We start from the raw sequence: 113,177 nt of genomic DNA, 5'->3' as shown, positions 1-113,177 counted from the left end.
AGACGTGCGGCAGCACCTCCTCCGGGATGCCCGGCCCGTGGTCGCGGACCTGGATGACCACCGTGCCGCCGTCCCCGGCGCCCTCGTCGTCCTCGCCGGATTCCTCCCGCACCGCCACCCGCACCGGCGAACCGCCGTGCTTGAGCGCGTTGCCGACGAGGTTGGCCAGGATCACGTCCAGCCGGCGCGGGTCGAGCCGCGCGTGGATGCCCCGCTCGGCGTCCAGGTCGACCGCGTCCAGCCAGGCGCGCGCGTCGATGCAGGCGGTGATCTGGTCGGCGACGTCCACGTCGTCGAGGACCAGCCGGGCGGTGCCCGCGTCGAAGCGGGTCACCTCCATCAGGTTCTCCACCAGGTCGTTGAGCCGCCGCGTCTCGCTCACCACGAGCCGGACCGCGGGCTCGATCATCGGGTCGATGCCGCCGCCCTCGAACTCCAGCTCCTCCTCCAGGACCTCCGTCACCGCCGTGATCGCGGTGAGCGGTGTCCGCAGCTCGTGGCTCATGTCCGCCACGAAGCGGCGCGACGCCTCGTCCCGGGCGGCCATGTCGGCCACCCGCTTCTCCAGCGCCTCGGCCGCCTTGTTGAACGTGTGCGACAGATCGGCCAGCTCGTCCGTACCGGACACCCGCAGCCGGGTGTCCAGCTTCCCCTCGCCCAGCCGCCGCGCGGCGACGCCCAGCCGCTGCACCGGTTTCAGCACGGTCGTCGCGGCGGCGTGCGCGAGCAGCGCGGAACCTATCAGCGCGAGCGCGGTGGCGATCCCCAGCGACCAGGCCAGCGAGTTCAGGTCCTTGGCCTCCGGCTCCAGCGACTTCAGCATGTAGCCGGTCGGCCCGCCGCCGATCACCCGCGTCCCCGCCACCAGGTACGGGGTGTCCTCGTCCACCGTCCGCAGCCAGTACATGCGGTGGGCGTACTTGTTGGCCGAGGTGATCTTCTGCCGTTCGGTGACCGCGTCCCGGAGCGACTTCGGCACGTCCTCCAGCGAGAAGCCGTTCAGCCCGCCCGAACTGCCGTACACGGTCCGCCCGTCGGGATCCTTCGCGACCAGCAGCACGGTGAACCGCTGACTGCTGTTCGCCATCTGCCCCGCCGCGCGCTGCAGTTCGTCCTGCGTCGGGTGCTCGGGCAGCGCGCCCGCCCGGTTCTGCATCTCCCGCTCGAAGTCGCGCAGCACCGCGTCCTGCGTGCGGGTCAGCACGGACTCACGGTTCAGCCAGTAGGCGATCCCGGACGCGGACACCGCCGCGGTCAGCGCGACCAGGCCGAACACCACGACCAGCCGCAGCCGCAGGCTGGTGAACCGCAGCCTCGACCAGACTCCCTTGCGCGCCGCGGACCAGCCGCGGGCCCCCCCTTGGTGCTCGTGTGTCACTGAGGCGGGTCCAGCCGGTAGCCGACACCGCGGACGGTACGGATCAGGGTCGGGGACGACGGGACGTCCTCGACCTTGGCGCGCAGCCGCTGGACGCACGCGTCCACCAGACGCGAGTCGCCCAGGTAGTCGTGCTCCCACACCAGCCGCAGCAACTGCTGCCGGGACAGCGCCTGCCCCGGCCGCCGGCTCAGCTCCAGCAGCAGCCGCAGCTCGGTCGGCGTCAGCTGGAGGTCCTCGCCGTTCTTCGTCACCGTCATCGCCGAACGGTCGATGACCAGGCTGCCGAAGGTCGCCGAGTCGCTGGACTCCCGCTCCCCGCGCCGGAGCACCGCCCGGATCCGGGCGTCCAGCACGCGGCCCTGCACCGGTTTGACGACGTAGTCGTCGGCGCCGGACTCCAGCCCGACCACCACATCGATGTCGTCGTTGCGGGCGGTCAGCAGGATGATCGGCAACTGGTCCGTGCGCCGGATGCGACGGCACACCTCGAAGCCGTCGATGCCGGGCAGCATCACGTCCAGCACGATCAGATCCGGCCGCTGCTCGCGCAACAGCTTCAGACCGTCCTCACCGCTGGCAGCGGTCGCCACCCGGTGGCCCTGGCGCGTCAGTGAGAGCTCCAGGGCCGTGCGGATGGCGTCGTCGTCCTCGATCAGCAACAGGGAAGGCACGGAGTCATTCTGGCCCATGGAGGGCTTCCTGTTCGACCCGTGGACGACAGATGCCCATTGGGCCCCCATACGTGCCGCTACGTGCACGGACTCCCGGTGGAGGAACTGCGCGCCCGGGGTGACCGGCCCCTGTGACACGTCTGTGACAGTCGGCAGACACGGCCATGAAGGTCCCCCGGCAAGCTTCTCGGCACAAGCACAACGGCAGGGCGAAACACCGGAAGTCCACGACGGGGGGCGCGAGATGAACACGCTGCACGGCACCAGCACCAGCGCAGTGATCACGCGTCTGCACGACGTGCACCGGGGTTCCGAGAAGTCCGGTGCCGCGAGCATGCGGGGGTGCGCTCGCGGCGCCGGGCGTCAGCACACCGCGATCATGACGGTGGTTGACGCGTCCACGGGGGACGCCAACGGGGGAACCGCGTACGGGGAGGGCTCGGGGGAGCGCCGTTCGCTGTCGGAGGCGGAGTTCACCGCCTACGTCCAGGAGCGCCGCGCCTCCCTGTACGCCACCGCCTACCACCTGACCGGCGACCGTTTCGAGGCCGAGGACCTGCTGCAGAGCGCGCTGTTCTCGACCTACCGGGCGTGGGACCGGATCAGCGACAAGGCGGCGGTCGGCGGATACCTCCGCCGCACCATGACGAACCTGCACATCAGCGCGTGGCGCCGCCGCAAGCTGAACGAGTACCCGACCGAGGAACTGCCGGAGACGGCCGGTGACACGGACGCGATGCGCGGCACGGAGCTGCGCGCGGTCCTGTGGCAGGCGCTGGCCCGGCTGCCCGAGCTCCAGCGCACCATGCTGGTCCTTCGCTACTACGAGGGCCGCACGGACCCGGAGATCGCCGACATCCTCGGCATCAGTGTCGGCACGGTGAAGTCGAGCATCTGGCGGTCGCTCCGCCGGCTGCGCGAGGACGAGGTCCTCAGCTTCGGCCGTGACGAGGAGAACGCCTTCGGGGAGCTCGTCGCCTGAAGGCCGCGGGACCGGGGATCGGGGGATCCACGGGAACCGTGAGGGGGAGCACGAGGGGGTACGGGGGTACCTCCCGGATCCGGGGGAAGCACGAGGGATCCGGGACAGCACGGGGAAAGACGGGGGGAAGTACCGGGGGAGCAGGGGGGAAGCACGGGGGAATGCGAAACAGCGGGACTGGAGGGCCGGGGGGCCCGCCCAGTCCCGCCTTTCGTATGCGCCGGCGTCCGCCGGTGCCAGGTGCCCGGTCCTCCGGCCGCCGGTCAGGCCGGCGTGCCGGTCCCCGTCCTCGGGCGCACGGCGAACTCCGCGGCCGCGAGACGGGCCAGGGCCTCGTCCCGGTCGCAGGCGTACGCGCCCAGCGCCGTCTGGTGGGCGACGATCGACCGCTCCAGCCGCATCAGCCGCCAGCCCCGGCGCAGCAGGAACGGCACCGACTTGCGGCCCTCCCTGAGGTCCCGGCTGAAGCGCCGCCGGAAGGTCCGGAAGGGGCCCCGGCTCAGACACAGCGCGTCGGCCAGCAGCCCCAGTTCGGCGCAGCGGGCGACGATCTCCGCTGCGAAGATGCCCTCCGCGATGAACAGCGGGGCCCGGTCGATGTCGACGCTCCCCTCGCCCGTACGGGCGCTCAGCGAGATGTCGTAGACGGGGACGGGCGTCCGGCCGGTGCGGCACAGCCGGTCGATGGCGGCGACGGCGGCGTCCGCGTCCCAGGAGCCGGGATGGTCCCAGTCGATGTCCGACGACCCCGCCACCAGCGGGAGGGTCGGGTCGTCGCCCTCCTTGTAGAAGTCGTCGAGGCGCAGCACCGGAAGGCCGGAACGGGCCGCGAGGAGGGACTTGCCGGAGCCGGAGGGGCCGCAGAGCAGCACGACTCGCGCGGATATGGGCGACTGGGAACTCACGGGACACCAGTGTGAGGCATCGCTGGGGTGGCGTACGACCCCGAGGTGCGGCTTTGAAGCGCGCGTCACACGACCACTACGCTGCGCGGTGAACCGATCACCCAGCGAAGGCAAGAGGTGGCCCAGCGATGGCCCGACACAAGGCACCCAAGACGCCGACCGCCCGACGCGCCCTGGCGGTCCTCGCCACCGCGGGCGCGGCGCTCGGCATCGGCGCGACGACGGCGGCGGCGGCGGACTCGGGGGCGGTCCTCGACGACGCCGGCCAGGTCGTGGGCACGGTCGCGGACCTCAAGCCCAACCCGCTGGCCGGCACGGGCGTGGACCCGCTCGACAACGGCGTCGGCACCCAGGTCGCCGACTTCCGGGCGGTGGACTCCCGCGAGGTGACGGGGCCGGTCACCCAGGCGGAGTCGGTCGACAGCGTCCCGGGGGTCGGACGGGCGACGGACGCGCTGCGGAACTGACCGGCGGGTCCCCGGCGCGGCGGAGCGCCGTGCCCCTCCCGGACGGGGGAGGGGCACGGCGCTCCGGTGGTGGGGGGTGGGCTGTGGCTCAGTAGGCGGAGCCCGAGGCGCCCAGCGAACCCGTGGGGTGCCAGACGGTCTTGGTCTCCAGGAAGGCCGTCATGCGGTCCGTGCCGGGCGTCGCCGACCAGTCGTCCACAGGCTGTGGACGCAGGACGCGCTTGAGGTTGTCGGCGGCCGCGATCTCCAGCTCCTTCGCCAGCGCCTCGTCGGCGCCCGCGAGGTCGATCGCGTTGACGTCCTGGTGCGCGGCGAGCGGGGCGGCGATCTCCGCCGTACGGCCGGAGAGGATGTTCACCACACCGCCGGGGAGGTCGGAGGTGGCGAGGACCTCGCCGAGGGAGAGCGCGGGGAGCGGAGACTTCTCGCTCGCGACGACCACGGCCGTGTTGCCCGTCGCGATCACCGGGGCGACCACCGACACCAGGCCGAGGAACGACGACTCCTGCGGGGCCAGTACCGCGACCACGCCCGTCGGTTCGGGGGACGACAGGTTGAAGAACGGGCCCGCGACCGGGTTGCCGCCGCCGGTCACCTGGGCGATCTTGTCGGTCCAGCCCGCGTACCAGACCCAGCGGTCGATCGCCGCGTCCACCTGCTCGGCGGCCTTCGACTTCGACAGGCCCTCGGCGCCGGCGACCTCACGGACGTACTGCTCCCTGCGGCCCTCCAGCATCTCCGCGACGCGGTAGAGGATCTGACCGCGGTTGTACGCCGTCGCGCCGGACCAGCCGCCGAACGCCTTGCGCGCGGCGACCACCGCGTCACGGGCGTCCTTGCGGGACGAGAGGGGGGCGTTGGCCAGCCAGTTCTGCTTCGAGTCCGTCACCTCGTACACCCGGCCGCTCTCGGAACGCGGGAACTTCCCGCCGACGTACAGCTTGTAGGTCTTCAGTACGGAAAGTCGTGCGTCAGACATCGAGGTACGCCTCCAGGCCGTGGCGGCCGCCCTCGCGGCCGAAGCCCGACTCCTTGTAACCGCCGAACGGCGAGGTCGGGTCGAACTTGTTGAACGTGTTGGACCAGACGACGCCCGCGCGGAGCTTGTTCGCGACCGCCAGGATGCGCGAGCCCTTCTCCGTCCAGATGCCCGCCGACAGGCCGTACGGGGTGTTGTTGGCCTTGGCGACCGCCTCGTCCGGCGTGCGGAAGGTGAGGACGGACAGGACCGGGCCGAAGATCTCGTCGCGGGCGACGGTGTGCGCCTGGGTGACGCCCGTGAACAGCGTCGGGGCGAACCAGTAGCCGTTCTCCGGGAGTTCGCAGGCCGGGGACCAGCGCTCGGCGCCCTCCGCCTCGCCCCGGTCGGCCAGTGCGGTGATCCGGGCCAGCTGCTCGGCGGAGTTGATGGCGCCGATGTCGGTGTTCTTGTCCAGCGGGTCGCCGAGGCGGAGCGTGGAGAGACGGCGCTTGAGGGAGTCGAGGAGCTCGTCGTGGATCGACTCCTGGACCAGGAGGCGGCTGCCCGCGCAGCAGACCTGGCCCTGGTTGAAGAAGATGCCGTTGACGATGCCCTCGACGGCCTGGTCGATGGGGGCGTCGTCGAAGACGATGTTCGCGCCCTTGCCGCCCAGTTCGAGGGTGAGCTTCTTGCGGGTGCCCGCGACCGTGCGCGCGATCTCCTTGCCGACGGCGGTCGAACCGGTGAAGGCGACCTTGTTCACGTCGGGGTGGGCGATCAGGGCGGCTCCGGCGCGGCCGTCGCCGGTGAGGATGTTGACGACGCCCCTGGGCAGGCCCGCCTGACGGCAGATGTCCGCGAAGAAGAGGGCGGACAGCGGGGTCGTCTCGGCCGGCTTCAGGACGACCGTGTTGCCGGTCGCGAGCGCCGGGGCGATCTTCCACGCCAGCATCAGCAGGGGGAAGTTCCACGGGATGACCTGGCCGGCCACACCGAGGGGCCGGGGGTCCGCGCCGTAGCCGGCGTGGTCGAGCTTGTCGGCCCAGCCCGCGTAGTAGAAGAAGTACGCGGCGACCAGGGGGAGGTCCGCGTCGCGGGTCTCCCGGATCGGCTTGCCGTTGTCGAGGGTCTCCAGGACGGCGAGCTCGCGGCTGCGCTCCTGGATGATCCGGGCGATGCGGAAGAGGTACTTCGCGCGCTCGGAACCGGGGAGCGCCGACCACTTCTCGAACGCCTTGCGGGCGGCCCGCACGGCGCGGTCGACGTCCGCCTCACCGGCCTCGGCGACCTCGGAGAGGACCTCCTCGGTGGACGGGGAGACGGTCTTGAAGACCTTGCCGTCGGCGGCCTCGGCGAACTCGCCGTCGATGAACAGGCCGTACGACGGGGCGATGTCGACGACCGAGCGGGACTCGGGCGCCGGCGCGTAGTCGAAAACAGGTGCCATGGTGATCAGTCCACCGTCACGTAGTCGGGGCCGGAGTAACGGCCTGTGGCCAGCTTCTGGCGCTGCATCAGCAGGTCGTTCAGCAGCGAGGAGGCGCCGAAGCGGAACCAGTGGTTGTCCAGCCAGTCCTCGCCCGCCGTCTCGTTGACCAGGACCAGGAACTTGACGGCGTCCTTGGTCGTGCGGATGCCGCCGGCCGGCTTCACACCGACCTGGACGCCGGTCTGGGCGCGGAAGTCGCGGACCGCCTCCAGCATGAGGAGGGTGTTCGCGGGGGTCGCGTTGACGGCGACCTTGCCGGTGGAGGTCTTGATGAAGTCGGCGCCGGCCAGCATGCCGAGCCAGCTCGCCCGGCGGATGTTGTCGTACGTCGACAGCTCGCCCGTCTCGAAGATGACCTTCAGGCGGGCGCTCGTCCCGCAGGCCTCCTTCACGGCGGTGATCTCGTCGTACACCTTCAGGTAGTTCCCCGCGAGGAACGCCCCGCGGTCGATGACCATGTCGATCTCGTCCGCACCGGCGGCGACGGCCTCGCGGACGTCCGCCAGCTTCACGGCGATCGGGGCGCGGCCGGCCGGGAACGCGGTGGCGACGGAGGCGACCTTGACGGTGGAGCCGGCGACGGCCTCCTTCGCCGTGGCCACCATGTCGGGATAGACGCAGACCGCGGCCGTGGCGGGCGTGGTGCGGTCGGTCGGGTCGGGACGGACCGCCTTCGCGCCGAGCGCCCGGACCTTGCCCGGGGTGTCCGCGCCTTCCAGCGTCGTCAGGTCGACCATCGAGATGGCGAGGTCGATGGCGTACGCCTTCGCGGTGGTCTTGATCGAACGGGTGCCGAGGGAGGCGGCCCGCGCCTCCAGGCCGACCGCGTCGACGCCGGGCAGCCCGTGGAGGAAGCGGCGCAGCGTGCCGTCGGACGCGGTGACGTCGCTGAGAGCGTGTGGTGCAGTGGTGGGCATGGTCACCAGACGAGCATATCTACGCGCGTAGCGGCTGTACAGCCCTCCTGGTCGTTTCCCACGGCGTCCGCCGCGTGCGGGGCCGCCCGGGGCGTCGTGCAGAATCGGGAGCATGACGACCCCCGAGGACCAGTCGCCCGACCCGGAGCCCACGAAGCCCGCCGGGTCCGCGACGCCCCCGTACAAGGACCGGATCTACCGCTCGCCCGCGGCGCTGGTGGGCGGTGTGCTGCTGCTCGCCGTCGCCGGCTGGCTCGGCGTCGACGCGGTGGTCGTCGGCGAGGGCCGCACCCCGTGGCTGGCGCTCGCGCTGCTGCTCCTCGTCGTGCCGCTGGTCGTCGCCTACACCCTGCGCCCCGCCGTCTATGTCAACGACGACCGGCTGCGCGTGCGCAACCCGTTCCGGGTGATCGTGCTGCCCTGGGGGCAGGTCGCCTCGCTGCGGTCCGGATTCTCCAACGAGGTCGTCACCCTCTCCGGCGAGAAGTACCAGCTGTGGGCCCTCCCGGTCTCGCTGCGGGCCCGGGGCCGGGCGGCGCGGCACGAGTCGCGGGCCGCCGCGCGGGCGGCACGGGCCGCCCACGGGGGTGGCGGTGCCGGTGCGGCCGGTGGCGTGGGTCTGGACGGGCTCGGTACCGGGGGTGCCCCGGCGGGGCCGCGGCGGCACGAGAGCGACCGGGCGATGGAGGAGATGCGGGAGCTGCGCGAGCGGCGGCACGACGCGGAGGCCGCGCAGGGCGAGGTGACCGTGCGGTGGGCCTACGAGGTGGTGGGGCCCGCGGTCGCGGGGGCCGTGCTGCTGGGTGTGCTGCTGGGCGTGGGGTGAGGCACGTCGACCATGGGGTGAGGCACGGCGGCCGTGGGGTGAGCGGTGCCGGCCGTGGGGTGAGGCACTTCGGCCGGCATCGGGTGGGCGCTGCCCGCCGTGGGGCGGGCGCTGCCCGCCGTGGAGTGGATCACGGCGGCCGTGGCGTGGGGGCGCCGGCCTCGGTGTGAGGCACGCCGGCCGTGGGGTGGGTGCCGCCGGTCGTGGGGCGAGTCGAGCGGGCCGGGGGTGCGTCACGCGGGGCGGGAGTCCCGCCCCGCGTGAGCCGCTCGCGGATGCGTGCCGGTCTCAGATGCCCGCTGCCCGGGCGAGGTCCTGCTTGATCCGCTCCAGGAGCGCGGCCGCCCTGGCGCGGGCCTCCGGGAGGCCGGCCTTGTCGGGGACCGGGACCACCACCTCCAGGTAGCACTTCAGCTTCGGCTCCGTGCCGCTCGGGCGGACGACGACCCTCGCGCCGTCCAAGGTGTAGCGGAGGCCGTCGGTGGGCGGGAGCTTCTCCGTCCCCCGCGTGAGGTCCTCGGCGGTGGTGATGCGCAGGCCGGCCAGCTCCGTGGGCGGCTGCTCGCGCAGGCGGCGCATCGCGGAGGCGATGATCCCGAGGTCCTGCACGCGGACCGAGAGCTGGTCGGTGGCGTGCAGACCGTGCTCGACGGCGAGGTCGTCGAGGAGGTCGAGGAGGGTACGGCCGTCGGCCTTGAGGTCGGAGGCGAGTTCGGTGAGCAGCAGTGCGGCGGTGATGCCGTCCTTGTCGCGCACGCCCTCCGGGTCGACGCAGTAGCCGAGGGCCTCCTCGTAGCCGTAGCGCAGGCCCTCGACCCGCGCGATCCACTTGAACCCGGTCAGGGTCTCCTCGTGGGGGAGGCCGGCCTTCTCGGCGATGCGGCCGAGGAGGCTGGAGGAGACGATCGACTCCGCGAAGGTGCCGGTCGCCCCGCGGCGGACCAGGTGGGCGGCGAGCAGGGCGCCGACCTCGTCGCCGCGCAGCATGCGCCAGTCCGCGCCGTCCTTGACGGCGGCGGCGCAGCGGTCGGCGTCGGGGTCGTTGGCGATGACCAGGTCGGGGTCCGTCTCGCGGGCCTTCGCGAAGGCGAGGTCCATCGCGCCGGGTTCCTCCGGGTTGGGGAACGCGACGGTCGGGAACTCCGGGTCGGGCTCGGCCTGCTCGGCGACCAGCTCGGGGGTGGGGAAGCCCGCGCGGGCGAACGCGGCGAGGAGGACGTCCTTGCCGACGCCGTGCATCGCGGTGTAGACCGTGCGGGCGGTGCGGGGGGAGCCCTTGGCGAGGACCGCGTCCGTGCGGGCGAGGTAGGCGTCGAGGACCGCGTCGTCGAGGGTCTCCCAGCCTTCGGTGGGACGGGGGACGGCGGCGAGCGAGGCCACGGCCTCGATCTCGGCGGCGATCTCCGCGTCGGCCGGGGGGACGATCTGGGAGCCGTCGCCGAGGTACACCTTGTAGCCGTTGTCCCGGGGCGGGTTGTGGCTGGCGGTGACCTCCACGCCGGCGACGGCGCCGAGGTGCCGTATGGCGAAGGCGAGCACGGGGGTCGGGAGGGGCCGGTCGAGCACGGCCGCCCGGAGGCCGGCGCCGGTCATGACGGCGGCGGTGTCCTCGGCGAACGTGGCCGACTTGTGGCGGGCGTCGTAGCCGATGACGACGAGGCCGGCCGTGTCGTCCCCGTGGGGGGTCCCCTGCTTCTTCAGGTACGCGGCGAGGCCGGCGGCGGCGCGGATGACCACGGAGCGGTTCATGCGCATCGGGCCGGCGCCGAGTTCGCCGCGGAGGCCGGCGGTGCCGAACTGGAGGGTGCCGCCGAAGCGGGCGGCGAGTTCGGTGTGGTCGCCGGTGTCGACGAGGCGGGCGAGTTCCTCACGGGTGTCCGGGTCGGGGTCCTCGGCGAGCCATGCCTGTGCCTGTGCGATGAGCGCGACGTCTTCCACGGTTTCGGTCGGCCTCTCTCGGTTGTCGTCTGTCAAGTGTCCATGGGTGTGGCGTGGTCCGCGGCGTGGTGGGTGGATGCCTGCGGGGTGCCTGCGGCGTGGTGGGTGGGGTGCCTGCGGCGCCGCTTCGCCTTCGGTGGGGGTGCGCGTGGCGCCTGTGGTGGGTGGGTGGTGCGGGGACGGGGCGGGGGTGTCCGTCCTCGGACCGGCGCGGGAGTGTCGCCCGGTGGTGGTGAGGGTGTGGACGCGCCGGCCACTGCGGGCGGCCACCCCCGCCCCGTCCCCTCCCCGCCACGGGCGGCCACACACGCCCACCGCGGTGCGCACAGCACGCCGTGTGCGGCCATATCCGCCACCGCTCCCCGCGGGCAGTCGTGCCGCTGGGGCGGCACGGGTGGGCGCGACGGCACCCCGCAGGCGCCGGGCTGCGCCGGGACCCCCGACCGGTAACGGCACAGGGAGCCCTGGCGACGTCCGCGCTACAGGCGTCCGAGCACCTGCGTCAGCAGCGCACCCATCCGCGTCGCGGAGTCGCGCCCCGCCTGCAGGACCTCCTCGTGGTTCAGCGGCTCACCCGTCATCCCCGCGGCGAGGTTGGTGACCAGCGAGATGCCCAGCACCTCCGCGCCCGCCTCCCGTGCGGCGATCGCCTCGAGGACCGTCGACATGCCGACCAGGTCCGCCCCGATCACCCGGGCCATCCGGATCTCCGCCGGGGTCTCGTAGTGCGGGCCGGGGAACTGGGCGTAGACCCCCTCCTCCAGGCTCGCGTCGATCTCCTTGCACAGCGCCCGCAGACGCGGCGAGTACAGGTCGGTGAGGTCGACGAAGTTCGCGCCGACGATCGGGGAGGTGGCGGTGAGGTTGATGTGGTCGCTGATCAGGACGGGCTGGCCGGGGCGCATGCCCTCGCGCAGGCCGCCGCAGCCGTTGGTGAGGACGACCGTCTTGGCGCCCGCCGCCACCGCCGTGCGCACACCGTGGGCGACGGAGGCCACCCCGCGGCCCTCGTAGTAGTGCGTACGGCCCAGGAAGACCAGGGCGCGCTTCGCACCGATGCGGTACGAGCGGATCTTGCCTCCGTGGCCCTCGACCGCCGGAGGCGGGAAGCCGGGCAGTTCGGTCACCTGGAACTCGGCCTCGGGCGTACCGAGGGCGTCCACGGCCGGGGCCCAGCCGGAGCCCATCACGAGGGCGACGTCGTGGGTCTCGGCGCCCGAGAGTTCACGCAGGCGCGCGGCGGCGGCGTCGGCTGCGGCGTAGGGGTCGCCCTGGATGTCGTCCGGAAGAAGAGAAGCGTTCACGCGACGAGGGTAGCCGGTATTCGCCTACGCGCGTAGATGTGTGGGGCGACGGGTTGGCGATCGTTGTCTTGTCGTGTTCCGCCGGGACGCGTCAGCAGGGACGTTTACGCAGTTCCATCACGTAGTCGTGGGGTGCGCCCGCGGACTCGGCCGCGTCGGCGATTTCGCCCAGGTAGCGGGCCGCGGGCAGGCCGCCCTCGTAGCTGTTCAGGACGTAGGCCCAGGCCCGGTCCTCGCCGTCGAGGGTGTGCACGCGGACCCGGGTGCGGCGGTAGAGGTCCAGGCTGCCCGCCCCCTCCCAGCCGTCCAGCGACTCCTCGTCCATCGGGGCGATGTCGTAGAGCGCCACGAAGACCTGGGAGAGCGGGTCCTCGACGAGGGTCGCGAGGGAACCCTCCCAGCCCATGTGCTCGCCCCCGAACGTCAGCCGCCACCCGTTCAGCCAGCCGGTGGCGCGCAGCGGCGAGTGCGGGGCGCGGCGGGACATCAGCCGCGCGTCGAGGTTGCCGGCGTACGCGGCGTAGAGCGACATGGGGTGAAGGGTACGGCAGCGGGCACGGGCGCCCCTGTCGGTAACAGCGGGGCCACGGCTGCGGCCCCCGGGCGGTCGCACGGTGAAGTGTGCGGGACAATGGAGTACGTGACTCGGATCGTGATCATCGGTGGCGGACCCGGCGGATACGAAGCGGCGCTGGTCGCCGCTCAGCTCGGCGCGGAGGTGACCGTCGTCGACGCCGACGGACTGGGCGGGGCGTCGGTGCTCACCGACTGCGTGCCGTCCAAGACCCTCATCGCCACGGCCGAGGTGATGACCACCTTCGACTCCTCCTACGAGGAGCTGGGCATCATCGTCGCCGACGACACCCCGCCCATGGAGCAGGCCGCCCGGGTGGTGGGGGTGGACCTGGGCAAGGTCAACCGGCGTGTGAAGCGGCTCGCCCTGGCCCAGTCGCACGACATCACCGCCTCGGTCACCCGCGCCGGTGCGCGCGTGATGCGCGGGCGCGGCCGGCTGGAGGGCATGCAGGCGCTCGACGGGTCGCGCAAGGTCGTGGTGCGCGCCGCGGACGGCAGCGAGGAGACGCTCACCGCGGACGCCGTGCTCATCGCGACGGGCGGCCACCCGCGGGAGCTGCCGGACGCCCGGCCCGACGGCGAGCGGATCCTCAACTGGACGCAGGTGTACGACCTGAACGAGCTCCCCGAGGAGCTCATCGTGGTCGGATCCGGTGTCACCGGCGCCGAGTTCGCCGGTGCCTACCAGGCGCTCGGGTCCCGGGTGACGCTGGTGTCCTCGCGCGACCGGGTGCTGCCGGGCGAGGACCCGGACGCCGCCGCGGTGCTGGAGGACGTCTTCCGGCGGCGCGGGATGAACGTCATGGCGCGCTCGCGGGCCCAGTCCGCCAAGCGGGTCGGGGACCGGGTGGAGGTGACCCTGGCCGACGGGCGGGTCATCACCGGATCGCACTGTCTGATGGCCGTGGGCGCCATCCCCAACTCCGCGGGCATGGGCCTGGAGGAGGCCGGGGTCAGGCTGCGCGACTCGGGCCACATCTGGACCGACAAGGTCTCGCGGACCACGGCCCCCGGCGTCTACGCCGCCGGTGACGTGACCGGCGTCTTCGCGCTCGCCTCGGTGGCGGCGATGCAGGGCCGCATCGCCATGTACCACTTCCTCGGTGACGCGGTCGCCCCGCTGAACCTCAAGACGGTCTCCTCGAACGTGTTCACCGACCCCGAGATCGCCACCGTCGGCTACTCCCAGGCCGACGTCGACGGCGGGAAGATCGACGCCCGGGTGGTGAAGCTGCCGCTGCTGCGCAACCCGCGCGCCAAGATGCAGGGCATCCGGGACGGCTTCGTCAAGATCTTCTGCCGTCCGGGCACCGGGATCGTGGTGGGCGGTGTCGTCGTGGCGCCCCGCGCCTCGGAACTCATCCACCCCATCTCGATCGCGGTCGACAACAATATGACCGTCGAACAGATCGCGAACGCCTTCACCGTGTACCCCTCGCTGTCGGGGTCGATCGCCGAAGTGGCGCGGCAGTTGCACACCCGGAAGGCCGGCGCGGAGGGCTGAGCGGACCGGCCTGCGGCCGGTCACGGGGCGTGCTCGACGCCGCTGCGGCCCTATACCACTTGGTGTGGGGCCGTGCGAACAACTTCTGCTATTCAGCGCAAACTGCTGAAAGCAGACGGTCGTCGGCGTTACTGTCAGTTTCGTGTTCGCTGCAGAACGTCGCCAATTGATCCTCGAAATGGTGCGAGCGAACGGAGCGGTGTCGCTCCGTGAACTCGCCCGCGTCGTCCAGACCTCCGAAGTGACCGTACGGCGGGACGTGCGCGCGCTGGAGGCAGAAGGACTCCTCGACCGCCGGCACGGCGGTGCGGTACTCCCGGGCGGTTTCACGCGAGAGTCCGGGTTCCCGCAGAAGTCCCATCTCGCGACCGCCGAGAAGACCGCCATCGCCGACCTCGCCGCGAACTTCGTGGAAGAGGGCGAGGCCATCGTGGTCGGCGCGGGTACCACCACGCAGGAGCTGGCCCGCCGGCTCGCCCGGGTGCCCGGGCTGACGGTCGTCACCAACTCCCTGTTGGTCGCCCAGGCGTTGGCCCATGCCAACCGGGTGGAGGTCGTGATGACCGGCGGTACGCTCCGCGGTTCGAACTACGCCCTGGTCGGCAGCGGTGCCGAGCAGTCCCTCCAGGGACTGAGGGTGTCCCGGGCCTTCCTGTCGGGGAGCGGACTGACCGCCGAGCGGGGACTGTCCACGTCCAACATGCTGTCGGCGTCCGTCGACCGGGCGCTGGTGCAGGCCGCGGCGGAGGTGGTGGTCCTCGCGGACCACACGAAACTCGGTACGGACACCATGTTCCAGACCGTGCCGACGGATCTCATCACCCGGCTGGTGACGGACGAGCCGCCCGCCCACGACGACCGGGCGGCCACCGAACTCCAGGCGCTCGCCGACCAGGGTGTGCAGATCGCCGTCGCGGGGGCGCCGGGGGGTTCCGCGGGCGCGGGGGGTGAGGGCCCGCCGCCGGACCGCCGTCGCCGGGACGTGGCCCTTCCCGGCCCGCGGCGGCAGGGGCCGGGACTCCGTACGGCCGTGGCCCTCGGGGCGGCGGCGGAGCAGGGCCCCGGTCAGGGTGCCGAGCGGGCGGCACGGGTGGCGGATCTGCGCAGGCGGTGACGGCTCCGCCGCGCGGGCGGTGCCGGCCGTTCCGCTGCGCGGTGTCGACGGGCCGGGCGGCTCGATGACGCCGGCACCTCCGAGCCCTCGGCCGCGGTGGCTTCGTGTGCCGCCGTCTCCGCCCGGCGCGAGTGCGCCCCGCCGGGGCACCCTCGGACCGGCGCGAAGGGCTGGTGCGCGGACCGGCCGCACTCGCGGGCCACGGTGCACACCGGCAACCGGCTCCGCCACCGCGTCGGCGCGAGCCGGTCGACGGGTCCGGTCACACGCGCCACCGATCTGCCGTGGTTCTCCGTCGAGACGGTGACCCCGGCGTCCACCCGGGCCCGGCGGGCCCGGGTGGGAGGACGGGTCAGTCCTTGATCTCGCAGATGGCCGCGCCGGACGTCACCGAGGCGCCGACCTCCGCGGCCAGACCCTTGATCGTGCCCGAGCGGTGCGCGTTGAGGGGCTGCTCCATCTTCATGGCCTCCAGGACGACGACCAGGTCGCCCTCCTTGACCTCCTGGCCCTCCTCCACGGCGATCTTCACGATCGTGCCCTGCATCGGGGAGGCGAGGGTGTCACCGGAGGCCACCGGGCCGGACTTCTTCGCCGCGCGCCGCTTCGGCTTCGCGCCGGCCGCCAGACCCGTACGGGCCAGGGACATGCCGAGCGACGCCGGGAGCGAGACCTCCAGGCGCTTGCCGCCGACCTCGACGACCACCGTCTCGCGGCCCGCGTCCTCCTCGGCCTCCGCGTCCACGGCAGCGGCGAACGGCTTGATCTCGTTGACGAACTCCGTCTCGATCCACCGCGTGTGCACCGTGAACGGGTCCGCCGAACCGGTGAGCTCCGGAGCGAACGCCGGGTCGGTGACGACCGCGCGGTGGAACGGGATCGCCGTCGCCATGCCCTCGACCCGGAACTCCTCCAGGGCGCGCGAGGCCCGCTCCAGCGCCTCCTTGCGGGTGCGGCCGGTGACGATCAGCTTCGCCAGCAGCGAGTCCCACGCGGGGCCGATGACGCTGCCGGACTCCACGCCCGCGTCCAGGCGCACGCCAGGACCGGACGGCGGGGCGAACGTCGTGACCGTGCCGGGCGCCGGCAGGAAGCCCCGGCCCGGGTCCTCGCCGTTGATGCGGAACTCGAAGGAGTGACCGCGCAGCTCCGGGTCGCCGTAGCCGAGCTCCTCGCCGTCGGCGATACGGAACATCTCCCGGACGAGGTCGATGCCGGCGACTTCCTCGGTGACCGGGTGCTCGACCTGCAGACGCGTGTTGACCTCCAGGAAGGAGATCGTCCCGTCGAGGCCGACCAGGAACTCCACGGTGCCGGCACCGACGTAGCCGGCCTCCTTGAGGATGGCCTTGGAGGCGGAGTACAGCTCCTCCATCTGGGCGTCCGACAGGAAGGGTGCGGGCGCCTCCTCGACGAGCTTCTGGTGCCGCCGCTGGAGTGAACAGTCACGCGTGGACACGACCACCACGTTGCCGTGCCGGTCCGCCAGGCACTGCGTCTCCACGTGCCGCGGCTTGTCCAGGTAGCGCTCGACGAAGCACTCGCCGCGGCCGAACGCGGCCACCGCCTCGCGCACGGCGGAGTCGTACAGCTCGGGCACCTCTTCGAGGGTGCGGGCCACCTTCAGTCCGCGCCCGCCACCGCCGAACGCGGCCTTGATGGCGATCGGCAGGCCGTGCTGCTCGGCGAACGCGACGACCTCGTCGGCGCCGGAGACCGGGTCGGGCGTACCCGCCACCAGGGGGGCGCCGGCGCGCTGGGCGATGTGCCGCGCGGCGACCTTGTCACCCAGGTCGCGGATGGCCTGCGGCGGCGGTCCGATCCAGATCAGGCCCGCGTCCAGGACCGCCTGCGCGAACTCGGCGTTCTCGGAGAGGAAGCCGTAACCGGGGTGGACGGCGTCGGCCCCCGACTCCCGCGCGGCCTTCAGTACCTTCTCCATGTCCAGGTAGCTGGTGGCCGGAGTGTCACCGCCCAGGGCGAACGCCTCATCCGCGGCGCGGACATGCAGAGCGTCCCGGTCCGGGTCGGCGTAGACGGCAACGCTCGCGATTCCGGCATCCCGGCAGGCCCGGGCAACGCGGACAGCGATTTCGCCACGGTTGGCGATGAGCACCTTGCGCACTTGAGGCTCCCTCCTTGAAACAAGCCGAGTTTAGGGACTGCCGACACGACACATCGACCCGTCCCCAGTGGTGAGCTTGCCCACACGGAGCGTGATGCGAGGCTTGCTCGACCCGCGAAATCCCTTGTCGCACCTCGGTACGCAGGACTCCTCCGGGAAACCCTAGCGGCCTCGTGTGGTCAAGGTCTCTGTGAGAGCGTGCTGCGGCCCACTTCGATTCTTTGTCGAGTCCCTACGAATGGCCCAATGATTCTTTGCCACTCGCGGAACCCTTGTACCGAGGTATACCCGTGAGTAGCCTTCGCGTCGGCCCGAACATACTCGGGGTAACCGCAGTCGTGCTCGAGAGGGAGTGGAGCCGGTGGTGCGCAGACCGGTGGCGTGGGCCGTGGCGCTCGTGCTGTTCGCGGAGGCGCTCGGCATCGCGGCGGTGAACTGGTTCCTGGGCGTCGTCGTCGACCGGCAGGACATGTCGCTGGCGGGCCTCGACCCGCACATGATGGCGGTGTCCTCGAAGGCGGGCGGGGTCGTCTTCGGGCTCTACTTCGCCCTGTGCGGCCTGGTGGCCCTGCTGGTCGCGCTGCGCGACCGGGCGCCCGCCGGCGCCGGCAAGGTGCTGCTGGTCAGCGCCGCGGTGGTGCACGCCCTGCTGGGCGCGTTCGCCTGGGGGCTGATCGGCTGGACCGCGTTCCTGTTCATGGTGGCCGTACTCGGGCTGATCGTGCTGCTCCTGATGACGTACGACGGCCGCGCGGAGGGCGGCGCGGCCGGCACCGCCCCCGCGGGCGGCACCGGCGGTTCCCCCGTCACCCCTCCGGCCGCTCCCACAGCTCCGTGATGCCGACGCCCAGTTCGGCCAGCAGGCGGCGCACCAGGGGCAGGCTGATGCCGATCACGTTGCCGTGGTCGCCGTCGATGCCGTCGATGAACGGCGCCGAGCGGCCGTCCAGGGTGAACGCCCCGGCCACGTGCAGCGGTTCGCCGGAGGCGACGTAGGCGGCGATCTCCTCGTCCGAGGGTTCACCGAAACGGACGACCGTGGACGCGGTGGCGGAGGAGTACCGGCCGCTGAGCGTGTCGTAGACGCAGTGGCCGGTCTGGAGCGTGCCCGCACGGCCCCGCATCGCCTTCCAGCGCGCGGTGGCCTCCTCGGCGTCCGCGGGCTTCCCGAGGGCCCGGCCGTCCAGGTCCAGGACGGAGTCGCAGCCGATCACCAGCGCGCCCTTGACCTCGGGCTTCGCGGCCACGACGGAGGCCTTGGCCTCGGCCAGGGCGAGCGCCAGTTCGGCGGGGGTGGGTGCGGTGACGGCGTCCTCGTCGACCCCGCTGACGATCACCTCGGGGGCCAGTCCGGCCTGGCGGAGCAGCCCGAGCCGGGCGGGGGACTGGGAGGCGAGCACGAGGCGGCGGCGCTGGTCAGCTGTCATGCGGTCAGCGTATCGACGTCGCCCGGACGCCTCACCTCACACCGATCACGATCATGGCGACCACCATGGCCAGCGCCATGAGAACGCCCAGCCGCCGCAGCATGTCCTGCGTGTCCCGCAGTTCCTCGGGCGGCTCGTTCTCGGGGTCGGACCACAGCATGCCACCAGCCTGCGGCTTCGCAGGTCGGCGTGCCTGAGTACGCGTACTCAAGTAGGGGCGCGGCGCCCCCGCCGTTCGGGGAACGCCGCGCTCCGGCGGGTCGTCGGTCGTCGTCAGCTCGGCCAGTAGGTGCGGGTCCACGACGTCTGCCCCGGCCGGGGCAGGTGGTGCGCGGCGATGCGGGACGGGTCGGACCACGAGTCGCGGGGTGCGGGAGCGCCGGACGGCACGGCGGACGCCGCCGCGGCGCGGGCCCGGACCACCGCCAGCGCGGCGGCCAGCTCCTCCGGGGTCGGGTTGCCCCGTACGACCTTGATCACAGCAGCTCCTTCACGAACCTCAGAGGGGGATGTTGCCGTGCTTCTTCGGGGGCAGGCTCTCGCGCTTGGTGCGCAGCTGGCGCAGTCCGCGCACGATGTGACGGCGGGTGTCGGACGGCATGATCACCGCGTCGACGTAGCCGCGCTCGGCCGCGACGTAGGGGTTGAGGAGGGCGTCCTCGTACTCCTGCATCAGCCGGGCGCGGGTCGCCTCCGCGTCGTCCGCCTCGGCGATGGTGCGGCGGTGCAGGATGTTGACGGCGCCCTGCGCGCCCATCACGGCGATCTGGGCGGTGGGCCAGGCCAGGTTGAGGTCGGCGCCCAGGTGCTTGGAGCCCATCACGTCGTACGCGCCGCCGAAGGCCTTGCGGGTGATGACCGTGATGAGCGGGACGGTGGCCTCGGCGTAGGCGAAGATCAGCTTGGCGCCGCGCCGGATGATGCCGTCGTGCTCCTGGTCCACGCCGGGCAGGAAGCCGGGCACGTCGACGAAGGTGATGACCGGGATGTTGAAGGCGTCGCAGGTGCGCACGAAGCGGGCCGCCTTCTCGGAGGCGGTGATGTCCAGGCAGCCGGCGAACTGCATGGGCTGGTTGGCGACGATGCCGACGGGGCGGCCCTCGACCCGGCCGTAACCGGTGAGGATGTTCGGCGCGAAGAGGGGCTGCGTCTCGAAGAACTCGGCGTCGTCGAGGACGTGCTCGATGACGGCGTGCATGTCGTACGGCTGGTTCGCCGAGTCCGGGACGATCGTGTCGAGTTCGAGGTCCTCGTCCGTGACCGTCAGGTCCGCCTCCTCCGGGTACGCCGGGGGGTCGGAGAGGTTGTTGGACGGGAGGAAGGACAGGAGCTGCTTGACGTACTCGATCGCGTCCTTCTCGTCGCCGGCCATGTGGTGGGCGACGCCGGAGGTCGAGTTGTGGGTGCGGGCGCCGCCCAGCTCCTCGAAGCCGACGTCCTCACCGGTGACCGTCTTGATGACGTCCGGTCCCGTGATGAACATGTGCGACGTCTGGTCGACCATGATCGTGAAGTCGGTGATCGCGGGGGAGTAGACCGCGCCGCCCGCGCACGGGCCCACGACCAGGCTGATCTGCGGGATCACGCCGGAGGCGTGGGTGTTGCGGCGGAAGATCTCGCCGTACGCGCCGAGGGAGGCCACGCCCTCCTGGATGCGGGCGCCGCCGGAGTCGTTGATGCCGATGACCGGGCAGCCCGTCTTCAGCGCGAAGTCCATGACCTTGACGATCTTCTGGCCGTAGACCTCGCCGAGGGCTCCGCCGAAGACGGTGAAGTCCTGCGAGAAGACGGCCACGGGGCGGCCGTCGACGGTTCCGTAGCCGGTGACGACGCCGTCGCCGTAGGGGCGGTTGGCGTCGAGACCGAAGTTGGTGGAGCGGTGCCGGGCGAACTCGTCCAGTTCGACGAAGGAGCCCTCGTCGAGCAGGAGATGGATCCGCTCACGCGCCGTCAGCTTGCCCTTGGCGTGCTGCTTTTCGACCGCGCGTGCGGAGCCGGCGTGCGTCGCCTCTTCGATGCGACGCTGAAGATCCGCGAGCTTGCCCGCGGTCGTGTGAATGTCAGGCTGCTGCTCTTCCGGCTCGGACATCGGGATGCGGCTCCCTGCCTGCTCAAAAGGGGGGACGGTTACTCATCCGTAGCGTAGTGGGGGCCCTTGGCTTCGGCAGTGCGGCGTTTCCCACACCTAGGGTGGCTTGCATGACGCCGCGAGATGCCTCAGAGCAAGAGCCGAACCGGAACCGCTGGTCCGACCTGGACCGGCCGCCGCTCCACGCGGGCGCGTTGAGGCGGGGGCTGGTGCGGGAGGGGACGCTGTGGTCCTCGGTGGACGTGGTGCAGCGGACGGGGTCGACCAACTCCGACCTGGTGGCGCGGGCCGCGGCGGGGGAGGCGGCCGAGGGCGCGGTGCTCGTCGCCGAGGAGCAGACCGCCGGGCGGGGGCGGCTGGACCGGCAGTGGAGCGCGCCGGCGCGCTCCGGGCTGTTCTTCTCCGTACTGCTCACCCCGCGCGAGGTGCCGGTGGACCGGTGGGGGTGGCTGCCGCTGCTGACGGGCGTGGCGGTCGCCACGGGGCTGTCGCGGGCGGCCGGGGTCGACACGGCGCTGAAGTGGCCGAACGACGTGCTGGTGACGGTGGGGGGAGACGAGCGCAAGGCCGGCGGGATCCTCGCGGAGGGGGCCGGGGAGGGGGGCGTCGTGGTCGGGGTCGGGATCAACGTCAGCCTGCGGGCCGACGAGCTGCCGGTACCGACGGCGGGGTCGCTGGCGCTGGCGGGGGCGGTGAGCACGGACCGGGATCCGCTGCTGCGGGGGATGCTGCGGGCGCTGGAGGAGTGGTACGGGCGGTGGCGGGCCGCGGGCGGGGACGCGGGGGCGTGCGGGTTGCAGGAGACGTACGCGGCGGGGTGCGCGACGCTCGGGCGGACGGTGCGGGCGGAGTTGCCGGGGGACAGGGCGCTGGTGGGGGAGGCGGTCGCGGTGGACGGCGACGGGCGACTGGTGCTGGCCACGGCGGCGGGGGTGCAGGAGCCGGTGGGCGCGGGCGACATCGTCCACCTGCGACCGGCCGTGTGACGGGGGTGGCCACCCTCCGCCGCTGGAGCGAAGCCGGGAGGAGTGGGGGAGGGTGGGCGCGGCGGCATCCCGTGGGTGCCGGGCTGTGCGACGGCCCGGGCCCGGACCCGTGCCGGGGCCCTGTGAACGCCGGTCGGTGAGCCCCTGCCCAGCCGCCGCAGGCCACCCGCTCCGCCGGCCCAACCGAACGGAGTGAGCTGGCGCACACCTGCCGTAGAGTTGAGGCCGGTCGATACAGGGCCGTGGCAGATCGGAAGGGCAACGAACGCGTGACCGTCGACGACTCGGGTTCCGGTGCGGACGCGCAGGGCGCCGGCGAGGATCCGCTTGCTCTGCGCCTCGAGCAGCTCATCCTGGGCGCCGAGCGCCGCTACACACCGTTTCAGGCGGCCCGCAGCGCCGGCGTCACCATGGAGCTGGCCACGCGCTTCTGGCGGGCGATGGGCTTCGCCGACGTCGGCCAGGCCAAGGCCCTGACGGAGGCCGACGTGCTCGCGCTGCGCCGGCTCGCCGGTCTGGTGGAGGCGGGGCTGCTCAGCGAGGCCATGGCGGTGCAGGTGGCGCGTTCCACCGGGCAGACCACCGCCCGGCTGGCCGAATGGCAGATCGATTCGTTCCTGGAGGGGCTGACCGAGCCGCCCGAGCCGGGAATGACCCGCACCGAGGTGACGTACCCGATCGTCGAGCTGCTCCTGCCCGAGCTGGAGGAGTTCCTGGTCTACGTCTGGCGCCGGCAGCTCGCCGCGTCCGCCGGACGGGTCGTGCAGGGAGCCGACGACGAGGAGATGGTCGACCGGCGGCTGGCCGTCGCCTTCGCGGACCTCGTGGGGTTCACGCGGCTGACCCGGCGGATGGAGGAGGAGGAGCTCGGCGAGCTCGTCGAGGCCTTCGAGACCACCGCCGCCGACCTGGTCGCCGCGCGCGGCGGGCGGCTCATCAAGACGCTGGGCGACGAAGTGCTCTACGCCGCCGACGACGCGGGCACCGCCGCGGAGATCGCGATGCGGCTGATCGAGACCATGGCGAACGACGCGACCATGCCGGAGCTGCGGGTCGGCATGGCGTTCGGCACGGTGACCACCCGCATGGGCGATGTGTTCGGCACGACGGTCAATCTCGCCTCCCGGCTCACCTCCATAGCCCCCCGCGACGCCGTGCTCGTCGACACCGCGTTCGCCGAGGAACTGATCCGTACCGGTGACGCGCCCGCCTCCGAGGCCGCCGCGGCCGAGGCCGTGGCCGCCGCCGAGAAGGAGGGCGAGGAACCGCCGACGTACCGGTTCGCGCTCCAGCCGATGTGGCAGCGGCCGGTGCGCGGGCTCGGCGTGGTGGAGCCCTGGCTGCTCACCCGCCGCAGCGGGGACGCTCCTCCCGCCTCCTAGTCCGTTTCCACGCACAGGCCGATGACCGGCACGCACAGTCCGGGGGCGGGCTCGGGCGCCGGTTCCGGCGGGGGAGTCGTCGGCCGGTGGGCCGGGCGTGGCGGAGGGTCGTCGTGCGGGGGCGGTGGGGAGTCGGGAGCGCGGGGCGTGCCGGACGGTCCGCTCGCCGGGGGCGTGGGGGCCGGCGGGTCCGGTGTCTCCGGGACGGTCGTGGGGGCCGGGGGCCGGGAGTACGTGGGCGAGGGCTCGGGCGGGGTGAGGGGGCGGGTCTCCTTGCCGCCCAGGGCTCTCGGTGAGGACGGACCGGCCTTCGGGGCCGGTGCCCCGCTCGCCGCGCCGGGCGGGGAAGCGCTCGTCGGTGTGTTCGTGGCCGTGCCCTCGTGCGGGGTGGGGCGGGGGCCCGCCTCCACGCCGACGCCGGTCCCGCCGTCGGGGGCGGAGGTCAGGCGGACCAGGGTCATGGCGCCGGCGGCCAGCGCCAGACCGCTCGCGGCCAGCAGCGCCTTGCGCGGACGGGGCCTGCGGTGACGGCCCCGGGCGGGGAGACGGCCGGTCCTGGTGGGTGGGCCCGCGGTGGGCGGGGCCGGATCCGCCGGCGGTGGTTTCGGTGTCATCGGTGTCCCTCCCCTGCCGCGCGCCCCCGGTGCGCCGCGGTGTGCGCACGCTATGGGTTTCCGGTGGGGCCGGAGCCGGAGACGGCCGGATGTCACTCGAACGGGTGGGCGGGGGGTGACGAGGGAACTGGACGTGCGCCCTTTTCCGGGTGGGCGGCGGCTGCGATGATCGGGACGAGCGAAAAGTTAACCCGCGTTAACCGGAGGGTGTCATGAGTGAGGAACGGTTCGGGGAGTTCGTGCTGGTGCGCCGGCACGAGCGGGGGCATGTCGCGGAGCTCGTCCTCGACCGGCCCAAGGCCATGAACGCCGTGTCGACGGAGATGGCCCGGTCGATCGCCGGGGCCTGTGCGGCGCTGGGCGAGGACCGTGACGTACGGGCGGTCGTGCTGACCTCGTCGCACGAGCGGGCGTTCTGCGTGGGGGCCGACCTGAAGGAGCGCAACTCCTTCAGCGACGCCGACCTGGTGCGGCAGCGGCCCGTGGCCCGCGGGGCGTACACGGGGGTGATGGAGCTGCCGGTGCCCACGGTGGCCGCCGTGCACGGGTTCGCGCTCGGGGGCGGCTTCGAGCTGGCCCTGTCGTGCGATGTGATCGTGGCCGACCGCACGGCGGTGGTGGGGCTGCCGGAGGTGTCCGTCGGGGTGATCCCGGGCGGGGGCGGTACGCAGTTGCTGCCCCGGAGAGTGGGGGCGGCGCGGGCCGCCGAGCTGATCTTCACCGCGCGTCGGGTGGAGGCCGCCGAGGCCCGCGGGATCGGACTGGTCGACCAGCTGGTGGAGGAGGGGCGCGACCGGGAGGAGGCGCTGGCCCTGGCGTCCCGGATCGCCGCGAACTCGCCGGTGGGGCTGCGGGCGGCCAAGCGGGCCCTGCGGCTCGGGCACGGGCTGGACCTGCCCGCGGGCCTCGAGGTCGAGGACGCCGCCTGGCGGTCCGTGGCGTTCTCGGGCGACCGGGCGGAGGGAGTCGCCGCCTTCAACGAGAAGCGCAGTCCGCAATGGCCCGGGGAGTAGCGGAGACGTTCCCCGGCCGTTCTCTCGATGTCCCGGTTCCTGAGGATTCTCCCTAATCTGGGGCTATGGGTGAGGACAGCCGGCTGGCGGCCGTGGTGGCGCTGGCGCAGGGCATGGCCGCCGCGCACGGTTCGCGGGAAGCCTGGCGGGCCGCGGCCGGCGGTGCCTGCCGGGCGCTGGGCGGGCATTTCGCCGCGCTGTCGGTGTGGGAGCGGGAGCTCGGGCGGCTGCGGGTGCTGGTGAACGTGGGGGAGCTGGCCGAGGGGGAGGAGGAGTTCCCGGAGGACGAGTCCTATCCGGTGCACCAGTTCGCCGAGATCACGGAGTTCCTGCACGAACGGTGGGCGGGCGGCGGTGAACCCGACGCCTGGGTGGAGACCGCCGAGGGGGCCTCGACCGGCCGGGCTGGGTACTGCCACCAGCGGGTCGCGGCCCTCAGGCGGCGCGGACGCGGGTGCTGTGTGGTCGCGCCGGTCGTGCTGCACGGGCGGGCGTGGGGCGAGCTGTACGTGGCCCGGCGGGCCGGGGCGACCGTCTTCGGACGGGGTGACGCCGACTTCGCGATCGTGCTGGCGGCCGTGGTGGCGGCGGGGCTGGCGCAGACCGAGCGGCTGGAGGAGGCGCGGCGGCTGGCCTTCACGGACGCGCTGACCGGGCTGGCCAACCGGCGTGCCGTGGACGCCCGGCTCGACGAGGCGGTGGAGCGGCACCGGCGGGACGGAGCCGTGGTCAGCCTGGTGGTCTGCGATCTCAACGGGCTGAAGCGGGTCAACGACACCCTGGGGCACGCCGTGGGGGACCGGCTGCTGGAGCGGTTCGGGAGCGTGCTGTCGCTGTGCGGGGCCATGCTGCCCGGCGCGCTGGCCGCGCGGCTCGGCGGGGACGAGTTCTGCCTGCTGGCGGTGGGGCCGTCGGCCGACGAGGTCGTCAAGGCCGCCGACGAGGTGTGCCGGCGGGCCGAGGAGCTGGGCATCGGGGACGGCGTGGCCTGCGGCGTCGCGTCCACCGAGGACCCCATCGGACCCGTGCGCACCGCCCGGCGGCTGTTCCGGCTGGCCGACGCGGCGCAGTACCGGGCCAAGGCCGAGCGGGCCGCCCGTCCCGTGGTGGCCGGACGGGAGGGGCCGGACGACGCCGTCGTGCGGCTGGCGGACGAGCCCTCGCGCGCCCGGGACGGGGAGCGGCGGCGGTTCCGGGGACGCCATTCTCCCTAGGGCGCCGGTAAGGGGCGCGGCGCGGATCGAGGGGTGACACCGCGGCATTCACTGCGTACGCTCCTGAATATGGATATGCACACTGTGGTGGTGGGGACATCCGGCGTGACCGCGTCCGACGTGCTCGCCGTGGCGCGCGGCGGGGCCCGCGTCGAACTGTCCGCGGAGGCGGTGGCCGCCCTCGCGGCGTCCCGCGAGGTCGTGGACGCCCTGGCCGCCAAGCCGGATCCCGTCTACGGGGTGAGCACCGGTTTCGGCGCCCTGGCGACCCGGCACATCAGCCCCGATCTCCGTGCCCGGCTCCAGCGCAACATCGTCCGCTCGCATGCCGCCGGGATGGGGCCGCGGGTGGAGCGCGAGGTCGTCCGCGCGCTGATGTTCCTGCGGCTGAAGACCGTCTGCTCCGGGTACACCGGGGTCCGCCCCGAGGTCGCGCGGACCATGGCCGACGTGCTGAACGCCGGGATCACCCCGGTCGTCCACGAGTACGGCTCCCTCGGCTGCTCCGGCGACCTGGCCCCGCTGTCCCACTGCGCCCTCGCCCTGATGGGCGAGGGGGACGCGGAGGGACCCGACGGGAGCGTGCGGCCGGCCGGTGAACTGCTGGCCGAACACGGCATCCGGCCCGTCGAACTGCGCGAGAAGGAAGGCCTCGCCCTCCTCAACGGCACCGACGGCATGCTCGGCATGCTGGTCATGGCCCTCGCCGACCTGGACCTCCTCTACAAGTCCGCCGACGTCACGGCGGCCCTGAGTCTGGAGGCCCTGCTCGGCACCGACAAGGTGCTCGCCCCCGAGCTGCACGCGATCCGCCCGCACCCGGGGCAGGCCGCGAGTGCCGCCAACATGCTCGCCGTGCTGGCGGACTCCGGGCTGACGGGCCATCACCAGGACGACGCCCCGCGGGTCCAGGACGCCTACTCGGTGCGCTGCGCCCCGCAGGTGGCCGGCGCCGGCCGGGACACCCTCGCCCACGCCCGCCTGGTCGCGGAGCGCGAACTCGCCGCCGCCGTGGACAATCCGCTGGTCCTGCCCGACGGAAGGGTGGAGTCGAACGGGAACTTCCACGGGGCCCCGGTCGCCTACGTCCTGGACTTCCTCGCCATCGCCGTCGCCGACCTCGCCTCCATCGCCGAGCGCCGTACCGACCGGCTGCTGGACAAGAACCGCAGTCACGGACTGCCGCCGTTCCTCGCCGACGACGCGGGCGTCGACTCCGGGCTGATGATCGCTCAGTACACGCAGGCCGCGCTGGTCAGCGAGTTGAAGCGGCTCGCCGTACCGGCGTCGGCCGACTCGATCCCGTCCTCCGCGATGCAGGAGGACCACGTCTCCATGGGCTGGTCGGCGGCCCGCAAACTCCGTACGGCCGTCGACAACCTCACCCGGGTCGTCGCCGTGGAACTGTACGCGGCCGCACGGGCGGTGGAGCTGCGGCAGGGGCTGACGCCGGCCCCGGCGACGCGGGCCGTCGTCGAGGCCCTGCGGGAAGCGGGGGTGGAGGGCCCCGGACCGGACCGGTACCTGGCCCCCGACCTGGCGGCCGCGGACGCGTTCGTGCGGGACGGTCGGCTGGTCGCCGCCGTGGAGAAGGTCACCGGACCGCTGCGCTGACCCGGACGGGCCCCGCGGACGGGACGGACGCGGGGCCCGTCCGGCGACCGGGGCCTAGAAGCCCAGCCGTTCCCTGCGCACCGAGTAGACGACGAAGCCGGCGCCGAGCGCGAGACTGGCCGTGCCGCCGATGACGTAGGGGGTGCTGTCGAAGCTGCCGGTGTCCGCGAGGCGGACGCCCTCACCCGTGCCCTCCAGCGAGGCCTGCGTGGTGCCGGACACGGCTCTCGCCTGTTCGGTGACCCGCGGGGACGGACTCGCCGACGGCGCGTCGGCCACCGGGGTGTCCGACGACGCGTTGGCGGAGGGGACGAACCACAGGGCGCACAACAGGGTGCCCGCGGCGGTGGCGGTCAGCAACGGACGGAGCGCGGATGACACGGAATATCGATCCCCTTGTGGCGCTGGCGAATTGGCCGTGTGGTGCGATGTTAATGAAAGGCGCGGGTCACAGGAAAGTCACGGGAGCCCGAAGCCGTACGCTCCGCACATGAGCACTCCAGAGACATCACGGTTTGTCCGGCTTCGCGTGGAACTCGTTCTCGAAGTCGAGGACGGGGAGGCGGTGACCGGTGCCGCACTGCAGAGGATCGCCGAGGAGGGCGATATGCCGGCCGGGGAACGGGTACACACCGAGAGCGCTGTGGCGGAGGACCCCGCGGAGGCCCTCGCGTACCTGGTGGACCCGTTCAGCCTGGTCGGCGAGGTACCGGGGGTCGAACTCCTGCAGGCCTCCTGGAGCAGTGAGCAGATCGACTACGACCCGGACTCGCCGGAGTGGGACCTCGACGAGGACGACGGCGAGGACTCCTACGACACCCAGGACGGGGCGGAGCGGGCCGGCTGAGGCGACTTGGGGAAATCGTGACCCCGCGCGGCAACCGCCGCCGGGGTCACGACGTCTCAACCGGAGCACGGACCGCCGTCCTCACCGTCCGTCCCCGCGGACGTGGTGAGCCCCACATGCGTGGGCCATGGGGAACCGGATCACCCGGTCGTAGCGTTGAAGGTTGTGGACGAGGTCTCTCGGCTTCCTCGCCGGGGACTCGTGGGGTTGGGATTCGGCAACGATGGAGAAGCGTGTGATGACGGACGGTAAGCGGCGCAGGCGTCTGGCGGCCGCGTCCGCTCTGCTCGGCGGAGTACTGGTGCTCTCGGCGTGTTCCGGCGGGGACGACGGCGGTTCGGGCGGCGACGGCAAGGACACCTCGCAGGCCCAGGTCGACGAGGCGGCGGCGAAGAAGTCCTCCGAGGCGCAGATCAAGATCACGCCCAAGGACGGCTCGAACAACGCCTCCATCAACAACTCCGCGGCCGTCACCGTGAGCAAGGGCACCCTGACCGAGGTGAAGATGACCACCTCCGAGGGCACCGCCGTCGAGGGTGAGATATCGGCCGACAAGAAGAGCTGGAAGCCCAGCGCCCAGCTCGAGCGCGCCACCACCTACAAGGTGACCGCCACCGCCGAGGACTCCGAGGGGCTCGCCGCCCACGAGAACGCGACGTTCACCACCGTCTCCCAGGGCAACAGCTTCATCGGCAACTTCACCCCGGACAACGGCACCACGGTCGGCGTCGGCATGCCGGTGTCGATCAACTTCGACAAGGCGATCACCAACAAGGCCGCGGTGCAGAAGGGGATCACCGTCTCCACCACCAGTGGCCAGGAGGTCGCCTGCCACTGGTTCAACGCCAACCGCATGGACTGCCGGCCCGACGAGTACTGGCAGGAGGGCTCCACCGTCACCCTGAAGCTGGCGCTCGACGGGGTCGAGGGCGCCCAGGGCGTCTTCGGCGTCCAGCAGAAGACGGTCACCTTCAAGATCGGCCGCAACCAGGTCTCCTACGTGGACGCCAAGACCAAGCAGATGAAGGTGACGCAGGACGGCAAGACCGTCCGCACCATCCCGATCTCCGCCGGGGCGCCCGAGAACAAGACGTACGAGGGCCAGATGGTGATCTCCGAGAAGTTCAAGGAGACCCGGATGAACGGCGCGACGGTCGGCTTCACCGACGACGACGGCAAGGGCGAGTACGACATCAAGGACGTGCCGCACGCCATGCGTCTGAGCACCTCCGGCACCTTCATCCACGGCAACTACTGGGGTGCCAAGTCCATCTTCGGCAGCGTCAACACCAGCCACGGCTGCGTCGGCCTGGCCGACGCCAAGGGTGCCGGCGACCCGAACACGCCCGGCTCCTGGTTCTACGACAACTCGATCGTGGGTGACCTGGTCGTCGTCCAGAACACCGGTGACAAGACCATCGCCCCGGACAACGGCCTCAACGGCTGGAACATGAGCTGGGAGCAGTGGAAGGCGGGCTCGGCGGTCTGACGCCCCCTCCGGACACGGAGCACCCACACCCCACCTGGCCGATGCCCCCGTCCCCTCCTCCGGGAGCGGACGGGGGCATCGGCCGTACCCGGCCCCCTCCCACCGCCCCCGCCCGGGGCGGGCGCCAGGGGTTGAGGCGTCAACCGCGCGATCTCGTAACGGAGTCACGGCGGTGGCGTTACAGTCGCCGGCGGCCTGATCGCCCCTCGGCATACTGCGGGGATCCGGGGGGTGCGCGCATGCGTACGAGACCACCCCCGGCCGGGTGACGGCGCGTCACCCGGCGACTCCGCTAGGGGGAACCTTGCGCAGACAAGTGAAGAGGGCGGGCGCGGCCGCCGTCGCCACGGCCACGGCGGTGGCGCTGGCGGCGGGCACGGCCGGTCCGGCGTCGGCGGACGGGGACCGCACGCAGGCCGGTCCGGCCGCGGGGGCGTCCGCGCCGAAGGCCAAGGACCGGATCACCCTGATCACCGGTGACCGGGTCGTGGTGGACGCCGAGGGCCGTGCCGTGGGGCTGGAGCGGGCCAAGGGGCGGGAGCACATACCCGTCCAGGTCCGTGAGGTCGACGGCCACACCCTCGTGCTGCCGGTGGACGCCGCCCGGCTGATCGCGAGCGGCAGGCTCGACCAACGGCTCTTCGACATCACCGAGTTGAACAAGGCCGAGACCCGGGGCTCGCAGCAGCGCGGCCTGAAGGTCATCGTCGGCTACCGGGGCGGTGCGGCCACCGCCAAGGCCGACGTCCGCGACGCGGGCACGGTCCGCCGGACGCTGAAGTCCCTCAACGCGGACGCGGTGCAGACCCCGCACGAGGAGGCGCCCGCGCTGTGGGACGCCGTCACCGACGGGGACAAGGCCGCCTCGGGTGTCGCCCACGTGTGGCTCGACGGGGTCCGCAGGGCCTCCCTCGACACCTCCGTGGCACAGATCGGCGCCCCCAGGGCATGGGCGGCCGGGTACGACGGCAAGGGCGTCAGGATCGCCGTCCTGGACACGGGCGTCGACGCCACCCACCCGGACCTCAAGGGCCAGGTGGCCGCGGCCAGGAACTTCACCTCGGCGCCCACCGCGGGCGACAAGGTCGGCCACGGCACCCACGTCGCGGCCATCGCGGCCGGTACGGGCGCCCACTCCAAGGGCAGGTACAAGGGCGTCGCGCCCGCCGCGAAGGTCCTCAACGGCAAGGTCCTCGACGACTCCGGCTACGGTGACGACTCCGGCATCCTCGCCGGCATGGAGTGGGCGGCCGCGCAGGGCGCCGACGTCGTCAACCTGAGCCTGGGCGGCATGGACACCGCCGAGGTCGACCCGCTGGAGGCGGCGGTCAACAAGCTCTCCGCCGAGAAGGGCATCCTGTTCGCCATCGCCGCCGGCAACGAGGGCCCGCAGTCGGTCGGTTCACCCGGCAGCGCGGACGCCGCCCTCACCGTCGGCGCCGTCGACGGCAAGGACAAGCTCGCCGACTTCTCCTCCACCGGCCCCCGCGTCGGCGACGGAGCGATCAAGCCGGACGTCACCGCCCCGGGTGTGGACATCACGGCCGCGTCGGCGAAGGGCAACGACATCGCCGGGGAGGTCGGCGAGAAGCCGGCCGGCTACATGACCATCTCCGGCACGTCGATGGCGACCCCGCACGTCGCCGGCGCGGCCGCGCTGTTGAAGCAGCAGCACCCCACGTGGACGTCCGCCGAGCTGAAGGGCGCGCTCACCGCTTCCACCAAGGGCGGTGCCCACACGCCGTTCGAGCAGGGCTCCGGGCGGATCCAGGCCGACCGGGCCGTGAAGCAGACCGTGATCGCCGAACCGGTGTCGCTGAGCTTCGGCGTCCAGCAGTGGCCGCACCACGACGACAAGCCCGACACCGAGCGGGTGACCTACCGCAACCTCGGCACCGAGGACGTCACGCTCACGCTGACGTCGACCACCACGAACCCCCGGGGGAAGCCGGCCCCGGCCGGCTTCTTCACGCTCGGCGCCACCACGGTGACCGTCCCGGCCGGCGGCACGGCGTCCGTCGACCTCACCGTCGACACCCGGCTCGGCGGCACCGCCGACGGCGCCTACTCGGCGTACGTGGTCGCGACGGGCGGCGGGCAGACCGTGCGCACGGCGGCCGCGGTGCAGCGCGAGGTCGAGTCGTACGACCTGACCCTGAAGTTCCTCGACCGCGCGGGCAGGCCGACCGCCGACCACGTCGCCGGGCTGGTCGGCCTGACCGGCCCGGGCGCCGGACAGTGGACCCAGGTGTACGACGCCGACGGCACCGCCACCGTCCGCAGGCCCAGGGGCGCCTACGTCCTGGACGCCGGGATCCTCGTCGGCTCCGACCCGGAGAAGTTCGAGGGCGCCGACTGGATCGCCCAGCCGAAGCTGGACCTGACCAAGGACACGGCGATCACGCTGGACGCCCGCAAGGCCAAGCCGGTGGACATCACCGTGCCGGCCAAGTCGGTCAGGCCGGAGTTCGCCTCCGCCCACTACACCGTCGACACCAAGGACGCCTCCCTGTCCTTCGCCTGGTGGCTGGAGTCGTACCGCAACTTCCGCTCCCTGCACCTCGGTCCGCGGATCACCGACGGCTCGCTGCGCCAGCAGTGGGACGCGCACTGGAGCAAGGGCGCCAAGGAGCAGTACGACACCGTCGCCGGTGGCACGGTGAAGAAGCTCGCCACCGGCTACACCCGGCACTACAAGGTGGGCGAGCTCGCCACGGTGAACGTCGGCATGGGCGCGGCGGCGAAGGGCAAGAGGGGAAGCGTCGGTGCGACCGGCTGGCTGCCCGGAAGCGGCGGCGCCTCCTCGATCGGTGTGCCGCAGGCGCTGCCCGGCACCCGCACGCTGTACCTGTCCACCTCGGGCGGGGTGAAGTGGGACCTCGACTTCACGCAGCTGGGCGGGGTCGACGCGGACGGCTGGCCGATCGCCGACGCCGGTTACCTCATCGGCTCCGGGATGAGCGTGAAGGCCGGCAAGAAGTACGCGCAGACGGTGAACACGGCCGTCTTCGGACCGCGGCTGACCGCGGACACCGGCCTCTTCCGCGACGGCAACGGCATCATCGGCCTCGTGCCGCTGTTCGCCGACGGCAAGGGCCACTTCGGCTCCTCGGAGTTCTCGTCGGTCACCACCAGTCTCTACCGCAACGGCAAGAAGGTCGGCTCGCACGACGACCCGCTCCTCGGAGACGAGGAGTTCACGGTCCCGGCCGGGGACGCCGCGTACCGGCTGACCACCTCGGTCAGGCGCAGCGCCGAGGTCGCCGCCGCGTCCACCCGGATCGACGCGAGCTGGACCTTCCGCTCCAGGAAGACCGCCGACCTCACGCAGCTGCCCGCCTCCACGGCCCGCTTCCACGCGGTCACGGGGCTGGACAGCAAGGTGAAGGCCGGCCAGAAGGTCGGCGTCCCGGTCACCGTGGAGGGCGCCGCCAAGGGCAGGAACCTCAAGTCCCTGGCGGTGTACGTGTCCTACGACGGCGGCAAGAGCTGGAAGAAGACCACGGTCAAGAAGGGGAAGATCACCGTCAGGAACCCGGCGAAGGGGAAGGCCGTCTCCTTCCGCGCCAAGATCGCCGACAAGAAGGGCAACACGTCGACGATCAGCATCTACCACGCCTATCACGGCAAGTAGACGCCGGTCCGTGGACGGCCCGCCGGAAGCAGTACGTCCGGCGGGCCGTCCCGCGCGGCCGGGCGGCCCCGTCTCAGGAGGCCGTCGCGCCGGCTCCCGGCCGGGTCGCGTCCGCGCCCCAGCTGGCCAGCAGCCGCAGGGCCTCCGCCGAGGGTGACCCCGGCTCCGCGAAGTACGTGACGAGCGACTGCTCCGACCCCTCGCCGGACGGACGGAACGACTCCCACAGCAGGGTCAGTTCCCCGACCAGCGGATGCCGCACGCGCTTGACGCCGTGGCTCTTCTCCTTGACGTCGTGCGCGGCCCACAGCCTGCGGAACTCCTCGCTCTTGACGGAGAGTTCCCCGACCAGCGCGGCCAGCTGCGGGTCGTCCGGGTGGCGGCCGGCGTCCATGCGCAGATAGGCGACCATGTCGGACGCCTTCTGGTCCCACTCCGTGAACAGGTCCCGGTAGTCCGGGTTCAGGAACACCAGCCGCGCCCAGTTCCGCTCCTGCGCCGGCATCCGGCCCCAGTCGCCGAAGAGCGCCGCCGCCATCCGGTTCCAGGCGAGGATCTCCGACCGCCGGCCCACGACGTACGCCGGGACCGTGTCGATCGACTCCAGCAGCTGCCGCAGCGCCGGACGGACCTGCTCGGGGCGCGGCGCCTGCTTCCTCCGGTGGCGCGTCGGCTTCGCCAGGTGCGTGAGGTGGGCGCGCTCGGCGTCGTTCAGCCGCAGGGCGCGGGCGATCGAGTCGAGCACCTCCGCCGACACGTTCCGCCCGTTGCCCTGCTCCAGGCGCGTGTAGTACGCCACGGACACCCCGGCGAGCTGGGCCAGCTCCTCGCGGCGCAGGCCCGGGACCCGGCGGTGGCGTCCGAAGTCCGGCAGACCCACGTCCTCCGGCTTCAGCCGGGCCCGCCGGGTCCGCAGGAACTCGCTGAGCTCCGCACGCGGGTCGAGGCCGCCGCTCGCGGGACCGGCCGGGTCGGTGTGCTGCTCGTCCATGCTGTCCAGTATTCCCGGTCGTACGCACGGCAGCCTGTCCCCGCCAGTGGTACGCACGGCCAACGTAGGCAGAAGGGTGGGCTGGGTGGGTCACGCGCGTTGCCGCAGGCTGGAGGCCGCGCCCGGCCGGACAGAAGGCGGCCGGGCCCACGACCCCACGAGGAGAACCCCGGCATGAGCACTGTTGCCGCGTACGCCGCGCCCGCCGCCAAGGCTCCGCTCGAGCGGACGACCATCGAGCGGCGCGAGGTCGGCGAGCACGACGTCCTGATCGACATCAGGTTCGCGGGCATCTGCCACTCCGACATCCACCAGGCCCGCGAGGGCTGGGGCGAGGCGATCTTCCCGATGGTGCCCGGACACGAGATCGCCGGCGTGGTGTCGGAGGTCGGCCCCGGTGTCACCCGCTTCGCCGTCGGTGACCGGGTCGGCGTGGGCTGCATGGTCGACTCCTGCCGCGAGTGCGACAACTGCAGGGCGGGCCGGGAGCAGTACTGCGCCGCCGGCATGACCGGCACCTACAACGCCGTCGGCCGCGACGGCGAGCCCACCTACGGCGGCTACGCGCAGGGCATCGTCGTCGACGAGAACTACGTCCTGCGCATCCCCGACGGCCTGTCCCTCGACGTCGCCGCGCCCCTGCTGTGCGCCGGCATCACCACGTACTCCCCGCTGAAGCGCTGGGGCGCGGGCCCCGGCAGCAGGGTCGCCGTCGTGGGCATGGGCGGCCTCGGCCACATGGCCGTCAAGATCGCGCACGCGCTGGGCGCCGAGGTGACGGTGCTGTCGCAGTCCCTGCGCAAGCGGGAGGACGGGCTGAGGCTCGGCGCCGACCACTACCGGGCCACCTCCGACCCGAAGACCTTCGAGGAGCTGCGCGGCTCCTTCGACCTGATGGTGTCGACCGTGTCGGCCCCGCTGGACCTCGACGCCTACCTGTCCCTGCTCGGGACGGAGGGCACGCTGGTCAACGTGGGTGCCCCCGAGGAGCCCGTCTCCCTCAACCTGTTCTCGCTGATCGGAGGCGGCCGGTCCCTCGCGGGCTCGCAGATCGGCGGCATCGCCGAGACGCAGGAGATGCTGGACTTCTGCGCCGCGCACGGCATCGGCGCCGAGATCGAGCTGATCGCCGCGGCCGAGATCAACGAGGCCTACGAGCGGGTCCTGGACAGCGACGTCCGCTACCGCTTCGTGATCGACACGGCGACGATCTGACGCGGGCGGGCCGGGGGTGGTCCTCCGCCGGGCGGGAGGCCCCCGGCCCGAGCGCCGTCGTGCGGAGCCCGGAGCGGGCTCAGTCGTACTCCACGTAGAGGGGGCTGGCGACGATCAGGCCCGGGCCGGTGCCGCCGGTGAACCCGGTGGTGACGCGCGCGTAGCCGCGCATGGGGGCCGCGGTCTCCGGGTGCGTCCGGGCGTCGATGCGCTCCAGCAGCCCGCGCAACGCCGTGACCAGCGACGGCCGTCGTCCGTCCGTACCGGCGCCGAGGTCGTCGGAGAGGGCGGCCAGGAGCGCCCCGGGGGCGCTGGCGTCGCTGCCGACGAGGTCGCGCACCAGCTCGCCCGCCTCCGGTGTCCCGTCGGTGACCCGCGGGAGCAGTCCCGTGATCAGGTGCTCGGCGGAGCCGTGCAGCAGCAGCCGTACGGCGCGGTCCGCGGCCGGGGTGTCCGCGAAGAACACCATCGCCGGGTCGACACTCTCCAGGGCGAAGTAGTTCAGCGGTGCTTCGAAGGCGACCCACTGGCCCGGCCGCAGGCCCTCCTCCGCGTACCAGCGCGCCGACTCCTCGACGCGGCGGACGACACGGGCGAGGTGTCTGCCCCTGAGGTCGGGCCCGGCACCGGGCGGGGGATCCACCTCCATGCCGCCGAACGGTGTCGAGAAGCTGACCCGCTGGCGGGGCCAGGCGGACCGGAGTCCGGGCAGAAACTGCGAGAGTTTCCGGTCGGACAGGTAGATCACTTCCTGCACTCCTGCTCCGTTCGTCAGAAGTCGGGGAGGGGGACTCGGGGACCGCTTCACACGTCCTGCAGACCGAGGAACTCGAACGCCGCCGTCGGCAGCAGCTCCGACGGCCGGTACATCCCGTCCGGTCCCGGTTCCATGTCGCGCGCGATCCGCACCAGCAGTTCCCCCAGATCGGGGCGCTCGGCGGGATCCTGGCGCAGGCACTGCGCGACGACGCCGGCGAACTCCTCCGGCACACCGCTGAGGTCGGGGTCACCGCTCTGCATGCGCAGCAGGACCGAGAGGGCGTTGCCGCCCGGGTAGGGGCTGTGCCCGGTGGCCGCGAAGACCAGCACCGCCCCCAGGGCGTACACGTCGCTGGCGGGTGTCACCTTCCGGGCGTCCACAGCCTGCTCGGGCGACATGTAGGCGGGGGTGCCGAGCGTGGTGTGGGCGACCGTCAGTTTGCTCGCCGCGACCGCGGCCGCCAGGGCGAGACCGAAGTCGATCACCCGCAGGCCGTCGACGCCCACCAGCACGTTGGACGGCTTGAGGTCCCGGTGCACGATCGCGGCGGCGTGCACGGACCGCAGCGCCTCCACCAGCTGGGCGGCGACCCAGCGCAGGGCGTCGAGGGGCAGGGGGCCGCAGGCGTCGACGAGGTCCTGGAGGGACGGGGCGGAGACGTAGGCGGTGGCCAGCCAGGGGATCTCACCGGTGGTGTCCGCGTCGACCACGGGGGGCGCGTAGAAGCCGTTCACGCCCCGGGCGGCGGCGACCTCACGCTGGAAGCGCTTGCGGAACTCCGGGTCGTCGGCCAGCTCCTCCTTGACCACCTTGATCGCGAGCAGCCGTCCGGCGAGGGACTGGCCGAGGAACACCCGGCCCATGGAGCCGCTCCCGATGCGCCGCAGGACGGTGTACGGCCCGACCGTCCGCGGGTCGAAGGACTGCAGGGGCTTCCAGCGGGAGGTGGGGTCCCACTCGTGGTGCTGCGGCCGGAGCACCGAGCCGGGCGGAGGGGTCCCCTGCGACAGCGGCACCGGCCGCACGGCCCCGGCCGGGGGCTGCGGTGCGGGCGGACCCGGCGGGGCCGGGGCCGAGCGCTGCCCGGGCATGCGTTCCTGCGCGGCGGGCCGGGGCTCCCGGGACCCCGGTGGTGCGGTACGGGGCCCGGCGAGGGGCTCGGCGGCCGGACGCGGGAAGACGTCCGCCGGCGACGGCATCGGCGGGGTGGGCGCGGAAGCGGGCGACGGGGGTGCGGGGGGCGGAGGTGTGCCCGGGCGGGCCGGGGGAGCCGGCTCGGCCGGCCGGGCGCTCACCGGTCCGGTGGGCGGCTGCCGGCGGGCCTCGGCGAACTGCAGCCGCAGCCCTCCGGCGAGACGCGGCGGAAGCCGGTCCCGGGCGCCGAACCCGGCGGCCGTCCGCCGGTGGACCTCGGTGAGCAGGACGTCCACCGGCATGTCCAGTTCCGTGGCGAGCGCCTCGACGGTCACGGCAGGACCCTGCCGCTCGGCGTCGAGGGCGCCCGCGAGCCGGCGGACGGCGGGGGCGTCGACGAGCGAGGAGGCCGAGCGCACGGCATGGCCCAGTGCGCGCAGCTCGGCCATGACGACCTCGCTCTCGACCCCGAACTCCTCGGCCAGTTCGTAGACCCGTACTGTCGCCACACTCGACTCCTCGACCGGAGGCCCCAACCGTCCTCACAGGGGTCAGACTATGCGGCCGGATGGGGTTATATCCGGACGGACGCGGGGGCGCGGCGCGGGTGTTGGGGTTCGGCGCGGCTCAGTGCGGCAGGGTCGCCGGGCTGCCGCCGTTCGCCTCGTAGCCGGCGACCGCCATGGCGCGGTAGACCGCGAACTCGGCGGCCGGGTCGGGGGACAGGGTCCAGGGCAGGGCGCCCACGTGCCCGTCGATGTGTATGAGCTGGTTCATGGCCTCGGCCCAGCGCTCCGCGCGGACGAGGAAGAAGACCAGCAGATGGCGCACGTGCGCGAGCATCGGGTCGTCGGGACGGGCCGAGTGCACCGCGTGGAGCGCGCCGTGGATCGCCCTGCTCACGACCTCGCTCTGGTAGAAGCCGGAGACCAGGGTCACCTCGGGGAGGTGCTCGAACACCGCGAAGAGCGGCATGGCGGCCAGCAGCGACCCCTCGGGCGCCCGCGCCGCCGCGGCCTCCGCGAAGGAGTACGCCTGCTGCCGCGAACCGTGCCACTTCTCGCACCAGTAGTGCAGCGCGGCCAGGTGCGCGCCCATGTGGGCCGGCGCGCGGTCCAGGATCTTCAGCCAGACCTGCTCGAAGTCCGCCTGGGAGTAACCCAGTCCACGGGCCACCGAGAGCTCCACGATGTACGGGACCGGGTCACCGGGGGCCAGCAGCGCCGCGTCGCCGCAGGCCGCCTTCGCCTCCTCCATGATGATCCGGAACTCGTCCGTGCCGGGCGCCGCCGTGCGCCAGGCCTGCTGCACCAGGAACTCGGCGTGCACCGCGGCACCGCCCGCGTCCTTGGGCGCCTCGGACCGCCACACCCGCAGCCACTGTCCGCCCGGTGCCTCGCCCGCCCCGCCGGGACGCCGGGACAGCTCCAGCGAGGCCGCGCCCGCGAAGGCCTGGACGCGCTGCCAGCGCAGCTCGCCGTCCGCGCCGGTGCCCGCCAGCAGCTGCTGCGCCGCGCGGTGGTCCTGCGTGCGCTGCACCAGGTCCAGCACGTCCAGCAGGTCCTGGTCCGGGCCCGGCATGCGCATGTCCAGCTCCTCCTCGCGGACGAAGCCGTAGTTGGCCGGGTCCGCCCCGTCCGGATGGCCGGGCGGGACCAGCCCCACCGCGCCCCGCCGCCGCCTGAGGAACGGCAGCACCACGAACCCGAGCATGACGAGGGCGATCAGGACCCACAGAATCTCCATGCCACCAGCGAACCAGACCACGCCGTCCCATGGCCAACCCGGTGCCGCACCCTGTGGAAAACTCCCCGCCGCGGCCCCGGGCGGCTCCCCGCCGCGCCCTGGGCGGCTCCCCGTCCCGCCCCGGGCGGCTGCGCGTCCGTCATTCGCCCCGGGGGCGCACTACCCTCGGTGCCCATGAGCGACACGCACATCAGCCAGCACTTCGAGACGCTCGCGATTCACGCGGGCAACACCGCCGACCCCCTGACGGGCGCGGTCGTCCCGCCGATCTACCAGGTGTCCACCTACAAGCAGGACGGCGTCGGCGGCCTGCGCGGCGGCTACGAGTACAGCCGCAGCGCCAACCCGACCAGGACCGCGCTGGAGGAGAACCTCGCCGCCCTGGAGGGCGGCCGTCGCGGCCTGGCGTTCGCGTCCGGACTGGCGGCCGAGGACTGCCTGTTGCGCACGCTGCTCAGCCCCGGTGACCACGTGGTGATCCCGAACGACGCGTACGGCGGCACCTTCCGTCTCTTCGCCAAGGTCGTCGCCCGCTGGGGCGTCGAGTGGTCGGTCGCCGACACCAGCGACCCCGCCGCCGTCCGGGCCGCGATCACGCCGAAGACCAAGGCCGTCTGGGTGGAGACCCCCTCCAACCCGCTGCTCGGCATCACCGACATCGCCGCGGTCGCCCAGGTGGCCCGGGACGCGGGTGCGCGGCTCGTCGTCGACAACACCTTCGCCACGCCGTACCTCCAGCAGCCGCTCGCGCTCGGCGCCGACGTCGTCGTGCACTCCCTGACCAAGTACATGGGGGGCCACTCGGACGTCGTCGGCGGCGCCCTGATCACGGCCGACGCGGAGCTGGGCGAGGAGCTGGCCTTCCACCAGAACGCGATGGGCGCGGTCGCCGGCCCCTTCGACTCCTGGCTGGTGCTGCGCGGGACCAAGACGCTGTCGGTGCGCATGGACCGGCACAGCGAGAACGCGACGAAGATCGCCGACATGCTCGGCCGCCACGCGCGCGTGACGAGCGTCCTGTACCCGGGGCTGCCGGAGCACCCCGGTCACGAGGTCGCCGCCAAGCAGATGCGGGCGTTCGGCGGCATGGTCTCCTTCCGCGTGGAGGGCGGCGAGGAGGCGGCCGTCGAGGTCTGCAACCGCGCCAGGGTCTTCACCCTCGGCGAGTCCCTGGGCGGTGTCGAGTCGCTGATCGAGCACCCGGGGCGGATGACGCACGCCTCGGTGGCCGGTTCCGCGCTGGAGGTCCCGGCCGACCTGGTGCGGCTGTCCGTGGGCATCGAGAACGTGGAGGACCTGCTGGAGGACCTCCAGCAGGCGCTGGGCCGCTAGGTCGTCCCGCGGTTCACCAGCCCGTCAGGGGTGGGGTCGTCTCCGAGGGCGGCTCCACCCAGGGGCGGGCCGTCACCGCCCACACCACGAACGCCACCGTCATCGCCAGCAGCAGCAGCCACAGCGCGCGGCGGGCGAGCGTCCGGCGGCGCAGGATGCGGGTCCCGCGCCGGACGGCCTCCACGTGCAGGTCCGGCGGCACGGATGGCGGTGACTGCTCCAGCATCCGCCGCACGGTTGCCTCACGGCTGATCCGGCTCATGTCGTCCCCCCTTCCGCCGCGGGGAGCGGTCTCATGACGGCACCGCCTTCACGCCGCCCACGGGCGGGGCCGGCCGGGGGGCCGGGCGCAGGACGTTCGCCATCGCGCGGTTGAAGACGGTCCGTACGCGCTCCACGGGCAGGCCGAGCAGGGCCGCCGTCTGCTCCCCGTCGACGCCTTCGTACAGGCGTATCACCAGGACCAGGCGTTCCTGGGGGGTGAGGGCGGCGAGCGGGCCGGCGGGGCGGGAGCGGGAGCGGAGGAGTCCGCCGTGGTGGTGCCAGGCGCCGCGCGCGAACCGGGTCGCCAGGTGCTGACGGGTGTGGTCGTAGGGGTCCTCGCCGTGCAGGCGGTCCCAGCAGGCGTACGTCCGCGCCAGGGCCAGGGTGAGCAGACGGCGGGCGCGGGGGTTGTCGCCGTGCGCCTCCGCCGTGAGCAGGGTGGCGGTGTGCAGGAGGCGGCCGCCGGCGCCTGCGACGTACGCCTCGAACTCGCGGGCGCGGCGGGTGTCGTCGGACGTGTGCCGTGGTTGCAACCGCGCCTCCCGTAGCCCTGGGGAACGGGCCCCGTCTCATATCAGGACAGGGTGGGCCCCGCGGTCAAGGGGCGCGCACGCGGGACGGCTCACGGATTCTCTTGCCCCGCCGCCGCTTCCGGCCGCTTCTTCCGGCCGCTTCTTCCGGCCGGTGCTCCGGTCCGGGGTCAGGCGTCCGGCCGGTCCTGTGCGGACATCCGGGAGGACAGGGCGCCGTTGAAGCGGGTGAGGAGCTCGCAGAAGGCCTCGCGTTCCTCCGGGGCCCAGTCGCCGGTCAGCTCGGCCATCAACTGCCGCCGCGAGGAGCGCACTTCCTCCAGACGGGTCTGCCCGCGCGGGGACAGCTGGAGCACGACCGCGCGCCCGTCCTCGGGGTGCGAGGTCCGCTTGACCAGGCCGGTGTCGACGAGCGGGGCCACCTGACGGGTGACCGTCGAGGAGTCGATGCCCATGCTCGCGGCGAGCGCCTTGACGCCCATCGGGCCTTCCTTGTCGAGGCGGTTGAGCAGCAGGTACGCGGCGCGGTCCATCGAGTTGCGCACCTGGCCGACCCCGCCGAGCCGCGTCTGTTCGGCGCGGCGGGCGAACAGCGCCACCTCGTGCTGCAGCGTGTCGAGAAGACCGGTGTCACCGACGGCCGTCGGGTCCGTCGTCATGTCCATCGACATTTCAGGTGTTGTGGGCATGGCCGGAGCTCACTTCGTGAAGGGCTGCTAATTGGGGGACAGGGTACGCGGCCGGGCGGGACGCCGTACCGGAGCTGCGCGAAGCGGGGGTCCGCGGATTGGTCACACCGGTCACGGCCGTGCGCGGACTGCGATGCTGGGGTCATGAGCTACAGCACGGCCCCCTCCCTGCGGACCGTCACCCTCGACGACGTGCGCGGCGCCCAGAAGATGCTCTCGGGCGTGGCACGGACGACCGCGATGGAGAGCAGCAGGCACCTGTCCCGGCAGGTGGGCGCCCCGGTGCACCTGAAGTGCGAGAACCTCCAGCGCACGGGCTCCTTCAAGCTGCGCGGCGCCTACGTCCGGATCGCGGGGCTGCTGCCGGAGGAGCGGGCCGCCGGTGTGGTCGCGGCGAGCGCCGGCAACCACGCGCAGGGGGTCGCGCTGGCGTCGTCGCTGCTCGGGGTGCGGTCCACGGTGTTCATGCCGAAGGGCGCACCGCTGCCGAAGATCAGCGCGACCCGTGAGTACGGCGCCGAGGTGCGCCTGCACGGGCAGGTGGTGGACGAGTCGCTGGCCGCCGCGACGGAGTACGCGCGGGAGACGGGGGCGGTGTTCATCCACCCCTTCGACCACCCGGACGTCATCGCGGGCCAGGGCACGGTCGGCCTGGAGATCCTGGAACAGTGCCCCGAGGTGCGCACGATCGTCGTGGGCGTCGGCGGCGGCGGGCTGGCCGCCGGGATCGCCGTCGCGGTCAAGGCGCTGCGGCCCGACGTGCGGATCGTCGGGGTGCAGGCGGCGGGCGCCGCGGCGTATCCGCCCTCACTGGCGGCCGGCCGTCCGGTGTCGGTGCGCCACCCGGCGACCATGGCCGACGGCATCAAGGTGGGGCGGCCCGGGGATGTGCCGTTCGGGATCGTCCGCGAGCTGGTCGACGAGGTGTGCACGGTCGGCGAGGACGAGCTGTCGGCCGCGCTGCTGCTCTGTCTGGAGCGGGCCAAGCTGGTGGTCGAACCGGCGGGGGCGAGTCCGGTCGCCGCGCTGCTGAGCCGTCCCGGGGCCTTCGAGGGGCCGGTCGTCGCGGTGCTGTCCGGCGGCAACGTGGACCCGGTGCTGATGGAGCGGGTGCTCCGGCACGGCATGGCGGCACAGGGCCGCTACCTGGCCGTCCGGCTGCGCCTGACGGACCGGCCGGGTGCCCTGGCCTCGCTGCTCGGGGCGTTGTCAGTGGCCGATGCCAATGTTCTCGACGTGAGTCACGTACGGACCGATCCACGGCTCGGGCTCACCGAGGCGGAGGTGGAGCTTCACCTGGAGACCAAGGGCCCGGCGCACTGCGCCGAGGTCGAGCACGCGCTGCGCGAGGCGGGCTACACCGTCATCGACTGACACCGGATGACCGACACCGGTTGACCGACACCGGATGCCGGCGTCACTCCTTCGAGCAGGTCCATTGAGAGACGCGATACATCGCGTTATGGTGTGTCCCACGCCACCGCGCGGCCGTCCGTGTCCCGCCGCCGTGCCGGGCGGAAAATCACCTGCACATCACAGCGCGCAAACCTAGGCTTTCCGAAGAATCCCGACAACGTGGAGACTCATATGCCAGGCGCCATCTATGCCGAAGGACTGGTGAAGACCTTCGGGAAGGTCAGGGCGCTGGACGGCGTCGACCTCGAGGTCCCCGAGGGAACCGTCCTCGGCCTGCTCGGGCCCAACGGCGCGGGCAAGACCACCACCGTCCGCTGTCTCACCACCCTGCTGCGGCCCGACAGCGGCAGGGCCGTCGTCGCCGGCCTCGACGTGCTCAGGCAACCCGACGCCGTGCGCCGCTCCATCGGCCTGTCCGGCCAGTTCGCCGCCGTCGACGAGTACCTGACCGGCCGCGAGAACCTCCGGATGGTCGGACAGCTCTACCAGATGCGGGCGAAGGCGGCGAAGGCCCGCGCGGACGAACTGCTGGAGCAGTTCCACCTCGCCGACGCCGCCGACCGCACCGCCAAGACCTACTCCGGGGGCATGCGCCGCCGGCTCGACCTCGCGGCGGCCCTGGTCGTGTCACCGCCGGTGATGTTCATGGACGAGCCGACCACCGGCCTCGACCCGCGCAACCGCCAGCAGCTCTGGGAGGTGATCAAGCAGCTCGTCTCCGGGGGCACGACGCTGCTGCTCACCACCCAGTACCTGGAGGAGGCCGACCACCTCGCGCACGACATCGCGGTCGTCGACCACGGCCGGGTCATCGCCCAGGGCACCTCCGACCAGCTCAAGGCCCGCACCGGCGGCGAGCGCGTCGAGGTCGTGGTGCACGACCGCGAGCACATCGCGGCCGCCTCCGCCCTCCTCGACAAGTACAGCCTGCGCGGCCCCGGCAAGGGGGACACCAGCGTCGAGGACCACATGCGCAAGATCACCACACCGGTCTCCGGCGGGGCGAAGCTCCTCGCCGAGATCATCCGCGAGCTCGACGCCGACGGCATCGAGATCGACGACATCGGCCTGCGCCGCCCCACCCTCGACGACGTCTTCCTCTCCCTCACCGGGCACGTCGCGGAAGCCGGGCGCGAGGACGAGGGCGACGGCGGCGCGCGGAGCACCGAGGACCAGGGCAGGGGCCACCGCCCCGGCAAGGAGGCCGTCAAGTGAGTGCCGTCACCGACGCCGTGCGGGTCACCCCGTCCGGCGGCCGCATCGGCCAGTCGATCCGGGACTCCCTGGTCGTGGCCAAGCGCAACCTCATCCGCATGATCCGGATCCCCGAAGTGGTCATCTTCGGACTGATCCAGCCGATCATGTTCGTGGTGCTGTTCTCGTACGTGTTCGGCGGCTCCATGGACATCGGCGGCAGCACCAGCCCGGAGGTCTACCGCGAGTTCCTGATGGCCGGCATCTTCGCCCAGACCGTCACCTTCGCCACCGCCGGAGCCGGGGCGGGCATCGCCGAGGACATGCACAAGGGCCTCGTCGACCGCTTCCGCTCCCTGCCCATGGCACGCGGCGCGGTGCTCACCGGCCGCACCCTCGCCGACCTGGTGCAGACGGCGCTCACCCTGCTCGTGCTCGCCGTGGTGGCGCTCCTGGTCGGCTGGCGCACCCACACCAGCGCCGGCGAGGTGCTCGGCGCCTTCGGGCTGCTGCTCCTGACCGGGTACGCGTTCACCTGGATCGGCGCGGTCATCGGCCTGTCCGTGCGCACGCCGGAGGCGGCCACCTCCGGCGGACTGGTCTGGCTCTTCCCGGTCACCTTCGTGTCGAACGCGTTCGTGGACTCCAGCAACATGACCCCCTGGCTGCGCCACATCGCCGACTGGAACCCGTTCAGCGCGACCGTCCAGGCCTGCCGCGAGCTCTTCGGCAACCCGGGGGTGTCCACCTCGGACGCCTGGCCCATGCAGCACGCGGTGTGGGCGTCGCTGATCTACTCGGTCCTGATCATCGCGGTCTTCCGCACCCTCGCCGTGCGCAAGTACCGCTCGGCCGCCGCATGACGGAGCCCCCGGCACCCTCAGGGGTGCCGGGGGCCCGCCGGGAACCGGTCAGCCGTTGTACGGCTCGGCCTTGAGGATCTTCACCGAGGCCTTCTTGCCGTTCGGCAGCTCGTACTCGGCGTCCTCGCCCACCTTGTGCCCCATCACGCCGGATCCGAGCGGGGACTGCGGCGAGTACGTCTCGATCTCGGAGCTCGCGTACTCGCGCGAGGCGAGCAGGAACGTCAGCGTGTCGTCCTCGTCGCCGTCGAAGGCGATCGTCACGACCATGCCGGGGGCCACGGCGCCGTCGGCCGCCGGGGCCTCGCCGACCTTGGCGTTCTCGAGGAGCTGGGTCAGCTGGCGCACACGGAGCTCCTGCTTGCCCTGCTCCTCCTTGGCCGCGTGGTACCCGCCGTTCTCCCGCAGGTCGCCCTCCTCGCGCGCGGCGGCGATCTTGGCGGCGATCTCCGTGCGCGCGGGACCAGTAAGGTATGCAAGCTCTTCCTTGAGCTTGTTGTACGCCTCCTGGGTCAGCCAGGTGACGTTCTCGCTGGTCTGGGTCACTGGTGCTCCTCGTAGGACTGGGAAATACAAAGCAACGCCCTATCCAGAAGGATGGTCCTCCAGGGATGGGCGAAACCACGAGCCTAACAATTCAGTGCCCGCAGGGGGAGGACATAAGCCGCCGCAGTCACGACAGCGCAGGTCAGCGGCCGGGTATTCCCCACCACATCACTCGGCGTGGCAGCCGACCAGCTCCGCGCTGGTGGCCTGGGAGGTCGTGCGCAGCGTGACGACCTCGTCGACGCGGGTGGCGTCCTCGTCGAAGCGGAAGTCGGCGCGGCCCACCTCGGCGCCGTCCTCCGCCTGGGAGCGCACCGTGCAGTAGCCGGCCACACCCGCGTCCTTGTGCACCTCCAGGTGCACCTGGACCGACTGCTCGGAGATCTCGAAGCGGATCAGCTCGCCGCTGATCTCGTTCTTGGCCACGTAGTGGTAGCCGAACCAGCCGATCAGCCCGAGGAGCAGGGCCCCCAGTACGGCGCCGACGACCTTGAGGGTGCGGTCGGCACGCTCGTCCGAGGAGCGGCCGTAGCGGCCCTCGGGCAGCCGCGTGCTCGACGTACTCATGATCGTCTCCTCGGCAGGAAGGGGCCGGTGTCCCCGTATTGGGTCCCGGAGCGGAACCCCGGAATTATTCGTCCCCCGATTCGGTCACTATAGAAGCCCGCGACTGCGCCACCGCACACAGGGCGCCCAACGACTTGAGGATTGAGTCTTGACTGACCAGCTGCGACTGATGGCCGTGCACGCCCACCCCGACGACGAGTCGAGCAAGGGCGCGGCCACCATGGCGAAGTACGTGTCCGAGGGGGTGGACGTGCTGGTCGTGACCTGCACGGGCGGGGAGCGCGGCTCCATCCTCAACCCGAAGCTCCAGGGGGACGCGTACATCGAGGAGAACATCCACGAGGTGCGCCGGAAGGAGATGGACGAGGCCCGCGAGATCCTCGGTGTGAAGCAGGAGTGGCTCGGCTTCGTCGACTCCGGGCTGCCCGAGGGCGACCCGCTGCCGCCGCTGCCGGAGGGCTGTTTCGCCCTGGAGGACGTCGACAAGGCGGCCGGCGAGCTGGTGCGCAGGATCCGCTCCTTCCGTCCTCAGGTGATCACCACCTACGACGAGAACGGCGGCTACCCGCACCCCGACCACATCATGACCCACAAGATCACGATGGTGGCCTTCGAGGGCGCGGCGGACACCGCGAAGTACCCGGAGGACGAGTACGGCCCCGCCTACCAGCCGCTCAAGGTGTACTACAACCAGGGCTTCAACCGTCCCCGCACCGAGGCGCTGCACCAGGCGATGCTGGACCGGGGCCTGGAGTCGCCCTACGGGGACTGGCTCAAGCGCTGGAGCGAGTTCGAGCGCAAGGAGCGCACGCTGACCACGCACGTGCCGTGCGGCGACTTCTTCGAGATCCGTGACAAGGCGCTGATCGCGCACGCCACGCAGATCGATCCGGACGGGGGGTGGTTCCGGGTGCCGCTGGAGCTCCAGCGGGAGGTGTGGCCGACGGAGGAGTACGAGCTGGCGAAGTCGCTCGTCGATACCTCCCTCCCCGAGGACGACCTCTTCGCGGGCATCCGGGACAATGCCTGACATGAGCGCAAGCGCAAGCCTGGCAATGACCCACCTGGTGCCCCTCGCCAAGGAACTCGACGAGGACAAGGTGACCCCCGGTGTCCTGGGGTTCATCGTGTTCGCGGTGATGGCCCTCGCGGTGTGGGCCCTGATGAAGTCGATGAACCGGCACATGGGGCGGGTGAACTTCGCGGAGTCCGAGGAGACGGATGGCTCCGCGAGGGCGACCGCGACCGAGACCGCGGGCAAGGGCGCCGGGAAGCAGGGCTGACCCCCGGCGGCCGGGCGGTGCGAGGCGGGGCCCGGTGCCGGCGCGGACCGGCACCCGGGGCTCACGCCGTCCCACCGGCCCGCCCGGCGCGCACCCGGGGGCTCATGCCTTCCCGCTGACCGGCACCCGGAGGCCTCACGCCATCTCGTCGACCGGTGCCCGGGGCCTCAGGCCTTCTCGCTGACCGGCACCCCCATCACCTCGCGGGCGTGACGGCTGGGGACGAGGCCGAGGTTCCAGGCCTGCCAGCCCGCCTCCAGGGTGACTCCGCGTTCCAGGAGGAGCAGGTAGGCCTCCGCGCAGTCGGTCAGCTTCGGGTCGCGGGTGGCGTGGGGGGCGCGGGCCAGCTGGGTGAGTTCCTCCTGGGCCACCGCCGTGCCGACCTCGGTGCCGCCCGGGGCCGCGTACGGCAGCAGCGTGCAGCGCAGGAAGCGGGCCCAGTCCTCGCCGCGCCGGTCGCCGTACGACGCGAACAGCGTCACCGCCTCGTCGCACAGCGCCAGCGCCTGCTGCGTGCGCGCGTTGCCCGCGTCGACGACCGCCAGTTCCAGGCAGGTCCACGCCTCGCCGTGGGCCACCCCGATGCGCTGGAAGTCGGCGCGCGCGTCCACCAGCAGCTGGCGGGCGAATCCGGAGTTGCGCAGCGACCCGGTCCTCGCCGCCCGCTGGTCCCGGGTCACCCGCGCCGAGTGGTGCCGGGCGCAGGCCAGCCCGTAGACGTCCCGCATGCGGGAGAACATCGTGCGGGCGCGCTCCAGCTCACGCACCGCACGGTCCAGGTCGCCGGTCTCCTCCAGCGCCTGCCCCAGGTAGTACAGCGTCCACGCCTCGCCCCGCGCGTCCTCGTTGTCGCGGTGCCGGGCGGCGGCCCGCCGCAGCTCCTCCACCGCCGGCGGGGCCTCGCCGTCGACCAGCCGGGCCCGCGCCAGCTCGGTCAGCGCCCACGCCTCCCCGCGGGCGTCGCGGGTACGGCCGTACAGCTCCAGGGCCGTCCGCAGCTCGGTCTCGGCGCGGGGCACGTCCCCCATGCGCAGGTTCAGCTGCCCCAGCTGGAAGTGCGCCCACGCCTGCCCGTGCACGGACTCGCCCGCGCGGTGCAGCACCAGTGACTCGATGAGCAGGTCCAAGGCCTCGGACAGCCGGGCCCGGTCCCGTTCCACCGCCGCGAGCGCGTGCATCGTCCAGGCGCGGTCCGTGGCCAGCTCCGGTGCGGCCTGGAGGTCCATCGCCTCCCGCAGCCGCGCCGACGCCTCGCTCAGGTTGCCCTGGTGGTGCAGCGTGATGCCGAGCGAGGTCAGGGCCCGGGCCGCACCCGCGCTGTGCTGCGCCTCCCGGTACAGGTCCACCACCGACGTCAGGGTCGTGCGGGCCTTGTCCAGTTCGCCCAGCTGACGTGCCGCGATACCCGTGCGCCACTGCACCGAGCGGACCAGCAGCCCCTCGTCCACGGCCTGCGCCAGCTCGTTGATCTCCCCGAGCCGGTAGAGGTCGCCGCGCAGCAGGCAGTAGTCGCACAGCGCGCCCAGCAGGTTCAGCACCGCCCGCCGGTCCACGCCCTCGGCGTGCCGCAGCGCCGCCGTGATGAAGCTCGACTCGTCGTCCAGCCAGCGCAGCGCCTCCTCCAGCGAGGTGAAGCCGTATGGGCTGAAGCGGTCCGAGCGGGTCGACATGTTGCCGTCGACGAGCCGCAGCACCGAGTCGGCCAGCTCGGCGTAGTCGACGATCAGCCGCTCCTGCGCCGCCGTCCGCTCGGCCGGGTCCTCCTCGTCGTGGAGCCGGGCCAGAGCGAAGGCGCGGACCAGGTCGTGCAGCCGGTAGCGGCTGTGCCGTACGCGGTCGATCAGCCCGGCGCGGTGCAGCGCGGTCAGCTGCCGGGTCGCCTCGGCCTCGTCGGTGGCGAGGAGCGCCGCAGCGGCCGCCGCGCCGAGTGAGGCCCGTCCGGCCAGCGCGAGGCGCCGCAGCAGCCGCCGTACGGTCTCCGGCTGGTCGGTGTAGCGCAGCCACAGTGCCCGCTCGACCGGATCGACGGGCCCGTACGCGCCCAGGTCGGTGGCGAGGGCGAGCGGTGAACGCGGGCCCAGGGCGGCGCCGGCGGCCCGCAGCGCCAGCGGCAGGCCCCCGCACAGCTCCCGCACCCGCTCGGCGGACTCGGCGTCGTAGGGGCCCGTGGAGTCCTGCGCCACGGCGGACAGGAGCTCCTCCGCGCCCGCCGCGTCCAGCGGCTCCACCGGCAGTTGGTGCACCCGGGCCGGCAGGTCGTCGGGGAGTCCGAGGGGCGCCCGCGCGGTGACCAGGACCAGGCTGTCGGACCGCTCCGGGATCAGCGTGCGCACCTGCTGCGGATCGCAGGCGTCGTCCAGCACGACGGTGACCGGCATCCCGGTCAGGTGCTGGTGGTACAGCTCGCTCAGCCGCTTGACCTGCTGGTCCGGGGAGGACCTCTCGCGGAACAGCAGCTGCTCGCGGGGCGCCCCCAGCCGGTTCAGCAGATGCAGCAGCGCGTCCCGCGTGGACAGCGGGGCTTCGCCGGGGCTGTCGCCGCGCAGGTCCACGACGCACGCCCCGCGGAAGTGGTCCTTCAGCTCGTGGGTGGCGCGCACGGCCAGCGCCGTGCGGCCGCTGCCGGACGCCCCGTGCAGGACCACCACCGTCGGCCGGGTCTCCGTGCTCGCGCGGCCCGCCTGCACCCACTGCCGGATCCGCGCCAGCTCCTGCCGCCGCCCCGCGAACGGACCCAGCGGCTCCGGCAGCTGCCCGAACGACTGCCCCAGCACGCTGCGTCCGCGGGCCGCGGCGCTCTTGTCGGCGCCACGCAGCCGCGGGCCCGCCTTCTTCGGGTCCGTGGACGCGGCCAGTACCCGCTGCTGGTCGAGGAACGGCCGGATGCCGCGCACCTCCAGCGCCGTCAGCCACTGCAGCCGCAGCTGCTCCGGCCCGCCCGGCTGGCCGGCCGCGCCCGCCCGGTGGTGGGCGGCGGGCACATGGGTGCCGGCCACCTTCACCACGGTCGCGGCCGCCCCGACGACCCCGGCGGTCACCCCCGCGCCGAGCGCCGTACCGGTGCCGGTCCCGAGCGCCATGTCGGCGACCATGGCCGCGACGCCCGCCACACCGGCCACGAGCAGCGGCGTTCCGGCGCCCTCGCGGGCGTAGCGCTGCCGGAAGGTGAGCCGCCCGGCCTCCGCCTCGTCCAGGGCGCGCGTGTAGGCCGCGTACTCCTCGGCCGCCGGCTGCGCCATCGTGTCCAGTGCCCCGCGCGCCCGCGCCAGCAGCGCCTTTCCGTCGGTGCGCCCGCCCGACCGGCGCACCTCCTCCTCCACTGCCCGCGTCAACAGCCGCTCGGCTTCCGCCCGATGACTGTCCCGCATGTCTGTCCCCCTCCGGCGGCGTCGGCCGGTCCCGGCCGCGTTCCCTGGTCACAAGTGTGTCGTGCGAGGGCCGCCGTGGGGAGAGGGCCGGATCTCCCCGCTGTGTGCTGCCGGGCTCCTGGAGGGGTACTGCGGCAGGATGGACACCATGCCGAACCGACTGGCCCACGAGACGTCCCCGTACCTGCTGCAGCACGCCGACAACCCGGTCGACTGGTGGCCGTGGTCGCGGGAGGCGTTCGAGGAGGCGCGGCGGCGCGACGTGCCGGTGCTGCTGAGTGTCGGCTACTCCAGCTGCCACTGGTGCCACGTGATGGCGCACGAGTCCTTCGAGGACCGGGACACCGCCGACGACATGAACGCGCACTTCGTCAGCGTCAAGGTGGACCGCGAGGAACGCCCCGACGTGGACGCCGTCTACATGGAGGCGGTGCAGGCGGCGACCGGGCAGGGGGGCTGGCCGATGACGGTGTTCCTCACGCCGGACGCCGAGCCGTTCTACTTCGGTACCTACTTCCCGCCCGCGCCCCGGCACGGCATGCCGTCGTTCCGGCAGGTGCTGCAGGGCGTCCGCCAGGCCTGGGACGATCGGCGGGGCGAGGTCGACGAGGTCGCCGGGAAGATCACGCGGGACCTGGCGGAGCGGGTGATGCCCTACGGTGACGACCGGGTGCCCGGGGAGCAGGAGCTCGCCCAGGCGCTGCTCGGGCTGACCCGGGAGTACGACGCCCAGCGGGGCGGCTTCGGCGGGGCGCCGAAGTTCCCGCCGTCCATGGTGATCGAGTTCCTGCTGCGGCACCACGCCCGCACCGGGGCGGAGGGCGCGCTGCAGATGGCGTCGGACACGTGCGAGCGGATGGCGCGCGGAGGGATCTACGACCAGCTCGGCGGCGGTTTCGCGCGGTACTCCGTGGACCGGGACTGGGTGGTGCCGCACTTCGAGAAGATGCTCTACGACAACGCGCTGCTGTGCCGGGCGTACGCGCACCTGTGGCGGGCGACGGGGTCGGAGCTCGCGCGCCGGGTGGCGCTGGAGACGGCCGACTTCATGGTCCGTGAACTGCGCACCCCCGAGGGCGGGTTCGCCTCCGCGCTGGACGCGGACAGCGACGACGGCAGCGGTCGGCACGTGGAGGGCGCGTACTACGTGTGGACGCCGGCGCAGCTGCGGGAGGTGCTCGGGGAGGCGGACGCCGAACTCGCCGCCCGGTACTTCGGGGTGACCGAGGAGGGCACCTTCGAGGAGGGCGCCTCCGTGCTCCAGCTTCCGCAGCGGGACGAGGTGTTCGACGCCGCGCGGATCGACGGCATCAGGGAGCGGCTGCTCGCGGCCCGCGCGGCCCGTCCCGCCCCCGGCCGGGACGACAAGGTGGTCGCCGCGTGGAACGGGCTGGCGATCGCCGCGCTCGCCGAGACCGGGGCGTACTTCGGCCGCCCGGACCTCACGGAGGCCGCGGTCGCCGCGGGTGACCTGCTGGTGCGGCTGCACCTCGACGAGCAGGCCCGCATCGCCCGCACCAGCAAGGACGGGCACCTCGGCGCCAACGCGGGGGTGCTGGAGGACTACGCCGACGTCGCCGAGGGCTTCCTGGCGCTCGCGGCGGTGACCGGCGAGGGGGTGTGGCTGGAGTTCTCCGGGCTGCTGGTCGACCACATCCTCACCCGTTTCACCGATGAGGCCTCGGGCGCGCTGTACGACACGGCGTCGGACGCGGAGCGGCTCATCCGGCGTCCGCAGGACCCGACCGACAACGCCGCCCCGTCCGGGTGGACGGCCGCCGCGGGCGCGCTCCTCGGCTACGCCGCGCACACCGGCTCCGCACCGCACCGGGCGGCGGCGGAGCGGGCGCTGGGTGTGGTGAAGGCGCTCGGGCCGCGGGTGCCGCGGTTCATCGGGTGGGGTCTGGCGGTCGCCGAGGCCCTGCTGGACGGCCCCCGGGAGATCGCGGTGGTGGGCCCGGCGCTCGACGACCCGGCGACGACGGCGCTGCACCGCACGGCACTCCTGGGTACCGCGCCCGGCGCGGTGGTCGCCGTCGGGACCCCGGAGAGCGACGAGTTCCCGCTGCTCGCCGACCGCCCCCTCGTCGGAGGCGAGCCGGCCGCCTACGTCTGCCGCAACTTCACCTGCGACGCACCGACGGCCGACCCCGGCCGGCTGCGCTCCGCGCTGGGCGGCTGAAGGGACGGCAGCAGCAGGACCTCACGCCGTGCCGAGCGCCCCCGCGGGTGCGCGGGAAACCGCGCCGACCGGCCACCACGGACCCGCGGTTCCCACGGCGCGGCCTCTCCACGGCGCGGTCTCCCCACGGAGCGGCCTCTCCACGGCGCGTCCCCCACCGGCTCGGGCGCCCGCCTCAGTCCCGCTCGGAGCGGGACGCGACGGCCCGTTCCACGATGGCCACCAACTGCTCGTGGTGGGCGCCCTTCCAGTAGGCGCGGCCGCAGTCGGAGCACTGGGCGAACACGTCGTAGGTGCGGTGCGTACCGCTCCGCAGCTGGTCGGCGACCTCTTCCTTGACGGCCTCGCGCAGCAGCCCGTTGCAGGCGGTGCACCGCGTCCACGGCCGCAGTTCCGGATCGAACCGCTCCAGCACGTACCGGAGTTGCTCCTCCGGCTGGGTGCTGTACACGAACGCTCCCGCCCACAGTTCGCGGCGCCGCAGCAGCCCCCGGTCGCGGCTGAGCATGACCCGCCGCTCCGCCGCCGACCGCGCGGCCAGCGCCGGGTCACCGATGTCGGTCGACTCGTACGCCGTGTCGACGCCCAGCAGCCGCAGCCGGCGCGCGAGCGTGCCGAGGTGCACGTCGAGCAGGAAGCGCAGGGGAGCGCCCGGCACCCGCTGGGGGTGGGCGTACGGGCGTACGGTCACCGACTCGCCCGCGGCCGGGACGTGCCCGGCCGGTACCTCGCGGCCGTCCACGAGCAGCGTGCCGACCTCGGTCAGCGGGACTCCGAGGGACTCGACGACGTGGCCCAGGGTGGAGACGCCGTCGGTGGTGGTCCGCAGGGCGCCGGTGGGCCGGGCCCGGGGCACGAAGAGCAGCAGTCCGGGGGCGAACTCGACATGGATCTCGGGACCGTTCACCCGGCCAAGGATGTCATGTCCGGGCTGCCGGCCCACGGGATTTCCGGGCGGGCGGACCGTGTTCGAACACGTCCGGGGCCCGGTCGACGAGGTCGGCGAGGTCGTCGGTGTGGCCGCGTTCGGCCGTGTACCGCGAGGCCTCCAGCAGACCGCCGGCCGGCGCCGTCGCACAGACCCGCACCTCCAGGCCGTCCGGGTCGGGCCCGGTGCGCCGGGCGACGGCCTCGGCGACCAGGCGGCCGGTGGCCGACAGGCTCTCCGGCATCCGGGAGCGCACCGCGGGCACCTCGGCCGTCAGGCGCGCCCGCAGCAGGGTCGCCTCCGGCTGCTCGGTCATCGCGAGACCGACGGCCCTGCGCATCGCCTGCCGCACGGCGGCCGGCCAGGGTTCGTCGGACCTCGCGGGTCCTGATCTTCTTCCGCTCGCGCAGCCCCGGGCGGGGCGGGTCGCCGGGGGCGAGGGGGAACGTGCGGCCGTCATGGGGTGCGTTCTCGGCCATCCGCCCCGGCGGCGGCCACAGCGCGGCGCTCCCGCGGTGCGGCGATGCGGAGGGCCGCGGCGCAGGCGCCGCGGCCCTCGTCCCGGGGCGGCCTGCCCCGCCGGGTGCTAGTACGCCACCAGGGAGATCCCCACGTAGTGGGAGATGAAGGCGGCCAGGGTGAACGAGTGGAAGACCTCGTGGAAGCCGAACCAGCGCGGGGACGGGTTGGGTTTCTTGAGGCCGTAGATGATGCCGCCCGCGCTGTAGAGCAGGCCGCCCACGACCACCAGGACGAGCACGGCGACGCCGCCGGCGCGCATGAAGTCCGGGAGGAAGAAGACGGCCGCCCAGCCCATCGCGATGTAGCAGGGCGTGTAGAGCCAGCGGGGGGCGCCGACCCAGAAGACCCGGAAGAGTATCCCGGCGGCGGCGGCCGCCCAGATCCCCCAGAGCAGCAGCCGTCCCTTGGACTCGGGCAGCAGCAGGATGGTCAGCGGGGTGTAGGTGCCCGCGATGATCAGGAAGATGTTGGCGTGGTCCAGGCGGCGGAGGACGCCGTCCATGCGGGGGCTCCAGTCGCCCCGGTGGTACAGCGCGCTCACGCCGAACAGCAGGCAGGCCGTCAGCGCGTAGATCCCGCAGGCGAGGCGGCCGCGGGGCGAGTCGGCGAAGGCGGTGAGCACCAGCCCGGCCACCAGGGCGGCGGGGAACATGGCGAGGTGCAGCCAGCCGCGGAGTCTGGGTTTGACGGGGTGCGGAAGAGAGGTCGCCACCGGTCCGGGGCCGTCGGCCGGCGGATCCGCGGGGGCGTCGGGGGCGAACGCAGTCATGCTCCGCATCGTACCTACGGAACCGTAGGTTGCGGATGCCGGTGACCCGTCGGGCGGGCGCAGTGGCCATCATCTCACCCCCTCCGGGCGGCATGTCACGCAAAGAAATATTCAGATCTGCCCAACGTGAAGGTAAAGCCGCGTCAAAGACCGTGGTCAGCGTCACGTTGCTCACCTGTGCGGCCCTCTGGACAGATGGGCGCTCGCGTCGGATGATCAAATGAGTGCGGTCGACACCGGATGAGCGCGCAGCGCACCACCGTGCCGCATCCGGGTCGCAGCCCCCACGGGGCCTCCAAACAAAAACCCCCTCATCTAGGAGCAAACGTGGCGCGCGACATCGCGGAACCCGGCGTCCCCACCACCCACCAGGGACTGATCTCCTGGGTCGACGAGATCGCAGAGCTGACCCAGCCGGACAACGTGGTCTGGTGCGACGGCTCGGAAGCCGAGTACGAGCGCCTGTGCGAGGAGCTCGTGGCCAAGGGCACCTTCAGGAAACTCGACCCGATCAAGCGCCCCAACTCCTACTACGCGGCCTCCGACCCCACCGACGTCGCCCGCGTCGAGGACCGGACGTTCATCTGTTCCGAGAAGGAGCAGGACGCCGGCCCGACCAACCACTGGAAGGCCCCCGCCGAGATGCGGGAGATCTTCCAGGGCGAGAAGGGCGTCTTCCGCGGCTCCATGAAGGGCCGCACCATGTACGTCGTGCCCTTCTGCATGGGCCCCCTCGGCTCGCCGCTGTCCGCCATCGGCGTCGAGATCACCGACTCCGCGTACGTCGCCGTGTCCATGCGCACCATGACCCGCATGGGCCGCCCGGTCCTGGACGAGCTCGGCTCCGACGGCTTCTTCGTCAAGGCCGTGCACTCGGTCGGCGCCCCGCTGGAGCCCGGCCAGGAGGACGTCCCCTGGCCCTGCAACCAGACCAAGTACATCTCCCACTTCCCCGAGGACCGCGAGATCTGGTCCTACGGCTCCGGCTACGGCGGCAACGCCCTGCTCGGCAAGAAGTGCTACGCGCTGCGCATCGCGTCCGTCATGGCCCGCGACGAGGGCTGGCTGGCCGAGCACATGCTCATCCTCAAGCTCACCCCGCCGCACGGCGAGTCCAAGTACGTCGCCGCCGCCTTCCCGTCCGCCTGCGGCAAGACCAACCTCGCCATGCTGGAGCCGACCATCTCGGGCTGGACGGTCGAGACGATCGGCGACGACATCGCCTGGATGCGCTTCGGCGAGGACGGCCGCCTGTACGCCATCAACCCCGAGGCCGGGTTCTTCGGCGTCGCCCCCGGCACCGGCGAGCACACCAACGCCAACGCCATGAAGACCCTGTGGGGCAACTCGGTCTTCACCAACGTCGCCCTCACCGACGACAACGACGTGTGGTGGGAGGGCATGACGGAGGAGACCCCGGCCCACCTCACCGACTGGAAGGGCAACGACTGGACCCCCGAGTCCGGCACGCCCGCCGCCCACCCCAACGCCCGCTTCACCACTCCCGCCGCGCAGTGCCCGATCATCGCGCCGGAGTGGGAGGACCCCAAGGGCGTGCCGATCTCCGCGATCCTCTTCGGCGGCCGCCGCGCCAGCGCCGTACCGCTGGTGACGGAGTCCTTCGACTGGAACCACGGCGTCTTCCTCGGCGCCAACGTGGCCTCCGAGAAGACCGCCGCCGCCGAGGGCAAGGTCGGCGAGCTGCGCCGCGACCCGTTCGCCATGCTGCCGTTCTGCGGCTACAACATGGGCGACTACATGGCGCACTGGATCGACGTGGCCAAGGACAAGGACCAGTCCAAGCTGCCGAAGATCTACTACGTCAACTGGTTCCGCAAGGACGACGAGGGCCGCTTCGTCTGGCCCGGCTTCGGCGAGAACTCCCGCGTCCTGAAGTGGATCGTGGAGCGCCTCGACGGCAAGGCGGAGGGCGTCGAGACCCCCATCGGGGTGCTCCCGGCCAAGGCCGCCCTGGACACCGACGGCCTGGACCTCTCCGACGCCGACCTGGACTTCCTGCTCACCGTCGACAAGGACGTGTGGCGCGAGGAGGCCGCCCTGGTCCCCGAGCACCTCAACACCTTCGGCGAGCACACGCCCGAGGAGCTGTGGGACGAGTACCGCGCCCTGGTGCGGCGCCTGGGCTGAGGCCCGCACAGACCCCGCGGCCGGTCGGTACTCGGTTTGAGGATGCCCTGACCAGCGATCGTCACGCCACGACCGGCCGCGGAACACACCGGCGGGCCCCGTACAACGGCGTACGGGGTACCGGGCCGGCCGCCGCCCCCTCCGTCCGCCCCGACGGGACCCGGCGACGGCGGACCCACCCCCGCCCCTTCGGCACGGCCCACCCAGAGGGCTCACGAACGTGCCGACGCGTGCCCGAGCGCTCCGGCCGACGCCCACCGTCGGCCGGAGCGCTCGGCCGTCGCCGCTTCCGGCGGGACTCCGGCCGGTGGCGTCGGCCGAGGTGCCGGGCGAAGAAAGGGAGGCGGTGCCGCGCCGGCTCTGGAACACTGCGGCGGTGCCCACTTGGATCACTCCGCGCCGTCTGGGCGGCGCCGCGCTGCTGTACGCCGTGTTCGTCGGCGGCTGGTACCTCGGCCAGCCCCTGCCCTACGTCGGCTGCTCCGTCGCCGCACCGCCCCCCGCCCACGACGCGTCGGTGGTCGCGGAACCCGGTGACGTCTCCGTCCACGTGGGGCGGTCGGTCGACCGGCTCGAAGCGGTGGTCACCACCGACTTCCTCTCCACCGAGGCGGTGGTGCCGTGCGAGCCGTGGGCGGGGCGTCCCCGTCTCGTCGCCTGGCTCATCGGCGACTGGCGCTGACCGCCCCGCCCGGGCGGCTGCCGGGGATTGAGGGCGCCCGGTCCGCGCGTCGCTGCGGGTGCGCGCGGACCGGGGCCGTCGGTGGGAGCCCGGAGGGCTCAGCGGGACGCGAGGGCGCGCGGCTGGAGGGCCGCGGCGTGCACGTCCATCTGTTCGGCGGCGAGGATCGCCACCGCCGTGTCGGCGCGGGACGCGGCGACGACCAGGGCGCGGCCCGCGAGGGCGTGGGCGCGCCGGTGCAGGGCCGCCGCGTTCTGCTCGCGGCCCGTGGTCCTCGCCGGCACGCGGGCCGGCGTACGTCCTCCCCGCAGGCGGGCGACCTGCTCGGTGAGCCGCTCGGCGGCGGTGTCCAGCCCGGCCGAGGGGGCCGCCGTGCGCAGCTCGTCGGTGACGGCGAGCAGCGCGGCGAGATGCCCCGCGAGCTGGATGTCCAGCTCTTCCTCGCGGGAACGGTGGGGGAAGTCGTGGGGGGTGCCGGCCATCGTGCTGTGGACCGACTTGTCACGGATCGGCTCGTACATGGATGGCCTCCTGGGTGCTGACAGGAAGCCATCCTAGCTTGGATTCAATCTAAAGTTGAGTCGTTCACAAGATCAGACGGATGTCACGGTTGTCACGGCTGGCTGTAGCCGTCCAGGAAGCGGGCGATACGGCCCATCGCGTCCCGGAGGTCGGTGGCCGACGGCAGGGTGACGATCCGGAAGTGGTCGGGCTCCGGCCAGTTGAAGCCGGTGCCCTGGACGACCATGATCTTCTCGCGGCGCAGCAGGTCCAGGACCATGCGGCGGTCGTCCTTGACCTTGAAGACGTCGGGGTCGAGGCGGGGGAAGAGGTACAGCGCGCCCTTCGGCTTCACGCAGCTGACGCCCGGGATCTGGGTCAGCAGCTCGTAGGCGGTGTCCCGCTGCTCGCGCAGCCGTCCGCCGGGCAGCACCAGCTCGTTGATCGTCTGGCGTCCGCTGAGCGCCGCGACCACGCCGTGCTGGCCCGGCATGTTCGCGCACAGGCGCATGTTCGCCAGGACCGTCAGGCCCTCGATGTAGGAGTCGGCGTGGGCGCGCGGGCCCGAGATCGACATCCAGCCCACCCGGTAGCCGGCCACCCGGTACGCCTTCGACATGCCGTTGAAGGTGAGGGTGAGCAGGTCGGGGGCGACGGAGGCGGTCGGGATGTGCCGGGCGTCGTCGTAGAGGATCTTGTCGTAGATCTCGTCCGAGCAGACCAGCAGGTTGTGGCGGCGGGCGATGTCGGTGAGGCCCTTGATCACCGCCTCGTCGTAGACCGCGCCGGTCGGGTTGTTCGGGTTGATGATGACGATGGCCTTGGTGCGGTCGGTGACCTTGCGCTCCACGTCGGCGAGGTCCGGCATCCAGTCGGACTGCTCGTCGCAGCGGTAGTGCACCGCGGTGCCGCCGGAGAGGGAGACGGCCGCCGTCCACAGCGGGTAGTCGGGAGCCGGGACGAGCACCTCGTCGCCGTCGTCCAGCAGGCCCTGCATCGCCATCACGATCAGCTCGGACACGCCGTTGCCGATGAAGACGTGCTCGACGTCGGTCTCGATGCCGAGGGTCTGGTTGTGCATCACGACCGCCCGGCGCGCGGCCAGCAGCCCCTTCGCGTCGCCGTAGCCGTGGGCCGTCGACACGTTGCGGAGGATGTCCTCCAGGATCTCGGGCGGGCACTCGAAGCCGAACGCCGCCGGGTTGCCGGTGTTCAGCTTGAGGATGCGGTGACCGGCAGCTTCGAGCCGCATCGCCTCCTCGAGCACCGGGCCCCGGATCTCGTAACAGACGTTGGCGAGCTTGGTCGACTGGATCACCTGCATGCTGGGAGCTTACGGCCCGGTATGGCCCATCGGGCCGTGTTTTCCACCACGTGGGACGCGTCGGGTTTCCCTGGGTATGTCCGTTCGCTGTCCACAGGGGGCGTGATCTCTCTACACTCCGCGCTCATGGCCGGCGCATCCCGGTACGCCGGCGGGGGGAACGGCGTGCCGGTTCCCCAGGATCCGCCGAGCGTGTACCTCCCGCAGTCCGCTCCGCCCCCGGCGTACGACGCCTACGCCGACCCGGCCGCCGCTCACGGCTGGCAGAACGCGTACGACGAGACGCGTGAACTGCCCCCCGTCGCCGCCGGTGAGCCGGGTCCGCCCGGGCCGGCCGGCGGCGACGCGGCCGCACCGGAGGAGGGCGGCATGCCGGGGCCCGGCGAGGGGCCGCACCCCGGCCCCGGGGGCGGGGGAGCCGCGGGCGACGCTCCGGACGGGCCGGGCGGCGGTGCGCGCCGGGGGCCCGGCGGGCGGGGCCGCCGCAGGGCCCCCGCACCCCCGCGCGCACGCCGCGGGGTGGTGGCCGTGTCGGCGGTGGGTGCCGTCTCGGTGGCGGCGCTGATCGCCGGTTTCGCCTTCTCGGGCTCGTCCTCCAAGGGTGCCGGGGACCGGGGCGAGCGGGAGGACGTGACCACCGGGCGGTCCGACGAGCCATCCGCCGGCGCCGATGTGTCCGCACCGCCCGGGACGCCGCCGGACGCCACCGGCGGTCCGCCGGCCGGACCCGCCTCCCCGGACGCGAGCGCCTCCGCCGAGGACCGGGAGCCGGGCGGGGCGCCGTCCGCGCCCGCCACCGACACCTCCACCACCTCCGCACCGAGCCTCCCCACGGCGACCCCCACCGCCTCCACCCCGCCGGGCAACCCTGGTCCGGGCGACTCCGACGGACGGCCGGGACGGGGCCAGGGGCCGAAGCGGTCCCGGTAGGCGCGGTCGCGGCCGGCCGTCCCGAAGCGGTCCGGTGCCCGGTGGGCGGCCGGCCCGCCGGACGGGCCTGCCCCGGCAGGGGCCCGCGGAAGTCCCCCGCGCCGACTCGGGCGGACCGCACGCGTTACCGGCGGAAACACGACCTTGCCCGCACGGCCGGCCCGTGATGACAATGCGCATGACAACCTACGTGGGCGGCCGGATGTGCTCCGGTCGCCCGACGCCGCATTGAGGGGACCCCCATGAGAAAACCTCTCGTCGTCGCGCTCTGTGCCCTGGCCCTGGCCGGGGCGGGCGCGACCCCCGCGGCCGCCGCCGCGCCTTCCCCCACGGGCGCGGACACGGCCACGGGCGCGGTCCCGGCCACGTCGTTGACGGATGTCGTCGACGACACGGTCGGGTCCGCCGCGGACGCCCTGTCCGGACTCCTCGCGCCGAAGGCCGCCGCGGTCGACTTCGCCGGCACCGTCTCGCTCAGCAACTGCTCCGGCTCCGTCGTCCGGATGCCCGGCTCGGAGGCCGACGACCCCGCGCTCGTGCTGACCAACGGCCACTGCCTGGAGAGCGGCTTCCCCGCGCCCGGCCAGGTCCTCGTCGACCGCGCCTCCAGCCGCAGCTTCGGCCTGCTGAACTCCGCCGGCACCCGGGTCGCCACCCTGCGCGCCAACCGGCTCGTCTACGCGACCATGACGGACACGGACGCCGCGATCTACCGGCTGGGCACGACGTACGCGCAGATCAAAAGCTCCTACGGCATCGACGCGCTGACCCTGAGCGCCACCCGCCCGGCGGCCGGTACGGCCATCAGCGTGGTCTCCGGCTACTGGAAGCGGATCTACAGCTGCTCCGTCGACGGGTTCGCCTACCGCATGAAGGAGGGCGACTGGACCTGGAAGGACTCGGTCCGTTACACCGCCGCCTGCGACACCATCGGCGGGACCTCCGGGTCACCGGTCGTCGACGACGCCACCGGCCGGGTGGTCGCCGTCAACAACACCGGCAACGAGGACGGCGAGCGCTGCACGGTCAACAACCCGTGCGAGGTCGACGAGCGGGGCACCGTCACGGTCCGCCGGGGCATCAACTACGCCCAGCAGACCTATCTGTTCCCCGCCTGCTTCGGCGCGGACAACCGGCTCGTCCTGAGCGCGAGCGGCTGCGCGGTCCCCAAGCCGTAGCCACCGGCCGAGGGAGGGCGGGCGGTCAGCGGGGAGTCCTGCGGACCGCCCGGCCCGCCAGGACGTCGGTGCGCCGCCCGTCCTCGATCACGAACCGCCCGTCGACCAGCACGTACGGGATGCCGGTCGGCAGCGTCCGCGGCTCGGCGAAGGTCGAGCCCGCGGCCACCGTCGCCGGGTCGAACAGCACCAGGTCCGCCCGGTACCCCTCGCGGACCAGCCCCCGGTCCGGCAGCCGCAGCCGCGCCGCCGGGCGCGCGGTCAGGTGCGCGACGCACTCCTCCAGCGACAGCGCCCCCAGCTCGCGCACGTAATGGCCGAGGTAGTGCGGGAACGTGCCGTACGCGCGCGGGTGCGGCTTGGCGCCCTGGAGGATGCCGTCCGAGCCGCCGGTGTGCACCCGGTGCCGCATGATCGCCCGGACGTTCTCCTCGTGGCCGACGTGCTGGAGGATCGTCGGGGCCAGCCTGTCCTTCAGCAGCAGCTCCCGTGCGACCGTCCACGGCGACCCGCCGCGCTCCCGCGCCGACTCCAGGACCGTACGGCCCACGTACCCGCTGAGCGCCGGGTCGCCGACGCCCGAGATCTCGATGGTCTCCCACTCCACGGGCACGCCGTGGCAGCCGTCCGAGCCGGTGACCTCCAGATGGTGCCGGACGCGTTCGGCGGTCTCCTCGTCCGCGAGGCGCCGCAGGGTCTCCTCCGGGCCGCCCTCGCTCGCCCAGCTCGGCAGCAGCGCCACCAGGGTGGTGCAGCCGGGGGTGTAGGGGTAGGTGTCGAGGCTGATGTCGGCGCCCGCGTCCAGGGCGTCGTCGAGGAGCGACAGCAGCGCGGGCGCACGGCCCTTGTTCACGCCGAAGTTCATCGTGGCGTGCGCCAGGTGCAGCGGGCAGTCCGCCTCCCGGGTCAGCGCCACCATCTCCTCGTACGCCTCCAGCGCACCCGCGCCGTAGGAGCGGTGGTGCGGGCAGTAGTAGCCGCCGTACGAGGCCACCACCCGGCACAGCTCGGTCAGTTCGGCGCCCCGGGCGTACATGCCGGGCGTGTACGTCAGTCCGGAGGACATGCCGACCGCGCCCTGCTCCATGCCCTCGGCGACCAGCCGCCGCATCCGGTCCAGCTCCGCGGGCGTGGCCGCCCGGTCTTCCCAGCCGACGACGAGCGCGCGCACGGTGCCCTGCGGGATCAGATAGGCGGCGTTGACCGCGATGCCCCGGTCGAGCCGGTCGAGGTACTCGCCGACCGACCGCCAGTCGAAGTCGATGTCGTCGCCCGGGCCGTTCCAGCCGGCGATCGCCCGGCGCACCTCGCCCAGCGTGCGGTCGTCGACCGGGGCGTACGACAGCCCGTCCTGGCCGAGGACTTCGAGGGTGACGCCCTGGGCGGCCTTGGCGCTGTGGTCGGGGTCGCGCAGCAGTGCCAGGTCGCTGTGGGCGTGCATGTCGATGAAGCCCGGGGCCAGCACCAGCCCCTCGGCGTCCAGTTCACGGCGGGCCTTCGGACGCTGACACCCCGCGTCCGCCGCCTCCTTCACGACGGAGACGATGCGGCCGCCGTCGACGACCACGTCCGCGCGGTAGGAGTGGTCGCCGGAGCCGTCGACCACGTCCGCGTCCCGGATGACGAGCTCTTCCATGGTCCGGCCTCCTAGAAGAACGTACGGATGTAGTCGACCACCGTGCCGTCGGCCTCCGCCACGGGGATGAGCACCCACTTGTCGAACGACGTGCAGGGGTGGGACAGTCCGAGTCCCACCCAGTCTCCCACCGCCAGATCGGCCTCCGCGGTGGTGCGCAGCCAGGCGTGCTGGTCGGACAGACCGGTCACCGTGATCCCGTCCGCCGGGCGCTCGGCACCGTCCCGGCGGACCACCTGGGCGAACGGCAGGTCGAGGTCGTAGGCCGCGTCCCGCTTGCCCGCGTTGGTGAACGCCTGCTCGGGAGAGGGGCGGGAGACCACCTGGGTCCACAGCCGGAACGCCGGCTCCAGCGCGCCCTCCTCCGGGACCCGGTTGAAGGGCGTCAGCTCCCGGTAGTGACCGTCGTCGTGCGAGACGTACGCCCCCGACCGGAGCAACTTCAGTACCGGCGCCGAGAGTTCCGGGATGCCGGCGAAAACGTCCGCCACCGCGTCGAACCAGGCGCTGCCGCCCGCGCTCACCACGATCCCGTCCAGGCCCGTGAACCGCCCGGCCTTGTCGAAGTCCACGGCGAGCGACACCAGCCGCCGCAGCCAGGCGCGCACCCGCTCCGGGTCCGCCCGCGGCACCTCGCCCTCGTACCCGGCGACCCCGGCCAGCCGCAGCGACGGCGCGCCGGCCACGGCGTCGGCGACGGCGGCGCACTCGGCCTCCGTGCGCACACCGGTGCGGGCACCCTCGCCCGCGGCGAGCTCGACGACGACGTCCACGGGGCGCGAGGCGCCGGTCAGGGCCGCGTCCATCAGCTCGACCCCGCGCACGGAGTCGACGTAGCAGACGAACCGGAACCGGGGGTCGGCGTCCAGCTCGGCGGCGATCCACCGCAGGGCCGCCGGGTCCACCAGCTCGTTGGCGAGGAACACCCGCTGGATGCCGAAGGCCCGGGCCACCCGTACCTGGTGCGGCACCGCGAGGGTGATGCCCCAGGCCCCGTGCTCGATCTGGCGCCGGAAGAGCTGGGGCGCCATGGAGGTCTTGCCGTGCGGCGCGAAGGCGAGCCCGTGCCGGGCGGCGTACGTCTCCATCAGCTTCAGGTTGTGCTCCAGGCGCTCCGCGGAGAGCGCGAGCACCGGGGTGGTGAAGCCGCCGGTGAAGAGGTTCCGGCGTTGGGCGGCCAGCTCGCCGACGGTCAGACCCCCGGCGTCCGGCGGGAGGCCCTTGAAGCGGTGGTCCACCCGTTCCCCGGCGAGGTGGGTGAGAGCGTCGAGGGCCATCGGAGCCTCCCTGATCAGTGGCGTTGCATCAATTGCAACACTCGTTGCGTATATCGCTTACCGCTGTCTAACATCTCGGCCACGCGGGGTCAACGGACACCGCCCGCCCCGCAGCAGACGAGGAGCCCCGCCATCGTGACCGCCACCGCAGCCGGCAACACCCCCGACGTCGTGGACGTCGTCGCGCTCGGCGAGTCCATGGTGACGTTCCTGCCCTCCCGGCCGGGCCGCCTCGCCGACGTCCCCTCCTTCGAGCGGGGGATCGGCGGCGCGGAGTCCAACGTGGCGTGCGCGCTGGCGGCTGCGGGACACAGCACCCGGTGGGTCGGCAGCGTCGGCGCCGACGGCTTCGGGGACCACCTCGTGGAGACGATCGGCGGCTACGGGGTGGACGTGGCGCACGTCCGCCGCGACCCGGCCCGCCCGACCGGCATCTACTTCCGCACCGCGGGCGACCGGTCGACCGACGCCCACGAGGTCGCGTACTACCGGGCCGGCTCGGCGGCGTCCGCCATGACGCCGGACGGCGTGGACCTGGACGCCGTGCGCGCCGGACGCGTCCTGCACCTGTCCGGCATCACGGCGGCGCTCTCCGCCGGATGCCTCGACCTGATGCGGGAGCTGACCGCCCCCCGCCCCGGCCGCCCCCTGGTCTCCTTCGACGTCAACCACCGCCCCGGGCTGTGGGGCGAGGACGACGGCCACGGCCCGGAGGTGCTGCTGGAACTGGCGCGCGGGGCGGACCTCGTCTTCGTCGGCGACGACGAGGCGCGCGAGGCCTGGGGGCTGCACGGCGCCCGCGCGGTCCGGGAGGCGCTGCCCGAACCGGGAGTCGTGGTCGTCAAGCAGGGCAAGGGCGGAGCGGTCGCCTTCGAGAAGGACACCGGCGGCCTGTCGTGCGAGGACGCGGACGGCACCGCGACCTTCGTGCGCGCCCTGCACGTCGACGTCGTCGCCGCCGTCGGCGCCGGCGACGCCTTCGCCGCCGGTTTCCTCTCGGCGACCCTGCGCGGCCTGCCCGTACGGGACCGCCTCCGCCACGGCCACCTCATGGCCGCGGCCGCCCTGACCGCCCCCGGCGACCTCGCCGCACCCCCGGCCCGCGCCCACGCCGACCGCCTCGCCGCCCTCGACGACGCCGCGTGGGGGAGACTGCGTCTCGGCCCCGGCTGGACACGAGCCGCAGAGCACCCGGGGGCCGAGAAGGAGGCACGCACCCCATGAGCCAGACCGTAGACCGCGCCCTGAGCATCCTCCCGCTGCTCGCGGAGGGCCCCGCCGACCTCGGCCAGGTCGCCGACCGCCTGGGCGTGCACAAGTCCACCGCCCTGCGCCTGCTGCGTACCCTCCACGAACACGGCATGGTCTACCGCCAGTCCGACCAGCGCTACCGCCTCGGCGCCCGCCTCTTCGCCCTCGCGCAGGAGGCGATGGAGAACCTCGACGTCCGCGAGATCGCCCACTCCCACCTCGTACGCCTCAACGAGAGCTGCGGACACACCGTCCACCTCGCCGTGTACGAGGAGAACGAGGTGCTCTACATCGACAAGGTGGAGAGCCGCTATCCGGTCCGCATGTACTCGCGGATCGGCAAGCCGGTGGCGATCACCGTCGCGGCCGTCGCCAAGCTCCTCCTCGCCGACCTGCCCGAGCACGAGCGCCGCGCCCTCGCCGAGAAGCTCGACTACCCCATGTACACGTCCCGTTCGACGCCCCACGCCGGCGCGTTCCTCCAGGAACTGGCCAGGGTGCGCGAACAGGGCTGGGCCACCGACCTCGGTGGCCACGAGGAGTCCATCAACTGCGTCGCCGCGCCGATCCGTGGCGCCGACGGCCGGGTGGTCGCCGCGATGTCGGTGTCCGCGCCGAACGTCGTCGTCACCGCCGACGAACTCCTCACCCTGCTCCCGCTGGTGCGCCGCACGGCGGACACCATCAGCGGCGAGTACTCCGGCAGAACCCCAGTGAAGGACACCCCCGCATGACCGAGAAGACCGCGCTCACCCCCGCCACCCACACCACCCCGCCGGCGAAGTTCTCGCACGGCGTCCGCAAGGGCAACATCCTCCAGGTCGCGGGGCAGGTGGGCTTCCTCCCCCACGAGGAGGGCAAGGCCCCCACCCCCGCCGGGCCGACCCTGCGCGAGCAGACGCTCCAGACCTTCGCCAACGTCCAGGCGATCCTCGAGGAGGGCGGCGCGAGCTGGGACGACGTGATGATGATCCGCGTCTACCTCACCGACGTGGACCACTTCGCGGAGATGAACGAGATCTACAACGCCTACTTCGAGGAGCAGGGCCTCACCCAGCCGCCCGCCGCCCGCACGACCGTGTACGTCGGTCTGCCCGCCGGCCTCCTCATCGAGATCGACGCGCTCGCCGTCCTCGGCTGACACGCGCCTCCCCGCCACCCCCCACCGCCGTACGCCGTCACGGCACGGTCTCCCGTCTCCCGCCGGGACGCCGTGCCGCGATCCCCCCTGCCCGAAAGCCCCATGCCGTTAACCAGAGGACCCCCGCATGTCCCACCCGCTCCTCCCGCTCGCCGCCTCCGCCCCGGCGGAGGCACCACCGCACACCGGAGGACTCCTCCTCTTCCTCGACGGCACCGCGGGTCTGCTGACCGTCGCCGCCCTCGGGATCGCCCTGCTCCTCTTCCTGATCATCAAGGTCCGGCTCCAGCCCTTCGTCGCCCTGCTCGCCGTCTCCATAGCCGTCGGCCTGATGGCGGGCCTGTCGGTCACCGAACTCTTCGGCACCGTCCAGCGGTCGGACGCGGTGTCCACGATCGAGTCCGGCATGGGCGGCATCCTCGGCCATGTCGCGATCATCATCGGCCTGGGCACCATGCTCGGCGCGATCCTCGAGGTCAGCGGCGGCGCGGAAGTACTGGCCGGCCGGCTGCTCGGCATGTTCGGCGAGAAGCGCGCCCCGCTGGCCATGGGCCTGACCGGTCTCATCTTCGGCATCCCCGTCTTCTTCGACGTCGGCATCTTCGTCCTCGCGCCGATCGTGTACGCGGCCGCCAAGCGCTCCGGCAAGTCGATCCTGCTCTACTGCCTCCCGCTGCTCGCCGGTCTGTCCGTCACCCACGCGTTCCTGCCCCCGCACCCGGGCCCGGTGGCCGCCGCCGGTCTGCTCGACGTCGAGCTCGGCTGGGTCATCCTGATGGGCGTCGTCTGCGGTCTGCCGGCCGTCGTCGCCGCCTGGGCCTACTCGGCGTGGATCGGAAAGCGGATCTTCGTCCCCGTGCCGCAGGACATGGTCGAGGCCGCGCAGGAGGCCAAGGACGCCGTCGTCGCCGAGCAGCGCGCCTCGGGCGTGGAACCGCGCGAGACACCGGTGCCGCTCGGCACCGTCCTCGGCATCATCGGCACGCCGCTCCTCCTCATCCTCGCGGCGACCTTCTCCTCCATCGCCCTGGACCCCTCCACCCTCCGCTCGGTCATCGAGTTCTTCGGCCACCCGTTCGTGGCGCTCACCCTGGCCCTGTTCCTCGCCTACTACCTGCTGGGCATCCGGCGCGGCTGGTCCCGCAAGTCCCTGGAGACCGTCTCCACGTCCTCGCTGAAGCCGGTCGGCAACATCCTGCTGGTGGTCGGCGCGGGCGGCGTCTTCGGCGCCGTCCTCAAGGCCAGCGGTGTCGCCCAGGCGCTGTCCGACACCTTCAACGGCGTCGGCCTCCCGGTGATCGTGTTGTCCTACCTGATCTCGGTGGTGCTGCGGGTCGCGCAGGGCTCGGCGACGGTGGCGATCGTGACGACGGCGGGCATCGTGGCCCCGCTGCTGGCCGAGGGCGACCACTCGCAGGCGTTCGTGGCGCTCGTCATCATGGCCATCTCGGCGGGCTCCATCTTCGCCTCGCACGTCAACGACGGCGGCTTCTGGATGGTCGCCAAGTACTTCGGCATCAGCGAGCGGGACACGCTCAAGACGTGGACGGTGCTGGAGAGCGTGCTGTCCGTGGCCGGCTTCGCGGTCGCCGCGGCGCTCAGCCTGGCCGTGTGAGCCGCGGTGCCCGTGTAGGCGTCCGATAACGAAGTCGGGACCGACTGTGCCCGGCACAGGTTTGTCGACCATACTCCTGCGGTGTGGAGCAGCGTATAGGTTCGAGCAGCCAGCCCCTGGAAGGCGCCGGGTTCGACCCGGCATTCATCCCCGGGCTCACCTCGCCCGCGTCCGCCCGGGAGGCGGACGGGAAGGCGACGCCCCCGGAGCCGGAGGACGAGACGGTGCCCGGGGTGGAGGCCGAGGAGCCGGCCGGGCCCTCCGACGCGGCCGTCGGGGCGGAACCCGAACCCGCGCCCGACGGGCCGGTGTTCGAGGCGTCCGACCGCCGTGCCCGGGTCGTCGCCGACCACAGCGGTGTCCGGCTGCGGCTGGACGACCAGGAGTGCGACTTCCGCTGGGACGAGATCGGCGCGGTGGAGACGGAGACCGGACGCTTCGGCAAGCGGTACACGGTCACCGTCCACACCCCCGACCGCCGCTGGTACCCCCTGGAGATCGAGGCCGACTCCCGGAGCCGCTTCGCCGAGTGGGACACCGCCCTGGACGCGGTCCTGGACGCCTACTTCGACGAGGACGCGGAGAAGTCCCCGGAGCCCGGGGAGAACACCGGGGACTCCGGGGCTGCCGCGAACTCCGGGGACTCAGGGGATTCCGGGGACGACGCCGAGCGGGAGCGGTGACCGGCCGCTAGCCGCAGTACTGCCCCTCCTTGCCGATGGAGCGGTACATGCAGTCCGCGTTCTCCAGGAGCTGGAGCACGGCGTCCCGGTTGCGGGAGGTCTCCCGCTCGATGACCTCGTCGGGCGGGTAGAAGCCGCCGCCCGAGGACGACCTCGGGTACATCTCGAAGGTGTAGCCGAAGATCTTGTGCGTGCCCCAGAGGAAGTCGTCGATCGACCCGTCCGTGATGTACAGGTCGCTGGACTGCTGGGGCGTGTAGCCGTTGCTCGCGGCCATCTTCTGGCCGACGGTCCGGAAGGCGGCGTGGTCGTCGGCCGTCATGCCGGTCGTGGTGTCGGAGTAGGTGTAGCCGAACGGCCACAGCACGAGCTCGCTGTAGGTGTGGAAGTCGATGCCGGCCGTGATCTGCTGCTTCCCGCCCACGACGCGGCTGCGCACGAAGTCGGCGACGACCTTCACCTCGGGCGCGGACTCCGGCGCCGAACCCCGGTAGGTGTCGGAGGACTTGGACCCCGAGGAGCCGCCGCAGCAGCCCCAGCGGTAGTCCCAGTTGCGGTTCAGGTCGGTGCCGACGTACGACGAGCCGGAGTTGGGCTGGCGGTTCTTGCGCCAGGAGCGGTAGGAGCCGCTGGCGATGTCGTACTCGCCGCCGTCGGGGTTGAGGTCGGGGACGATCCAGATCTCCCGCCCGTTGACCATGTTCGTGATCCGGGAGTCGCTGCCGTAGCCCGCGCCGAGTTCGCGCAGCAGGTACAGGGCCATCTCCACGGTGAGGTGCTCGCGGGCGTGCTGGTGGTGGGTGAAGAGGACCTCCGGCTCGTTCTCGTCCGCGGCCACGTTGTCGCTGATCTTGATGGCGACGATGTCCCGGCCCTGGTAGGACTTGCCGATCACCCGCTTGCTCATGATGGACGGGTACGCGGCCAGCCGCTGGTTGATCTCCGCGTTCATCTCGGCGTAGTTGTGGTAGCGGGAGTCGGCCGAGGGGAAGTCGTACAGGCGCAGTCCGTCGGCGGCCGACGAGCGGTCCGGTGCCGCGCCCAGCGGCGTGACCTCGTAGCCCTGCCGGCGCAGGGTGCCGATCTGGTCCGCGCGTCCGGAGACGACCACGGTCTCCTCGTCCGCCTCGTCCACGGTGACCCCGGAGCGCTGGATGGCCGTGCGGGTCAGGGGAGTGGTGTGGCGGTGGATCTCGTACTGGCGGATGTCGTCGGCCGAGGGTGCCGGCCGGTCGGCGCTGTCGGCGCCGGCCTGGGTGGCCGTCAGCGAGAGCGGCGCGGCGAGGGCGAGGGCGAGCAGCCCGGCGAGGGCGGCGGAGCGTCTGCCGCGGATGCGGAGTCGCATGAAGTCTCCTTGTGGGAGGTGGGGGTTGTCCATGACGACGTGCGTGGTGCGGTGCCGCCATCGTCATGGGATGACATGATCAGGTCAAGCATGCGAGGGTGTGGCGGCCGACCGGACGCATCCCGTGAAGATCCCCGCACGCCCTCTTGTCCGAGGGGCACCCGTCCGCTTTCTTGACTCCATGGCGGACACCACGGGAAACACCCAGGACACCGGGGCGGCGGCGACCGCGCCCGGACCCCACCCGCGTAAGTCCAGCTGGCGCCACATCGGCCCCGGCATCGTCGTCGCCGCGACCGGAGTGGGCGCCGGAGACCTCGTGGCCACGCTCATCGCCGGCAGCAACTTCGGTTACACGCTGCTGTGGGCGGCGGTCATCGGCTGTCTGGTGAAGATCTCCCTCGCGGAGGCGTGCGGCCGCTGGCACCTGGCCACCGGCCGCACCCTCTTCGACGGCTGGGCCGCCCTCGGCCGCTGGACCACCTGGTTCTTCGCCGTCTACGCGGTGATCTGGGGCTTCGTCTACGGCGCGGCGGCGATGTCGTCCAGCGCCCTGCCGCTGCAGGCCCTCTTCCCGGACGTGATGGACCTCGAATGGTGGGGCATCGCCTGCGGCCTGGTGGGCCTGGCCTTCGTCTGGTTCAACAAGTACGACGTCTTCGAGAAGGTCATGACGGTCCTGGTGGGCGTCATGTTCGCGGTGACCGTCTACCTGGCGGTCCGGGTCACGCCGAACCTCGGCGACGCCTTCGCCGGTCTCCTCCCGGTCCTCCCGGACGAGGAGGACTCGGTGCTCAACACCCTCGGCCTGATCGGCGGCGTCGGCGGCACCATTACGCTCGCCGCGTACGGCTACTGGGTCAACGCCAAGGGGTGGACCGACAGCGGCTGGATGAAGGTCATGCGGCTGGACAACCGGGTCGCCTACGCCACCACCGGCATCTTCGTCGTCGCCATGCTGGTGGTCGGCGCGGAGCTGCTGCACTCGGCGAACATCGCCATCGCGAGCGGCGACAAGGGACTGATCCAGCTAGGTGACGTCCTGGAGGAGCAGTACGGCACGGCCACCGGCAAGCTCTTCCTGATCGGCTTCTTCGCCACCTCCTTCACCTCCCTGATCGGGGTCTGGCACGGCGTGAGCCTGATGTTCGCCGACTTCCTGGCCCGGCAGCGCGGTGAGCGGGAGGCGCGGGGCGAGGTGCTGGCGTCCGGACGCCGCGAACGCTCCTGGGCCTTCCGCGCCTACCTGCTCTGGCTCACCTTCCCGCCGATGATCCTGCTCTTCCAGGACGAGCCGTTCCGCCTGATCATCATCTACGGCGTCCTGGGCGCCGCCTTCATGCCCTTCCTCGCCCTCACCCTGATGTGGCTCCTCAACTCCTCCCGCACACCGCGGGAATGGCGCAACGGCCCGCTCAGCAACACCATGCTGGCCGTCGCCGGCCTGCTGTTCCTCGTCCTGTGCGTGAAACAGGTCTGGGACCAGCCGTGGTCGCAGTTCTTCTGACCGCCGCCGCGGCGCGGGCCGGCCGGCCTACCCCAGCGCCTGCCACCTCGGGCTGAGCGCGATCTCCCGCAGCTGCCCGACGGTCAGCGCCGGGGCGTCCCGGGTGGCGTCCTGGTGCTGGGCCCCGGTGTTGAAGGCGGTGACCACGACCCGGAAACCGTCGGGCCGCATGGTGTCGGCGGTCCACATGACGACGCCCGCGGCGCCCTTCTCGCCGGGCCCCTTCCGCGTGGTGACCAGGGTGCCGTCGGGAAGGGTCTCGGCGTCGCCGTAGAGCTGGTCGGCGACGTCGGACATGTCGGGCTGCACATTGATCTGGACGAGGCTCCTGCCCTTGCCGTCGTCGACGACGAGGTAGGCGTACTCGCTCTCCTGGCCGCCCCTGCCGACCACGGTGAGCCCGTCCGGCAGCAGCTCGGCGAGCGTGGCGCCGACGGACTCCCCCGGAGCGGTCCGGGGCGGTGCCTGCGGTGTACCGGTGGCCGACGGACCGGGGCGGTCCGGGACGGCGTCCACGACGCGCCGCCACACCCCGGCCGTGACCACCTCCTTCAGCTCCTCCATCGACAGCGGAGGTTCCGCGCGGGACACCTCGGCACCCTTCTGGGCGGGGGCGTTCCATTCGCTCAGCGAGACGTGCTGCCCCTCGGCCGTCACCAGCTCGGCGTTCCACCACTTGGTGTCCTCGCGCCGGTCGGGATACTCGTACCCCTGGAACAGCATGAGCAGCGAGCCGTCGGGCAGCCGGCTGGAGGTGCAGTCGTCGTAGTCGACGAGCGTCCGGTCCGGGCACCGGGTCAGTTCACGGACCTCCCGGCTGCCGGGTTCCACCCGGCGCAGGCCGATGCCGACGGCGGCCGCGCCCCCGCCGTCGTCGTACACCAGGCGCGCGTACGGCGGCAGGCCCGACCCGGTGCCCCGAGCCGACTCCTGGCCGAATTCTCCGGGAGCGGGCAGCAGTTCCTTGAGGCTGCGCAGGAGGTCGTCGCCGGAGAAGGACGCGGCGGGCGCGGCGCTCGCGGAGGCGGCGGGTCCGGCGGCCGCGGTGGACCGCCGGGGGTCGGAGGAGTCGCCGCCCGGCACGAGCAGCGCGCCGCCCAGCCCGGCCAGGGCGATCCCGGCCGCGCCCCCGAGCACGGCGGTCCGCCGCAGGAGCTGGGCGCGCCGGCCGCGGACCTCGCCCCCGGCGGTGAGGGCGGCCACGTCGGCGTGGAAGCCGTCGCCGGTGTCGCGCAGGGCTGCGGCGAGCCGGGTCTCGAAGGGGTCGTGGTGCTGGTCAGCGGGCATGACGAACCACCCTTTCCGCAAGGTGTGAGTGAAGGGTCCGAGGGGGGACGGCGGGCGTCAGGGTCTGGAGTACTCCGCGAGGTCCTCGCCGAGCAGTTCCCGCAGCCGGCCGAGCGCCCGGACGCACCGCGTCCGCACCGCCGCCGAGCTGACGTTCAGCACGTCGGCGGTCTGCTCGACCGAGCGGTCCTCCCAGTACCGCAGGACGATGACGGCCCGGTCCTTGGCGGGCAGCCGGGCGAGCGCGGCCATCAGGGTCAGCCGCAGGGGAGCGTCCCCCTCGGCGGAACCCGGCAGGTCGGGGAACACGTCCGTCGCCCGCTCACGGCTGCTGCGCCGCCGCTGGTGGGCGAGGAAGGTCCGGGTGAGCACGGTCTGCGCGTAGGCGGCCGGGTTGCCGACGCGGCAGACCCGGCCCCAGCGGACGTACAGCCGTCCGAAGGTCTCCTGCACGAGGTCCTCGGCCAGGTGGGTGTCCCCGGCGGTGAGCAGACACGCGGACCGGTACAGGTGGCCGGCCCGGGCCGCCGCGAACTCGGCGTACTCGTCCGCCCGCCTCTGCCTCATGGTCCGTGCCCCCGTGTGAGTCCCGCCGTCCGCTGCCTACACCTCATTGATGCGGTGGGACGGGGGAAATGTTTCACGCGGACTTCCGCGGTGCCCCGCGGAACGGGGGAGGCCCCGTCCACAGCGCTGTGGACGGGGCCTCCCGGGGGCCGGTGACGGCCGGGGTCACGGCAGGGTCACGGCAGGGCGTGCACGTGCGGGCCCACCGCGTTCGACCAGGCGTGGTTCGCCGTGGCGTCCCAGTTGGTGGACCAGGTCATCGCGCCCCGCAGGGACGGGTAGGTCCGCGACGGCTTGAAGGAGCCGCAGTTGGTGCCCTTGGTGAGGCAGTCCAGGGCGTTGTTCACCACGGACGGGGAGACGTAGCCGCTGCCCGCGCCCCGGGTCGAGGCCGGCAGGCCGAGGCCCACCTGGGACGGGTCGAGGCCGTTCTCCAGCTGGATGCAGGCGAGCGCGGTGAGGAAGTCCACCGATCCCTGGCTGTAGACCTTGCCGTCACAGCCCAGCATCGAACCGCTGTTGTAGTACTGCATGTTGACGACCGTGAGGATGTCCTTCACGTTCAGCGCGGTCCGGAAGTAGGCGTTGGAGGTCGACTGCATGTCGATGGTCTGCGGGGCCATGGTGAGGATCATCGACGGGCCGGCCTTCGCCGACAGGGAGCGCAGCGCCTGCGTCATGTAGGTGGCGTTGAGGCCGTTCTCCAGGTCGATGTCGACGCCGTCGAAGCCGTACTCCTGCATCACCGCGTACACCGAGTTCGCGAAGTTCGTCGCGGAGGCGGAGTCGTTGACCGAGACGGTGCCCTTCTCGCCGCCGACCGAGATGATCACCTTCTTGCCGGCCGCCTGCTTGGCGCGGACGTCCGCCTTGAACTGGTCGACGGTGTAGCCGTCCAGGCCCGCCGTGTCGAGGTTGAAGGTGACGGCGCCCGGTGTGCCGGTGGCGTCGGCGAAGGCGACCGCGATGATGTCGTACTGGGAGGAGACGTCCGAGATCCGCTGGACCGCGGCGCCGTTGTCGAAGTTCTGCCAGTAGCCGGTCACCGCGTGCTTGGGCAGGTTGCCGCCCCCGCCGCCGTTGTCCTTGGTGCGCGCGGTCACCGTCGCCGACTTCGGCGACTCGCCCGCCGCGTTGGCCGCCGTCACCTGGAAGCCGTACGACGTCGAGGCGGCGAGCCCGGTCACCGTGGCCGAGGTGCCGGACACCGCCGTCACCCTCGTGCCGTCGCGGTAGAGGGTGTAGCCCGTCGCGCCCGACACCGCGTTCCAGGCCAGGGACACCGAGGAGGACGTGGTGCCCGAGACGGTGAGACCGCCCGGGGTGGCCGGCACCGTCGGGTCCGGGTCGCCGCCGCCGCCCCCGTCGGGGCCGAAGACCGACACGTCGTCGGCGTAGTAGGCCGCCTGGCCGTACCAGCCGTGGGTGTAGACCGTCACCGAGGTGGTGGAGGCGCCGGTGGTGAAGCTCGTCGACAGCTGCTTCCAGCTGCCGGAGTCGGGCGTCCAGGTGGACACGTCGGTCGTGCCGGTGCCGGTGACGCCCAGGTAGGCGTACCCGCCCTGCACCCAGCCGCTCAGCCGGTAGGTGGAGCTGGGCTTCACCGCGACGGTCTGGGCGCAGCGGGCGTTGTCCTGTCCGACGGGGGTGGCCTTGAGGGCGGACGTGCCGCCGTGCACCGGGGAGGAGACGGTGGTGCCGCTGTTCGCGGAACAGGTCCAGTTGCTCAGGCCCGCCTCGAAGCCGGCGTTCCGGGCGTTGTTGACGTCCGCGGCGGACGCCTGGCCCGCGCCGGCGAGGGGAAGGGCGAGGGCGAGGGCGGAGACGAGGGCTCCGGCCCAGACGCGTCTGCTGCGGCCGGGCTTTCCTGGTGCGCGGTCCACTGGGGCCTCCGGTGGGGGAAGTCGGGGAGGGGGGAGCGACGGTGGCCACCGTTCGAGGACAAGGTGGTCCAGACCAATCTGCTTGTCAATAGGTCCAGACCGGAAAGCCCGGTATTCGTACGGGAGTAGGGCACCCGTCCACCGGGAAGCGTGGGGCCGAGGGGCGGAGGTGCCGGGATGCGGCGTCAAGTCGGCGCGAGGGAGTCACCCCACCGGGTCGGGGCCGGGCCGGCGGGATGCTCACCCTGTCCCGGTTTGACGCACCTTGTGCACCAGGAGTTGCTGTACGGCTACACAATCGCTGTTCTCCGGTCGCGGACCCGCGGTTACAGTGCTCACGTAGTCACGCAGTGAAGTCGCCGGGGTGCATCGCAGTCACGATCCCGGCGGGCTGCCGGGCATGGGGAGAACGGGGAGCCGCGCGTGCCAACTGCCATTGCCGTGACCGGCGCCGACTTGGCGTTGCCGGCCCAGGACGAACGAACCCTGCCCGCCGTCGTGCTGCGGGACATCGACACCCGCCCGCTGGAACAGGCGCTGACCGAACTGCAGATGCTCGTCGAGCAGCACGGTCATGTCATCGTCGTCTGCTCCCGGGCCGCCCCCACGTCCGTCCAGCGGCGGCTGCACACCCTGCGCTCGCTGCTGGAGAGCGACCGCATCGCGCTGTTCCGCCCCGATCTGCCACCGCTCGGACTGGCCGTGCTGGCACGCCAGTTGCGCCAGCTCGCCTCCTGCGACCTCAGCCCCGGCGTGCTCGCCTCCGCCGGCCGCCTGCTGATCCACTACATCCACGCCGGCGCGCTGCTCGGCTCCGTCGCCCGGCTCGACCGGGTGCCGGTGAACCTCAAGCAGCACGCCAAGTCCTGGATGCCCGGCAGCCAGTTCGCCGTCCTCGCCCACCCGCAGCCCCAGCTCGTGCGCCTCGGCCCCGACGCCATGCTCGACGGGCCCGAGTTCGGCACCTGGATGCTCGTCGGCAAGGGGCAGCTCCAGTCCGACTGGGTCACCTCGACCCTGGCGCCCGCCTGGCAGGTGCAGGGCCTGCGCGAGACGCCGCTGCCCGAACAGTCCCCGGGCTGGTGGGGGACCGGCAAGGTCGTCGAGTTCTGCACCTACCTGCCCGACCTGTCCGTCCTGTACCAGCTGGTCACCTCCGTGCGGCGCGGCACCTGCCACTGGTGCGGCATCGACGTCATCGGCGACCGGTGCGTGTTCTGCTCCGCCGTGCCACCCGCCCCCGAGGGCGCCCCCGCCCTCACCCACCGCACCTGACCCGTTCGTCCACCGCACCAGCCGGCCCGATGATCCCGATGAGGTTGTACGGTTCATGAACTCCCGTCAGCGCCGAGGCGTGATACTCCTGCTCCTGTCGGTCCTGTGTGCCCTCGGCGCTTTCGCCGGCGTGCTCTCCGTCATCAGCGACGTGAAATCCAAGGTCGGCCCCGAGGTCACCGCCTACCGGCTGAAGTCCGACATCGCGCCCTACACCGCGCTCGGCACGGACCAGTTCGAGAAGATCTCGATGCCCGAGCGGTGGCTGTCGGAGAACGCCGTCACCGACCTCGCCGACATCCGCGGGAAGATCGCCGTGACCACCCTGCGCAAGGGCTCCCTGCTGCAGAGCGACATGGTCGTGAACCAGCCCGCGCTCCAGCCGGGGCAGCAGGAGGTCGCCATCATGATCGACGCGGCCACCGGCGTCGCCGGCAAGATCACCCCGGGCGCGTCGGTCAACGTCTACGCCACCTTCGAGGGCGAGCGCGAAGGCGCCCCCGCCCAGTCGAAGATCATCGTGACCAACGCCAAGGTCCTCGACGTGGGCCGGCTCACCGCGCTCCAGCCCGACGAGAACGACCGGGGCGGGCAGCCCACCGACGCGGTCCCGATCACCTTCGCGCTGTCCGCCATCGACGCCCAGCGCATCACCTACGCCGAGTCGTTCGCCCAGCGGGTCCGGCTCGCGCTGGTCGCTCCCGGGGGCGACACCGCCGTCCCCGAGCAGGACCGGACGTACGAACTCGCGAAGGACAAGTGAGAGCCGCATGCCCACCAGGATCCTCCCGGCAGTCGGCGACGCGGACGCGGTCCGGTCCGTCACCACACTGCTCAGCCAGCTCCCGGACGCCGAGCCGGTGGCCCCGGTGGCCGACTCCACCCAGCTCGTCGACACCCTCGCGCGCCTGGCCGCCGAGTCCGTCGACGAACTGCCCGAGGTCGTGGTCGTGCACGAGCGGATCGGCCCCGTCCCGGCACTGGAGCTGATCCGGGAAGTCGCCCTGCGCTTCCCCTCCGTCGGCGTCATCCTCGTCACCTCCGACGCGAGCCCCGGCCTCTTCCAGGCGGCCATGGACTACGGCGCCCGCGGACTGGTCGCCCTCCCGCTCAGCTACGAGGAACTCGCCAGCCGCGTCCAGGCCGTCGCCCAGTGGTCGGTCGGCGTGCGCCGCCACCTGGGCGCGGGCGTCGACGTGTTCACCGGCGTCGGCGGCACCGTCGTCACCGTCAGCGGATCCAAGGGCGGCGTGGGGGCGACACTGACCGCCGTCCAGCTCGCGCTCGCCGCCCAGGCGTCCGGCCGGCCCACCGCCCTGGTCGACATGGACCTGCAGACCGGTGACGTCGCCTCCTACCTGGACGTCCAGTTCCGGCGGTCCGTCGTCGACCTGGCCGCCGTCGGGGACATCTCCCCGCGCGTCCTGGCCGACGCCGTCTTCCGCCACGACACCGGCCTCGCCCTGCTGCTCGCCCCCGCCGAGGGCGAACGCGGCGAGGACGTCACCGACCGCTCCACCCGCCAGATCGTCAGCGCCCTGCGCTCCCGCTACGAGGTCGTCGTCATCGACTGCGGTGCCCAGCTCGGCGGGGCCGGCGCGGCGGCCGTGGAGATGGCCGACCGGGCCCTGCTGGTCACCACCCCCGACGTGATCGCCGTACGGGGCGCCAAGCGGGCGGTGCGGATGTGGGACCGGCTGCAGATCCGCAAGGCGGAGGAGACCACGATCGTCGTCAACCGGCACACCCGGGGCACGGAGATCCAGCCCCCGCTCATCCAGAAGATCACCGGCACGACGGTGGCGGCCACCACGGTCCCCGCCCACTTCAAGGAACTCCAGGGGGTGGTGGACGCGGGCCGCGTCCACGAACTGGAGAGCAAGAGCACGGTGAAGCAGGCCCTGTGGGGCCTGGCCGGCGAACTCGGGCTGGTCAAGGCCGTCGAGGGCACCCAGAAGAGCGGCCGGCTGCGCGGCGACCGGGGGTCGGTGAGCATGCGGCGGCGGAAGGACGGCGGGGGATGACCGGGACGAGGACCACTTCCTTACGACGAAGGGCCGGCCGCGACCGGGGCCAGGTCACCATCGAGTTCCTCGGCATGACGCCGACGATCCTGGTGACGCTGGTGGTGCTGTGGCAGCTCGTGCTCGTGGGGTACACCTTCACGCTCGCGGGGAATGCTGCGGACGAAGCGGTACGGGCGGCGACGGCGGCGGCACCCGGGGCACGCCAGGGCGCCTGCCAGGACGCCGGTCTCGACAAGCTGTCGGGAGCGTGGGCGGGGGGAGCGACCGTGGACTGTGCGACCGGAGGCGGCTTCGTCACCGCCGACGTGCGGCTGGACGTCCCCATCCTCTTCCCGGGCACGGTCTCCTTCCCCTTCGAGGTGACGGGCCACGCGGGTGCCGTCGAGGAGGAGGAGGACTGAGATGCCGTACCCACGGGATTACCGCCGGCAGAACCGCGACCGTGACCGTGACCGCGGCCAGGCGGCACTGGAGTACCTGGGGTTCCTCCCCGTCCTGCTGATCGTCGGCATGGCCGTCGTCCAGCTCGGCCTGATCGCCTACACCGCCCAGCAGGCGGGCACCGCGGCGCGGGCGGGCGCCCGCAGCGCGTCGCTGGACCGGGGCGCCGACGGGGCCTGCACGGCCGCGGTCAGCTCCTGGCTGGCCGACGGCACCACGTGTGTGCCGGTGGGGGGCGGCGAGGAGGTCACCGTCGTCGCCACGGTCGACATCCCGTCGATCGTCCCGGGCTGGGACTTCGGCCCGGCCCGCAAGACCGCCACGATGCCGATGGACCACTGACCGAGGGGCCGCGAGGACCGCGGGGACCGACCGGAACGACGACCGACCGGAGCGACAGCCGACCGGAACGACGACCGACCAGGACGACGACCGACCAGGACGAGCGGCACAGGACGAGCCACAAGAACGAGGAGCACGCGACCCATGAGCCTGCGGGCACGCATCAACTCCCCCGAGGAGGGCGCCGGACGGGGCGAGGACGGCCACCTGGTCGCCTCCTACCGCGCCAAGCTCCTGGAGGAGATCGACCTCGCCGAGATGAGCTCGCTGGCCGCGGCCGAGCGGCGGGCCCGGCTGGAGCGCGTCCTGGGCCACATCATCAGCCGCGAGGGCCCGGTCCTGTCGACCGTCGAACGCTCCCAGCTGATCCGCCGCGTCGTCGACGAGGCACTGGGCCTCGGCATCCTGGAACCGCTGCTGGAGGACGCGTCGATCACCGAGATCATGGTGAACGGCCCCGACGCCATCTTCGTCGAGCGCGGCGGCCGGGTGGAGCAGCTGCCCCTGCGCTTCGCCTCCAACGACCAGCTCATGCAGACGATCGAACGCATCGTCTCCACGGTGAACCGCCGCGTCGACGAGGCCAACCCCATGGTCGACGCCCGCCTCCCCTCGGGTGAGCGCGTCAACGTCATCATCCCGCCGCTGTCCCTGACCGGCGCCACGCTCACCATCCGCCGCTTCCCGCGCTCCTTCACCCTCCAGGAACTCATCGGCCTCGGCTCGCTCGACGAGGAGATGCTGTACCTGCTCGCGGGACTGGTGCAGGCCCGCTTCAACGTCATCGTGTCGGGCGCCACCGGCACCGGGAAGACCACCCTGCTCAACGCCCTCTCCGGTCTGATCCCCGAGGGCGAACGCATCATCACCATCGAGGACTCCGCCGAGCTCCAGCTCCAGCAGCCCCACGTCATCCGCCTGGAGTCCCGCCCGCCGAACGTCGAGGGCAAGGGCAAGGTCACCATCCGCGACCTCGTCCGCAACTCCCTGCGCATGCGCCCCGACCGCATCGTCGTCGGTGAGGTCCGCGGCGGCGAGTCGCTCGACATGCTCCAGGCCATGTCCACCGGCCACGACGGCTCCCTCGCCACCGTCCACGCCAACAGCGCCGAGGACGCGCTGATGCGCCTGCAGACCCTGGCCTCCATGTCCGACGTGGAGATCCCCTTCGTGGCGCTGCACGACCAGATCAACAGCGCCCTCGACGTGATCGTCCAGCTCACCCGCTTCGCCGACGGTGCCCGCCGCATCACCGAGATCGCCCTGCTGGAGAGCCACGGCTCGGAGCCGTACCGGCTGGCCACGGTCGCCCGCTTCCACGCCCAGCCGATGGCCGCCGACGGCCGCGTCTACGGCGCCTTCGAGCACTACCCCCTGCCCCGCCGCACCGCCGACCGCCTCTACATGGCGAGCCAGCCCGTCCCGCAGGCGTTCGGCATCGCCCACTCCGCCGACCAGCTCGCCACCCGAGAAGCCAGGTAGGAACCGTCCCCATGGATCTGCAGAACCTGATCAGGCTGACCGCCGGCATCGCCCTGCTCACCTGTGTGCTCGCGGTCGTCGGTGTGCATTCCTACGCCTCCGGCAGGGCGCAGCGCCAGGCGCTGGTGGACCGCCTCTCGGCCACCGGCCAGATCCCGGTCGTCGGCCGGCGACGCCACTTCCCCACCCTGGACCGCCGGCTGCGCCGCACCAAGCTGGGCAGGAAGCTGGAGCTGCGCCTGCTGGCCACCGGCCTAAACATCACCCCCGGCGAGTTCTTCGCCGCCATGCTCGCCACCGTCGCCGGCCTCTGGCTGATCGGCCAGGCCACCCTCGCCCCGTTCTTCGGTCCGATCGCCGGACTGCTCGGCATCTGGGTGGCCCTGCAGTTCCTGAACTGGCAACGGCAGAAACGCATCGAGAAGTTCATCAACCAACTCCCCGAACTGGCCCGCATCCTGGCCAACGCGACCCAGGCGGGCCTGGCCCTGCGCACGGCCATCGGCATGGCCGCGGAGGAACTGGAGGCCCCGGCGGGCGAGGAACTGGCGAAGGTCGCCAACCAGCTCGCGGTCGGCGCGTCCATGGACGACGCCCTCGGTGAACTCGCCGACCGCCTCCCCTCCCGCGAACTGGTCGTGCTGGTGACCACCCTGGTGCTGTCCAACCGGGCGGGCGGCCAGGTGGTGAGCGCGCTGCGGAACCTCACCGAGACCCTGGAGGAACGCAAGGAGACCCGGCGCGAGGTCCGCACCCAGCTCTCCCAGGTGAGCATGACGTCGTACGCCGTCCCCGTCCTCGGTGTCGGCTCGCTGTTCCTGATGAACGGGGTGAAGGACGGCGCCCTGGAGCGCATGACCGGCTCCCCGGCCGGGCAGGCCGCGGTGATCGTCGCCTTCGGGCTGTACGCCGTCGGCTTCATCCTCATCCGCCGACTGTCCCGCATCGACGTCTGACCGGAGAGGAGGCTGACTGACATGGGACTGCTGCTCGCCCTGCTGATGGGCCTCGGGGTGTGGGGCGTCTTCGCCGGCATCCGCATGTACCGGGCCGAGGCGAAACTCCCCGGCGACCTGATGCTCGCCCTGGAGGTCGGCTCCACCCGCACCGGCGCCGTCGACTCCCTCGTCGACCGCATGGGCATGCGCTACGCCCCCGCCGTGCTGCGCGTCATGGGCCCGGCGCGGGTCGCCAGGTACCGCCGGAGGATCGACCTGGCGGGCAACCCCGGCGGCCTCACCATCGACCGCTACGCCGCCCGTCGCGCGGTGTACGGCGCGCTGGGCGGCATCGGCTTCCTGGTCTTCCTCATGCGCGGGCAGCTCCTGGTGGCGCTGCTGCTGCTCGCGTTCGGCGCGTTCTGGACGGAGGTCGGCATCTGGTCGGCGATCCGGATCCGCAAGGACGTCATCGAGCGGACCCTGCCGGACTTCCTGGACGTCCTGGCGGTCGTGGTCAGCGCGGGCCTGGGCTTCCGGCAGGCCCTGGACCGGGTGTCGTCGAAGTACGAGGGCCCCTGGGCGGACGAACTGCGCATCACCCTGCGTCAGATGGACCTGGGCATGAGCCGCAGGCAGGCGTTCGCCGAACTGCGCCGCCGCAACGACTCCGAGCAGGTGGCGATGTTCGTGACCGCCTTGCAGCAGGGGGAGGAACTGGGCGCGCCGATCGTCGACACGCTGGTGTCGCTGGCCAAGGACATGCGCCGCACGGACGCGCAGAACGCCCGCAGGAAGGCGGCCCGCGCGGTCCCCAAGGCCACCATGATGATCACCACCTTCATGGTCCCGGCCACGATGATCCTCCTCGGCGCCGGCCTGATCCTCGGCTCCGGCACCGACTTCGGCTCCATCACGGGCGAGTAGGGCGGAGGCAGGGCTCACGATGACGACGACGAGAGAACGCACGCGGCTGCTCCGCCGCCCGGCCGAGCCGTCGGAGATCACCACACCACCGGCGGGCACGGTCCTGCCGCCCTACGCGCGCACGGGCGCCCCCGACATCCCGGTGACGTCGGTGACACCGGTCCTGCCACCGGGCTGGGAACCGGCGGGCCGGGCACCCGCACCCGCCGACGTCGACATCGACGCCGATGTCGACGCCGTTGAGCCCGTACCGGGGACGCCCGCGGGGGACACCGGCGCCGACGCCCGTCCGGCCGGGAGCCGGACGCACCCCCCGCACCCCGCCCCCGACGCGCAGATCCAGGCCAACGCCCTCCAGGCCCTGTGCCGCCAGGTGTTCGGCTTCCGCCTGGCGATGATCGCCGTGGCCGCGCCCGCGGCCCTGCTCAACGCCGGCCCCGGCTGGGGCACCCGCCTCGTCGCGACCGCCGTGGTCGTCACCTTCATGGCGTCCTACCTCCTCTTCCGCGACTGGGAACGCTTCGGCCCCCTCCTCCTGCGCCACCCCGTCCTGCTGGCCGTCGACACCCTCTTCGGGGCCCTGCTCCTGGTCTCCGCCGGCCCGGACACCACCCTCGCCTACGTCAGCGTCTGCACCCCGCTCCTCGCGGGCCTGGTCTACGGCTGGCGCGGCGCCGCCGTCTTCGCCTCCCTCCAGGGCCTGATCCTGCTGCTGGTCTACGCGACGCTGGAGGACCCGCACACCGACCTGGCCCAGACGCTGCTGCTCCCCGGCCTCTGTGTGGTCGCGGGAGCCGTCGGCTCCAGCCTCCGCAAGCTGATGCTCCGCCTGGGCCGGGCGACCCAGGCCCTCACCACGATCCAGGCCCGCCTGGCGGTGACGGAGGCGGTCAGCGCCGAACGGGCCCGCCTCGCCCGGGAGATGCACGACTCGGTCGCCAAGACCCTGCACGGCGTGGCCCTGGCGGCGGACGGCCTCGCCACCACGGCCGGCGCCCCCCGCATGACCCCGGACCTGGTGAAGCAGCAGGCCGAACTGGTGGCCCGCTCGGCCCGCAGGGCCGCCGCCGAATCCCGCGAACTCCTCGCCGACCTCCGGCGGGAGTCGGACCCCGACCAGGGCACCGACGTCCTCGTCGAACTCGCCGCGCGCACGCGGGACTTCAGCAAACGCACCGGTCTGCCGGCGGCGTACGCGCCGACCGGCGAAGACACCGTCCCCCCGGTCCCCCCGGCGGTGGCCCGCCAGCTGCTCACCATCGCCCAGGAGGCCCTGGAGAACGCCCACCGGCACGCCGGACCGACCCGGGTCGACGTCCGCGCGGGCGTCCACGGAGACCTCCTGCGCATCAGCGTCTACGACGACGGCTCCGGCCTCCCGCCCGGCACGAACCTCGAAAGCCTGCGCAGGGCGGGCCACTTCGGCCTGGTGGGCATGGTCGAGCGGGCCGCCTCGGTCGGAGCCCGCATCCGCATAGGCCGGGGCACCCTCGCCCGGGGCACGGAGGTCCGCCTGGAACTCCCGCTCGCGGCGGTGACGCCGACAACTCCGACGGAGGCCACGCCATGACGACCCCACCGCCGAACCCCTTCGAGAACGTCCCCCCGCCCGCCTCGCTGCGCGTGGTGGTGGCGGACGACAACCCCGTGGTCCGGGCCGGCCTGACCGCCCTCCTCACGGGCCGCGAGGACATCACGGTCGTCGCGGAGGCGGCGGACGGCCGCGAGGCCTGCGAGGCGGCCCGTACCCACCGCCCCGACGTGGTGCTCCTGGACGTCCGCATGCCTGGCGTGGACGGCATCTCCGCCCTCCCGTACCTGGTGGGCATCGCCCCGGTCGTGATGCTCACGTACAGCAGGGAATCGGAGATCGTCCAGGAGGCCCTGCGCAGGGGAGCGGGCGGCTACCTGGTGCACGGCGAGTTCACGGCGGACCAGCTGGTGTCGGCGGTGCGCGACATCAAGGAGGGCCGGCCGCACTTCACTCCGACGGCAGCCGGGGCATTGCTGTCGCAACTTCGCCAAGGGGTGGGCCCGGCTCAACCGCTGCCGGACGGTCTGGGGATGACTCGTACAACGTCGCCTGAGCGTGGCGGAATCGGCCTGCCGCACATCCCGAACCCGCCTACTTCTGTGGAAAACCTTTCGCGACTGCAACCGGATGTGGCACAGTCGTCGTCTGGGTGGACAGGTGGCCGTCCGGCCGCCCCCGACAGGTCCGGATTCCAACTGAGCACGAGGGAGGCAGAGATCATGGACCTCATCGCATCCGGCATGAACAACCAGCAGATCGCCGCCACGTGCTTCATCAGCGAGAAGACGGTCAAGAATCACATCAACCGCATCTTCGCGAAGCTCCACAGCACGAGCCGTTCCGAGGCCGCGGCGAAGTGGCTCGGCACGGCACCGGGCCCGGGTGCGGGCCGAGGAGTGGGGGGACTCCGGTGACGGCGAGGGCGAAGAAGCGGTGGGTCCGCGATTGGGCCCGGGAATGGGCCCTGGGACCCTCTGCCGGACGGGGCGTCCGGCCGTACGTTGCTCATGTCGAAAGCGGCCCCGCAGGAGAGGCCGCCACCGCGTCAGCCGGAGGGGACCACCATGAGCAACTGGATCAACACCACCGTCAGTTACCTCCAGTCCCGCGCAGCCCGCAACGACAAGGGCCAGACCGCGGTGGAGTACCTGGGCATCATCGCGGTGGTCGTGGCCATCGTACTGGCGATCACGGGGACGGACATCGGTCAGTCGATCTACGACGCGATCACGGAGCAGATCGCCGAAGTCACCGGCTGATCACGCTGTTCCGTAAGCACGGCGACGCAGGGCAGGCATTCCCCATCTACATCACGGTGGTGGGGGGCCTGCTCTTCCTCGCGTTCGCGTACTTCGCGGTCGGCCAGGCCGCGGCGAACCGGAACGACGCGCAGACCGCCGCTGACGCTGCGGCTCTCGCAGCGGCCCAGGACAGGCGGGAGAAGCTCGCTGATGCGCTGACGAAGAGCATCAACGACCCCACCGTTTGGGCCGAGATTTTCGCCGGCTATGTGCCCGGGATCAGTCCGTCCTGCTGGCGCGCCTATCAACTCGCCGCACAGAACGACGCGACCGCATCCTGCACGCCCAGTGGCCCCTTGTCGTTCACAGTCGAAGCCGTGACTAACGGCACGGTCGGTGAATCCATCGTGCCGGGCACGGAAAACAAGCGGTCGCGTGCAGAGGCCACTGCTGTGATCGAGCCCCGCTGCGATATCGAGCTACCAACAGCTGGTGTCCTGGGCCTGCTCACTTGTGAAGGCAAGAAGTGGGAGCTGGACCCGAAGGCACCTGCGGAACTGCTCCCGAAACCCAAAGACCTATTCGACGTCCACCTGGCCGACTGACAGCGAACGACGAGTGACGAAGGAAGCGGAAGGCATGAGCATGCGGTTCACGACGAAGGCCCGCAGGGGGGTGGTCGCGTTGACTGTGGCGGCCGGACTGGCCCTCGGAGTGGCTGGCTGCGGTGGTGATGGAGATGACAACAAGAAGCCGGATACTTCGGCGTCAGCAACCAAGGACCGTGGTTCCGATCCCAGCGCACAGGAGGGCCAAGCGGACGAACCGCTAGCCGAATTGAGAGGTTCGGACGGACTTCTTCTGCAGATTGTCTCTGCTCAACGCGACGCCGGGGGGTTCGTCACGGTCAACGCCACCCTGAAGAACGACGGAGCCAAGAACACTGTCGTCCCGGCTGCTCTAAGCGGAAATGAAACGGAGATCGTCCGGAACGGTCGGTCGCTGGGCGGCGCCACACTGGTCGATTCCAAGGGTAAGAAGCGGTACTACGTACTGCGGGACACCGACGGCCGTCCGTTGACCACTACGGGGTTCTCGACGATTAAGGCAGGGGAAAGCCTGTCCGTGTTCATGCAGTTCCCCGCGCCGCCCGCGGACGCCTCCGAAGTCACCTTCCAGCTGCCGACCTTCGCCAGCGGCACCATCCAGATCTCTGGTTGAGGCAGAGGATGACTCACAACCGCCTGCTTCTCATCGCGACCGTCGCCGCGCTCCTGGCCGTGAGCCCGGGCGTGGCCCACGCCGACGACGGCCCCAGCGTGCCTCCCGGCACCGAGGCCACCCCCTCGGCCCCCGTCGAGCTCGACCCCAACGACCCCGACCTCAAGCTCCCGGACGGCGCCACTCTCGCCGAGCCGAAGGTGCTGGACATCAAGCAGGTCGTCGAGGACCAGAGCGGTGACGAACGCCGCGAGGACACCAACTCCGACGTCAAGTTCGCCCTCCAGGCGGAGGTGCTGTTCGGCAAGGACAGCGCCAAGCTCGGCGGGGAGGCGAAGTCCCGCATCGCCGCCATCGCGGACGAGATCAAGACGCAGAACGCGACGAAGATCCGCGTGTTCGGCTTCACGGACAACCTGGGCTCGTCCGCCCACGGCGATGTCCTGTCCCGCCGGCGCGCCGACGCCGTGCACGGCGTCCTCGTGAAGGAGCTGAGCGACTCGAACGTCACGTACGAGGTCCGTGGCTACGGCGAGCAGTACCCGATCGCCGACAACTCCACGGAGGCCGGCCGCAAGAAGAACCGGCGGGTGGAGATCTCCTTCCCGCGCTCGGAGGGCTGATCACCCGGCGCCGGGCGGTTCCGTGCGGTCATGCGGCGACCACGCGCATGGCCGCACTCACGGGCTGTCCGGCTCGATCGACACGTGCGCCCCGACCCGCAGCCCCCACCCCTCCATCGCCCCCGCCTCCGCCTCGATCACGTGCCGGGCCCGGAGCCGGGGCAGCCCCAGCCGGCCCGGAGGCATGGTGCGTACGGCGACGACCCGGAGCCGCCGGTCGAGGTAGGCGACGTCGATGGGCATCCGCATGCGGAAGGTGTGCACGCTGCCCGCGGGGGAGAGGAGCAGCGCCCCGTCGAGGGAGTCCCGCCCCAGCAGGCCTTTTGTGCGGGCCCGGTAGGAGGTGGCGATCTCCAGCGGGACGCGCACGACCGGCGTCCCGTCGTCCCGCTCCCCCCGTACCGTCAACTCCCCGCGCCCGTCCCGCCAGCGCCCCATCAGCGACCGCCCCCTCACACCGGGCCACACCCGGCCCGCACGAGACCGGCCCGCACGAGACCGGTCCCCCGAACGTATCTCCGGCGGCCCTGCGGCGTCAGTGCTTGCGGAGGTGTGCCGCCAGGGCGGCGAGGGACTGCGCCGTCTCGGCCAGGCTCGCCACGGCGGTCTCCAGTTCCGAGGCGATGCGGGGCGAGACGGACGGAGCGGAGGAGGAGGGGGTCTGGACGGGCGTGCCGCGGTAGCCGATGGGGCCTTCGCCGTGGCGCTGGTAGTAGCCGGTGAACGCCTGCCCGGCGGGTGCCCCGGCGAAGGCGACCCGGGCCAGCTGGATCTCGTCCGCACCGCCGTTGCGGGAGATGTCGAGACGGAGGTGGCGGTAGGCGGGTGCGGTGGCGCGGAGGAAGAAGTCCCTGGTCTCGAAACGCCCGCCGAAGCTCTCACCGGCGCGCGAGTCCAGCGGCGTCCAGGCCCGGCCGTCGTCGGACCCGTACAGGGTCCAGTCGCGGGGGTCGCGGTCGGGGAAGTCGTTGGCGGACGTCAGGGAGTAGGAGGCGACGGCGGCGGGCCGGGCGAGGGTGAAGTCCAGCCGGGCGGTGGTGTCGCCGGCCAGCCACTTGGTGCGGCGGTCGTCGAGGAGGTGGGCGGCGACCTCCTGGTTCGCCCTGAACTCGTCGCTCGCCTCTACGCCGGTCACCGCGACCTCGGTGACGGCCGCGTGCAGCACGGCCACGCCGGAGTTGCCCCGCTGATCGCGCCAGGTCACCCGTTCCAGGGGGGCCGCCGCGCCGTCGTCGACCAGTATCCGCAGCTCGTGGGAGGCGTGCCAGCCCCCGCCCCACCCCTCCTCCGTGCGGAAGCGGTGCAGGGGGGACGCGGAGAGGTTCCGGGTGTCCTCCGAGTACGGCCGGCGGTCCAGGAGACGGCCCCGGTACTCGTACGCCGTCCCGTCCGCCGCACGGTGACAGCCGTGGAAGTCGGACATGTTGGACTGGAAGCTGATGGCGGACTCGGCGCCGTCCGCCGTGCGCCAGCCGAGCTGTCCGGGCAGGGAGTGCTCGCCCCGGTCGAGGTGGAACAGCAGCCGGGGTGCCGCCTGCCAGGACGCGGTGGCGGAGTGGGCCGGGCGGCGTTCCGTGCGGTAGGAGAAGACCGCGTCGCGGGCGGCCTCCGCCGTCCGTGCCCGCTCCGAGCGGCCACGCTCACGGACCGGGTCGAGGGTGACCCGGTAGAGCCACAGCATGCTGCGGGCCTTGTCCGAGACACGTATCTCCAGGGTGTTGGTGCCCGGCTTCAGCAGGTGCCCGGGCACGGCGAAGACGTTGTCCTGCGGGAGGTCCCCGCCGCCGGGCACGGTGAGGTCCGCGGCCAGCGGCTCGCCCTGCAGCAGCACGTCCATGGGGGCGTACCCCAGTGACCCCCCGAGCCTGGACACGAGCGCGGTGACGGTGAGCGTCGCCTGGGGTACGTCGTCCGGGTCCTCCACCTCGAAGTCCAGCCGCACGCTGCCGCCGGCGTCCAGCGCGAGGTGGGAACCGGCGGCCCGGGCCCGCTTCCGCTCGACCACGGCGTTGGCCAGCCGGGCCGGGGAGGCGGAGAAGTCCGCGTAGGTGACGTCAAAACCCATGAGGTCGCTCCACGTCCTGAGGGGGGTCGGTGACGGCCGCGCCGTCCGGCACGCGTCGATCGTGATCACGGACCCTAGTGCGCCTCACTGACAACAGGGCGGCATCGGCGAACCGGCCGGTGCGCGGCCGTACTTGGGTGCTGCTTTGGGCCCACGGGCCCATGCCCCGACACCCGTCCCTCCCTACCCTCGGGCCGAACCGTGAATCAAACACGGTTCGAATAGCGGCGGTTGCGGAGGGGGCGGGCATGGCCTGGATCGGGGGAGGGGCGGCGGCCGTACCGGCGCACGGGAGCGGGCGGCGGGAGATGCCCCGGCCCCTGTCGCGAGCCCTGCTGCTCGTGCACGCGCTGTTCGCGTTCACCGTGCTCGGCGGTGCCGGCCTGCTGCTCACCGCCGCGTCTCTCGACGCCGTGGACGGCGCGCTGCTCGCCCAGGTGGCCTACGCGGCCGCTCCCGGTGTGCTCGGCTGGTGGCTGGCCCGGCGCACGTGGCGGGGCGGGGTCGCGGTCTGGGCCGGTCTGGTCGTCGTCCAGGCCTGGCTGGTCCTCGGCTCGGTGTCCAACATCGCCGACGGATCGGCCCGCGGGCTGATCCAGCTGCTCCTCCCCCTGCTCGTCCTGTTCCTGCTGACCCGTCAGGACAGCCGCGACTGGTACCGCCTCGCCGATCCCGACCGGCGCGAGCGCCGCCCCTTCTCCCTGCCCCGGATGATCCGCTGGCGCCGGGACGACGGCCAGACGGCGGTGGAGTACGCCGGCCTGATCGCCGTCGTCGCGGCGATCATCGCCGCCCTCGTCGTCACCGGACTGGGCGGGCAGATCCTCACGGAGGTCCAGGCACAGGTGTGCAAGGTCACCGGGGCCGCCTGTCCCGCGTCCGGGACCGGGGACGGCGATGACGGCCAGGTCACCGCAGACGACGGCGACGGCGGCACCACCGACGGCACGGGTGGCACCACCGGCGGTGACACAGACGGCACCGGCGGCACAGGCGGCACCACCGGCAACCCCGGCGGCACCCCCGCCGCCCCGCCCGGCGACCCCTCCGAAGTGGACCCGGTGGCCGCCGCGGACGAGATCGACGAGACGCCGTACGAGGACCCGACCGCCGGCGGCGACAAGGGCGGTGACGAGGGCGACGAGGGCTGCTTCTCCGGTGTCGGCGCCTTCTTCGGCTGCGCGGGCGACCAGCTGGGGCAGGTCGGCACGGGCCTGTTCGTCGACGGCATCTGGGGTGACCTCACCGGCATCTGGGACGTGGTGACCAACCCCGTCGACACCTGGAACGGCCTGATGGACTACGGCAGTTCCCTGGGCGACGAGTGGATGGACAACACCGCGGACGCCCGCCAGAAGTGGGACGACGGCGACTACTTCGGCGCGATCTGGGACTGGGGCGGAGCCTCCCTCGGCACCGGCGGAACCGTGCTCTTCGACTCCTTCATCGGCGACGACGTCGTCGAGCAGTGGGACAACGGCAACGAGACCCGCGCCGTCACCACCGTCATCTGGAACGTCGGCTCCCTCTTCATCCCCGGCTACGGCGAAGCCAAGATCGCCGAGAAGATCGGTTCGCTCGGCCGGCTCAGCAAGGTCGTCGACGACGCCACCGAGGCCGCCCAGGACGCCCGGCGAGCGGCCGAGGCGGGCGACCTCGACGCGCTGGAGGACGCCGCCCGGCGCGCCGACGAAGCGGCCGACGAAGCGGAGGACGCGGCCCGCCGCACCGGCTGCACCATCGCCGCGCCCGCCGCCCCCGGCACCCCGTACGGCGACGGCCCGCACCCCGCCCCGAACGGCGGACCCGGCACCGGCACCACCGTGCTCGCCGCGGGTCCTCTCGCGCACCGCCCGTACGTGTTCCGGACGGAGGGCACCTGCGACGAGGAGGCCAAGCAGCAGGCCGAGGCGGCCCGCGCCGCGGAACGCCAGGCCTACCTGGACCGCAAGCGCGCCGAGGAACCGGCCCGCGCCCAGGAGGCGCAGACGAGGAAGAAGCAGTACCCCGACCCCGTGCACGGCGACACGAGAGACCCCCGCAACTACGACCCGCCGGACTGGGCCGGCGACCTGAGCAGCCGCACCTACGGCGACGCGGACGGCGGCGACGGGTTCTGGGCGAGCCGCGACCGCAACCCCGCCCCCACCTGGCCCAACGAGTCGTGGCTGCGCTACCAGGAACAGGTCACCGGCACCCAGCGCGGGTACGAGTACGTCGTCCCGCACCCGGACCCCGACGTGCCGGACGTCGAGTTCGACGGCTGGGACTCCTCCCGGGAGACCTTCCTGGAGGCCAAGAACGGCTACGACAGCTTCCTGACCTCCGACCGCACGGAACTCACCCCGTCCGGCAGCGAACGGCTGCTGACCGAGGCGCGCCGGCAGGTGAGCGCGGCGAACGGCAAGGACATCGAATGGCACTTCTCCAACGAGGAGGTCGCCGACGCGGCCCGGGAGGCCTTCGAGAACGCCGGTCTGGACATCGAGGTCGTCCACACCCGGCCCGCCGACATCGCGGGCGGGAGGAAGCCGGAAGCGTTCGACTGACGGGACGCCAGATGCGCCGGGCGGCGGCCCGCGCCGCGTCCTAAGGTGGTCGCGGCAGCGGACGTGGGTGAGAGGCGAGAGAAGAGGGACGGGACATGCGACGCGTGGTGCGGGGCTTCTGGGGGCCCCGGCAGGAGTCGGCGGAGGAACTCGCCGCACGGTGGAGCACGACGCTGGAGCGTTTCGCCGCGCTGCTCCCGGAAGCGGCGGCCGGACGGGCGGCGGGCGCACAGGCGGCGGGGCAGTGGCGCACGGCGCCGGCGTCCGGGCCCGCGGTGACGCTGCGGCCCGAAGCGGCCCCGCTGCTCGACGCGCTGCGCGCGGCCAGGGAGGCCGACCCCTGGGCGGCGGCGAACGGCACCTCGCTGCGGCTGCTCGCCGACGCCCCCGCCCCCGGCTGGAAGGTCGAGATCGCCGCTCTCGCGGGCGGCACGCCGGACAGTCTCCCGCAGTCGCTGGTCGCCACGATCACCTCACCCGACGGGGCGGCCCCGCCCGACGCCGCGCTCCTCACCGCCGTGGCGGAGGTCTGGGACCCGGACCACGGGGACGTCGGCGACCGGACCGTCACCGCGGCCCTGAAGCAGGAGGCCGGCTTCAAGGTCGGCACCCCGTCGGTCGGCTGGATCGGCTACCTGTCCGCGGGCCGCGCCGCCCGCGTCCCCGCCGACCTGCGCGCCGAACGCGCCGAACTGCCCACCGGCGGGCTGCTCCTGACCCTCGCCCGGCCCGGGGACACCGCGGCCGTCGTCGAGGCCTACGAGACGCTCCGCAGGAGCGGCGCGCTGGAGCCGCTGCCCCGCCCGATGAACCGGCCCGCCCTGTGACGGTCCGCGCCGGCGAGCCCTACGACACCCGGCGCGCGGTGTCCGCCATCGAGTCCGCCCTCGCCGCCCCCCTCCCCGGCCCCGGCCCCACGGCCGACGAGGGCGAGCCGGTCACCGGGGAATGGGCCTCGACCCGGGGTGAGGGGTTCGTGCTGTTCCCGCTCTGGGAGAGCGACTCCCTCACCGGGGTGTACGACCGTGACTGGACCGACGCGGAGACGGCGGCGGAGGCCAACCTGGCCGCGCTGGTCGCGGAACTCGACACCCGCTGGGGGCCGCACCGGACGCTGCCCCTGACCGGGCCGGAGTCCGCACCTCCGGCCGGGGAGCCCTTCCGTACCCTCCTCGCCAAGGACTGCGACGGCGACCTGGCCCTCTGGGCGCCGCCGGCGGGCCCGGCCTCCCGCTGGGCCGCCGTCTCCCTCAGCCACTCCGACGGCGACGCCCCCTTCCTCCTCACCGCACTGGTCACCGACCGCCCCCTCGAAATCGAGTGACGACCGGCGGCGGGGACGGGTAGGAAGGGCCCATGACGACACTCGGCGCGGTCTTCCGTCCCCAGCTCGCCCCCGAGCGGCTCCGCTCCGTCGCACGGGCCGCGGACGACAGCGGACTCGAGGAGCTCTGGCTGTGGGAGGACTGCTTCCTGGAGGGCGGCATCTCCACTGGTGCCGCCGCGCTCGCCTGGACCGAGCGCGTACGGGTCGGGATCGGGCTGCTCCCCGTGCCGCTGCGGAACGTGGCCGTCACCGCCATGGAGGCCGCGAGCCTGCACCGGATGTTCCCCGGACGTCCGATCCTCGGGGTCGGGCACGGGGTGCAGGACTGGATGGGACAGGTCGGGGCGCGGGCCGAGTCGCCGGTGACCCTGCTGCGGGAGTATCTGATCGCGCTGCGCGCCCTGTTGGGCGGGGAGCGGGTGACGACCGAGGGGCGGTACGTCCGGCTCCGCGACGTCGCCCTGGACTGGCCGCCGGACGGGCCGGTCGAGGTGCTGGCCGGCGCCACGGGGCCCCGCACCGTGCGGCTCACCGGAGAGGCCGCCGACGGGACCGTCCTCACCGCCGAGACCCCGCCCGAGGGCGTGCGCCGGGCCCGCCGGCTGATCGAGGAGGGGCGGACCGCCGCAGGGCGCGCCGGCACCTCCCACAAGGTGGTCGTCTACCTGCTCGCCGCCACCGGAAGCGGCGCCTGTGAACGGCTGCGGGCCGAGCTGACGGCCGAGGGCGCCGCCGCCGGAGCGGACCTCGGGGTGGCCGGGGACGCGGCGGCCGTTGCCGCGGCGGTCCGGCGGCTGGCCGAGGCCGGCGCCGACTCGGTGATCCTCCAGCCGACCGCCGACGAGCCCGACCCCGAGGGCTTCGTCCGGTTCGTCGCGGGGGAGGTCCGTCCCCTGGTGCCCTAGGGGCGCCCGAAGCCCCCGGTCACGAGGCGCGCACGGATATCCGGGCGACAGGACGGGGAGCGCTCGGGCATCGTCGGCTCATGTCCGACCAGCAGATGCGCACGTTCGAAGAACTCCTCGCCGAGGGCGCCGCCGTCCCCACCGAGGGATGGGACTTCTCCTGGTTCGAGGGCCGGGCCACCGAGGCCCGGCCCTCCTGGGGGTACGCCACGGCCCTGGCGGGACGGCTGGACCGGGCCGCTTCCGCGCTCGACCTCCAGACCGGCGGGGGCGAGGTCCTGGACTTCGCCCTCGCCCGTGCCGTCCGGCGTCCCGCGCCCACCGTCGCCACCGAGGGCTGGCCGCCCAACGCCGCCAAGGCCACGGCGCTGCTCCGGCCCCGGGGTGTCGCCGTCGTCACCTCCCCGGAGGACGCGCCGCTGCCCTTCGCCGACGAGGCCTTCGACCTGGTCGTCAGCAGGCACCCCGTCACCGCCCACTGGAGCGAGATCGCGCGGGTACTGCGCCCCGGCGGCACCTACTTCGCCCAGCACGTCGGGCCCGGCAGCGGCTACGAGCTGGTCGAGTTCTTCCTCGGCCCGCAGCCCCGGGAGCAGTGGGAGGCCCGGCACCCGGACCGCGAGCGGCACGCGGCCGGGGCCGCCGGCCTGGAGACCGTCGACGTGCGGGCCGAGCGGCTGCGCATGGAGTTCCACGACATCGCCGCCGTCGTGCACTTCCTGCGCAAGGTGATCTGGATGGTGCCCGGCTTCACCGTCGAGGCGTATCTGCCCGAGCTGCGCGCCCTGCACGAACGCATCGTGGCCGAGGGACCGTTCGTCGCCCACAGCAGCCGTCACCTCTTCGAGCTGCGCAAGCCCCACGGGTGAGCGGGCGGGTTTCCGCATCGTTATCGACCCCGGCTGGCCTTCGGGCCACCCCTTCGCGTAAGTTCGTACCAAGGTAATTCGCGTAAGCAAAGCTGCGCGGTGCGGTACCGCGCAGTGGAGGGGGCTGCGCGGTGCCCGGGCCGCCGCGCCCCGCCCGGAGGGCCCGATCGCCGTCGCCGGGGTCAAGCGGACGCTGCCGCCGGGGTCACCCGTCAGGGGGATGACCGGAAGAGTGGCGCGGAGCGGCGCGCCGGTGCCGCAACCTCCACACAGTCCCCTCAACTTCCGGATTTCCCCAGGATTCGGCCTCCTTTCGGCCACCCGGGACCGGTGAACGGCCCCCTTTCCGGCCCTCGGGGCGTCGCCGGGCGATTCCGGAGAGTAGTTGTGTGCCGCCAATGCGCGCGACATCACTCACGAAGGGTTATGGTGGAAACCCCCCCTCGGGCCGGTCCGTCTCCCCCCCACGGACCGGCCCGTTTTTTCTTGCCGCCCCGGACGTGACCTCCCCGCGGGGGCTCTGGCTAGAGTCCAGGCATGTCGAACGAGCAGCCGACACCGCAGCACCAGCCCCCTGGGCAGCCCGGGCAGCCCGGTGCGTACGGTCCCCCCGCCGCGTACGGACCGTACGGGCAGCAGCCCCCGCCCTACGGGCAGCCCGGCGCCCAGCCCCAGCCGGGTCCGTATCCCCAGCCGGGTCCCTACCCGCAGCCCGGTGCGCACCCGCACCCCGGTGCGCAGCCGCAGGGCTGGGCGGGTGGACCTCCGCCGTACCCCTACGGCCCGTCCGGGCCCGTGGGCATGCCCGGCTCCGTGCGCGCCGCGCAGATCGTGATCTTCGCGACGTTCGGCCTCGGGGTGCTGCTCACCGTCGTGGCCGCCGCCACCGCGGGGCCCGAGGAGGCGGGGCGGTTCTTCAGCACGTACCTGATGTCGCTGGTGCTGTTCGTCCTGGCGTTCCAGTACCGCAAGGCGGGCAACGGCGTGCGCGTCGCCTCCCTCGTGCTGGCCTCGGTGCAGATCCTGTTCGCGCTCAGCGCGGCCGCCCAGGGCGTCCCGCTGGGGATCCTCCCGCTCGGCGCCGCCGTCGCGATCATCGTGCTGCTCAGCCAGGGCTCCGCCGGGCAGTGGTTCCGGCGCCGGCACACGACCGGCACACCGCCCCCGTACGGGCCGTAGAGCCGACAAACGCACCACCCCGGACTTTGGGGACCCCCGCCCCGGCGGGGGTACGCTTCGCCTTCGGGGACCGCCATACGGGCAGGGACCGCCCGCGGCCGAGACCGGGCCGCTTGCCGCGCGACGCGGCGGGGTGCCGCGCCTGTCCGATCCGTACGGAGGGGCTGACGATCACGTGAACCTGCGCGACAAGCTGCGCGGCCTGCTGGTCAGGCTGTACGCACGCCGGGTGGAAGGCCACCTGGACACCGCTCAGGTGCCCAAGCACATCGGCGTCATCATGGACGGCAACCGCCGGTGGGCGAAGGCCGCGGGGTCCAGCACGGTCCACGGCCACCGGGCCGGCGCCGACAAGATCGAGGAGTTCCTCGGCTGGTGCAGCGAGACGGACGTCGAGGTCGTCACCCTCTGGCTGCTGTCGACGGACAACTTCGACCGGCCCGAGGAAGAACTCGTCCCGCTGCTCGGCATCATCGAGGACGTGGTGCGCACCCTCGCCGCCGACGGGCGCTGGCGCGTCCACCACGTGGGCACGCCCGATCTGCTGCCCTCCGGGATGCAGACCACCCTGAAGGAGGCCGAGGCGGCCACCGCGCACGTCAGCGGAATAGTGGTCAACGTCGCCATCGGATACGGCGGTCGCCAGGAGATCGCCGACGCCGTGCGGTCGATGCTCGTCGACGCCCACGAGAAGGGCACCTCCCTGGAGGAGCTCGCCGACGCCGTCGACGTCGACATGATCGGGCGTCACCTCTACACCCGCGCCCAGCCCGATCCCGACCTCGTCATCCGCACCAGCGGCGAGCAGCGGCTGTCCGGTTTCATGCTCTGGCAGACCGCGCATTCGGAGTACTACTTCTGCGAGGTCTTCTGGCCGGCCTTCCGGAAGGTCGACTTCCTGCGGGCCCTGCGCGACTACGCCGCCCGCCACCGGCGCTACGGCGGCTGAGCGGTCCCCGGAGCCGCCCCGGCACCGCTGGTCACACAACTGTTCACCGGCGCGCCGTCATATGCCGTGGCATGGCCGGAGTCGTAAGAGGGAATAAGCCAGGCAGGTCGACGCCCGAACCACGGGCGTCGGATCTCAGCGGACGGCACCGGAGCCGTCCGCCCGGGAGGCCCTTTTGCAGCAGCCCGACCGTGCGGTCACGGCACGGACGAAGCAGCGGAGGACCGGTTCCCGGCCCCCCGTGCAGGAGGGCCGTCGACCGGTCCAGCCCCGCTCCGTCGCTCCCCGACCTCATCCGAGGGGGTACGTCCTTCCGTGGTGACCAGCGCAAAGCGCCACAAGCCCGACCGGCGCACCTATGTTCTCGACACCAGCGTCCTGCTGGCCGACCCCAATGCCCTGACCCGCTTCGACGAGCACGAGGTCGTGCTCCCCGTCGTCGTGGTGACGGAACTGGAGGCCAAGCGGAACCATCCCGAACTCGGCTACTTCGCCCGCCAGGCACTCCGCCTGCTGGACGACTACCGGGTCCGGTACGGCCGTCTCGACGCCCCCATCCCGACCGGGGACCTCGGCGGGACCGTGCGGGTCGAGCTCAACCACTCGGACCCCGGCGTGCTGCCCAGCGGCTACCGCCTGGGGGACAACGACTCCCGCATCCTCGCGGTCGCCCGCAACCTGCAGGCCGAGGGGTTCGACGTCACCGTGGTGTCGAAGGACCTCCCGCTCAGGATCAAGGCATCCTCCGTCGGGCTCCTCGCCGAGGAGTACCGCGCGGAGCTCGCCATCACGGACTCCTCCGGCTGGACCGGAATGTCCGAACTGACCCTGCCCGGTGAGCAGGTGGACATCCTCTTCGAGGAAGGGCACGTGTACGTCCCCGAGGCGTCCGGCCTTCCCGTGCACACCGGCCTGACCATCCAGTCCGAGCGCGGCAGGGCGCTGGGACGCGTCACCGCCGACGGCAACGTCCGGCTGGTGCGCGGCGACCGGGACGTGTTCGGCATCAAGGGCCGCAGCGCCGAGCAGCGCATCGCGCTCGACCTGCTCCTCGACCCGGACGTGGGCATCGTGTCCATGGGCGGCCGGGCCGGCACCGGCAAGTCGGCGCTGGCGCTGTGCGCGGGCCTCGAGGCGGTGCTGGAGCGCCGGCAGCACCAGAAGGTGATGGTCTTCCGTCCGCTGTACGCGGTGGGCGGCCAGGAACTCGGCTACCTGCCCGGTACCGAGGCCGAGAAGATGAGCCCCTGGGCACAGGCGGTCTTCGACACGCTGTCGGCCGTCACCAGCCGCGAGGTCATCGAGGAGGTCACCGCGCGCGGCATGCTGGAGGTCCTGCCGCTCACCCACATCCGGGGCCGTTCCCTGCACGACGCCTTCGTCATCGTGGACGAGGCCCAGTCACTGGAACGGAACGTCCTGCTGACCGTGCTGTCCCGGATCGGGGCCAACTCGCGGGTCGTCCTGACCCATGACGTCGCCCAGCGGGACAACCTGCGCGTCGGGCGGTACGACGGTGTGGTCGCCGTCGTCGAGAAGCTGAAGGGGCACCCGCTGTTCGCGCACGTCACGCTGACCCGGTCCGAGAGGTCCCAGATCGCCGCCCTTGTGACCGAAATGCTCGAAGACGGTCCGAACTGACCCTCGCGTCACAACAAGAGTGGGTTGCTCCGTAGTTGGCGCCGTCCGGAAAGGCGAAGAGCCTAGCCGGGCGGCGTCGGCGTGCGTGGGGGTTTCCGGCAATCCCCAGGGCCAAACGGGATGTGAGCTTTCACACGCAACGGAGAATTGCCTCGCGCCGTCCGGTTACGGCAGAGTCTCCTTCCTGTCAGGCCCCGCATACGACACACCTGTACCCCCAGCGGTGCGGAACCACAGTTTCAACTCCATAGCGTCGTCGTATGCCGCCCGCGCACCACGCGGCGCTCCTTCCGTAGGAGTTGCCCACCGGGCCCGTGCCTCCCGTGACCCGCAGTTGGGGAGGTCAGTGCCAGGGGCACGATTGCGTCCGCGAGGGTCACCGAAGCGGTCGATGCTGGAAGGAAACCGTGTGAGCCGGATCTCGGTCCGGGGATTCGCAGTGGCCTCGGCCACGGCGGTCACCGCTGTCGGAAGCGTCGTCGGCGTTGCCTCGGGCAGCACCGCGCAGAACAACGACGCGGAGGCGACGGCAAGCGGCACCACGCTGCTCGCGGACATCCCCGCGGGCCAGCAGGCCCAGGTGCAGACCGCGTCCCTGACGCAGCAGGCCGAAACGATGGCCATCGCCGCGGACGCGAGCGCCAAGAAGGACGCCGAGGAGGCCGCCCGCAAGGCAGCCGCCGAGACCGCCGTCGCGAAGAAGAAGGAAGCGGCGGAGAAGGCGGAGCAGGAGGCCAAGGAGCGCGCCGAGGCCAAGGCCGCCGCCAGCCGCTCCGCGGTCCGCGACGCGTCCAGCTTCGCCGTCCAGTCCTCGTACACGATCGCCGAAGTGCAGGCGATGGCCCGGCAGATCGTGCCCGCGGACCAGTTCCAGTGCTTCAGCAACATCGTGGAGCGCGAGTCGAGCTGGAACTACCGGGCCGACAACCCCACGTCCGACGCCTACGGTCTGGTGCAGGCGCTCCCGGGTTCGAAGATGTCCTCCGCCGGAGCCGACTGGGCCACCAACCCCGCCACCCAGATCAAGTGGGGCCTCGGCTACATGGACAACCGCTACGGCAGCCCCTGCGGCGCCTGGAACTTCTGGCAGGCCAACCACTGGTACTAGGAGTACCGGGGAGCCCGCCGCCCCGCCTCGCTCAACCCCGCCACAGCCCCGCACCGTCCTACGGTGCGGGGCTGTCGCCCTGTACGGTCTGACCGACGACTCCAGGGGGAGTGGTGGGGGGAAACGGGGGAAGAGGACGGATCATGTCGCGAGTGCCAGGGTGGCTCGGCCGGGTCGGAGCCGGACTGACCGAGGTCAGCAAGCGGCTGGAGCAGCGCCGCGCCGAAGTGGCGCGGGACCTCCGGCCCGACGACGAACCCGCCCCGCCGGTCAGCGGCCCGGACCCCGACCGGTCGCCGGCGCCCGTCGAGTACGCCGCCCCCGCGGCCGCTCCGGTGCGGCCCGACCCGGCGCAGGCCGTGCCCTGGGGAGTGCGGGTCGCCGCCGAGGCCGGCTGGCGGCTGCTGGTGCTGGCCGGCACCGTCTGGGTGCTGATGCGGGTGATCAGCGCCGTACAGCTCGTCGTCCTCGCGTTCGTGGCCTCGCTGCTGATCACCGCGCTGCTCCAGCCCACCGTGGCCCGGCTGACGCGGATCGGAGTGCCGCGGGGCCCGGCCACCGCGCTGACCGCGCTGTTCGGGTTCGTCGTCATCGGCCTGATCGGCTGGTTCGTGACCTGGCAGGTCATGGAGAACATCGACCACCTCTCCGACCAGATCCAGGACGGCATCGACGAACTGCGCAACTGGCTGCTCAACAGCCCCTTCCACGTCACCGACAAGCAGATCAACGAGATCGCCAAGAACCTGCGGGAGGCGGTCGGCGCCAACACCGAGCAGATCACGTCGGCGGGCCTGGAGGGCGTGACCGTCGTCGTCGAGGCGCTCACCGGCATACTGCTGGCCGTCTTCTCGACGCTGTTCCTGCTCTACGACGGCAAGCGGATCTGGGAGTGGTCGCTCAAGCTGGTTCCGGCCGCGGCCCGTCCGGGTGTCGCCGGTGCCGGCCCGGTGGCCTGGCGGACGCTGACGGCGTACGTGCGCGGCACGGTGATAGTGGCTCTGATCGACGCGATCTTCATCGGCCTCGGCATCTACTTCCTCGACGTGCCGATGGCGGTGCCGCTCGCCGTCTTCATCTTCCTGTTCTCGTTCATCCCGCTGGTGGGCGCGGTGGTGTCGGGCGCGCTGGCGGTGGTCGTCGGGCTCGTCACACAGGGCGTGTTCACGGGCGTCATGGTGCTCGTGGTGGTGCTGGCGGTGCAGCAGATCGAGGGGCACATCCTCCAGCCGTTCATCCTGGGCCGCGCGGTGCGGGTGCACCCGCTGGCGGTGGTGCTGGCGGTCGCCTCCGGCGGCATGATCGCGGGCATCGGGGGCGCGGTGGTCGCGGTACCGCTGGTGGCGGTCACCAACACCGTGGTCGGCTACCTCCGCGCGTTCTCCCACGAGGCGGCGGTGATCCGCTCGCCGCGTCCGCGCGGTGCCACGGCCATGTCCGCCCCGGACGCCCCGCGGCCCGCCGCGCCCACCCCGCCTCCGGCCCCGCCCCCGGCACCCGAGCCGGACGACCCGCCCCGGGACTGACGCCGCGCCCGTCCCGCCGCCGCCCCCGGGCCCCGGCGGTCATGCCGAAGGCCCGTCCACCGGGAGGTGGACGGGCCTTCGGGTGAACGGGGCTACTGCGCGGTCAGCGCAGCCTCCGCGTCGAGCGTCGCGGCCACCGCCTGGATCACCGCGGCGATCTTGAAGGCCTCCTGGACCGCCTCGCGCTCCAGACCGGCCTTGCGGAGCACCTGCTCGTGGGAGTCGAGGCACATGCCGCAGCCGTTGATCGCGGACACCGCGAAGGACCAGAACTCGAAGTCGACCTTGTCGACGCCCGGGTTGCCGATGACGTTCATCCGCAGACCGGCACGCAGGTTGCCGTACTCGTGGTCCGACAGCAGATGACGCGTGCGGTAGAAGACGTTGTTCATCGCCATCACCGCGGCGGCGGCCTTCGCGGCCGTGTACGCCTCGGGCGACAGGTTGGCCTTCGCCTCCGGCTCCAGCTCGCGCAGCACGATCGGCGAACGCGAGGCGATCGCCGTCGACAGCACCGTGCCCCACAGCTGCTGGGCCGGCAGGTCCGAGTTGCCGATGACCGAACCCAGGTTGAGCTTCAGGTCCTTGGCGTAGTCCGGTATGCGGGACTTCAGGGAGTCGAGGGACATGTCAGGTCACTCCCCGGCCAGCAGCGCGACCGGGTCCAGGGTCTCCTCGCCCTTGGACCAGTTGCACGGGCAGAGCTCGTCGGTCTGCAGGGCGTCCAGCACCCGCAGGACCTCCTTCGGGTTCCGGCCGACGGAGCCGGCGGTCACCATGGAGAACTGGATCTCGTTGTTCTGGTCCACGATGAACACCGCGCGCTTGGCGAAGCCGTCCTCGCCCTCGATGCCGAGGTCGCGCATCAGCTCGTGCCTGGAGTCCGCCATCATCGGGAACGGCAGGTCGCGCAGGTCGTCGTGGTCCTTGCGCCAGGCGTGGTGGACGAACTCCGAGTCACCGGAGAAGCCGAGGACCTGGGCGTCCCGGTCGGCGAACTCCTCGTTCAGCTTGCCGAACGCGGCGATCTCGGTCGGGCACACGAAGGTGAAGTCCTTGGGCCACGCGAACACGATCTTCCACTTGCCCTCATAGGTCTTGTGGTTGATCGTCTCGAACTCCTTGCCCTTCTCCAGCGAGACGCAGGCGGTCAGTTCGAACTCGGGGAACTTGTCACCGACAGTGAGCACAGGCCCTCCTTGCAGCGAAGAAACGCCCGGATCGCGGGCATTTCCCATGGGTTGGACCTTGTTGATGTTGGCACAGGCTGCATTGATTCGTGAAATAGCTACACTCGGTCGTGTTGATCGGAGGAAGTTATCAGTGACTGCGGGTAACAGGCGCAGGCAGCCCAGCCTCGCCCAGCTGCGGGCGTTCGCCGCGGTGGCCGAGCATCTGCACTTCCGGGACGCCGCGGCGGCGACCGGCACGAGCCAGCCGGCGCTGTCGGGAGCGGTGGCCGCGCTGGAGGAGACACTCGGTGTCACGCTCGTCGAGCGTACGACGCGGAAGGTACTGCTCTCCCCGGCCGGTGAGCGCCTCGCCCCCCGCGCCAAGGCCGTGCTGGAGGAGGTCGCGGCGCTGCTGGAGGAGGCCGACGCGCTGCGGGCGCCCTTCACCGGGGCGCTGCGCCTCGGGGTCATCCCCACGGTCGCCCCGTACGTGCTGCCCACCGTGCTGCGGCTGGTGCACGACCGCTATCCGCAGCTCGACCTCCAGGTGCACGAGGAGCAGACCGCCAGCCTGCTCGACGGACTGGCCGCCGGCCGGCTGGACCTGCTGCTGCTCGCCGTGCCCCTCGGTGCCCCCGGAGTGATCGAGATCCCGCTGTTCGACGAGGACTTCGTGCTGGTCACCCCGCCCGGGCACCGGCTCGGCGGACGGCGGGGCATACCCCGGGACGTGCTGCGCGAGCTGAACCTGCTCCTGCTGGACGAGGGCCACTGCCTGCGCGACCAGGCCCTGGAGATCTGCCGCGAGGCCGGCCGCACCGGCGTCGCGGCCACCACCACGGCGGCCGGACTCTCCACGCTGGTCCAGCTGGTGGCGGGCGGCCTGGGGGTGACGCTGCTGCCGCGCACCGCCGTCGACGTCGAGACCACCCGCTCCAGCCGCCTGCTCACCGGCTGTTTCACCGACCCGGCCCCCACCCGCCGCATCGCCCTCGCCATGCGCACGGGCGCGGCGAGGGCGGCGGAGTACGAGCAGCTGGCGTCGGCGCTGCGCGAGGCGCTGCGGGACCTGCCGGTGCGGACCGTGGGAGGCTGAACGCCCGCGGTCCGTACCGGTCCTACTCCGTGCGCAGCCCGTCCGGGCGCATCATGCGCAGCAGCGGGGGCAGGCTCAGCAGGGTCACCACGAGGACGACGCCCGCGCCGATGCCGGTCATCTGCAGGACGCTCGGCCAGTCCACGCCGACCGGTGTGGCGGTCATCCGCAGCAGCACCGCGCCCAGGGTGATGCCCACGGCCGCGGCCAGCAGCAGTCCCAGACCGATCGGGACGGCCGTCTGCCACAGCACCGACAGGCTCAGCGTGCGCCGCCGGGTGCCGAAGGCGACCAGCGCGGCCAGCAGCTTGCGGCGTTCGCGCAACTGCTCCAGCTGGGAGACCAGCAGGCTCGCCCCGATCAGCGCCAGGACGGCGGCGGCGCCGACGAACAGGCCCGTGCGGATGGTGTCGAAGCGCTCGGTCCGCTCGGTCGCGGACCAGGTCATCGGATCGGACAGCGGGTCGATCGCGGCCGCCGTGTTGCGCACGTGCTCACGGGCGTGCGGCACCGAGTCGTCGATCGCCAGGTACAGCTGGCCCCGCACCGCTTCGGCCAGGTCGTCGGGCATCGCCCCGCGGGTCAGCAGGAAACCGCCGCGCTTCGTCCCGGTCGGGTCCTCGACGGAGGCGGCCTCCTTCAGCGCCCCGGGGACGGTCCACTCGACCTCCTTCATCTCCTCGCCGGGGGACGGCACCTCCGCGTACAGCTTCTGGCCCGGCCTGCTCAGCGACGGCGTGTCGGTGTCGTGCTCGCCGCCCTGCACCGCGAACACGTCGCCGTCCGCGCACGAGGGCAGCTTCGCCACCTCGCGCAGGGTCGCGCAGTCGCCGACGGTCAGCTGGGCACTGCGCTGCGGTTCCTCGGTGTACGGGCGGTCGGCGAAGTACCCCTCGGACAGCGGGTAGACCTTGCGGACGCCCTCGGTCTCCGCCAGCTTCGCCGTGGCCGCGTCGATCTCGGTGCCCTCCGGCACCCGGACCTGCATCTGCGCCAGCGACACGTCGTAGCCGGTCTCCTTGGTGTAGTCGGCCTCCACCCCGGCGAACAGCATCTGCAGGGCGATCGCACCGGCCACGGCCACGGCGATGCCGTTGACCATGCGTGCCGCCGTGCCGCTGCTCAGCTGGAGCCGGCGCACGGCCAGCTGCCAGGACACGCTGCCGGAGCCGAGCCGGGCGACGACCGTCTCCACGAACCACGGCAGCAGCGCGGTGACGCCGACGAGCAGGCAGATGACACCACCGGTGACCAGGTATCCGTTGAACTCCCCGTTCTCCTTGCCCTGGCCGAGCATGGGGACCAGCATGACGACGCCGGCCAGCGGGAACAGCAGCCGCCACCACAGCCGGCGGCGGGCCGGCCGCGCCGTGCGCACCACACCCAGCGGCTCGATGACCACCCCGCGCAGCGCCAGCAGGGTCACCAGCACCGCGGCCGCCGGGACCGCCACCGCGACCAGCAGCGCCAGCAGCGGCGAGGGGTTCAGATAGCTCGGGAAGACACTGATCCGGAACACTTCGACGGACGCCGCGAACTCACGCCCCGCCAGGAAGAACGCGGTGCCGAACACCAGCCCCAGCAGGGCCCCGCCGAGCGCCTCCCCCGCCGCGATCCGCCGGGTCATCCCGCCGTCGGAGCCGACCAGCCGCAGCGCCGCCAGCCGGCGGTCGCGCCGCTCGCCGCCGAAGCGCACGGCCGCGGCGATGAACACGGCGACCGGCATCAGCAGCACCACGAAGACGACCAGGATCAGCAGCATGAGGACCGGGTCCATCTCCTCCTCGGTGGGGTTGGGGTCCCCGAAGGAGTCGATGCGGCCCACCAGCCCGTCGCCGGCCCGGTCCGCGAGGCCCTGGGCGCCCGCGTAGTAGGCGAGTTCCTGCGACCCGATCAGGCCCTGCTCGCCGATCGTGCCCACGATGTCGTACGGCAGCCGCTCCCGCAGCAGCGCGCCGTCGCCGGAGTCGAGGAGCTCCTTCAGCGCGGGGGAGACCAGCATGTCGCCCGGGGCGGGGAACTCCCGCAGGCCGGGCGGCAGCGGGGCCTTGTCGCCCTCCGGCTCCAGCAGCCGGCCGCGGATGTCCCGGCCGCCGAACTCCGTGTTGGTGTCCGCCGTCATCAGGGTGTCGTCGGCCCGCGCGATCTGCTCGCCGTAGGTGTAGTTGAGGCGGCCCTCCTCCCGCCGGTCGCGCTCCGCCAGTGCGGCGGGCAGGGCGGTGGTGAGCAGCAGCAGCGCCACGCCCAGCCCCACCCCGACCGCGGTGAGCAGGGCCCGGGTCCAGCCCTCGCGGCCCCCGGCGAAGGCGAACCGCAGCCCCATGCCGAGGTCCCGCGCCCACTGAGCGGCACTCATACGACGCGCTCCATGTCCCGGGACCTGCCGTCGCGCACGACGATCTCTCGGTCGGAGTAGGCGGCCACCCGCGCCTCGTGCGTGACGAGGACGACGGCGGCGTTGGCGGACCGGGCGGCCTCGGTGAGCAGCTCCATCACCCGTTCGCCGTTGAGGGAGTCCAGCGCGCCGGTCGGCTCGTCGGCGAACAGCAGCCGCGGGCCGGTGACCAGGGCCCGCGCCACGGCGACCCGCTGGCCCTGACCGCCGGACACCTCGCCGGGCCGCTTGCCGCGGACGTCGTCGACCTCCAGGCGCTCCATCCAGGCCAGCGCGGCCCGCTCGGCCTCCTTGCGCGGCGTGCCGTTCAGCCGCATCGGCAGGGCCACGTTCTCCACGCAGGTGAGCTCCGGCACGAGCTGCCCGAACTGGAAGACGAAACCGAACTCCGAGCGCCGGAGCGCGCTGCGCTCGGAGTCGCTCATGGCGGTCAGCTCGCGTCCGTCGTACAGGATCGACCCGGAGTCGGGGGTGACGATCCCGGCGAGGCAGTGCAGCAGCGTGGACTTGCCCGAACCGGAGGGCCCCATCACGGCGACGACCTCGCCGGGGTGGATGGAGAAGGCCGCGCCGTCGAGCGCGGTCGTCGGGCCGTACACCTTGCGCAGGTCCCGGGCGACGAGCAGGGAACCGGGGGGAGGGGTCGTGGTCATCGGGCCACCGCCTCACGGAGCTTGTCGAGACGCGCCGCGGTCAGCTCCAGCCAGCGCAGGTCGGCCTCGAGGTGGAAGAGGGCGTGGTCGCAGATGAGCTGGTCGGCGAGATCGCCCCTGCGCTTGCGGTCGGTGAGGATCCGCATGCTGCGCAGGTGCTCCGAGCGCTGCGTGTCGAGGACGTCGGCGGCGTCACGGCTGGTGAGCAGCGCCAGGACGACCTTGGTGTAGAGGGTCGACTGGAGGTACGGCTCCGGCTTCTCCGGCGTGGCGAGCCAGCGCTCGACATCGGTGATGCCGGCCTCGGTGATCGCGTACCGCTTCCGCTCGGGGCCGCCGCCGGCCTCGATGCCGTCGACTTCGACGAGCCCGTTCTTCAGCAGGCGGGACATCGTCGAGTAGACCTGGCCGTAGTGCAGCGGCCGGTCGTGACCGAACTTCTCGTCGAAGGCCCGCTTCAGGTCGTAACCGTGGCGCGGGCCGGACTCCAGGAGCCCCAGGAGGGTGTGACCGATGGACATGCCGAGCACTCTACACACCGTGTATACGCACTGTGTATACACCGCGTGTGCAGAAGCCTTCGAGGTGTGCGAACCTCCTGGTGGGGGCCGATTGTCACGGTTCTGCTACCGGGCCGGCCGGGCCGTTCAGCCGGGCGGCGGGGAACCGGGGGAGGAGCCCCCGGGCGGACGTCCGCGGCGGGGCAGGGGGCCGGTCTCGCCGGGTAGCCGCCCCGCCTCCGCGAGGGCCCGCCGCAACAGGAACTCGATCTGCGCGTTGGCCGAGCGCAGCTCGTCGTTCGCCCAGCGGGCCAGCGCCTCGTACACCGACGGGTCGAGCCGCAGCAGCACCTGCTTGCGCTGCGGCCGACCCTGGGGGGCCGGGCCCCCGGACGGAGCCGTCACTGGTAGAGCGTCCCGGTGTTGAGGACCGGCTGCGCCGAGCGGTCGCCGCACAGCACCACCATCAGGTTGGACACCATCGCCGCCTTCCGTTCCGCGTCGAGCTCCACGATGCCCTGCTCCTGGATCCGGTCCAGGGCCGACTCGACCATGCCCACGGCACCCTCCACGATCTGCTGCCGCGCCGCCACGACCGCGCCGGCCTGCTGCCGCTGGAGCATCGCCGAGGCGATCTCGGGCGCGTAGGCGAGGTGGGTGAAACGGGACTCGATGATCTGCACGCCCGCCGCGTCCACCCGCGCGCGCAGTTCGACGGCGAGCTTCTCGGTGATCTCCTCGGCGTTGCCGCGCAGCGACAGGCCGTCCTCGTCGTGGGCGTCGTAGGGGTACTCGATGGCGATGTGCCGCACGGCCGCCTCGGTCTGGGTGGAGACGAACTCGACGTAGTCGTCCACCTCGAAGGTGGCCTGCGCGGTGTCCTCCACCCGCCACACCACGACCGCGGCCAGCTCGATGGGGTTGCCGTAGGCGTCGTTCACCTTCAGTACGGCGGTCTCGTGGTTGCGCACCCGCGTGGAGATCTTGTGGCGCGTGGTGAGGGGGTTCACCCAGCGCAGGCCGTCCTGGCGGATCGTCCCCCGGTAGCGGCCGAAGAGCTGCACCACCCGGGCCTCGCCCGGCGCCACCATGTTCAGCCCGCACATCGCGAGGAACGCGGCGATCCCGATCAGGATGCCGCCGGTGATCAGGGCGGCCTTGGCGCCGGTCGCGGTGACCGCCGTGGCGGTGACGATCAGCGCCGTGCCGGTCAGCAGTCCGACCAGGCCGAGAGCCAGCGCCAGTCCGCCGCCGATGCTGTGCGCCGGGACCTCCCGGACGCGCGGGGCCGGCATCTCCGGCACATCGGCCGTGACCTGCGTGTCGTGCGTGGACATGGGTGATCCCCCGTTTCTCCGGGCGCCCGCCATGGGCTAGCGCCTGCCTAGCTAAGTGATATCACTTTACCCGATCGCGGCAACCCCGCGGGCCCCTCGTACGTCGGTTCCTTTGAGACGGGTGCTGATTGTCACGTCCGTAACGACCGCATCAGCAGCCCTTTGTCATAGCTCCCGGTGTTAGCTTTCTGAGCTGACCTGAGCGGCGAACCTGTGTGGCAGTCGAGCACACATGAACGAAGCGGAGCGGAACGGGCGCATGGGACGAGCGGAAGAAAGACGCGCACGACAGCGCGGCGGGCGCCGTGCGGCACCCACGGGCCGCAGCTCGTCGGGCGCCACCGGCCGCACCGGCATACGCCGGCTCTTCACCTGGAAGAAGATCGTCGGCACCTTCTTCGGCCTCTGCCTGCTCGGCATGGGCGCCTTCATCGTGCTGTACATGGTGATCGACATCCCCGAGGGGAACGCCGAGGCGGAGTCGCAGGGCAACGTCTACAAGTACACCGACGGCTCGATCATGGCCCGCAGCGGCTTCAACCGCGAGATCGTCGACCTCGCCCGGGTCCCCAAGGACGTGCAGCGCACCTTCGTCGCCGCCGAGAACAAGACCTTCTACAAGGACTCCGGCGTCGACATCAAGGGCACCGCGCGGGGTGTGTTCAACACGCTCTCCGGCAAGGGCGCACAGGGTGGTTCGACGATCACCCAGCAGTACGTCAAGAACTACTACCTGTCGCAGGAACAGACCGTCACGCGCAAGATGAAGGAAGTGGTCATCTCCCTGAAGCTGGACCGGGAGAAGTCCAAGGACTACATCCTCGCGGGCTACATCAACACCAGCTACTACGGCCGCGGCGCCTACGGTATCCAGGCCGCCGCACAGGCCTACTACCGTGTCGACGCCGAGGACCTGACGGTGGAGCAGGGCGCCTACCTCGCCGCGGTGCTCCAGGCGCCGAGCCAGTACGACTGGGCCGTCGCCGGCGAGAGCGGCAAGAAGCTCGTCCAGGAGCGCTGGAACTACGTCCTGGACAACATGGTCGAGCAGAAGTGGCTGAGCGCCGGCGACCGTCAGGGCATGGAGTTCCCCGTCCCCAAGGAGCCGAAGGCCGCCCCCGGGATGGAGGGCCAGACCGGCTACGTGGTCGAGGCGGCCAACAACGCGGTCAAGCGGCAGTTCGTCGAACAGGGCATCGCGGAGGACATGAAGCAGGCCGACGCCCTGCTCGACCTCGGTGGCTACACCATCACGGTCAACATCGACAAGAAGAAGCAGGCCGCGCTGGAGAAGGCGGTCAAGGCCAAGCTGACCAGCAAGCTCGACCCGGAGAAGCGCGCGGTCGACGCCGACGTCCAGGCCGGTGCCGTCTCCGTGAACCCGAAGACGGGCGCGGTCGTGGCGATGTACGGCGGCGTGGACTACGTCAAGCACTTCACCAACAACGCCACCCGCGACGACTACCAGCCGGCCTCCACCTTCAAGCCGGTCATCCTCGCCGCGGCCGTGGACCAGGGCGCCGAGACCCAGGGCGGCGTGCCGATCCGGGCCGACACGATCTACGACGGCACCAGCAAGCGCCCCGTGCGGGACGGCGACCGCAAGGTCGGCTTCGCGCCCCCCAACGAGGACGACATCGACTACGGCGACATCACCGTCCAGGAGGCGATGAACAAGTCCGTCAACTCGGTCTTCGCGCAGATGGGCATCGACGTCGGCATGACCGAGGTTGTCAAGGTCGCGGGCGACCTCGGCATGGACACCGAGGGCGTCGAGGCCGTCCCCGCGCAGACCCTGGGCAGCATGGGCGCGAGCCCGCTGGAGATGGCGGGCGTCTACGCCACCCTCGCCAACCACGGCAAGAAGGTCACCCCGGCCCTGGTGAAGTCGGTCGAGCACAACAGCCGCAGCGTCGAGTTCGCCGACCCGGTCGGCGACCAGGTCGTCAGCCGCGCCGCCGCCGACACGGTGACCTCCGTGCTCACCGGCGTGGTCGACGACGGTACGGCCCGGCGGTCCGTGCGGGAGAACCCGCTGCGGGGCGGCCAGCAGGTGGCCGGCAAGACGGGCACGTCCGACAACAACAAGTCGGCCTGGTTCACCGGCTTCACGCCGGAACTGGTCACCTCGGTCGGCCTGTTCGGCGAGGACGCGGAGAACCAGAACCAGGTGCCGATGTACAAGGCCGGCGGTGTCGAGTACCGCGTCAACGGCGGTGGTTTCCCCGCCGAGATCTGGGCCGCCTACACCTTCGGCGTCATGGACGAGGTCAGCAGGTTCGACCTGGACACCGACCAGGGCGCCGCCGTACGGCCGACCCGTACGCCGTCGGCCACCCCGTCGCCCTCGGTCACCCCGAGCCAGGAGCCGACGACCCGGGCGCCCACCACCGAGGCCCCGCCCGAGACCTCGTCCGCGCCGCCGACGTCCGAGCCGCCGACCTCCGAGCCGCCGACGTCCACGCCGCCGACGAAGACACCGCCCTCCGGCTCGCCGACCCTCGGCATCCCGGGCGACCCGGACGACCCCCAGTTCGGCGGGGACCAGTAGCCCGGGCGGATCCGACGGACGGGGAGACGCGAGGGGCGCCCGGTGACCACACCGGGCGCCCCTCGCGCCGTACGCGGCTCAGCCGTGGTTCAGCTCGAACCACACCACCTTGCCCGTGCTCAGCCGGGTCGCGCCCCAGCGCCGGGCCAGCCGGTTCACCAGGTACAGTCCGCGCCCGCCCTCGTCCGTGGCGCGTGCCTGCCGCAGCCGCGGCAGCTGCGGCACGTCGTCACCGACCTCACAGCGCAGCACGTCCGTGCGCAGCAGCCGCAGCGTGACCGGCCGCGTGGCGTACCGCACCGCGTTCGTCACCACCTCGCTGACCAGCAGCTCCACGGAGTCGCTCAGTTCCTCCATGCCCCAGCGGGTCAGCGCCCGCCGGGCCAGGCGGCGGGCCCGGCCGGGGGCCGCGTCCTCCGGCTCCAGGAACCAGTACGCCACGTCGTTCGGCGCGATCCCGTCGAAGCGGGCGGCGAGCAGCGCGATGTCGTCGTCCCGGTCGCCCGGGCCGAGCATGTCCAGCACCTCGTCGCACAGCGCCTCCAGCGGCGGCGGATGGTCCGCGCCGGTCAGCTGCGCGG

105 protein-coding genes (1 of these 105 running past the window's edge) are annotated in these 113,177 nt (G+C 72.5%); 58 read left to right on the top strand and 47 right to left on the bottom strand.

What is annotated here, in order from left to right; genetic code table 11:
• Positions 1 to 1,378, bottom strand: the 5' portion of a protein-coding gene (locus tag IE118_RS14305; protein ID WP_189558266.1) for an ATP-binding protein. 230 nt of this gene lie to the left of the window's left edge; the window shows 1,378 of its 1,608 coding nt (coding positions 1-1,378); it begins with the start codon at positions 1,376 to 1,378; the stop codon falls past the left edge of the window.
• The gene (gene afsQ1, locus IE118_RS14300) at positions 1,375 to 2,052 is read right to left on the bottom strand and encodes a two-component system response regulator AfsQ1 (protein WP_024883374.1); all 678 of its coding nucleotides are present in this window, start codon (positions 2,050 to 2,052) and stop codon (positions 1,375 to 1,377) included. Before afsQ1 ends, IE118_RS14305 begins: the two co-directional genes overlap by 4 nt.
• A 244-nt stretch (positions 2,053 to 2,296) precedes the next feature.
• Here afsQ1 and IE118_RS14295 point away from each other — a divergent pair, with 244 nt between their 5' ends.
• Positions 2,297 to 3,034, top strand: a complete 738-nt coding sequence (locus tag IE118_RS14295; protein ID WP_189558265.1) for a SigE family RNA polymerase sigma factor — start codon at positions 2,297 to 2,299, stop codon at positions 3,032 to 3,034.
• 263 nt (positions 3,035 to 3,297) lie between these two features.
• Here the strand turns inward: IE118_RS14295 and IE118_RS14290 are convergent, their stop codons facing one another.
• Entirely contained in the window at positions 3,298 to 3,939 is a 642-nt protein-coding gene (locus IE118_RS14290) for a uridine kinase (RefSeq protein ID WP_229846807.1), read from the bottom strand.
• Between the two features lie 128 nt (positions 3,940 to 4,067).
• Here IE118_RS14290 and IE118_RS14285 point away from each other — a divergent pair, with 128 nt between their 5' ends.
• Entirely contained in the window at positions 4,068 to 4,406 is a 339-nt protein-coding gene (locus IE118_RS14285; RefSeq protein ID WP_189558263.1) for a hypothetical protein, read from the top strand.
• 88 nt (positions 4,407 to 4,494) lie between these two features.
• Here the strand turns inward: IE118_RS14285 and IE118_RS14280 are convergent, their stop codons facing one another.
• Genes IE118_RS14280 through deoC form a run of 3 tightly spaced genes read right to left on the bottom strand, consistent with a single transcriptional unit; the run spans position 4,495 to position 7,773 of the window.
• On the bottom strand, positions 4,495 to 5,385 hold the full coding sequence (locus tag IE118_RS14280; RefSeq protein ID WP_189558262.1) for an aldehyde dehydrogenase family protein: 891 nt from the start codon (positions 5,383 to 5,385) through the stop codon (positions 4,495 to 4,497).
• Positions 5,378 to 6,814: an aldehyde dehydrogenase family protein gene (locus tag IE118_RS14275; protein WP_189558261.1), complete on the bottom strand. Its 1,437-nt coding sequence runs from the start codon at positions 6,812 to 6,814 to the stop codon at positions 5,378 to 5,380. The genes IE118_RS14280 and IE118_RS14275 overlap by 8 nt, the downstream gene beginning before the upstream one ends.
• Positions 6,815 to 6,819: 5 nt before the next feature.
• On the bottom strand, positions 6,820 to 7,773 hold the full coding sequence (gene deoC, locus IE118_RS14270; RefSeq protein ID WP_189558638.1) for a deoxyribose-phosphate aldolase: 954 nt from the start codon (positions 7,771 to 7,773) through the stop codon (positions 6,820 to 6,822).
• 112 nt (positions 7,774 to 7,885) lie between these two features.
• On the opposite strand from deoC, the gene IE118_RS14265 reads away from it, so the two are divergent.
• The gene (locus IE118_RS14265) at positions 7,886 to 8,599 is read left to right on the top strand and encodes a PH domain-containing protein (protein WP_189558260.1); all 714 of its coding nucleotides are present in this window, start codon (positions 7,886 to 7,888) and stop codon (positions 8,597 to 8,599) included.
• Positions 8,600 to 8,887: 288 nt separating this feature from the next.
• Here IE118_RS14265 and IE118_RS14260 read toward each other — a convergent pair whose 3' ends face one another.
• The 3 genes from IE118_RS14260 to IE118_RS14250 form a co-directional block, all read right to left on the bottom strand.
• Positions 8,888 to 10,537 carry a phospho-sugar mutase gene (locus tag IE118_RS14260; protein WP_189558259.1) on the bottom strand — a complete coding sequence of 550 codons (1,650 nt, stop codon included), beginning with the start codon at positions 10,535 to 10,537 and terminating at the stop codon, positions 8,888 to 8,890.
• A 479-nt stretch (positions 10,538 to 11,016) separates the two neighbouring features.
• Positions 11,017 to 11,841 (bottom strand): purine-nucleoside phosphorylase, encoded by an 825-nt coding sequence (locus IE118_RS14255; RefSeq protein ID WP_189558258.1) that lies wholly within the window; start codon positions 11,839 to 11,841, stop codon positions 11,017 to 11,019.
• Between the two features lie 91 nt (positions 11,842 to 11,932).
• Positions 11,933 to 12,373, bottom strand: coding sequence for a gamma-glutamylcyclotransferase family protein (locus IE118_RS14250; protein WP_189558257.1), 441 nt, complete (start codon positions 12,371 to 12,373; stop codon positions 11,933 to 11,935).
• A 99-nt stretch (positions 12,374 to 12,472) separates the two neighbouring features.
• On the opposite strand from IE118_RS14250, the gene IE118_RS14245 reads away from it, so the two are divergent.
• Entirely contained in the window at positions 12,473 to 13,921 is a 1,449-nt protein-coding gene (locus IE118_RS14245) for an NAD(P)H-quinone dehydrogenase (protein ID WP_189558256.1), read from the top strand.
• Between the two features lie 166 nt (positions 13,922 to 14,087).
• Positions 14,088 to 15,035, top strand: coding sequence for a DeoR/GlpR family DNA-binding transcription regulator (locus tag IE118_RS14240; protein ID WP_268248949.1), 948 nt, complete (start codon positions 14,088 to 14,090; stop codon positions 15,033 to 15,035).
• A gap of 352 nt (positions 15,036 to 15,387) precedes the next feature.
• Here the strand turns inward: IE118_RS14240 and IE118_RS14235 are convergent, their stop codons facing one another.
• A complete protein-coding gene (locus tag IE118_RS14235; protein ID WP_189558254.1) occupies positions 15,388 to 17,160 on the bottom strand; it encodes an acetyl/propionyl/methylcrotonyl-CoA carboxylase subunit alpha in 1,773 nt (590 codons plus the stop codon).
• Between the two features lie 361 nt (positions 17,161 to 17,521).
• On the opposite strand from IE118_RS14235, the gene IE118_RS14230 reads away from it, so the two are divergent.
• Complete coding sequence (locus IE118_RS14230) at positions 17,522 to 17,998, top strand: hypothetical protein (protein ID WP_189558253.1); 477 nt, start codon at positions 17,522 to 17,524, stop codon at positions 17,996 to 17,998.
• Here the strand turns inward: IE118_RS14230 and IE118_RS14225 are convergent.
• From IE118_RS14225 to IE118_RS14215, 4 genes are all read right to left on the bottom strand, one after another.
• A complete protein-coding gene (locus IE118_RS14225) occupies positions 17,967 to 18,587 on the bottom strand; it encodes a Maf family protein (protein WP_189558252.1) in 621 nt (206 codons plus the stop codon). The two genes, IE118_RS14230 and IE118_RS14225, sit on opposite strands and share 32 nt — an antisense overlap.
• Before the next feature lie 31 nt (positions 18,588 to 18,618).
• Positions 18,619 to 18,747 carry a morphogenic membrane protein MmpB gene (gene mmpB, locus IE118_RS34455; RefSeq protein WP_268248941.1) on the bottom strand — a complete coding sequence of 43 codons (129 nt, stop codon included), beginning with the start codon at positions 18,745 to 18,747 and terminating at the stop codon, positions 18,619 to 18,621.
• A 113-nt stretch (positions 18,748 to 18,860) separates the two neighbouring features.
• The gene (locus tag IE118_RS14220) at positions 18,861 to 19,067 is read right to left on the bottom strand and encodes an acyl-CoA carboxylase epsilon subunit (RefSeq protein WP_189558251.1); all 207 of its coding nucleotides are present in this window, start codon (positions 19,065 to 19,067) and stop codon (positions 18,861 to 18,863) included.
• Between the two features lie 19 nt (positions 19,068 to 19,086).
• A complete protein-coding gene (locus IE118_RS14215; RefSeq protein ID WP_189558250.1) occupies positions 19,087 to 20,676 on the bottom strand; it encodes an acyl-CoA carboxylase subunit beta in 1,590 nt (529 codons plus the stop codon).
• Positions 20,677 to 20,786: 110 nt separating this feature from the next.
• On the opposite strand from IE118_RS14215, the gene IE118_RS14210 reads away from it, so the two are divergent.
• A complete protein-coding gene (locus IE118_RS14210) occupies positions 20,787 to 21,662 on the top strand; it encodes a biotin--[acetyl-CoA-carboxylase] ligase (protein ID WP_189558249.1) in 876 nt (291 codons plus the stop codon).
• A 269-nt stretch (positions 21,663 to 21,931) separates the two neighbouring features.
• A complete protein-coding gene (locus IE118_RS14205) occupies positions 21,932 to 23,044 on the top strand; it encodes an adenylate/guanylate cyclase domain-containing protein (RefSeq protein ID WP_189558637.1) in 1,113 nt (370 codons plus the stop codon).
• Here the strand turns inward: IE118_RS14205 and IE118_RS14200 are convergent.
• A complete protein-coding gene (locus IE118_RS14200; protein ID WP_189558248.1) occupies positions 23,041 to 23,658 on the bottom strand; it encodes a hypothetical protein in 618 nt (205 codons plus the stop codon). The two genes, IE118_RS14205 and IE118_RS14200, sit on opposite strands and share 4 nt — an antisense overlap.
• A gap of 212 nt (positions 23,659 to 23,870) precedes the next feature.
• On the opposite strand from IE118_RS14200, the gene IE118_RS14195 reads away from it, so the two are divergent.
• From IE118_RS14195 to hutH, 3 genes are all read left to right on the top strand, one after another.
• Positions 23,871 to 24,671: an enoyl-CoA hydratase/isomerase family protein gene (locus IE118_RS14195; protein ID WP_189558247.1), complete on the top strand. Its 801-nt coding sequence runs from the start codon at positions 23,871 to 23,873 to the stop codon at positions 24,669 to 24,671.
• Between the two features lie 65 nt (positions 24,672 to 24,736).
• Complete coding sequence (locus IE118_RS14190; RefSeq protein ID WP_189558246.1) at positions 24,737 to 25,885, top strand: GGDEF domain-containing protein; 1,149 nt, start codon at positions 24,737 to 24,739, stop codon at positions 25,883 to 25,885.
• A gap of 75 nt (positions 25,886 to 25,960) precedes the next feature.
• A complete protein-coding gene (gene hutH / locus IE118_RS14185) occupies positions 25,961 to 27,499 on the top strand; it encodes a histidine ammonia-lyase (protein WP_189558636.1) in 1,539 nt (512 codons plus the stop codon).
• A 54-nt stretch (positions 27,500 to 27,553) separates the two neighbouring features.
• On the opposite strand, the gene IE118_RS14180 is transcribed toward hutH, so the two are convergent.
• Positions 27,554 to 27,880: an LPXTG cell wall anchor domain-containing protein gene (locus IE118_RS14180; protein ID WP_189558245.1), complete on the bottom strand. Its 327-nt coding sequence runs from the start codon at positions 27,878 to 27,880 to the stop codon at positions 27,554 to 27,556.
• A gap of 148 nt (positions 27,881 to 28,028) precedes the next feature.
• Here IE118_RS14180 and IE118_RS34050 point away from each other — a divergent pair, with 148 nt between their 5' ends.
• The 3 genes from IE118_RS34050 (at position 28,029) to IE118_RS14165 (ending at position 33,469) form a co-directional block, all read left to right on the top strand.
• Entirely contained in the window at positions 28,029 to 28,346 is a 318-nt protein-coding gene (locus tag IE118_RS34050; RefSeq protein WP_229846805.1) for a hypothetical protein, read from the top strand.
• A 238-nt stretch (positions 28,347 to 28,584) separates the two neighbouring features.
• Complete coding sequence (locus tag IE118_RS14170; protein ID WP_189558243.1) at positions 28,585 to 29,835, top strand: L,D-transpeptidase; 1,251 nt, start codon at positions 28,585 to 28,587, stop codon at positions 29,833 to 29,835.
• A 304-nt stretch (positions 29,836 to 30,139) separates the two neighbouring features.
• The gene (locus IE118_RS14165; protein ID WP_229846804.1) at positions 30,140 to 33,469 is read left to right on the top strand and encodes a S8 family peptidase; all 3,330 of its coding nucleotides are present in this window, start codon (positions 30,140 to 30,142) and stop codon (positions 33,467 to 33,469) included.
• Between the two features lie 73 nt (positions 33,470 to 33,542).
• Here the strand turns inward: IE118_RS14165 and IE118_RS14160 are convergent, their stop codons facing one another.
• Positions 33,543 to 34,460 carry a helix-turn-helix domain-containing protein gene (locus tag IE118_RS14160; protein WP_189558242.1) on the bottom strand — a complete coding sequence of 306 codons (918 nt, stop codon included), beginning with the start codon at positions 34,458 to 34,460 and terminating at the stop codon, positions 33,543 to 33,545.
• A 174-nt stretch (positions 34,461 to 34,634) separates the two neighbouring features.
• On the opposite strand from IE118_RS14160, the gene IE118_RS14155 reads away from it, so the two are divergent.
• Positions 34,635 to 35,675, top strand: a complete 1,041-nt coding sequence (locus IE118_RS14155) for an NAD(P)-dependent alcohol dehydrogenase (protein WP_189558241.1) — start codon at positions 34,635 to 34,637, stop codon at positions 35,673 to 35,675.
• Between the two features lie 79 nt (positions 35,676 to 35,754).
• On the opposite strand, the gene IE118_RS14150 is transcribed toward IE118_RS14155, so the two are convergent.
• From IE118_RS14150 to IE118_RS14135, 3 genes are all read right to left on the bottom strand, one after another.
• Entirely contained in the window at positions 35,755 to 36,432 is a 678-nt protein-coding gene (locus IE118_RS14150) for an SAVMC3_10250 family protein (protein WP_189558240.1), read from the bottom strand.
• 47 nt (positions 36,433 to 36,479) lie between these two features.
• A complete protein-coding gene (locus IE118_RS34045; RefSeq protein ID WP_229846803.1) occupies positions 36,480 to 38,078 on the bottom strand; it encodes a translation initiation factor IF-2 N-terminal domain-containing protein in 1,599 nt (532 codons plus the stop codon).
• 118 nt (positions 38,079 to 38,196) lie between these two features.
• Entirely contained in the window at positions 38,197 to 39,315 is a 1,119-nt protein-coding gene (locus IE118_RS14135; protein WP_189558239.1) for a hypothetical protein, read from the bottom strand.
• A gap of 174 nt (positions 39,316 to 39,489) precedes the next feature.
• On the opposite strand from IE118_RS14135, the gene IE118_RS14130 reads away from it, so the two are divergent.
• Complete coding sequence (locus IE118_RS14130) at positions 39,490 to 40,647, top strand: cystathionine gamma-synthase (RefSeq protein ID WP_189558238.1); 1,158 nt, start codon at positions 39,490 to 39,492, stop codon at positions 40,645 to 40,647.
• Positions 40,648 to 40,660: 13 nt separating this feature from the next.
• Here IE118_RS14130 and IE118_RS14125 read toward each other — a convergent pair whose 3' ends face one another.
• The 3 genes from IE118_RS14125 to IE118_RS14115 form a co-directional block, all read right to left on the bottom strand.
• Complete coding sequence (locus IE118_RS14125) at positions 40,661 to 40,909, bottom strand: hypothetical protein (protein ID WP_189558237.1); 249 nt, start codon at positions 40,907 to 40,909, stop codon at positions 40,661 to 40,663.
• 31 nt (positions 40,910 to 40,940) lie between these two features.
• A complete protein-coding gene (locus IE118_RS14120; protein ID WP_189558236.1) occupies positions 40,941 to 41,444 on the bottom strand; it encodes a sigma factor-like helix-turn-helix DNA-binding protein in 504 nt (167 codons plus the stop codon).
• Positions 41,445 to 41,611: 167 nt separating this feature from the next.
• Entirely contained in the window at positions 41,612 to 42,112 is a 501-nt protein-coding gene (locus IE118_RS14115) for a MarR family winged helix-turn-helix transcriptional regulator (protein WP_189558634.1), read from the bottom strand.
• A gap of 162 nt (positions 42,113 to 42,274) precedes the next feature.
• Here IE118_RS14115 and ilvA point away from each other — a divergent pair, with 162 nt between their 5' ends.
• The 3 genes from ilvA (at position 42,275) to IE118_RS14100 (ending at position 45,603) form a co-directional block, all read left to right on the top strand.
• A complete protein-coding gene (gene ilvA / locus IE118_RS14110) occupies positions 42,275 to 43,504 on the top strand; it encodes a threonine ammonia-lyase (protein ID WP_189558235.1) in 1,230 nt (409 codons plus the stop codon).
• A gap of 213 nt (positions 43,505 to 43,717) precedes the next feature.
• Positions 43,718 to 44,761, top strand: coding sequence for an ATP-binding cassette domain-containing protein (locus IE118_RS14105; RefSeq protein ID WP_189558234.1), 1,044 nt, complete (start codon positions 43,718 to 43,720; stop codon positions 44,759 to 44,761).
• Positions 44,758 to 45,603 (top strand): ABC transporter permease, encoded by an 846-nt coding sequence (locus IE118_RS14100; protein ID WP_189558233.1) that lies wholly within the window; start codon positions 44,758 to 44,760, stop codon positions 45,601 to 45,603. Before IE118_RS14105 ends, IE118_RS14100 begins: the two co-directional genes overlap by 4 nt.
• Positions 45,604 to 45,651: 48 nt before the next feature.
• On the opposite strand, the gene greA is transcribed toward IE118_RS14100, so the two are convergent.
• Together greA and IE118_RS14090 are read right to left on the bottom strand one after the other, a co-directional pair.
• On the bottom strand, positions 45,652 to 46,149 hold the full coding sequence (gene greA / locus IE118_RS14095) for a transcription elongation factor GreA (RefSeq protein ID WP_189558232.1): 498 nt from the start codon (positions 46,147 to 46,149) through the stop codon (positions 45,652 to 45,654).
• Between the two features lie 168 nt (positions 46,150 to 46,317).
• A complete protein-coding gene (locus IE118_RS14090) occupies positions 46,318 to 46,716 on the bottom strand; it encodes a DUF4307 domain-containing protein (protein WP_189558231.1) in 399 nt (132 codons plus the stop codon).
• A 148-nt stretch (positions 46,717 to 46,864) separates the two neighbouring features.
• Between IE118_RS14090 and mca the strand changes: the two genes are divergently transcribed.
• A complete protein-coding gene (gene mca, locus IE118_RS14085; RefSeq protein ID WP_189558230.1) occupies positions 46,865 to 47,746 on the top strand; it encodes a mycothiol conjugate amidase Mca in 882 nt (293 codons plus the stop codon).
• On the top strand, positions 47,739 to 47,999 hold the full coding sequence (locus tag IE118_RS14080) for a hypothetical protein (protein ID WP_189558229.1): 261 nt from the start codon (positions 47,739 to 47,741) through the stop codon (positions 47,997 to 47,999). The genes mca and IE118_RS14080 overlap by 8 nt, the downstream gene beginning before the upstream one ends.
• A 167-nt stretch (positions 48,000 to 48,166) precedes the next feature.
• On the opposite strand, the gene IE118_RS14075 is transcribed toward IE118_RS14080, so the two are convergent.
• Positions 48,167 to 51,367 (bottom strand): tetratricopeptide repeat protein, encoded by a 3,201-nt coding sequence (locus IE118_RS14075; RefSeq protein WP_189558228.1) that lies wholly within the window; start codon positions 51,365 to 51,367, stop codon positions 48,167 to 48,169.
• 148 nt (positions 51,368 to 51,515) lie between these two features.
• Here IE118_RS14075 and IE118_RS14070 point away from each other — a divergent pair, with 148 nt between their 5' ends.
• Positions 51,516 to 53,549, top strand: a complete 2,034-nt coding sequence (locus IE118_RS14070; RefSeq protein WP_189558227.1) for a thioredoxin domain-containing protein — start codon at positions 51,516 to 51,518, stop codon at positions 53,547 to 53,549.
• 175 nt (positions 53,550 to 53,724) lie between these two features.
• Here the strand turns inward: IE118_RS14070 and IE118_RS14065 are convergent, their stop codons facing one another.
• The 3 genes from IE118_RS14065 to trhA all read right to left on the bottom strand — a co-directional run bounded on the left by IE118_RS14065 (position 53,725) and on the right by trhA (position 55,768).
• The gene (locus IE118_RS14065; RefSeq protein ID WP_189558226.1) at positions 53,725 to 54,456 is read right to left on the bottom strand and encodes a Mut7-C RNAse domain-containing protein; all 732 of its coding nucleotides are present in this window, start codon (positions 54,454 to 54,456) and stop codon (positions 53,725 to 53,727) included.
• Between the two features lie 13 nt (positions 54,457 to 54,469).
• Complete coding sequence (locus IE118_RS14060) at positions 54,470 to 54,937, bottom strand: acyl-CoA-like ligand-binding transcription factor (protein WP_229846802.1); 468 nt, start codon at positions 54,935 to 54,937, stop codon at positions 54,470 to 54,472.
• A gap of 126 nt (positions 54,938 to 55,063) precedes the next feature.
• Entirely contained in the window at positions 55,064 to 55,768 is a 705-nt protein-coding gene (gene trhA / locus IE118_RS14055) for a PAQR family membrane homeostasis protein TrhA (protein WP_189558225.1), read from the bottom strand.
• A gap of 327 nt (positions 55,769 to 56,095) precedes the next feature.
• Between trhA and IE118_RS14050 the strand changes: the two genes are divergently transcribed.
• Both IE118_RS14050 and IE118_RS14045 read left to right on the top strand, forming a co-directional pair.
• A complete protein-coding gene (locus IE118_RS14050) occupies positions 56,096 to 57,916 on the top strand; it encodes a phosphoenolpyruvate carboxykinase (GTP) (protein WP_189558224.1) in 1,821 nt (606 codons plus the stop codon).
• Between the two features lie 376 nt (positions 57,917 to 58,292).
• Positions 58,293 to 58,598 carry a hypothetical protein gene (locus IE118_RS14045; protein WP_189558223.1) on the top strand — a complete coding sequence of 102 codons (306 nt, stop codon included), beginning with the start codon at positions 58,293 to 58,295 and terminating at the stop codon, positions 58,596 to 58,598.
• A 98-nt stretch (positions 58,599 to 58,696) separates the two neighbouring features.
• Here the strand turns inward: IE118_RS14045 and IE118_RS14040 are convergent, their stop codons facing one another.
• A complete protein-coding gene (locus IE118_RS14040; protein WP_189558222.1) occupies positions 58,697 to 59,119 on the bottom strand; it encodes an SCO4983 family protein in 423 nt (140 codons plus the stop codon).
• Positions 59,120 to 59,211: 92 nt separating this feature from the next.
• Positions 59,212 to 60,423, bottom strand: coding sequence for a pyridoxal phosphate-dependent aminotransferase (locus IE118_RS14035; RefSeq protein WP_189558221.1), 1,212 nt, complete (start codon positions 60,421 to 60,423; stop codon positions 59,212 to 59,214).
• A gap of 126 nt (positions 60,424 to 60,549) precedes the next feature.
• Here IE118_RS14035 and IE118_RS14030 point away from each other — a divergent pair, with 126 nt between their 5' ends.
• Both IE118_RS14030 and IE118_RS14025 read left to right on the top strand, forming a co-directional pair.
• Positions 60,550 to 61,353, top strand: coding sequence for a hypothetical protein (locus tag IE118_RS14030; protein WP_189558220.1), 804 nt, complete (start codon positions 60,550 to 60,552; stop codon positions 61,351 to 61,353).
• 242 nt (positions 61,354 to 61,595) lie between these two features.
• Positions 61,596 to 62,531 (top strand): S1 family peptidase, encoded by a 936-nt coding sequence (locus IE118_RS14025; protein WP_189558219.1) that lies wholly within the window; start codon positions 61,596 to 61,598, stop codon positions 62,529 to 62,531.
• Between the two features lie 25 nt (positions 62,532 to 62,556).
• Here the strand turns inward: IE118_RS14025 and IE118_RS14020 are convergent, their stop codons facing one another.
• Positions 62,557 to 64,167, bottom strand: a complete 1,611-nt coding sequence (locus IE118_RS14020; protein ID WP_189558218.1) for an N-acyl-D-amino-acid deacylase family protein — start codon at positions 64,165 to 64,167, stop codon at positions 62,557 to 62,559.
• An 11-nt stretch (positions 64,168 to 64,178) separates the two neighbouring features.
• The gene (locus tag IE118_RS14015; RefSeq protein WP_189558217.1) at positions 64,179 to 65,444 is read right to left on the bottom strand and encodes an amino acid deaminase; all 1,266 of its coding nucleotides are present in this window, start codon (positions 65,442 to 65,444) and stop codon (positions 64,179 to 64,181) included.
• 135 nt (positions 65,445 to 65,579) lie between these two features.
• On the opposite strand from IE118_RS14015, the gene IE118_RS14010 reads away from it, so the two are divergent.
• From IE118_RS14010 to IE118_RS13990, 5 genes are all read left to right on the top strand, one after another.
• A complete protein-coding gene (locus IE118_RS14010; RefSeq protein ID WP_268248940.1) occupies positions 65,580 to 66,668 on the top strand; it encodes a sugar kinase in 1,089 nt (362 codons plus the stop codon).
• Positions 66,665 to 67,429 carry an IclR family transcriptional regulator gene (locus IE118_RS14005; protein WP_189558216.1) on the top strand — a complete coding sequence of 255 codons (765 nt, stop codon included), beginning with the start codon at positions 66,665 to 66,667 and terminating at the stop codon, positions 67,427 to 67,429. The genes IE118_RS14010 and IE118_RS14005 overlap by 4 nt, the downstream gene beginning before the upstream one ends.
• Positions 67,426 to 67,836: a RidA family protein gene (locus IE118_RS14000; protein WP_189558215.1), complete on the top strand. Its 411-nt coding sequence runs from the start codon at positions 67,426 to 67,428 to the stop codon at positions 67,834 to 67,836. The genes IE118_RS14005 and IE118_RS14000 overlap by 4 nt, the downstream gene beginning before the upstream one ends.
• 127 nt (positions 67,837 to 67,963) lie before the next feature.
• A complete protein-coding gene (locus tag IE118_RS13995; protein WP_189558214.1) occupies positions 67,964 to 69,451 on the top strand; it encodes a GntP family permease in 1,488 nt (495 codons plus the stop codon).
• An 83-nt stretch (positions 69,452 to 69,534) separates the two neighbouring features.
• Positions 69,535 to 70,134, top strand: a complete 600-nt coding sequence (locus IE118_RS13990) for a hypothetical protein (RefSeq protein ID WP_189558213.1) — start codon at positions 69,535 to 69,537, stop codon at positions 70,132 to 70,134.
• Between the two features lie 7 nt (positions 70,135 to 70,141).
• Here IE118_RS13990 and IE118_RS13985 read toward each other — a convergent pair whose 3' ends face one another.
• Positions 70,142 to 71,479, bottom strand: a complete 1,338-nt coding sequence (locus tag IE118_RS13985) for a M14 family metallopeptidase (RefSeq protein ID WP_189558212.1) — start codon at positions 71,477 to 71,479, stop codon at positions 70,142 to 70,144.
• A gap of 181 nt (positions 71,480 to 71,660) precedes the next feature.
• Here IE118_RS13985 and IE118_RS13980 point away from each other — a divergent pair, with 181 nt between their 5' ends.
• Complete coding sequence (locus IE118_RS13980) at positions 71,661 to 72,986, top strand: Nramp family divalent metal transporter (RefSeq protein ID WP_189558211.1); 1,326 nt, start codon at positions 71,661 to 71,663, stop codon at positions 72,984 to 72,986.
• A gap of 27 nt (positions 72,987 to 73,013) precedes the next feature.
• Here IE118_RS13980 and IE118_RS13975 read toward each other — a convergent pair whose 3' ends face one another.
• The 3 genes from IE118_RS13975 to IE118_RS13965 all read right to left on the bottom strand — a co-directional run bounded on the left by IE118_RS13975 (position 73,014) and on the right by IE118_RS13965 (position 76,723).
• Entirely contained in the window at positions 73,014 to 74,273 is a 1,260-nt protein-coding gene (locus tag IE118_RS13975) for a hypothetical protein (protein ID WP_189558210.1), read from the bottom strand.
• Between the two features lie 57 nt (positions 74,274 to 74,330).
• Positions 74,331 to 74,840 carry a SigE family RNA polymerase sigma factor gene (locus IE118_RS13970; protein WP_189558209.1) on the bottom strand — a complete coding sequence of 170 codons (510 nt, stop codon included), beginning with the start codon at positions 74,838 to 74,840 and terminating at the stop codon, positions 74,331 to 74,333.
• A 176-nt stretch (positions 74,841 to 75,016) separates the two neighbouring features.
• A complete protein-coding gene (locus IE118_RS13965; protein WP_189558208.1) occupies positions 75,017 to 76,723 on the bottom strand; it encodes a chitinase in 1,707 nt (568 codons plus the stop codon).
• A 441-nt stretch (positions 76,724 to 77,164) separates the two neighbouring features.
• Between IE118_RS13965 and IE118_RS13960 the strand changes: the two genes are divergently transcribed.
• From IE118_RS13960 to IE118_RS13895, 14 genes are all read left to right on the top strand, one after another.
• Complete coding sequence (locus IE118_RS13960) at positions 77,165 to 77,998, top strand: hypothetical protein (protein ID WP_189558632.1); 834 nt, start codon at positions 77,165 to 77,167, stop codon at positions 77,996 to 77,998.
• Positions 77,999 to 78,053: 55 nt separating this feature from the next.
• On the top strand, positions 78,054 to 78,761 hold the full coding sequence (cpaB, locus tag IE118_RS13955) for a Flp pilus assembly protein CpaB (RefSeq protein WP_189558207.1): 708 nt from the start codon (positions 78,054 to 78,056) through the stop codon (positions 78,759 to 78,761).
• Between the two features lie 7 nt (positions 78,762 to 78,768).
• A complete protein-coding gene (locus tag IE118_RS13950; RefSeq protein ID WP_189558206.1) occupies positions 78,769 to 80,022 on the top strand; it encodes a CpaE/TadZ family protein in 1,254 nt (417 codons plus the stop codon).
• Entirely contained in the window at positions 80,019 to 80,426 is a 408-nt protein-coding gene (locus IE118_RS13945; protein ID WP_189558205.1) for a pilus assembly protein, read from the top strand. The genes IE118_RS13950 and IE118_RS13945 overlap by 4 nt, the downstream gene beginning before the upstream one ends.
• A 1-nt stretch (position 80,427) precedes the next feature.
• Positions 80,428 to 80,808, top strand: coding sequence for a TadE/TadG family type IV pilus assembly protein (locus tag IE118_RS13940; RefSeq protein WP_189558204.1), 381 nt, complete (start codon positions 80,428 to 80,430; stop codon positions 80,806 to 80,808).
• 144 nt (positions 80,809 to 80,952) lie between these two features.
• Positions 80,953 to 82,290 (top strand): TadA family conjugal transfer-associated ATPase, encoded by a 1,338-nt coding sequence (locus IE118_RS13935; protein WP_189558203.1) that lies wholly within the window; start codon positions 80,953 to 80,955, stop codon positions 82,288 to 82,290.
• 11 nt (positions 82,291 to 82,301) lie between these two features.
• The gene (locus tag IE118_RS13930; RefSeq protein WP_189558202.1) at positions 82,302 to 83,246 is read left to right on the top strand and encodes a type II secretion system F family protein; all 945 of its coding nucleotides are present in this window, start codon (positions 82,302 to 82,304) and stop codon (positions 83,244 to 83,246) included.
• Positions 83,247 to 83,267: 21 nt separating this feature from the next.
• Positions 83,268 to 84,155, top strand: coding sequence for a DUF5936 domain-containing protein (locus tag IE118_RS13925; RefSeq protein WP_189558201.1), 888 nt, complete (start codon positions 83,268 to 83,270; stop codon positions 84,153 to 84,155).
• A 19-nt stretch (positions 84,156 to 84,174) separates the two neighbouring features.
• A complete protein-coding gene (locus IE118_RS13920) occupies positions 84,175 to 85,725 on the top strand; it encodes a sensor histidine kinase (protein WP_189558200.1) in 1,551 nt (516 codons plus the stop codon).
• Positions 85,722 to 86,603, top strand: a complete 882-nt coding sequence (locus tag IE118_RS13915; protein WP_189558199.1) for a response regulator transcription factor — start codon at positions 85,722 to 85,724, stop codon at positions 86,601 to 86,603. Before IE118_RS13920 ends, IE118_RS13915 begins: the two co-directional genes overlap by 4 nt.
• 150 nt (positions 86,604 to 86,753) lie before the next feature.
• Positions 86,754 to 86,948 (top strand): Flp family type IVb pilin, encoded by a 195-nt coding sequence (locus IE118_RS13910; protein ID WP_189558198.1) that lies wholly within the window; start codon positions 86,754 to 86,756, stop codon positions 86,946 to 86,948.
• Positions 86,948 to 87,535, top strand: coding sequence for a pilus assembly protein TadG-related protein (locus tag IE118_RS13905; protein ID WP_189558631.1), 588 nt, complete (start codon positions 86,948 to 86,950; stop codon positions 87,533 to 87,535). The genes IE118_RS13910 and IE118_RS13905 overlap by 1 nt, the downstream gene beginning before the upstream one ends.
• 34 nt (positions 87,536 to 87,569) lie before the next feature.
• Positions 87,570 to 88,151, top strand: a complete 582-nt coding sequence (locus tag IE118_RS13900; protein ID WP_189558197.1) for a hypothetical protein — start codon at positions 87,570 to 87,572, stop codon at positions 88,149 to 88,151.
• An 8-nt stretch (positions 88,152 to 88,159) separates the two neighbouring features.
• Positions 88,160 to 88,774: an OmpA family protein gene (locus IE118_RS13895; protein WP_189558196.1), complete on the top strand. Its 615-nt coding sequence runs from the start codon at positions 88,160 to 88,162 to the stop codon at positions 88,772 to 88,774.
• Between the two features lie 57 nt (positions 88,775 to 88,831).
• Here the strand turns inward: IE118_RS13895 and IE118_RS13890 are convergent, their stop codons facing one another.
• Together IE118_RS13890 and IE118_RS13885 are read right to left on the bottom strand one after the other, a co-directional pair.
• Positions 88,832 to 89,212 (bottom strand): DUF192 domain-containing protein, encoded by a 381-nt coding sequence (locus tag IE118_RS13890; RefSeq protein ID WP_189558195.1) that lies wholly within the window; start codon positions 89,210 to 89,212, stop codon positions 88,832 to 88,834.
• Positions 89,213 to 89,309: 97 nt separating this feature from the next.
• Complete coding sequence (locus IE118_RS13885; RefSeq protein ID WP_189558194.1) at positions 89,310 to 90,839, bottom strand: discoidin domain-containing protein; 1,530 nt, start codon at positions 90,837 to 90,839, stop codon at positions 89,310 to 89,312.
• A 248-nt stretch (positions 90,840 to 91,087) separates the two neighbouring features.
• Here IE118_RS13885 and IE118_RS13880 point away from each other — a divergent pair, with 248 nt between their 5' ends.
• From IE118_RS13880 to IE118_RS13835, 10 genes are all read left to right on the top strand, one after another.
• Positions 91,088 to 93,388, top strand: a complete 2,301-nt coding sequence (locus IE118_RS13880; RefSeq protein ID WP_189558193.1) for a Tox-REase-5 domain-containing protein — start codon at positions 91,088 to 91,090, stop codon at positions 93,386 to 93,388.
• Between the two features lie 95 nt (positions 93,389 to 93,483).
• Positions 93,484 to 94,215 (top strand): serine/threonine-protein kinase, encoded by a 732-nt coding sequence (locus IE118_RS13875; protein WP_189558192.1) that lies wholly within the window; start codon positions 93,484 to 93,486, stop codon positions 94,213 to 94,215.
• A complete protein-coding gene (locus tag IE118_RS13870) occupies positions 94,212 to 94,712 on the top strand; it encodes a hypothetical protein (RefSeq protein ID WP_189558191.1) in 501 nt (166 codons plus the stop codon). The genes IE118_RS13875 and IE118_RS13870 overlap by 4 nt, the downstream gene beginning before the upstream one ends.
• Positions 94,713 to 94,744: 32 nt before the next feature.
• Positions 94,745 to 95,620 (top strand): LLM class flavin-dependent oxidoreductase, encoded by an 876-nt coding sequence (locus IE118_RS13865; protein WP_189558190.1) that lies wholly within the window; start codon positions 94,745 to 94,747, stop codon positions 95,618 to 95,620.
• 80 nt (positions 95,621 to 95,700) lie between these two features.
• Positions 95,701 to 96,489: a class I SAM-dependent methyltransferase gene (locus IE118_RS13860; RefSeq protein ID WP_189558189.1), complete on the top strand. Its 789-nt coding sequence runs from the start codon at positions 95,701 to 95,703 to the stop codon at positions 96,487 to 96,489.
• Between the two features lie 537 nt (positions 96,490 to 97,026).
• Positions 97,027 to 97,668: a hypothetical protein gene (locus IE118_RS13855; RefSeq protein WP_189558188.1), complete on the top strand. Its 642-nt coding sequence runs from the start codon at positions 97,027 to 97,029 to the stop codon at positions 97,666 to 97,668.
• A 175-nt stretch (positions 97,669 to 97,843) separates the two neighbouring features.
• On the top strand, positions 97,844 to 98,617 hold the full coding sequence (locus tag IE118_RS13850) for an isoprenyl transferase (RefSeq protein WP_189558187.1): 774 nt from the start codon (positions 97,844 to 97,846) through the stop codon (positions 98,615 to 98,617).
• A 315-nt stretch (positions 98,618 to 98,932) separates the two neighbouring features.
• Positions 98,933 to 100,258, top strand: a complete 1,326-nt coding sequence (gene phoH2 / locus IE118_RS13845; RefSeq protein WP_189558186.1) for an RNA 5'-3' helicase PhoH2 — start codon at positions 98,933 to 98,935, stop codon at positions 100,256 to 100,258.
• Positions 100,259 to 100,667: 409 nt separating this feature from the next.
• Positions 100,668 to 101,366 (top strand): aggregation-promoting factor C-terminal-like domain-containing protein, encoded by a 699-nt coding sequence (locus tag IE118_RS13840; protein WP_434100243.1) that lies wholly within the window; start codon positions 100,668 to 100,670, stop codon positions 101,364 to 101,366.
• A gap of 143 nt (positions 101,367 to 101,509) precedes the next feature.
• On the top strand, positions 101,510 to 102,892 hold the full coding sequence (locus IE118_RS13835; protein ID WP_189558184.1) for an AI-2E family transporter: 1,383 nt from the start codon (positions 101,510 to 101,512) through the stop codon (positions 102,890 to 102,892).
• Between the two features lie 92 nt (positions 102,893 to 102,984).
• Here IE118_RS13835 and IE118_RS13830 read toward each other — a convergent pair whose 3' ends face one another.
• Complete coding sequence (locus IE118_RS13830) at positions 102,985 to 103,521, bottom strand: alkyl hydroperoxide reductase (RefSeq protein ID WP_189558183.1); 537 nt, start codon at positions 103,519 to 103,521, stop codon at positions 102,985 to 102,987.
• Between the two features lie 6 nt (positions 103,522 to 103,527).
• Complete coding sequence (locus IE118_RS13825) at positions 103,528 to 104,082, bottom strand: peroxiredoxin (protein WP_189558182.1); 555 nt, start codon at positions 104,080 to 104,082, stop codon at positions 103,528 to 103,530.
• 133 nt (positions 104,083 to 104,215) lie between these two features.
• Here IE118_RS13825 and IE118_RS13820 point away from each other — a divergent pair, with 133 nt between their 5' ends.
• Positions 104,216 to 105,160: a LysR substrate-binding domain-containing protein gene (locus tag IE118_RS13820; protein ID WP_229846801.1), complete on the top strand. Its 945-nt coding sequence runs from the start codon at positions 104,216 to 104,218 to the stop codon at positions 105,158 to 105,160.
• Positions 105,161 to 105,182: 22 nt separating this feature from the next.
• Here IE118_RS13820 and IE118_RS13815 read toward each other — a convergent pair whose 3' ends face one another.
• The 5 genes from IE118_RS13815 to IE118_RS13795 all read right to left on the bottom strand — a co-directional run bounded on the left by IE118_RS13815 (position 105,183) and on the right by IE118_RS13795 (position 110,045).
• Complete coding sequence (locus IE118_RS13815) at positions 105,183 to 107,516, bottom strand: ABC transporter permease (protein ID WP_189558181.1); 2,334 nt, start codon at positions 107,514 to 107,516, stop codon at positions 105,183 to 105,185.
• Positions 107,513 to 108,208: an ABC transporter ATP-binding protein gene (locus tag IE118_RS13810; protein ID WP_189558180.1), complete on the bottom strand. Its 696-nt coding sequence runs from the start codon at positions 108,206 to 108,208 to the stop codon at positions 107,513 to 107,515. Before IE118_RS13810 ends, IE118_RS13815 begins: the two co-directional genes overlap by 4 nt.
• The gene (locus IE118_RS13805; RefSeq protein WP_189558179.1) at positions 108,205 to 108,729 is read right to left on the bottom strand and encodes a PadR family transcriptional regulator; all 525 of its coding nucleotides are present in this window, start codon (positions 108,727 to 108,729) and stop codon (positions 108,205 to 108,207) included. The genes IE118_RS13810 and IE118_RS13805 overlap by 4 nt, the downstream gene beginning before the upstream one ends.
• 126 nt (positions 108,730 to 108,855) lie before the next feature.
• Complete coding sequence (locus tag IE118_RS13800; RefSeq protein WP_229846800.1) at positions 108,856 to 109,113, bottom strand: type II toxin-antitoxin system antitoxin; 258 nt, start codon at positions 109,111 to 109,113, stop codon at positions 108,856 to 108,858.
• Positions 109,110 to 110,045 carry an SPFH domain-containing protein gene (locus IE118_RS13795; RefSeq protein ID WP_189558177.1) on the bottom strand — a complete coding sequence of 312 codons (936 nt, stop codon included), beginning with the start codon at positions 110,043 to 110,045 and terminating at the stop codon, positions 109,110 to 109,112. Before IE118_RS13795 ends, IE118_RS13800 begins: the two co-directional genes overlap by 4 nt.
• A 259-nt stretch (positions 110,046 to 110,304) precedes the next feature.
• Here IE118_RS13795 and IE118_RS13790 point away from each other — a divergent pair, with 259 nt between their 5' ends.
• A complete protein-coding gene (locus IE118_RS13790) occupies positions 110,305 to 112,596 on the top strand; it encodes a transglycosylase domain-containing protein (protein WP_189558176.1) in 2,292 nt (763 codons plus the stop codon).
• A 78-nt stretch (positions 112,597 to 112,674) separates the two neighbouring features.
• Here the strand turns inward: IE118_RS13790 and IE118_RS13785 are convergent.
• A partial coding sequence (locus IE118_RS13785) for an ATP-binding protein (RefSeq protein ID WP_189558175.1) occupies positions 112,675 to 113,177 on the bottom strand: 503 nt, incomplete at its 5' end.

This window comes from Streptomyces pilosus, assembly GCF_014649835.1.
Lineage (GTDB): Bacteria > Actinomycetota > Actinomycetes > Streptomycetales > Streptomycetaceae > Streptomyces > Streptomyces pilosus.
The sequence above is the reverse complement of the archived record's forward strand: the minus strand, read 5'-3'. Positions and strand labels throughout refer to the sequence as shown.

Bases quoted from the DNA above. Each gene is read 5' to 3' on its own strand.
- IE118_RS14295 (WP_189558265.1), top strand. From the start codon at position 2,297: ATGAACACGCTGCACGGCACCAGCACCAGCGCAGTGATCACGCGTCTG.
- IE118_RS14285 (WP_189558263.1), top strand. From the start codon at position 4,068: ATGGCCCGACACAAGGCACCCAAGACGCCGACCGCCCGACGCGCCCTG.
- IE118_RS14280 (WP_189558262.1), bottom strand. From the start codon at position 5,385: ATGTCTGACGCACGACTTTCCGTACTGAAGACCTACAAGCTGTACGTC.
- IE118_RS14275 (WP_189558261.1), bottom strand. From the start codon at position 6,814: ATGGCACCTGTTTTCGACTACGCGCCGGCGCCCGAGTCCCGCTCGGTC.
- deoC (WP_189558638.1), bottom strand. From the start codon at position 7,773: ATGCCCACCACTGCACCACACGCTCTCAGCGACGTCACCGCGTCCGAC.
- IE118_RS14265 (WP_189558260.1), top strand. From the start codon at position 7,886: ATGACGACCCCCGAGGACCAGTCGCCCGACCCGGAGCCCACGAAGCCC.
- IE118_RS14250 (WP_189558257.1), bottom strand. From the start codon at position 12,373: ATGTCGCTCTACGCCGCGTACGCCGGCAACCTCGACGCGCGGCTGATG.
- IE118_RS14245 (WP_189558256.1), top strand. From the start codon at position 12,473: ATGGAGTACGTGACTCGGATCGTGATCATCGGTGGCGGACCCGGCGGA.
- IE118_RS14225 (WP_189558252.1), bottom strand. From the start codon at position 18,587: ATGACAGCTGACCAGCGCCGCCGCCTCGTGCTCGCCTCCCAGTCCCCC.
- mmpB (WP_268248941.1), bottom strand. From the start codon at position 18,747: ATGCTGTGGTCCGACCCCGAGAACGAGCCGCCCGAGGAACTGCGGGAC.
- IE118_RS14215 (WP_189558250.1), bottom strand. From the start codon at position 20,676: ATGTCCGAGCCGGAAGAGCAGCAGCCTGACATTCACACGACCGCGGGC.
- IE118_RS14210 (WP_189558249.1), top strand. From the start codon at position 20,787: ATGACGCCGCGAGATGCCTCAGAGCAAGAGCCGAACCGGAACCGCTGG.
- IE118_RS14200 (WP_189558248.1), bottom strand. From the start codon at position 23,658: ATGACACCGAAACCACCGCCGGCGGATCCGGCCCCGCCCACCGCGGGC.
- IE118_RS14195 (WP_189558247.1), top strand. From the start codon at position 23,871: ATGAGTGAGGAACGGTTCGGGGAGTTCGTGCTGGTGCGCCGGCACGAG.
- IE118_RS14190 (WP_189558246.1), top strand. From the start codon at position 24,737: ATGGGTGAGGACAGCCGGCTGGCGGCCGTGGTGGCGCTGGCGCAGGGC.
- hutH (WP_189558636.1), top strand. From the start codon at position 25,961: ATGCACACTGTGGTGGTGGGGACATCCGGCGTGACCGCGTCCGACGTG.
- IE118_RS14170 (WP_189558243.1), top strand. From the start codon at position 28,585: ATGACGGACGGTAAGCGGCGCAGGCGTCTGGCGGCCGCGTCCGCTCTG.
- IE118_RS14160 (WP_189558242.1), bottom strand. From the start codon at position 34,460: ATGGACGAGCAGCACACCGACCCGGCCGGTCCCGCGAGCGGCGGCCTC.
- IE118_RS14155 (WP_189558241.1), top strand. From the start codon at position 34,635: ATGAGCACTGTTGCCGCGTACGCCGCGCCCGCCGCCAAGGCTCCGCTC.
- IE118_RS14135 (WP_189558239.1), bottom strand. From the start codon at position 39,315: ATGGAGATTCTGTGGGTCCTGATCGCCCTCGTCATGCTCGGGTTCGTG.
- IE118_RS14130 (WP_189558238.1), top strand. From the start codon at position 39,490: ATGAGCGACACGCACATCAGCCAGCACTTCGAGACGCTCGCGATTCAC.
- IE118_RS14125 (WP_189558237.1), bottom strand. From the start codon at position 40,909: ATGAGCCGGATCAGCCGTGAGGCAACCGTGCGGCGGATGCTGGAGCAG.
- IE118_RS14115 (WP_189558634.1), bottom strand. From the start codon at position 42,112: ATGTCGATGGACATGACGACGGACCCGACGGCCGTCGGTGACACCGGT.
- ilvA (WP_189558235.1), top strand. From the start codon at position 42,275: ATGAGCTACAGCACGGCCCCCTCCCTGCGGACCGTCACCCTCGACGAC.
- IE118_RS14105 (WP_189558234.1), top strand. From the start codon at position 43,718: ATGCCAGGCGCCATCTATGCCGAAGGACTGGTGAAGACCTTCGGGAAG.
- IE118_RS14090 (WP_189558231.1), bottom strand. From the start codon at position 46,716: ATGAGTACGTCGAGCACGCGGCTGCCCGAGGGCCGCTACGGCCGCTCC.
- IE118_RS14080 (WP_189558229.1), top strand. From the start codon at position 47,739: ATGCCTGACATGAGCGCAAGCGCAAGCCTGGCAATGACCCACCTGGTG.
- IE118_RS14075 (WP_189558228.1), bottom strand. From the start codon at position 51,367: ATGCGGGACAGTCATCGGGCGGAAGCCGAGCGGCTGTTGACGCGGGCA.
- IE118_RS14070 (WP_189558227.1), top strand. From the start codon at position 51,516: ATGCCGAACCGACTGGCCCACGAGACGTCCCCGTACCTGCTGCAGCAC.
- IE118_RS14060 (WP_229846802.1), bottom strand. From the start codon at position 54,937: ATGACGGCCGCACGTTCCCCCTCGCCCCCGGCGACCCGCCCCGCCCGG.
- trhA (WP_189558225.1), bottom strand. From the start codon at position 55,768: ATGACTGCGTTCGCCCCCGACGCCCCCGCGGATCCGCCGGCCGACGGC.
- IE118_RS14040 (WP_189558222.1), bottom strand. From the start codon at position 59,119: ATGTACGAGCCGATCCGTGACAAGTCGGTCCACAGCACGATGGCCGGC.
- IE118_RS14035 (WP_189558221.1), bottom strand. From the start codon at position 60,423: ATGCAGGTGATCCAGTCGACCAAGCTCGCCAACGTCTGTTACGAGATC.
- IE118_RS14030 (WP_189558220.1), top strand. From the start codon at position 60,550: ATGGCCGGCGCATCCCGGTACGCCGGCGGGGGGAACGGCGTGCCGGTT.
- IE118_RS14025 (WP_189558219.1), top strand. From the start codon at position 61,596: ATGAGAAAACCTCTCGTCGTCGCGCTCTGTGCCCTGGCCCTGGCCGGG.
- IE118_RS14020 (WP_189558218.1), bottom strand. From the start codon at position 64,167: ATGGAAGAGCTCGTCATCCGGGACGCGGACGTGGTCGACGGCTCCGGC.
- IE118_RS14015 (WP_189558217.1), bottom strand. From the start codon at position 65,444: ATGGCCCTCGACGCTCTCACCCACCTCGCCGGGGAACGGGTGGACCAC.
- IE118_RS14005 (WP_189558216.1), top strand. From the start codon at position 66,665: ATGAGCCAGACCGTAGACCGCGCCCTGAGCATCCTCCCGCTGCTCGCG.
- IE118_RS14000 (WP_189558215.1), top strand. From the start codon at position 67,426: ATGACCGAGAAGACCGCGCTCACCCCCGCCACCCACACCACCCCGCCG.
- IE118_RS13995 (WP_189558214.1), top strand. From the start codon at position 67,964: ATGTCCCACCCGCTCCTCCCGCTCGCCGCCTCCGCCCCGGCGGAGGCA.
- IE118_RS13985 (WP_189558212.1), bottom strand. From the start codon at position 71,479: ATGCGACTCCGCATCCGCGGCAGACGCTCCGCCGCCCTCGCCGGGCTG.
- IE118_RS13980 (WP_189558211.1), top strand. From the start codon at position 71,661: ATGGCGGACACCACGGGAAACACCCAGGACACCGGGGCGGCGGCGACC.
- IE118_RS13975 (WP_189558210.1), bottom strand. From the start codon at position 74,273: ATGCCCGCTGACCAGCACCACGACCCCTTCGAGACCCGGCTCGCCGCA.
- IE118_RS13970 (WP_189558209.1), bottom strand. From the start codon at position 74,840: ATGAGGCAGAGGCGGGCGGACGAGTACGCCGAGTTCGCGGCGGCCCGG.
- cpaB (WP_189558207.1), top strand. From the start codon at position 78,054: ATGAACTCCCGTCAGCGCCGAGGCGTGATACTCCTGCTCCTGTCGGTC.
- IE118_RS13950 (WP_189558206.1), top strand. From the start codon at position 78,769: ATGCCCACCAGGATCCTCCCGGCAGTCGGCGACGCGGACGCGGTCCGG.
- IE118_RS13945 (WP_189558205.1), top strand. From the start codon at position 80,019: ATGACCGGGACGAGGACCACTTCCTTACGACGAAGGGCCGGCCGCGAC.
- IE118_RS13940 (WP_189558204.1), top strand. From the start codon at position 80,428: ATGCCGTACCCACGGGATTACCGCCGGCAGAACCGCGACCGTGACCGT.
- IE118_RS13935 (WP_189558203.1), top strand. From the start codon at position 80,953: ATGAGCCTGCGGGCACGCATCAACTCCCCCGAGGAGGGCGCCGGACGG.
- IE118_RS13930 (WP_189558202.1), top strand. From the start codon at position 82,302: ATGGATCTGCAGAACCTGATCAGGCTGACCGCCGGCATCGCCCTGCTC.
- IE118_RS13925 (WP_189558201.1), top strand. From the start codon at position 83,268: ATGGGACTGCTGCTCGCCCTGCTGATGGGCCTCGGGGTGTGGGGCGTC.
- IE118_RS13920 (WP_189558200.1), top strand. From the start codon at position 84,175: ATGACGACGACGAGAGAACGCACGCGGCTGCTCCGCCGCCCGGCCGAG.
- IE118_RS13915 (WP_189558199.1), top strand. From the start codon at position 85,722: ATGACGACCCCACCGCCGAACCCCTTCGAGAACGTCCCCCCGCCCGCC.
- IE118_RS13910 (WP_189558198.1), top strand. From the start codon at position 86,754: ATGAGCAACTGGATCAACACCACCGTCAGTTACCTCCAGTCCCGCGCA.
- IE118_RS13900 (WP_189558197.1), top strand. From the start codon at position 87,570: ATGAGCATGCGGTTCACGACGAAGGCCCGCAGGGGGGTGGTCGCGTTG.
- IE118_RS13895 (WP_189558196.1), top strand. From the start codon at position 88,160: ATGACTCACAACCGCCTGCTTCTCATCGCGACCGTCGCCGCGCTCCTG.
- IE118_RS13890 (WP_189558195.1), bottom strand. From the start codon at position 89,212: ATGGGGCGCTGGCGGGACGGGCGCGGGGAGTTGACGGTACGGGGGGAG.
- IE118_RS13885 (WP_189558194.1), bottom strand. From the start codon at position 90,839: ATGGGTTTTGACGTCACCTACGCGGACTTCTCCGCCTCCCCGGCCCGG.
- IE118_RS13880 (WP_189558193.1), top strand. From the start codon at position 91,088: ATGGCCTGGATCGGGGGAGGGGCGGCGGCCGTACCGGCGCACGGGAGC.
- IE118_RS13875 (WP_189558192.1), top strand. From the start codon at position 93,484: ATGCGACGCGTGGTGCGGGGCTTCTGGGGGCCCCGGCAGGAGTCGGCG.
- IE118_RS13865 (WP_189558190.1), top strand. From the start codon at position 94,745: ATGACGACACTCGGCGCGGTCTTCCGTCCCCAGCTCGCCCCCGAGCGG.
- IE118_RS13860 (WP_189558189.1), top strand. From the start codon at position 95,701: ATGTCCGACCAGCAGATGCGCACGTTCGAAGAACTCCTCGCCGAGGGC.
- IE118_RS13855 (WP_189558188.1), top strand. From the start codon at position 97,027: ATGTCGAACGAGCAGCCGACACCGCAGCACCAGCCCCCTGGGCAGCCC.
- IE118_RS13835 (WP_189558184.1), top strand. From the start codon at position 101,510: ATGTCGCGAGTGCCAGGGTGGCTCGGCCGGGTCGGAGCCGGACTGACC.
- IE118_RS13830 (WP_189558183.1), bottom strand. From the start codon at position 103,521: ATGTCCCTCGACTCCCTGAAGTCCCGCATACCGGACTACGCCAAGGAC.
- IE118_RS13815 (WP_189558181.1), bottom strand. From the start codon at position 107,516: ATGAGTGCCGCTCAGTGGGCGCGGGACCTCGGCATGGGGCTGCGGTTC.
- IE118_RS13810 (WP_189558180.1), bottom strand. From the start codon at position 108,208: ATGACCACGACCCCTCCCCCCGGTTCCCTGCTCGTCGCCCGGGACCTG.
- IE118_RS13805 (WP_189558179.1), bottom strand. From the start codon at position 108,729: ATGTCCATCGGTCACACCCTCCTGGGGCTCCTGGAGTCCGGCCCGCGC.
- IE118_RS13795 (WP_189558177.1), bottom strand. From the start codon at position 110,045: ATGTCCACGCACGACACGCAGGTCACGGCCGATGTGCCGGAGATGCCG.
- IE118_RS13790 (WP_189558176.1), top strand. From the start codon at position 110,305: ATGGGACGAGCGGAAGAAAGACGCGCACGACAGCGCGGCGGGCGCCGT.